The organism is Acinetobacter sp. V110_1, from assembly GCF_031798975.1.
Taxonomy (GTDB): Bacteria; Pseudomonadota; Gammaproteobacteria; order Pseudomonadales; family Moraxellaceae; genus Acinetobacter; species Acinetobacter nosocomialis_A.
Window position 1 is genome coordinate 173,015 of the sequence record NZ_JAVQNN010000012.1, and the last position, 115,343, is coordinate 288,357.

102 protein-coding genes, 1 tRNA gene and 2 pseudogenes (2 of these 105 running past the window's edge) are annotated in these 115,343 nt (G+C 38.5%); 41 read left to right on the forward strand and 64 right to left on the reverse strand.

Annotated features, from left to right (window positions below; translation table 11 throughout):
- Positions 1 to 1,716: the 5' portion of an AmpG family muropeptide MFS transporter gene (locus RMA95_RS01275; protein WP_311069367.1), read on the reverse strand. It extends 474 nt beyond the left edge of the window; 1,716 of the gene's 2,190 nt are visible here — the first part of the coding sequence; the start codon lies at positions 1,714 to 1,716; the stop codon falls past the left edge of the window.
- Between the two features lie 166 nt (positions 1,717 to 1,882).
- Here RMA95_RS01275 and RMA95_RS01280 point away from each other — a divergent pair, with 166 nt between their 5' ends.
- Complete coding sequence (locus tag RMA95_RS01280) at positions 1,883 to 4,501, forward strand: ATP-binding protein (RefSeq protein WP_311069368.1); 2,619 nt, start codon at positions 1,883 to 1,885, stop codon at positions 4,499 to 4,501.
- Between the two features lie 54 nt (positions 4,502 to 4,555).
- Here the strand turns inward: RMA95_RS01280 and RMA95_RS01285 are convergent, their stop codons facing one another.
- From RMA95_RS01285 to surE, 3 genes are all read right to left on the reverse strand, one after another.
- Complete coding sequence (locus RMA95_RS01285) at positions 4,556 to 5,485, reverse strand: LysR family transcriptional regulator (RefSeq protein ID WP_263614299.1); 930 nt, start codon at positions 5,483 to 5,485, stop codon at positions 4,556 to 4,558.
- A gap of 101 nt (positions 5,486 to 5,586) precedes the next feature.
- Positions 5,587 to 6,429 carry a peptidoglycan DD-metalloendopeptidase family protein gene (locus RMA95_RS01290; protein ID WP_311069369.1) on the reverse strand — a complete coding sequence of 281 codons (843 nt, stop codon included), beginning with the start codon at positions 6,427 to 6,429 and terminating at the stop codon, positions 5,587 to 5,589.
- Positions 6,430 to 6,543: 114 nt separating this feature from the next.
- Positions 6,544 to 7,311, reverse strand: coding sequence for a 5'/3'-nucleotidase SurE (gene surE / locus RMA95_RS01295; protein ID WP_311069370.1), 768 nt, complete (start codon positions 7,309 to 7,311; stop codon positions 6,544 to 6,546).
- A gap of 103 nt (positions 7,312 to 7,414) precedes the next feature.
- On the opposite strand from surE, the gene RMA95_RS01300 reads away from it, so the two are divergent.
- The 9 genes from RMA95_RS01300 (at position 7,415) to RMA95_RS01340 (ending at position 14,927) form a co-directional block, all read left to right on the forward strand.
- A complete protein-coding gene (locus tag RMA95_RS01300) occupies positions 7,415 to 7,786 on the forward strand; it encodes an MCR_0457 family protein (RefSeq protein ID WP_263614301.1) in 372 nt (123 codons plus the stop codon).
- A 147-nt stretch (positions 7,787 to 7,933) separates the two neighbouring features.
- Positions 7,934 to 8,356, forward strand: a complete 423-nt coding sequence (locus RMA95_RS01305) for an MCR_0457 family protein (protein ID WP_263614302.1) — start codon at positions 7,934 to 7,936, stop codon at positions 8,354 to 8,356.
- Positions 8,357 to 8,482: 126 nt separating this feature from the next.
- Entirely contained in the window at positions 8,483 to 9,631 is a 1,149-nt protein-coding gene (gene dacC, locus RMA95_RS01310) for a D-alanyl-D-alanine carboxypeptidase PBP5/6 (RefSeq protein WP_174722975.1), read from the forward strand.
- 89 nt (positions 9,632 to 9,720) lie between these two features.
- Entirely contained in the window at positions 9,721 to 10,266 is a 546-nt protein-coding gene (locus tag RMA95_RS01315) for a gamma carbonic anhydrase family protein (RefSeq protein ID WP_311069371.1), read from the forward strand.
- Positions 10,267 to 10,386: 120 nt separating this feature from the next.
- Positions 10,387 to 10,875 (forward strand): NUDIX hydrolase, encoded by a 489-nt coding sequence (locus RMA95_RS01320; RefSeq protein ID WP_174722977.1) that lies wholly within the window; start codon positions 10,387 to 10,389, stop codon positions 10,873 to 10,875.
- Between the two features lie 4 nt (positions 10,876 to 10,879).
- Positions 10,880 to 12,013, forward strand: a complete 1,134-nt coding sequence (gene mnmA, locus RMA95_RS01325; protein WP_031981789.1) for a tRNA 2-thiouridine(34) synthase MnmA — start codon at positions 10,880 to 10,882, stop codon at positions 12,011 to 12,013.
- Between the two features lie 13 nt (positions 12,014 to 12,026).
- The gene (hflD, locus tag RMA95_RS01330) at positions 12,027 to 12,761 is read left to right on the forward strand and encodes a high frequency lysogenization protein HflD (protein ID WP_000229973.1); all 735 of its coding nucleotides are present in this window, start codon (positions 12,027 to 12,029) and stop codon (positions 12,759 to 12,761) included.
- Positions 12,762 to 12,815: 54 nt separating this feature from the next.
- Entirely contained in the window at positions 12,816 to 14,204 is a 1,389-nt protein-coding gene (gene purB / locus RMA95_RS01335; RefSeq protein WP_002052704.1) for an adenylosuccinate lyase, read from the forward strand.
- 81 nt (positions 14,205 to 14,285) lie between these two features.
- Positions 14,286 to 14,927, forward strand: a complete 642-nt coding sequence (locus RMA95_RS01340; protein ID WP_311069373.1) for a DUF2238 domain-containing protein — start codon at positions 14,286 to 14,288, stop codon at positions 14,925 to 14,927.
- Positions 14,928 to 14,974: 47 nt separating this feature from the next.
- On the opposite strand, the gene blp2 is transcribed toward RMA95_RS01340, so the two are convergent.
- The 9 genes from blp2 to RMA95_RS01385 form a co-directional block, all read right to left on the reverse strand.
- Positions 14,975 to 17,158 (reverse strand): Ig-like repeat protein Blp2, encoded by a 2,184-nt coding sequence (blp2, locus tag RMA95_RS01345; RefSeq protein WP_311069374.1) that lies wholly within the window; start codon positions 17,156 to 17,158, stop codon positions 14,975 to 14,977.
- 197 nt (positions 17,159 to 17,355) lie between these two features.
- Positions 17,356 to 17,973, reverse strand: coding sequence for a cytochrome b/b6 domain-containing protein (locus RMA95_RS01350; RefSeq protein ID WP_311069375.1), 618 nt, complete (start codon positions 17,971 to 17,973; stop codon positions 17,356 to 17,358).
- 136 nt (positions 17,974 to 18,109) lie between these two features.
- Positions 18,110 to 19,072: a protease SohB gene (gene sohB, locus RMA95_RS01355; protein WP_004700132.1), complete on the reverse strand. Its 963-nt coding sequence runs from the start codon at positions 19,070 to 19,072 to the stop codon at positions 18,110 to 18,112.
- A 146-nt stretch (positions 19,073 to 19,218) separates the two neighbouring features.
- Positions 19,219 to 20,121 (reverse strand): phosphate ABC transporter ATP-binding protein PstB, encoded by a 903-nt coding sequence (gene pstB, locus RMA95_RS01360; RefSeq protein ID WP_004700130.1) that lies wholly within the window; start codon positions 20,119 to 20,121, stop codon positions 19,219 to 19,221.
- A gap of 13 nt (positions 20,122 to 20,134) precedes the next feature.
- Positions 20,135 to 21,532, reverse strand: coding sequence for a phosphate ABC transporter permease PstA (gene pstA, locus RMA95_RS01365; protein WP_077169543.1), 1,398 nt, complete (start codon positions 21,530 to 21,532; stop codon positions 20,135 to 20,137).
- Positions 21,529 to 22,908, reverse strand: a complete 1,380-nt coding sequence (pstC, locus tag RMA95_RS01370) for a phosphate ABC transporter permease subunit PstC (RefSeq protein ID WP_002052700.1) — start codon at positions 22,906 to 22,908, stop codon at positions 21,529 to 21,531. The genes pstA and pstC overlap by 4 nt, the downstream gene beginning before the upstream one ends.
- 100 nt (positions 22,909 to 23,008) lie before the next feature.
- Entirely contained in the window at positions 23,009 to 24,040 is a 1,032-nt protein-coding gene (locus RMA95_RS01375) for a substrate-binding domain-containing protein (RefSeq protein ID WP_002052826.1), read from the reverse strand.
- Positions 24,041 to 24,496: 456 nt separating this feature from the next.
- Entirely contained in the window at positions 24,497 to 25,876 is a 1,380-nt protein-coding gene (locus tag RMA95_RS01380; protein WP_311069376.1) for an amino acid permease, read from the reverse strand.
- Between the two features lie 139 nt (positions 25,877 to 26,015).
- On the reverse strand, positions 26,016 to 27,737 hold the full coding sequence (locus RMA95_RS01385; protein ID WP_311069377.1) for a thiamine pyrophosphate-binding protein: 1,722 nt from the start codon (positions 27,735 to 27,737) through the stop codon (positions 26,016 to 26,018).
- A gap of 134 nt (positions 27,738 to 27,871) precedes the next feature.
- Here RMA95_RS01385 and RMA95_RS01390 point away from each other — a divergent pair, with 134 nt between their 5' ends.
- Positions 27,872 to 28,357, forward strand: a complete 486-nt coding sequence (locus RMA95_RS01390; protein ID WP_000357090.1) for an Lrp/AsnC family transcriptional regulator — start codon at positions 27,872 to 27,874, stop codon at positions 28,355 to 28,357.
- 71 nt (positions 28,358 to 28,428) lie between these two features.
- Here the strand turns inward: RMA95_RS01390 and RMA95_RS01395 are convergent, their stop codons facing one another.
- From RMA95_RS01395 to RMA95_RS01405, 3 genes are all read right to left on the reverse strand, one after another.
- Positions 28,429 to 29,859 (reverse strand): aldehyde dehydrogenase family protein, encoded by a 1,431-nt coding sequence (locus RMA95_RS01395; RefSeq protein WP_311069378.1) that lies wholly within the window; start codon positions 29,857 to 29,859, stop codon positions 28,429 to 28,431.
- Positions 29,860 to 30,145: 286 nt separating this feature from the next.
- Positions 30,146 to 31,678 carry an aspartate aminotransferase family protein gene (locus tag RMA95_RS01400; RefSeq protein WP_311069379.1) on the reverse strand — a complete coding sequence of 511 codons (1,533 nt, stop codon included), beginning with the start codon at positions 31,676 to 31,678 and terminating at the stop codon, positions 30,146 to 30,148.
- 2 nt (positions 31,679 to 31,680) lie between these two features.
- Positions 31,681 to 33,054, reverse strand: coding sequence for a diaminobutyrate--2-oxoglutarate transaminase (locus RMA95_RS01405; RefSeq protein ID WP_311069380.1), 1,374 nt, complete (start codon positions 33,052 to 33,054; stop codon positions 31,681 to 31,683).
- A 466-nt stretch (positions 33,055 to 33,520) separates the two neighbouring features.
- On the opposite strand from RMA95_RS01405, the gene RMA95_RS01410 reads away from it, so the two are divergent.
- Positions 33,521 to 34,222 (forward strand): SIMPL domain-containing protein, encoded by a 702-nt coding sequence (locus tag RMA95_RS01410; protein ID WP_212511058.1) that lies wholly within the window; start codon positions 33,521 to 33,523, stop codon positions 34,220 to 34,222.
- 56 nt (positions 34,223 to 34,278) lie between these two features.
- Here the strand turns inward: RMA95_RS01410 and RMA95_RS01415 are convergent, their stop codons facing one another.
- Positions 34,279 to 34,911, reverse strand: a complete 633-nt coding sequence (locus RMA95_RS01415; RefSeq protein ID WP_311069381.1) for a TetR/AcrR family transcriptional regulator — start codon at positions 34,909 to 34,911, stop codon at positions 34,279 to 34,281.
- A 118-nt stretch (positions 34,912 to 35,029) separates the two neighbouring features.
- Here RMA95_RS01415 and RMA95_RS01420 point away from each other — a divergent pair, with 118 nt between their 5' ends.
- Positions 35,030 to 35,494, forward strand: coding sequence for a hotdog fold domain-containing protein (locus RMA95_RS01420; RefSeq protein WP_263614316.1), 465 nt, complete (start codon positions 35,030 to 35,032; stop codon positions 35,492 to 35,494).
- Between the two features lie 32 nt (positions 35,495 to 35,526).
- On the opposite strand, the gene RMA95_RS01425 is transcribed toward RMA95_RS01420, so the two are convergent.
- Together RMA95_RS01425 and RMA95_RS01430 are read right to left on the reverse strand one after the other, a co-directional pair.
- The gene (locus RMA95_RS01425; protein WP_263614317.1) at positions 35,527 to 36,621 is read right to left on the reverse strand and encodes an acyl-CoA desaturase; all 1,095 of its coding nucleotides are present in this window, start codon (positions 36,619 to 36,621) and stop codon (positions 35,527 to 35,529) included.
- A gap of 12 nt (positions 36,622 to 36,633) precedes the next feature.
- The gene (locus tag RMA95_RS01430; RefSeq protein ID WP_311069382.1) at positions 36,634 to 37,704 is read right to left on the reverse strand and encodes a ferredoxin reductase; all 1,071 of its coding nucleotides are present in this window, start codon (positions 37,702 to 37,704) and stop codon (positions 36,634 to 36,636) included.
- Positions 37,705 to 37,844: 140 nt separating this feature from the next.
- On the opposite strand from RMA95_RS01430, the gene fabR reads away from it, so the two are divergent.
- Positions 37,845 to 38,540 (forward strand): HTH-type transcriptional repressor FabR, encoded by a 696-nt coding sequence (gene fabR, locus RMA95_RS01435; RefSeq protein WP_002052794.1) that lies wholly within the window; start codon positions 37,845 to 37,847, stop codon positions 38,538 to 38,540.
- 168 nt (positions 38,541 to 38,708) lie between these two features.
- Complete coding sequence (locus tag RMA95_RS01440; RefSeq protein ID WP_311069383.1) at positions 38,709 to 39,725, forward strand: AI-2E family transporter; 1,017 nt, start codon at positions 38,709 to 38,711, stop codon at positions 39,723 to 39,725.
- Between the two features lie 55 nt (positions 39,726 to 39,780).
- Here the strand turns inward: RMA95_RS01440 and rapA are convergent, their stop codons facing one another.
- The 6 genes from rapA to RMA95_RS01470 form a co-directional block, all read right to left on the reverse strand.
- Positions 39,781 to 42,618, reverse strand: coding sequence for an RNA polymerase-associated protein RapA (rapA, locus tag RMA95_RS01445; RefSeq protein ID WP_311069384.1), 2,838 nt, complete (start codon positions 42,616 to 42,618; stop codon positions 39,781 to 39,783).
- A gap of 144 nt (positions 42,619 to 42,762) precedes the next feature.
- Entirely contained in the window at positions 42,763 to 43,401 is a 639-nt protein-coding gene (locus RMA95_RS01450; RefSeq protein WP_311069385.1) for an RluA family pseudouridine synthase, read from the reverse strand.
- Positions 43,402 to 43,533: 132 nt separating this feature from the next.
- A complete protein-coding gene (locus RMA95_RS01455; RefSeq protein ID WP_311069386.1) occupies positions 43,534 to 44,238 on the reverse strand; it encodes an acyl carrier protein in 705 nt (234 codons plus the stop codon).
- Between the two features lie 62 nt (positions 44,239 to 44,300).
- A complete protein-coding gene (hemL, locus tag RMA95_RS01460; RefSeq protein WP_068933609.1) occupies positions 44,301 to 45,599 on the reverse strand; it encodes a glutamate-1-semialdehyde 2,1-aminomutase in 1,299 nt (432 codons plus the stop codon).
- A gap of 42 nt (positions 45,600 to 45,641) precedes the next feature.
- On the reverse strand, positions 45,642 to 46,253 hold the full coding sequence (thiE, locus tag RMA95_RS01465; RefSeq protein WP_311069387.1) for a thiamine phosphate synthase: 612 nt from the start codon (positions 46,251 to 46,253) through the stop codon (positions 45,642 to 45,644).
- Between the two features lie 114 nt (positions 46,254 to 46,367).
- Complete coding sequence (locus RMA95_RS01470; RefSeq protein WP_311069388.1) at positions 46,368 to 46,751, reverse strand: DUF962 domain-containing protein; 384 nt, start codon at positions 46,749 to 46,751, stop codon at positions 46,368 to 46,370.
- 165 nt (positions 46,752 to 46,916) lie between these two features.
- Here RMA95_RS01470 and RMA95_RS01475 point away from each other — a divergent pair, with 165 nt between their 5' ends.
- Positions 46,917 to 48,380: a CYTH and CHAD domain-containing protein gene (locus RMA95_RS01475; protein ID WP_311069389.1), complete on the forward strand. Its 1,464-nt coding sequence runs from the start codon at positions 46,917 to 46,919 to the stop codon at positions 48,378 to 48,380.
- 35 nt (positions 48,381 to 48,415) lie between these two features.
- On the opposite strand, the gene RMA95_RS01480 is transcribed toward RMA95_RS01475, so the two are convergent.
- Complete coding sequence (locus tag RMA95_RS01480; protein ID WP_311069390.1) at positions 48,416 to 49,048, reverse strand: hypothetical protein; 633 nt, start codon at positions 49,046 to 49,048, stop codon at positions 48,416 to 48,418.
- 103 nt (positions 49,049 to 49,151) lie between these two features.
- Between RMA95_RS01480 and RMA95_RS01485 the strand changes: the two genes are divergently transcribed.
- Positions 49,152 to 49,541: a DUF3144 domain-containing protein gene (locus RMA95_RS01485; protein ID WP_004700075.1), complete on the forward strand. Its 390-nt coding sequence runs from the start codon at positions 49,152 to 49,154 to the stop codon at positions 49,539 to 49,541.
- 59 nt (positions 49,542 to 49,600) lie between these two features.
- Here RMA95_RS01485 and RMA95_RS01490 read toward each other — a convergent pair whose 3' ends face one another.
- The 4 genes from RMA95_RS01490 to RMA95_RS01505 form a co-directional block, all read right to left on the reverse strand.
- Positions 49,601 to 52,363, reverse strand: coding sequence for a pitrilysin family protein (locus RMA95_RS01490; RefSeq protein WP_311069391.1), 2,763 nt, complete (start codon positions 52,361 to 52,363; stop codon positions 49,601 to 49,603).
- A 122-nt stretch (positions 52,364 to 52,485) separates the two neighbouring features.
- Positions 52,486 to 53,301, reverse strand: coding sequence for a PhzF family phenazine biosynthesis protein (locus tag RMA95_RS01495; RefSeq protein ID WP_311069392.1), 816 nt, complete (start codon positions 53,299 to 53,301; stop codon positions 52,486 to 52,488).
- A gap of 150 nt (positions 53,302 to 53,451) precedes the next feature.
- The gene (locus tag RMA95_RS01500) at positions 53,452 to 54,846 is read right to left on the reverse strand and encodes an L-cystine transporter (protein WP_004700069.1); all 1,395 of its coding nucleotides are present in this window, start codon (positions 54,844 to 54,846) and stop codon (positions 53,452 to 53,454) included.
- Positions 54,847 to 55,043: 197 nt separating this feature from the next.
- Positions 55,044 to 55,925 (reverse strand): LysR family transcriptional regulator, encoded by an 882-nt coding sequence (locus RMA95_RS01505; protein ID WP_311069393.1) that lies wholly within the window; start codon positions 55,923 to 55,925, stop codon positions 55,044 to 55,046.
- 96 nt (positions 55,926 to 56,021) lie between these two features.
- Here RMA95_RS01505 and RMA95_RS01510 point away from each other — a divergent pair, with 96 nt between their 5' ends.
- The 3 genes from RMA95_RS01510 (at position 56,022) to RMA95_RS01520 (ending at position 57,960) form a co-directional block, all read left to right on the forward strand.
- The gene (locus tag RMA95_RS01510) at positions 56,022 to 57,200 is read left to right on the forward strand and encodes a YbfB/YjiJ family MFS transporter (protein ID WP_311069394.1); all 1,179 of its coding nucleotides are present in this window, start codon (positions 56,022 to 56,024) and stop codon (positions 57,198 to 57,200) included.
- Positions 57,197 to 57,322 (forward strand): hypothetical protein, encoded by a 126-nt coding sequence (locus RMA95_RS01515; protein WP_311069395.1) that lies wholly within the window; start codon positions 57,197 to 57,199, stop codon positions 57,320 to 57,322. The genes RMA95_RS01510 and RMA95_RS01515 overlap by 4 nt, the downstream gene beginning before the upstream one ends.
- A gap of 227 nt (positions 57,323 to 57,549) precedes the next feature.
- Positions 57,550 to 57,960, forward strand: coding sequence for a hypothetical protein (locus RMA95_RS01520; RefSeq protein ID WP_311069396.1), 411 nt, complete (start codon positions 57,550 to 57,552; stop codon positions 57,958 to 57,960).
- A gap of 613 nt (positions 57,961 to 58,573) precedes the next feature.
- Here RMA95_RS01520 and icd read toward each other — a convergent pair.
- Complete coding sequence (gene icd / locus RMA95_RS01525; RefSeq protein WP_311069397.1) at positions 58,574 to 59,830, reverse strand: NADP-dependent isocitrate dehydrogenase; 1,257 nt, start codon at positions 59,828 to 59,830, stop codon at positions 58,574 to 58,576.
- Between the two features lie 200 nt (positions 59,831 to 60,030).
- On the opposite strand from icd, the gene RMA95_RS01530 reads away from it, so the two are divergent.
- Positions 60,031 to 60,819 carry an rRNA large subunit pseudouridine synthase E gene (locus RMA95_RS01530; RefSeq protein WP_311069398.1) on the forward strand — a complete coding sequence of 263 codons (789 nt, stop codon included), beginning with the start codon at positions 60,031 to 60,033 and terminating at the stop codon, positions 60,817 to 60,819.
- 118 nt (positions 60,820 to 60,937) lie between these two features.
- Here the strand turns inward: RMA95_RS01530 and RMA95_RS01535 are convergent, their stop codons facing one another.
- Positions 60,938 to 63,175 (reverse strand): NADP-dependent isocitrate dehydrogenase, encoded by a 2,238-nt coding sequence (locus RMA95_RS01535; RefSeq protein ID WP_263614325.1) that lies wholly within the window; start codon positions 63,173 to 63,175, stop codon positions 60,938 to 60,940.
- 401 nt (positions 63,176 to 63,576) lie between these two features.
- A complete protein-coding gene (locus RMA95_RS01540; protein WP_311069399.1) occupies positions 63,577 to 65,280 on the reverse strand; it encodes a M61 family peptidase in 1,704 nt (567 codons plus the stop codon).
- 171 nt (positions 65,281 to 65,451) lie between these two features.
- On the opposite strand from RMA95_RS01540, the gene RMA95_RS01545 reads away from it, so the two are divergent.
- The 9 genes from RMA95_RS01545 (at position 65,452) to RMA95_RS01585 (ending at position 76,114) form a co-directional block, all read left to right on the forward strand.
- The gene (locus RMA95_RS01545) at positions 65,452 to 66,771 is read left to right on the forward strand and encodes a D-alanyl-D-alanine carboxypeptidase PBP6B (protein ID WP_311069400.1); all 1,320 of its coding nucleotides are present in this window, start codon (positions 65,452 to 65,454) and stop codon (positions 66,769 to 66,771) included.
- A 98-nt stretch (positions 66,772 to 66,869) separates the two neighbouring features.
- Positions 66,870 to 68,156, forward strand: a complete 1,287-nt coding sequence (locus RMA95_RS01550; RefSeq protein WP_311069401.1) for an NAD(P)/FAD-dependent oxidoreductase — start codon at positions 66,870 to 66,872, stop codon at positions 68,154 to 68,156.
- 135 nt (positions 68,157 to 68,291) lie between these two features.
- The gene (slyD, locus tag RMA95_RS01555) at positions 68,292 to 68,774 is read left to right on the forward strand and encodes a peptidylprolyl isomerase (protein WP_002052512.1); all 483 of its coding nucleotides are present in this window, start codon (positions 68,292 to 68,294) and stop codon (positions 68,772 to 68,774) included.
- Between the two features lie 102 nt (positions 68,775 to 68,876).
- Complete coding sequence (phrB, locus tag RMA95_RS01560; RefSeq protein ID WP_311069402.1) at positions 68,877 to 70,319, forward strand: deoxyribodipyrimidine photo-lyase; 1,443 nt, start codon at positions 68,877 to 68,879, stop codon at positions 70,317 to 70,319.
- A gap of 193 nt (positions 70,320 to 70,512) precedes the next feature.
- A complete protein-coding gene (locus tag RMA95_RS01565; protein ID WP_311069403.1) occupies positions 70,513 to 71,253 on the forward strand; it encodes a hypothetical protein in 741 nt (246 codons plus the stop codon).
- Entirely contained in the window at positions 71,253 to 72,149 is an 897-nt protein-coding gene (locus RMA95_RS01570; protein ID WP_311069404.1) for a hypothetical protein, read from the forward strand. Before RMA95_RS01565 ends, RMA95_RS01570 begins: the two co-directional genes overlap by 1 nt.
- On the forward strand, positions 72,136 to 73,386 hold the full coding sequence (locus RMA95_RS01575; protein ID WP_000035257.1) for a glycosyltransferase: 1,251 nt from the start codon (positions 72,136 to 72,138) through the stop codon (positions 73,384 to 73,386). Before RMA95_RS01570 ends, RMA95_RS01575 begins: the two co-directional genes overlap by 14 nt.
- A complete protein-coding gene (locus RMA95_RS01580) occupies positions 73,387 to 75,231 on the forward strand; it encodes a hypothetical protein (RefSeq protein ID WP_311069405.1) in 1,845 nt (614 codons plus the stop codon).
- Positions 75,209 to 76,114, forward strand: coding sequence for a hypothetical protein (locus RMA95_RS01585; protein WP_311069406.1), 906 nt, complete (start codon positions 75,209 to 75,211; stop codon positions 76,112 to 76,114). Before RMA95_RS01580 ends, RMA95_RS01585 begins: the two co-directional genes overlap by 23 nt.
- A gap of 7 nt (positions 76,115 to 76,121) precedes the next feature.
- Here the strand turns inward: RMA95_RS01585 and wecB are convergent, their stop codons facing one another.
- Together wecB and RMA95_RS01595 are read right to left on the reverse strand one after the other, a co-directional pair.
- Complete coding sequence (gene wecB / locus RMA95_RS01590; protein WP_311069407.1) at positions 76,122 to 77,258, reverse strand: non-hydrolyzing UDP-N-acetylglucosamine 2-epimerase; 1,137 nt, start codon at positions 77,256 to 77,258, stop codon at positions 76,122 to 76,124.
- Positions 77,259 to 77,260: 2 nt separating this feature from the next.
- Positions 77,261 to 78,481, reverse strand: a complete 1,221-nt coding sequence (locus tag RMA95_RS01595) for a hypothetical protein (protein WP_311069408.1) — start codon at positions 78,479 to 78,481, stop codon at positions 77,261 to 77,263.
- A gap of 250 nt (positions 78,482 to 78,731) precedes the next feature.
- Here RMA95_RS01595 and RMA95_RS01600 point away from each other — a divergent pair, with 250 nt between their 5' ends.
- Entirely contained in the window at positions 78,732 to 79,433 is a 702-nt protein-coding gene (locus tag RMA95_RS01600; protein ID WP_019457685.1) for a VIT family protein, read from the forward strand.
- A 111-nt stretch (positions 79,434 to 79,544) separates the two neighbouring features.
- Entirely contained in the window at positions 79,545 to 80,591 is a 1,047-nt protein-coding gene (locus RMA95_RS01605) for a nitronate monooxygenase (RefSeq protein WP_311069409.1), read from the forward strand.
- Positions 80,592 to 80,634: 43 nt separating this feature from the next.
- Here RMA95_RS01605 and dusB read toward each other — a convergent pair whose 3' ends face one another.
- A complete protein-coding gene (dusB, locus tag RMA95_RS01610) occupies positions 80,635 to 81,660 on the reverse strand; it encodes a tRNA dihydrouridine synthase DusB (protein ID WP_019457683.1) in 1,026 nt (341 codons plus the stop codon).
- Positions 81,661 to 81,742: 82 nt separating this feature from the next.
- Here dusB and RMA95_RS01615 point away from each other — a divergent pair, with 82 nt between their 5' ends.
- The gene (locus tag RMA95_RS01615) at positions 81,743 to 82,948 is read left to right on the forward strand and encodes a DUF1615 domain-containing protein (protein WP_311069410.1); all 1,206 of its coding nucleotides are present in this window, start codon (positions 81,743 to 81,745) and stop codon (positions 82,946 to 82,948) included.
- Positions 82,918 to 83,574, forward strand: coding sequence for an HAD-IB family hydrolase (locus RMA95_RS01620; protein WP_004700012.1), 657 nt, complete (start codon positions 82,918 to 82,920; stop codon positions 83,572 to 83,574). Before RMA95_RS01615 ends, RMA95_RS01620 begins: the two co-directional genes overlap by 31 nt.
- A gap of 24 nt (positions 83,575 to 83,598) precedes the next feature.
- Here RMA95_RS01620 and proB read toward each other — a convergent pair whose 3' ends face one another.
- The 8 genes and pseudogenes from proB to uvrB form a co-directional block, all read right to left on the reverse strand.
- A complete protein-coding gene (gene proB / locus RMA95_RS01625; RefSeq protein WP_019457681.1) occupies positions 83,599 to 84,732 on the reverse strand; it encodes a glutamate 5-kinase in 1,134 nt (377 codons plus the stop codon).
- A gap of 15 nt (positions 84,733 to 84,747) precedes the next feature.
- Positions 84,748 to 85,968 (reverse strand): Obg family GTPase CgtA, encoded by a 1,221-nt coding sequence (cgtA, locus tag RMA95_RS01630; RefSeq protein ID WP_019457680.1) that lies wholly within the window; start codon positions 85,966 to 85,968, stop codon positions 84,748 to 84,750.
- A 164-nt stretch (positions 85,969 to 86,132) separates the two neighbouring features.
- On the reverse strand, positions 86,133 to 86,807 hold the full coding sequence (locus RMA95_RS01635; protein WP_311069411.1) for a hypothetical protein: 675 nt from the start codon (positions 86,805 to 86,807) through the stop codon (positions 86,133 to 86,135).
- 11 nt (positions 86,808 to 86,818) lie between these two features.
- A complete protein-coding gene (locus tag RMA95_RS01640) occupies positions 86,819 to 87,553 on the reverse strand; it encodes an MFS transporter (protein WP_311069412.1) in 735 nt (244 codons plus the stop codon).
- A gap of 150 nt (positions 87,554 to 87,703) precedes the next feature.
- Positions 87,704 to 89,161, reverse strand: a complete 1,458-nt coding sequence (locus RMA95_RS01645) for a glyceraldehyde-3-phosphate dehydrogenase (RefSeq protein ID WP_263614343.1) — start codon at positions 89,159 to 89,161, stop codon at positions 87,704 to 87,706.
- A gap of 216 nt (positions 89,162 to 89,377) precedes the next feature.
- Positions 89,378 to 90,324, reverse strand: a pseudogene (rarD, locus tag RMA95_RS01650) (EamA family transporter RarD).
- A gap of 108 nt (positions 90,325 to 90,432) precedes the next feature.
- Positions 90,433 to 91,020, reverse strand: a complete 588-nt coding sequence (locus tag RMA95_RS01655; RefSeq protein WP_311069413.1) for a lipocalin family protein — start codon at positions 91,018 to 91,020, stop codon at positions 90,433 to 90,435.
- Positions 91,021 to 91,113: 93 nt separating this feature from the next.
- Positions 91,114 to 93,135 (reverse strand): excinuclease ABC subunit UvrB, encoded by a 2,022-nt coding sequence (uvrB, locus tag RMA95_RS01660; protein WP_016804922.1) that lies wholly within the window; start codon positions 93,133 to 93,135, stop codon positions 91,114 to 91,116.
- A gap of 179 nt (positions 93,136 to 93,314) precedes the next feature.
- On the opposite strand from uvrB, the gene RMA95_RS01665 reads away from it, so the two are divergent.
- Both RMA95_RS01665 and RMA95_RS01670 read left to right on the forward strand, forming a co-directional pair.
- Complete coding sequence (locus RMA95_RS01665) at positions 93,315 to 94,106, forward strand: hypothetical protein (RefSeq protein ID WP_311069414.1); 792 nt, start codon at positions 93,315 to 93,317, stop codon at positions 94,104 to 94,106.
- 143 nt (positions 94,107 to 94,249) lie between these two features.
- A complete protein-coding gene (locus RMA95_RS01670; protein WP_311069415.1) occupies positions 94,250 to 95,686 on the forward strand; it encodes a diguanylate cyclase domain-containing protein in 1,437 nt (478 codons plus the stop codon).
- A gap of 29 nt (positions 95,687 to 95,715) precedes the next feature.
- Here the strand turns inward: RMA95_RS01670 and RMA95_RS01675 are convergent, their stop codons facing one another.
- The gene (locus RMA95_RS01675) at positions 95,716 to 95,895 is read right to left on the reverse strand and encodes a hypothetical protein (protein WP_002118942.1); all 180 of its coding nucleotides are present in this window, start codon (positions 95,893 to 95,895) and stop codon (positions 95,716 to 95,718) included.
- Between the two features lie 208 nt (positions 95,896 to 96,103).
- On the opposite strand from RMA95_RS01675, the gene RMA95_RS01680 reads away from it, so the two are divergent.
- Positions 96,104 to 97,339 (forward strand): pyridoxal phosphate-dependent aminotransferase, encoded by a 1,236-nt coding sequence (locus RMA95_RS01680; protein WP_279970084.1) that lies wholly within the window; start codon positions 96,104 to 96,106, stop codon positions 97,337 to 97,339.
- Between the two features lie 53 nt (positions 97,340 to 97,392).
- Here the strand turns inward: RMA95_RS01680 and RMA95_RS01685 are convergent, their stop codons facing one another.
- A complete protein-coding gene (locus RMA95_RS01685; RefSeq protein ID WP_263614349.1) occupies positions 97,393 to 97,800 on the reverse strand; it encodes a GFA family protein in 408 nt (135 codons plus the stop codon).
- 186 nt (positions 97,801 to 97,986) lie between these two features.
- Here RMA95_RS01685 and RMA95_RS01690 point away from each other — a divergent pair, with 186 nt between their 5' ends.
- Entirely contained in the window at positions 97,987 to 98,424 is a 438-nt protein-coding gene (locus RMA95_RS01690; RefSeq protein WP_016804927.1) for a PaaI family thioesterase, read from the forward strand.
- Between the two features lie 14 nt (positions 98,425 to 98,438).
- Here RMA95_RS01690 and RMA95_RS01695 read toward each other — a convergent pair whose 3' ends face one another.
- Complete coding sequence (locus RMA95_RS01695; protein WP_263614350.1) at positions 98,439 to 98,867, reverse strand: hypothetical protein; 429 nt, start codon at positions 98,865 to 98,867, stop codon at positions 98,439 to 98,441.
- Between the two features lie 41 nt (positions 98,868 to 98,908).
- Positions 98,909 to 99,053: pseudogene (locus tag RMA95_RS01700) on the reverse strand (hypothetical protein); the annotation flags it as partial.
- A 49-nt stretch (positions 99,054 to 99,102) separates the two neighbouring features.
- Here RMA95_RS01700 and RMA95_RS01705 point away from each other — a divergent pair.
- A tRNA-Asn gene (locus RMA95_RS01705) sits at positions 99,103 to 99,178 on the forward strand.
- Positions 99,179 to 99,363: 185 nt separating this feature from the next.
- On the opposite strand, the gene RMA95_RS01710 is transcribed toward RMA95_RS01705, so the two are convergent.
- The 12 genes from RMA95_RS01710 to RMA95_RS01765 all read right to left on the reverse strand — a co-directional run bounded on the left by RMA95_RS01710 (position 99,364) and on the right by RMA95_RS01765 (position 109,665).
- Positions 99,364 to 100,122: an SDR family oxidoreductase gene (locus RMA95_RS01710; protein ID WP_016804929.1), complete on the reverse strand. Its 759-nt coding sequence runs from the start codon at positions 100,120 to 100,122 to the stop codon at positions 99,364 to 99,366.
- A gap of 273 nt (positions 100,123 to 100,395) precedes the next feature.
- Positions 100,396 to 101,040 (reverse strand): tRNA-(ms[2]io[6]A)-hydroxylase, encoded by a 645-nt coding sequence (locus tag RMA95_RS01715; protein ID WP_263614352.1) that lies wholly within the window; start codon positions 101,038 to 101,040, stop codon positions 100,396 to 100,398.
- Between the two features lie 6 nt (positions 101,041 to 101,046).
- Positions 101,047 to 101,772, reverse strand: coding sequence for a pyridoxine 5'-phosphate synthase (gene pdxJ / locus RMA95_RS01720; RefSeq protein WP_263614353.1), 726 nt, complete (start codon positions 101,770 to 101,772; stop codon positions 101,047 to 101,049).
- Positions 101,773 to 101,785: 13 nt separating this feature from the next.
- Positions 101,786 to 102,499 (reverse strand): DNA repair protein RecO, encoded by a 714-nt coding sequence (locus RMA95_RS01725; RefSeq protein ID WP_022575281.1) that lies wholly within the window; start codon positions 102,497 to 102,499, stop codon positions 101,786 to 101,788.
- Between the two features lie 9 nt (positions 102,500 to 102,508).
- Positions 102,509 to 102,709 (reverse strand): NF038104 family lipoprotein, encoded by a 201-nt coding sequence (locus RMA95_RS01730; RefSeq protein WP_311069416.1) that lies wholly within the window; start codon positions 102,707 to 102,709, stop codon positions 102,509 to 102,511.
- An 18-nt stretch (positions 102,710 to 102,727) separates the two neighbouring features.
- The gene (gene era, locus RMA95_RS01735) at positions 102,728 to 103,750 is read right to left on the reverse strand and encodes a GTPase Era (RefSeq protein ID WP_080593587.1); all 1,023 of its coding nucleotides are present in this window, start codon (positions 103,748 to 103,750) and stop codon (positions 102,728 to 102,730) included.
- Positions 103,751 to 103,761: 11 nt separating this feature from the next.
- Positions 103,762 to 104,454: a ribonuclease III gene (gene rnc, locus RMA95_RS01740; RefSeq protein WP_004707545.1), complete on the reverse strand. Its 693-nt coding sequence runs from the start codon at positions 104,452 to 104,454 to the stop codon at positions 103,762 to 103,764.
- Positions 104,426 to 104,800, reverse strand: coding sequence for a DUF4845 domain-containing protein (locus tag RMA95_RS01745; protein WP_311069417.1), 375 nt, complete (start codon positions 104,798 to 104,800; stop codon positions 104,426 to 104,428). The genes rnc and RMA95_RS01745 overlap by 29 nt, the downstream gene beginning before the upstream one ends.
- Positions 104,801 to 104,823: 23 nt before the next feature.
- Positions 104,824 to 105,651 (reverse strand): signal peptidase I, encoded by an 828-nt coding sequence (gene lepB, locus RMA95_RS01750; RefSeq protein WP_016804957.1) that lies wholly within the window; start codon positions 105,649 to 105,651, stop codon positions 104,824 to 104,826.
- A gap of 70 nt (positions 105,652 to 105,721) precedes the next feature.
- Positions 105,722 to 107,539 (reverse strand): translation elongation factor 4, encoded by a 1,818-nt coding sequence (gene lepA, locus RMA95_RS01755; protein ID WP_004699962.1) that lies wholly within the window; start codon positions 107,537 to 107,539, stop codon positions 105,722 to 105,724.
- A 176-nt stretch (positions 107,540 to 107,715) separates the two neighbouring features.
- Positions 107,716 to 108,168, reverse strand: a complete 453-nt coding sequence (locus tag RMA95_RS01760; protein ID WP_311069418.1) for an acyl-CoA thioesterase — start codon at positions 108,166 to 108,168, stop codon at positions 107,716 to 107,718.
- A 120-nt stretch (positions 108,169 to 108,288) separates the two neighbouring features.
- Complete coding sequence (locus RMA95_RS01765; protein WP_004699956.1) at positions 108,289 to 109,665, reverse strand: Do family serine endopeptidase; 1,377 nt, start codon at positions 109,663 to 109,665, stop codon at positions 108,289 to 108,291.
- A gap of 231 nt (positions 109,666 to 109,896) precedes the next feature.
- Here RMA95_RS01765 and nadB point away from each other — a divergent pair, with 231 nt between their 5' ends.
- Positions 109,897 to 111,540: an L-aspartate oxidase gene (nadB, locus tag RMA95_RS01770; protein WP_311069419.1), complete on the forward strand. Its 1,644-nt coding sequence runs from the start codon at positions 109,897 to 109,899 to the stop codon at positions 111,538 to 111,540.
- Between the two features lie 56 nt (positions 111,541 to 111,596).
- Here nadB and RMA95_RS01775 read toward each other — a convergent pair whose 3' ends face one another.
- The 4 genes from RMA95_RS01775 to pabC all read right to left on the reverse strand — a co-directional run bounded on the left by RMA95_RS01775 (position 111,597) and on the right by pabC (position 114,653).
- Positions 111,597 to 112,022, reverse strand: a complete 426-nt coding sequence (locus RMA95_RS01775; protein ID WP_311069420.1) for a PaaI family thioesterase — start codon at positions 112,020 to 112,022, stop codon at positions 111,597 to 111,599.
- Between the two features lie 137 nt (positions 112,023 to 112,159).
- Positions 112,160 to 112,759: a dTMP kinase gene (gene tmk, locus RMA95_RS01780; RefSeq protein WP_134261984.1), complete on the reverse strand. Its 600-nt coding sequence runs from the start codon at positions 112,757 to 112,759 to the stop codon at positions 112,160 to 112,162.
- 9 nt (positions 112,760 to 112,768) lie between these two features.
- Entirely contained in the window at positions 112,769 to 113,839 is a 1,071-nt protein-coding gene (mltG, locus tag RMA95_RS01785) for an endolytic transglycosylase MltG (RefSeq protein WP_311069421.1), read from the reverse strand.
- 1 nt (position 113,840) lies between these two features.
- Positions 113,841 to 114,653, reverse strand: a complete 813-nt coding sequence (gene pabC, locus RMA95_RS01790; RefSeq protein ID WP_311069422.1) for an aminodeoxychorismate lyase — start codon at positions 114,651 to 114,653, stop codon at positions 113,841 to 113,843.
- A gap of 263 nt (positions 114,654 to 114,916) precedes the next feature.
- On the opposite strand from pabC, the gene RMA95_RS01795 reads away from it, so the two are divergent.
- Positions 114,917 to 115,343: the 5' portion of a sulfate ABC transporter substrate-binding protein gene (locus tag RMA95_RS01795; protein WP_311069423.1), read on the forward strand. Its footprint extends 581 nt past the window's final position; 427 of the gene's 1,008 nt are visible here — the first part of the coding sequence; the start codon lies at positions 114,917 to 114,919; its stop codon lies beyond the right edge, outside the window.

A 115,343-nucleotide genomic window follows, 5' to 3' on the forward strand; every position in this document is an offset into this window, starting at 1 on the left:
TTCAACCACCGAAGCAGTAAGTTGTTTGCTTGGTGATGACAATAATTTTTGCATATCAATTGCAGCGTTGAACACGCCTTTTTGATCTGTCATTTTTGCATCAAAATTTTGCCCATCAAGATTCACCACAATCTTTTGGTTAGGCGATAAAGCTTTGCCAAAGTACTGACCACGAACAACCACACTGCCTTCAGAAGATTTAGCAGTGATTTGGTCACTTCCCATTAAAGGTAAAATCTGTAGGGGTACATGTTCAGCATGCGTTGTTACTAAAGGTTGAACTCGGACTATGGTCTCTGCTTGTTGACCTTGCAAAGCATAGCCAGCTTTTACATCAACTTGTTTTGCCCCATCAAAAGTGGAACTCGGGACTTTAATCTTCCAATAACCCACTTCATCTGGCTGAGCTTTATAATGTTTATCACCCACTTGAACATCAACCATATCAAGCGGTTTGCCAGATTTTACCAAACCAATGAAAATGAGGTTAGTAGAGCTTGCTAATACAGCACCAACAAACATCAGTTTCATGATATTCATGCGCTGCGCTAATAGACCACCTAAGAAGCCACCAACCAAGCTAAAGATAACACCATAAACTTTTACAGCTTCGGCAATTTGCTCTTTGCTAAAGTTCAAATCTTGATAAAAGACATTTGAGATCACACCAGCAATAATGTCTGAAATACGGAAGAAACCAATCAAGAATAAAAGCACTAACGCAAGTTTGACACCATAGCGTTTAAAGAAATCAAGAATTGGTGCAATCCAAGTTTCTTTTGCCATTTGTTGGTTGACCACGCCTATTTTCACCAGTATGTAACCGACTAAAATGGCAGTACCTGTTGCTGTTAAAAATCTTAAAGCTTCTAAGCCAAATAAAGCTGCGCTGTCTTGAATATCGCCAGCTTTAGAAATTGCCTCAGTAATTTGACCTGAGTAAATATAAGTTATGACAAACGAAATGACCGCTACAAAGAAGACTAAAACCAGACGGTAATAATCAGTAGTTTTATAGTTTTTATATACACGATTAACCTTAGGTTCGCGGACAAGCAAGGTTGTAATAATACCTACCGACATGACGGCTGCCATCGTTAAATAGGTGGTTTTCCACGCCTCGTAAATATAGTTGCCTTTAGCTGTTCCTAAATGTGCGGCTAAGAATAATGCACCAGCACCCGCGACAATCATACCGATACGGTAACCCGCATTATAAGTAGATGCTAACACCGTCTGCATTTCAGTTTCAGCTAACTCAATACGATAAGCATCAATCACGATATCTTGCGTTGCCGCCGAGAACCCAAGCAACACTGCACCTGCCGCCATTTGAACAAGGTAGCTATGACCTAAAGCTGGGTCGGCAAAAGCCATGGTACAAATCGCAAGCACAATTAAACACTGCGCGATTAGCAACCAAGCACGTCTTCGGCCTAAAGCCTTGGTCAAGACCGGTACTGGTAACTCATCAATTAAGGGTGCCCAAACAAACTTAAAGGAATATCCCAAAGCTGCCCAACTGAAAAAAGTGACTGCACTTTTATCAATGCCCGCTTCACCTAGCCATAAAGAAAGACTAGAGAAAATTAGTAAAATAGGTATTCCGGCAGAAAAACCCAGAAATAGCATAATTAATGCACGACGGTCTAAAAATGCTTTAAACGCCGAGACCCAACCAGAGGTTTGTGTGGTCATTCGTTTTTTATTTTCCATAAATTATAAATGCGCCTATTCAATCGCTTCTTACAATTGCTTTCAAGATTCTTTCTGCAATCAAGTTTTGTTTTGGTGATAAAAGCAGCAAGTTTGCTTGATATTTTATGCTAAACCTGTATACCTTTAATCTTCAACCTTCGTTTTCTTTTGCTGGATATCAACAGTGACACAAAAACTTGATCAAGTGACAACTTCAACTTTATCACTCGCTAAAACAAACACCACAAACGTCACAATAAATGCATTTCCTTCAGCTTTTGAGCAACCTGATATAAAAATGACTTTGGATAAAACAGCCTTAAAACCCGAACAACTTACGCATATTCCAAATTTCGAAAATATCCCAGCTTCTACAAAACGTATAAAACCGCTTAATAACTTTTTAGGGCAAGACCGTGCCAAAGCTTCGGTAGAAGCAGGCATTTCTTTACCCTACTCTGGTTATAACATTTTTGCAGTAGGAACGGCAGGCTTGGGTAAACGCACCATGATTAAGCGTTTACTCCAACAACATGCGAAAACAATGCCTACTCCAGATGACTGGGTATATGTCTATAATTTTAAGCAAGCACGCCAACCACTTGCTCTACGCTTCCCTGCTGGGCAAGGAACCAAGTTTCAGCATACCCTTCACCAAACTTGGCAAATTATTTTAAAACAGCTTGAGCGCCGTTTTAGTGCCGAAACTTACCATAACCGTATTGAGCGTATCCGTGAAGAAACCGGAGATGAACAACAACAAGCGCTGGTTGAGTTAACCAAAGAAGGCGAAGAGCTCGATTTAAAATTGATTTCTCGAAATGAGAAACATGGTTTTGTACCTGTACAAGTAAAAGATGATCAGGTGCAAGAACTGACTCAAACAGAAATTGATGCTTTAAATACCAAGCAGCGTGCTGAGATCGCAGCTAATGTTCGTTACATGGATAAAAAGCTCGAACGTCTTGGTTTGCATTTAGGCGATTTAGAAGATGACGCACGTGACAAAGTGTCTGTGTTAAATCGAGACATTGCGACTCAAGTGGTTATGCCACGCATGGATTTGATTTTAAATAAATATGGTCAAGTCAAAGGCCTTGAAGATTATTTAAAACAGTATGCGCAAGATGTAATTGACAACGTTGAGCTCATTTTAGAACAAGAAGAAGATGACTTTGCTCCAGCTATGTTCAATCGTGTGCCAGCACGCTATCAAGCCAATGTGATTGTCTCAAACAAACCAAACAGCGGTGCACCGGTTATTTTTGAAGATTTCCCAACGCACTACAACTTGCTTGGTCATGTAGAACAACTTACTCACAACGGTACAATTACCACAGATTTCACTCTCATTCGCCCAGGTGCTCTACATCAAGCGAATGGTGGTTTTTTAATGCTTGAGGCCGAGCAATTACTCGAACAGCCTTATGCATGGCAAGGTTTAAAGCGTGCCTTAAAATCAGGCCAGCTCAAGCTCTCTTCTCTTGAACATATGTTGACGTTAACAGGTTCTATCTCGATAGAACCTGCTGCAGTTCCACTTGATATTAAAGTGGTTCTTATGGCGGAACCTGAAATTTATTATGAAATTTTAGAAGTAGAACCAGAGCTTGGTAGTGTATTTAAAATTCGTGCAGATTTTACCGATACATTACAACGTAATGACGAAAATGAACAAGCTTACATGCAGCTAATTGCTGACTATGTACAAGCAGATAAATTACTTCCGTTTGACCGCAGTGCTTTAGCAGCTTTACTTACCGATTCAAGCCGTCAGGCAGAAGATCAAAGCTCGTTGTCGTTACATGCTTCAACTTTGGGTGACCTGATTCGCGAAGCGCATCATCATGCATTTAAAGCCAATGAAAAGATTGTAACTGACCAGCACATTAACCTTGCGCTACAACATAGACAATACCGCTTAGGCTATTTAAGAGAGCTTTACTGGCAAGATCTGTCGCGTGGAACTCAATTAATCGAAACTTCTGGTCATCGTTTAGGTCAAATCAATGCCCTCTCCGTCATTCACTATGCAGATGTTGAGTTTGGTTTACCTTCACGTTTGACTGCATCAGTCTATCAAGGTGGCGGCGATATTCTTGATATTGAACGTAGTGTAGAACTTGGTGGTTCACTACATGCTAAAGGCGTGTTGCTCATGTCTAGCTTCTTGAAAGCTCACTTTGGCCGTGAACAGATTTTACATTTCTCTGCTGCGCTTGCATTTGAACAAAGTTATGGGCAAGTGGACGGCGACAGTGCAACAGTTGCCGAACTTTCTGCATTAATTTCAGCAATTAGCCAAATACCAATTGATCAATCGTGGGCAATTACTGGCTCTATGAACCAGTTAGGCCAAGTTCAACCAATTGGTGGTGTAAATGCCAAAATTGAAGGCTTCTATGATGCTTGTAAATTACAAGGTTTAACTGGCAAACAAGGTGTGATTATTCCACGTCAAAACATGCAGCATTTGATGTTACGTCAAGATGTGATTGATGCGGTACAAAGTGGTCAATTCCATATCCATGCGATTGATACTATCGATCAAGCGCTTGAGATTTTAATGGCCCGCCCTGTCGGTACACTCGACAAAAAAGGTAAGTACAGTAAACACTCTATTTATGCTGCTGTAATGGAGCAACTCGAATATTGGCAAGCCATTGAGGACGGTGCAGAAATTGAAGAGGAGCCAAAGAAGAAAAAGAAAAATAAGAAAAAAATCAAAAAGCATGAAGAGCTCACAGCTGATGATCTTCCACAAGAAAATCAAGAAGAAGTTGCGACTCTGAAGCAAAAATAACCTCAATAAAAAAGGGCTTGTAATCACAAGCCCTTTTTTATGAATAAGATCAAATTAGCGAACAATTTGCATGGCTCTTCCGCCTGCCAATTGGCTAAAATACTGTTTCAGCGCTTCAACACAACGCTGAATCTTCATTGGCTGTTGATCGTGTTTTGCGATCTCTGCATATAAAGTGAAAGCTGGGAGTTTCCAATCTGGAAGGATTTCAATTAAAGAACCAGCTTTAAGTTCCTTTTGAGCATCTAAATATAAGATTCTGGCAATACCATGTCCCTGTTGACATAAGGCTTTAGCAACTTGCAAATTATTACTTTGCAAACGGCTTACCATCTCTATATGTAATTTTTCACCGGTTTTAGCATGTTGGAAACTAAAACTGCGTGATTCATTCATTGCATTGATAGAAAGCAATTCATGGTTGTTTAAATCATTCGGATGCAAAATCGGGCTTGATTGATTGAGATAGCTGGGAGAGGCTACCAAAATCTGATCAACAAAAGCCATAGGAACTACAGTACTACTCTCTTCTACTGGTGTAGAACTCATACGCACTGCAATATCAATTCGCTCTTCAATTAGATCGATATAACGATGCCCCACTTCAAAATGAACAGATAAACCACGATGGGCAGACATCCAGTGAGATAACGCAGGAATAATGTGCTGAACTGCTAAATCAGGTGTAGTTGCTATACGCAAATCACCAATCAAATCATCTCGCAATTCATTGATTCTGATTTTGCCTCTTTCTGCTGCCGCCAACATTTCTTGGCAACTTGAGAAAAAAGCCTGTCCAGCCTCTGTCAAACTAAGTTTTCGAGTAGAACGGTGTAATAAAATTACATCCATTTCATTTTCAAGAGAACGTATTTGCTGACTTACAGCACTTGTTGTAATGCCTAATTCACGTGCCGCACCACTAAATGAACTTTTTTCAACCACACAAGCAAAAACACCCATCGCACGAAGCTGATCTAACATAGGTTTCCTCAAATCTAATTCTAAATTTATAAAAAATGCTTATTGTTGTAATGAAAGCAACCAATTGCATTATACGAGGAAACCTATATTTATTGCATTAGCTAATTTGGTAAAAGATTTGCTGGATTGATTGGTTTACCGTCAAGGCGAATTTGGAACTCAAGCATGACACGAGAAGCCCCTGAAGACCCCATCTCAGCAATCTTTTGGCCCGCGGTTACATTATCTCCACTCTTCACCATCATCTTGCTATTGTGGGCATACGCACTGATATAGCCATCAATATGTTTAATCAAAACGAGATTACCATATTCTTTTAAACCATCGGCCGCGTATACAACTTGACCATCAGCCGCAGCATAAATCGGGTCACCTTGGTTACCACCGTAACGAATTCCTTTGACATTATTCGCCAAATTAAATCCTTGGATCACTGGACCACTATTTGGTTTCACCCAACGCAAGCTTGAACTTGGAACAGAGACACCCACTGTAGTATTGGTGGTTGGTGCAACCGTTCTTGGTGGTGGTGTAGTAACCGTCGTTTTTGGTGGGGTTGTTGTGGTTGTCGGTAATGCTATGGTTTGACGCTTAATTGGTTCTTGCTGCGCCATGACTTGTGTCGACACGGTTTTTGGTGAAGAAGATTTTTTCAATCGTAGTGATTGATTGACATAAATACGATATGGCGGAGCAATATCATTCATCTCTGCAACACTGAGATAATCCAAACCATAACGCATTGCGATACCACTTAAAGTATCACCTGAACGAACGGTGTAATAGTTAGGAGCCATTGAATAGCGAGAACTATTATTAATTTGTGGTTTAGAAGCACACCCTGCCATTGCAACAGTGAAACCTACAGCTACAGACAACATCATAATTTTCATTATATTGTCTCTTTGAATATGCGATCTGCTTTGTTGCCCAGTTAAATGCATCGATCTCCCTCACTAAATGCTACAAATCATTTCGGCTAAGAGTACCAAAAAAGTAAGAGGAAACATGTTCCTCTTTTTCTTTATTCACAAAGTTATAACATTTGGCCCAGATTATTAGCCCAGACTTGCCTGCAAATCTTCTAAAACCGCATAGTTTGTTGCATCCATCTGAATTGGAGTTACGCTTACAAAACCGTTCGCAACCGCAAAAAAGTCAGACTGAACTTGGCTGGCAATACGCTGTGGGTCCGTAACCGCTTCACCTGCTAGACCAATCCAGTAAACCTGTCTTCCTCTTGGGTCAACATGACTTGTAATTGGTTTAGACTGAGCACGACGGCCTTGGTAAGTAATCTGAGTCCCTTTAAGCTGTGGCACATCTGGAATATTAATATTAAAAATATGTCGCGGCGGTAGTGCAGGTAAACCTTTGGCAATAAAGTCATGCACCCATTTGGCTGCTTGAGCATAATCATCTTTATGGTTGTATGAGCGTACATCCGACCCAGCCAAAGAAATCGCAATTGCAGGCTGTTTCATTAAGCGCCCTTCAAAGGCAGCGCCGACTGTTCCTGAGTACAGAACGTCATCACCTAAGTTTGCGCCACTGTTGATTCCACTCACCACCAAGTCAAATTCGAAATCGAATAATCCATTCATAGATAAATAGACGCAATCGGCTGGTGTTCCATTGACTGCCCATACATCTTCAGCAATTTGAATAGGGCGTAAAGGACGATCGAGTGTTAACGCACTCGAAAAACCACTTCTTTCACTTTCCGGAGCAACCACAACAACACGGCCTAGTGGTTTTAACGCTTCAGCTAAAGCTTGTATACCTGGTGCAAATACACCGTCATCGTTCGCAATTAGAATATTCACAAAAAATCTTTCTCGACAAATAAACCCGAAGGTTTTTCTCAATTGAATTATTTGTTGAATTATATATATTTATGACTCCATAGCATTATAAAATTGTGAAAAAATGAAAACTTTCGCTCCTTTTTTTCAAGTATTGGGGATCAGTATCACATTGTGTACGCAAACGGTTTTTGCTGATGAGGGTATCTCGACACAAGAAGCTGACAGCTTAATTAAAGATGACATTGCATCTACTCAAGTTTTACAAGAAATTTGCCCTACTTTTGTTGGCGCAAATAAAAATCTTGAAACCAATACTAAAAAGATTATTGCGATGTACCTCGGCGGTTATTCCAATAAAGCAATTACCTTCTCTGCACTGCAAAATGATGCAGAGTATAAAACTTTATTAAATGAAGCTCGCCAAGCTGCAAAAGAAATGGATCATCATGAGCAACATGAACTTTGTGAAGAAGTTGTAAATTACAAAGACTAAGCTTAATTCGTTCAATACGCTTTTCTTTGGAGGGTTTTCTGTTTATGTAAAGCAGAAAACCTACATAACAATACATTTTTTCCATTTTTTTAGCGTTTAAATTGTTTAAGCTATCGGCATATTTCAAATTTTTGTTTCAGGTTATCCATGTTTATGAAAAAAAGCTTAGTTCAATCACTTTCTGTTGTTTTACTCATGACAATGGCAACAGTGGGTTATGCTGCTGACAAGAAAAAAACAGCTGAAAAGAAAACTGAAAATGAAAATGTTGTTGAAGTTACACCGACCAAAGGTACTACACCGGAAGAATTAGCAGCAATTCAAGTACTTTCTGAAATTTGCCCAAGTTTGATTGGTAAAAAAGATGCAGAATTTGCTCAAGGTTATGAGCGTCTTGTAAAAGATTATTTACCAAATGAAGCAGATCCAGTTGCCGCTTTAGAAAAACGTACTAAAGACAAAAGTTTCAAGAAAGTCTTAAAAGAAGCACGTAATGATGCAAAAGCTGCTGGTAACGAGCAAAACACGTTAGTTTGTCAAGACGTAAAAGCTTATCAATCGCAAAACTAAATTAGTTAAAAACTCTCTAGTTACAATACTGTTTGAAAAAGCCGACTTCCCCCATAGAAGTCGGCTTTGCTTTGTCCTAAAATGCTAGGCTCTTCTGCTTCACACAAGATATTGGAATTACCTAGAATGACTCGAAAAAGCGCTATTGCTGCACTCCTCCTCTTACCAAGTTTTTCTTATGCAGCAACTGTCTTATCAGCTCCGCCAGAATTAAATAATAAGTCTTATGTATTAATGGATTACGAGACAGGACAAATTCTCGCTTCTAAAAATGAAAATGAAAAGCTTGCTCCTGCTTCTATGACTAAAATGATGACAAGCTACATCATTGAACAAAAATTATTAAAAGGTGAACTTACCGAGAACGAAAAGGTTCGTATGAACGAATCAGCTTGGTGTAAAGGAAGCAGCGCTGAATCATGTATGTATGTACCATTAAATGGCACAGCTACTGTTTTAGAAATGCTTCGAGGTATTATCATTCAGTCTGGTAATGATGCATCAAAAGCAATGGCTGAACACATTGCCGGAAATGAAGGTACTTTTGCTCACCTGATGAATCAGGAAGCAAAACGTATTGGTATGACAAATACCCAATTTATGAACTCTACAGGCTTACCTGCTGAAGGTCATTATTCAACTGCAAAAGATATGGCAGTTTTAGCTCAGCATATTATTAAAGATAGCTCAAGATACTATCCAATTTACTCTGAGAAAGAATTTACATTTAACGGTATCAAGCAAGGTAACCGTAATGCTTTACTTTACACTGACCCAAGTGTTGATGGTTTAAAAACAGGCCATACAGATGAAGCTGGTTACTGCTTAACAACTTCGAGTAAACGTGGTCCAATGCGTTTAATCTCAGTGATTTTCGGTACCGACAGCGTTAATGAACGTGCTAATCAAACTCGTTCATTGTTGTCTTGGGGCTTTGCGAACTTTGAAACTGCAAATGTTCAACCTGCAAACCAAGTTCTTGCAAAAGCGAAAGTATGGTTCGGTAAAGAAAATGAAGTTCAAATTGGTTTAGCAGAGAACTTTAACGTTACTATGCCTAAAGGCAAAGCTGGTGGCATTAAGACTCAATTAGTTGTACAACCAAACCTTAATGCTCCTCTACAAAAAGGCCAAGTGGTGGGTAAACTTGTTGCAAGTTTAGATGGCAAAGTCATTGCTGAAAAACCTCTTGTTGCATTAAAACCAGTTGAAGAAGCAAGTTTCTTCGCACGTATGATTGACCATATCAAACAATTCTTCAGCAACTTATTCTAAGTTTAGAGTAGTTGGATTAAGCACTCATGCTATTAGCTTGAGTGCTTTTTTATTTTATAATTCGATTAAATTTTATTTTGATGCTTCTCATGACAAAAAACATCCGTCCTTATTTAGATCATCATCCACAAATTGATCCAAGCTGTTACATTGATGAAATGTCAGTGGTTGTTGGTGATGTTAAATTGGCCGAAAATGTTTCGGTTTGGCCTTTTGCAGTCATTCGCGGTGATGTAAATAGCATTCAAATTGGTAAAAACAGTAATGTACAAGACCACTGTATGTTACATGTGAGCCATAAAAATGATTCGAAACCCAATGGTTCACCTCTTATTATTGGTGAAGACGTAACAGTAGGTCATCATGTTACTTTACATGGCTGTACGATTGGTAACCGCGTACTAGTCGGAATTAATACCGTCATTTTAGATGATGTCGTTATTGAAGATGATGTAATGATTGGTGCGGGCAGTTTAGTTCCACCTCGTAAAGTCTTAAAAAGTGGTTATCTATATGTTGGAAGCCCTGTACAGCAAGTACGTCCTCTAAATGAAAAAGAATTGGCATTTTTACCTTATTCAGCAAGACATTATGTAAAAGTGCAAAATAACCATAAAGATAACCAAACAAATTAAATCGTACTCAGTTTTTTCAAACGATAGAGTTTTTAGAGTGCTCTATCGTTTGTAAGATCACCGTAGCCAAAAACCCCTAAATTTCGTATCATACGACTTTTAAATTCATGGTGCTTTTTTATGGCCGCATGGACTCCTCATGTCACTGTCGCTACAGTCGTAGAAAAAGATGGACGCTATCTTTTTGTCGAAGAACATAGCGAAGGTTTTGTACACACTGTGTTTAATCAACCTGCTGGTCATGTGGAATGTGGTGAAACGCTAACAGAAGCTGCTATTCGTGAAACACTTGAAGAAACGGGTCACCATGTTGAGATAGATGCCTTACTTGGTATTTATACATATACCCCACCCATGTTTCCGGACCGTACTTACTACCGCTTCTGCTTTTTAGCACATGTCACTCAAGTCGAAAGCGACCCTAAACTTGATACAGGTATTGTTTCTGCTGTCTGGATGACTCTAGATGAGCTTCAAGAATCTGCCCGTGCTCGTAGTCCTTTAGTCATTAAAGCCATTGAAGATGCTATAAAAGGCCACCATTATCCTTTAGCTCTTATTTATGAGCACCCTTTCTCTCCCTCATTAACTTCTCATTTGGATGCCTAGTCCTATGCAACAACGTGTCATCGTCGGTATGTCTGGTGGCGTAGATTCATCTGTTTCTGCGGCGCTTTTACTTCAACAGGGTTATCAAGTTGAAGGTCTTTTCATGAAAAACTGGGAGGAAGATGACGGCACGGAATACTGTACAGCAATGGAAGATTTAGCCGATGCTCAAGCAGTAGCTGATAAAATCGGTATTAAACTCCATACCGCAAACTTTGCTATGGAATATTGGGATCGTGTATTCGAACACTTCTTGGCTGAATATGCAGCGGGCCGCACCCCAAACCCAGATATCTTATGTAATAAAGAAATTAAGTTCCGTGCATTTTTAGACCATGCCATGACTTTAGGTGCAGATTTTATTGCAACAGGTCATTATGCTCGTCGTGCTGAAACTGCTTACAACTCTAAAGGTGAAGCATATGCACCTTTATTACGTGGTTTAGATAACAATAAAGATCAAACCTATTTTTTACATGCAGTGCATGGGCGTGAAATCAATAAAACCCTGTTCCCTGTAGGCGAAATTGAAAAACCAGAAGTTCGCAGAATTGCCGAAGAACTGGACTTAGCAACTGCGAAGAAAAAAGATTCAACTGGTATCTGTTTTATCGGTGAACGCCGTTTTAATGACTTCCTTAAACAATATTTACCCGCTCAACCAGGTAAAATTGTATTGGATAACGGTAAAGAAGTTGGTGAACATCACGGTCTGATGTACTATACGCTCGGTCAGCGTGGTGGTATTGGTCTAGGCGGTATGAAAGGTGCAGCAGAAGGTGCATGGTTTGTACTTCATAAAGACGTAGCCAATAACCGTTTAGTTGTAGGTCAAGGACATGAACACCCACTGATGCAAAGTACACAGCTTTGGAGTGAGTCCATTGACTGGGTAGCAGGTGAACAACATATTCCAGCTGAAGGATTACGTTGTACCGCTAAAACACGTTACCGCCAGCCTGATCAGGCTTGCACAGTGTTTATTGATGAAAATAGTGAACACGGTATTCGTGTTGAGTTTGATGAACCTCAACGCGCAGTTACACCGGGTCAAAGTGTTGTATTTTATTCAGATGAAGTTTGCCTAGGCGGGGGTGTGATTCACCATACAAATGCCCCTACACCAAATTTTATTTAAGGGAATGAGTGGCATGGTGGAGTTACCCTTTCAACAATCACAAGCCTTGAATGTTCGCCAAAACCGTGCCCTTGCTTTAGCTGGGGTATTCCAAGCGACCCAGCTTACACATATGACTGCTATGACAGGTCAGCAAAGTATTGGTGAAAGTGGTAACTTCTATTTTGAGTTATTAATAAAGGCGAGTTTAAATATTCGCCCTACAACAAATAATAATACCGTTCAGACATTAGATTTTTTTAATCAACTGGCTGATATTTCGTTAGGTCTAAAAACTCTCGAAAATTGTATTACCCAGCCTTTTACCAATGCGCCTAAGTCTCGTTTGCCTAAAATGCGTAGTGCAAAACTTCCCATGTCTTATGCAATGTCACTTTTGCAATTAGAAAAGAAGGTCTATAGCAATCCTGAATATGTGGCGATTATTGAAAAAGCGCAGCAGAAGATTTTAAAACAGCTTTCTTTTTTTGATAATAACTATTTACACCCAAGTATTTTAGCCAATTTGGCGCAAACCTATGTTGATACTGCCGGGCAAATTAATCCACGCATTTTAGTTCGTGGTAATGCTGAGGCATTTAAAGATACCAACCATACCAACCGTATTCGTGCTTGTCTGTTTACAGGGCTACAAATGGCTCATTTATGGCGACAACTCGGCGGTAGTTCATGGAACATGATTTTTAGCAAACGTAAATTGCTACAGGATATTCAAGCACTTGCTCGCTTACAGTACCAAGTTATCTAAGTCTGTAACGAGATTATTTTTGTTTTATGTTTATTCCAGCATTAAGGAATCGTTATGAACGCTTTAACCGCACTATCACCATTAGATGGACGTTATGCCAGCAAATGTGATGCGCTACGCCCTTTTCTTTCTGAGTTTGGTTTAATTCATGCTCGTGTCACTGTAGAAGTGCGTTGGTTACAAGCGCTTTCTAACCGTCCAGAAATTATTGAAGTTGCTCCTTTCTCAGCTGAAACAAATGCAGCTTTAGATGCAATCGTAAGCAACTTCTCTGAAGAAGATGCGAATCGCATTAAAGAAATTGAACGTACAACTAACCATGATGTAAAAGCAGTTGAATATTTCTTGAAAGAGAAAATTGCTGGTATTGCTGAATTACAAAATGCGGGTGAGTTCATTCACTTCGCTTGTACATCAGAAGACATCAACAACTTGTCTCATGCGCTTATGCTTAAAAACGGCCGTGAAGTTTTAGTATCAAGCATGAAGCAAATTTTAAATGCAATTTCTGCTTTAGCAACGACTCATGCTGAACAACCGATGTTGTCTCGTACACATGGTCAAACTGCTAGCCCAACAACTTTGGGTAAAGAAATGGCGAACGTTGCATATCGTTTAGCTCGCCAAATCAAGCAATTTGAAAATGTTGAGTTACTCGGCAAAATCAATGGTGCAGTAGGTAACTACAATGCTCACCTTTCTGCTTACCCAGATGTTGATTGGCCAGCGCACTCACAAGCTTTTGTTGAATCTTTAGGTTTAACATTTAACCCATACACAACTCAAATTGAGCCACATGACTACATGGCTGAGTTGTTTGATGCGTTACGTCGTTACAATACAATTTTGATCGACTTTAACCGTGACGTATGGGGTTATATCTCTTTAGGTTACTTCAAACAAAAACTTAAAGAAGGTGAAGTTGGTTCTTCAACTATGCCACACAAAGTAAACCCAATTGACTTTGAAAACTCTGAAGGTAACTTAGGCATTGCAAATGCAGTGTTGGCTCACTTAGGCGAAAAATTACCAATTTCTCGCTGGCAGCGTGACTTAACTGACTCAACTGTACTTCGTAACATGGGCGTTGGTTTTGCTCAAAGCTTAATTGCTTTTGATGCGTGCTTAAAAGGTATTGGTAAACTTGAACTCAATGCAAACCGCTTAAATGAAGACCTTGACCAAGCTCAAGAAGTTCTTGCAGAACCAATTCAAACAGTTATGCGTCGTTATAACGTTGAAAAACCATACGAGAAGTTAAAAGCTTTAACTCGTGGTCAAGCAATGACTCGTGACATGATGGTTGACTTCGTAAATGGTAATGAACTTGCTCAAGTACCAAGCGAAGAACGTGCTCGTTTAGCTGAGCTTACACCTGCAACTTACACAGGTAACGCAGCTGAACAAGCAAAACAAATTAACGATTTAATTAGCAAAATCTAATTAAAAAAGTTGATAAAAGCGAAGCTGAGGCTTCGCTTTTTTATTACACTCATATTTATCAAAAGAAGTCTTATCTAGAAAATGATCGAAAAAAAATTTCAACTTAAACACTATATTGCACTCAGCCTGCTTTTGATTGCCATTATTATTTCAGGTATTCAACCACTTGAGTTTGAGGCTTATTTACTTCATCAAGCTGGCACTGTTTTTATGGTGATTCTGCTTTTTATTATTTTCAAAAAAATTGGACTCGACTTTTTAAGTTTTTGTTTTTATTTACTGTTTCTTTTAATCCACGTAATTGGTGCTCATTATCTCTATTCATACGTTCCGTATAATGACTGGATTCAACACATCTTTCATTTTAACTTAGATGAGTACATGGGCTGGTCTCGTAATATGTATGATCGTTTAGTTCATCTTGCCTATGGTGTTTTGCTCTACCCTCTTATTTATCGTGTTTTCCAAGTATGGTTGCCGACTGCACGACCTTTTTCTCTATTTTTACTTGTAGTCCAATTCGTGATGGCATCAAGTGTCTTTTATGAACTGATCGAATGGGCAATCGCAATTGGTTTATCACCTGAACAAGCGGAAAACTATAATGGGCAACAAGGTGATATGTGGGATGCACATAAAGATATGTTACTCGCCACAATTGGCGCAATCCTCTATGGGCTTTTCGCCTTGATAACATCACCCAAATTAGATAATAAACCGTAAATAAAAAGCGCTCTTTGAGCGCTTTTTATTTTTTATCAAATGGCCTGTTAAACAACCGGATAGGTTTGCTCTAAAATATTTTGCAAAGGTGAAGAAGTCGTATTTGGCAAAAGATGATCAAGATTTGTTGTCTGATCAATTGAAGTATTTACATCATTTTGCTCAGGAGGCTGAGTCGTTTTTAATGCTGCCGATGATAGAAGTTTTGAGACAGGATCTGATTCGTTTAAAGAAGAGCTTTTTAGCAAATCATCTACAGGAACAGTTTTCTGCTGACTAGTCGGCTCAGTTGTCGTATTTTGTGCAACCTTTAAAGTATGTAACCCAACACTATCTGCCAAAGATGGAGCTTCTGTACTTAAGGTATTGACTGAAGCATCGGCCAGACTCGCGACCTTCGGTGCAACCACATAAAAAGTAAATGGAGAGCTTGCTTCACTGGTCAGCCCTGCTGCATCGGTTTGGGTTAAAGTAATGCTGTGCTTACCAAGAGTTAAGTCTTTATCAAAAGTAAATGACCAAGATCTACCCACCGTTACAGTCACCACCCCAATTGCAACACCATTATCATAAATCGTAAGTGTTGCATTTGCTTCACCTGAACCTGTAAGTTTTGGCCTAGCATCGTCAGTTTCCGAACCTGCCGCGATAGCACCTTTGAGGTCACCTATATCATCTTCTACACTGTTTAAGATAGGTTTGGTCGGAGGTATAGTATCTTTTGTACCCACAATATCCAGACTTTCAGATCTATTTCCTGCACTATCAATCGCAGAAACAGCACCGTGGTTATTGTCAGTCAATGCTGGCGAAATAGTAATGGTAAATTTTCCATTCGCATCTGCTGTTCCAGTACCAATTACTTTACCAGTTGCATCTTTAATTTCAATTTTAGCATTGGCTTCCGCTGTACCAGTTACCGAAGTACCATCTGTATTAATTTGAGCCGTTGGTTTATCTGGTGCAATCGAGTCAAAACCTGGCTTAATTTCGACAGGCTTAGACGCATTACCGGCTGCATCTTCAACAACTACTGTCCCTTTTTGAGACTCTTTTAAAGCAGGTGAAAGCGTAATTTGAAATTCGCCTTGGGCATCCGCCATGCCAGTTCCAATGACATTGCCATCTGCATCTTTGATTTGAACTTTTGCATTGGCTTCAGTTTTACCATGAATTACCGACCCTTCTTTGTTGACTTCAACAAAAGGAGAAGCTGGTGGCACGGTGTCTTTACCCGCAATAATCTTAACTTCTTCAGATTTATTACCTGCAGCATCTTCAGCAATAACTTTACCGCCCGCCTCACCAGTTAATGGCGGAGTAAGTTTTAAAGAATAAATACCATCTTTATTTGCAAAAACAGAACCTAGTACTTTGCCAGTGGCATCATAAACTGTAATTTTTGCATTTGCCTCTGCTTTACCAGTCAATAATGAACCATCATCGCTCAATTGAGCCTGTGGAGTATCTGGAGGTATTGTATCTTTTGTACCTGTTACAACCGTAGCTTTAGAGCTATTTCCAGCCGCATCTTGGGCAATAACATTTAATTTGTCCCCATTCACTAGAGGCTTATCTAATTTAATCGTGTAGTTACCACTTGCATCTGCAACACCCGATGCGACTGTATTGCCTGCAGCATCTTTAAGATAGATTTTTGCATTTGCTTCAGTTTTACCAGTCACTGTCACGGTATCATCAGCAAGCGTAGCGGTAGGAGCAGCAGGCGCGATTAAATCAGGTGCACTTGCTGAGTCATCCTTATCATCTTTCTTAAAAGCCCAAAGATATAATCCTTCCACAGCTAGAACTGCTAGACCTGCTTTGAGTACATTACCCATCGAAAAACTTGGATCACTATCAACCGCCATAGTTGCAGCTGTTGAACTCGTACTGGCATAGCCCAAATCTGTAACGTGATTTAAGCCTTTATAATCGATCACTTTGCCTTGGGCATCGAATTGTGCTTCAACAAACTTCCCTTGCTCTGTTGGAAAAACAAGTGAATGCTCTGTTGTATTCATTGCTTCATTAAAGAAATTTTCTAAGACAATGGTCTCTCCATTTTTTAAATGGAGGACTAGGCGTCCACCCTGTTTTTCCATCGATGCAATATCTTTTTGACTGATACCAATTTGAATAATAGTAGGCTGGTTTAAAACTACTTTATCAAGCTGACCATCTTGCAGAACGTCCAAACCCTCTTTGGATGCCACAATTATTCTTGTCATTATTTCCTATCCTGAATTTCAGTTATATTTTTAAATGTGTAACTTTTTAAATGAAACATCTAAAAGCTATTTTATTATTGCCTAAAATATCAAAATCACTTATCTACCACAATTCAATAAGTATATTTATCAACAATATTTTTTGAATTCTCATTAAAAAATATAACTTCAAACAGGATTCATATGCACCTTATATATTACATTCTTAAATAAACAAAGCTAAAAGCTCCGACAAGAACTAACACCAATAATGTCATAAATTTAGTTATTTTTTTATCTTCCCATGTCATTTTAAGCATAGTCCAGCCCTGAAAGCGTTTAGCAAGAATGCTATTTAAAATAAGCGTTGAAAGATGCAATATAACCAAAGCTAAAAATAAGTTTGCGAAAAATGAATGTAAGTCTCTCAAAGAATAAGTAAAGTGCTCTGTTCCATATCCAAGTGCTACAACAACAGGAATGAGTATGAAAATAAATACAATCGAAGCTTGAAATAACCCAATACTGATCAATTGAATTGAATTTTTCGAAAAAATACTTACTGAATTTGCATGACTAAACGGCTTTTTAATTGCGTTGAATGCCATACTGCTCCGCTTCTTTATGCCAAATGGCGCAGTATTTGAAATACGGGGACTTAAAAAATGCCAGATAACCCGTGTGGTAATACTCATCAGGAGGATATAACCAAACATCATATGCACCTGATGTAAGTCCTCACTATCTCCTGTAAAATAAGCACCAACAAACGCAACCATAATAATGATGTGTAAGATTCTTATAAGAATATCAATATGCGATAACGTTTTTGACATCACAAAACTCAAAAAATCAAAAATAATCACAACTTTGGCAATTGAAACTTAAACAAATATTAATCAAATAGATTTAATCACCCCCATAAAAAAAGAGCACCTATAAAGGTACTCTTTCGTTAAAAATATATCTTAATTAAAACTTCGTATCGCGCATTTGCACTAAAGTTGAATTCGCTTTTGCCAATGTATCTGCAACTTTATTCATTACCGCCGGAATCAAACTATCTGCCATTTGGGCCGCTTGTAGACCTAACTTTTCACCCAAAGTTGCCTTTTTACGTGTGTTAATCACATAGACATCATGCTGAGGTAACAACGCTAATAGATACTCATCAGAAGTTTCTAGTTTATCTACAAGGTTCAAATCTAAAGCATCTTGTCCATACCAATGCTCACCTGTAGCAACCTTGTCTACATTAAGCTGTGGACGGTACTTCTCTACAAAGTGCTTAAACAAGATATGTGTTTGTTGTAGCTCTTCTTCAAACTTCGCCTTACCTTCAGGTGTATTTTCACCAAACATGGTCACAGTACGCTTATATTGCCCTGCTGTATAAAGTTCGAAGTCAACGTTATGCTGTTTTAAAAGACGATTGAAATTTGGAACCTGAGCAACTACACCAATCGAACCAACAACAGCAAATGGCGCAGAAATAATTTCATTGGCAATACAAGCCATCATATAACCACCACTTGCAGCGACTTTGTCGACACAAATTGTTAAATGAAAACCTGCGTCACGCAAACGAACCAACTGAGCTGCTGCCAGTCCATAACCATGAACCATACCACCCGGACTTTCAAGGCGTACCACAACACGGTCCCGTCCGGCTTTAGCCGTTGCTAAAATAAGTGTGATTTCTTCACGAAGATTTTCAACTGCAGATGCCTGAATATCACCCTTAAAATCCAAAACAAAAATTTTCTGATTGTTCTTACGGCGGATTTTAGCTTCTTTCGCAAGTTGTTGAGCTAATTGTAAAAGCTCTAAACGACTTGCTGTCGTTTGTGCAATTTTTTTTCTCTGTTCATTTACACGTGCATTTAAATGACTAACACGTATTTCCGCAGGGAGTTTAGGCAAATGGAATAACATAAAATTCTATGCTCATAAGTTTGTCTTTATAGCCTTAAGATGTGGTTCTTTTGATTAAAATTCAATAGCGATTTTGCAAAATAGATTCATTTTCATTTATTAAATAAAAAAAGAGCACAAGGCTCTTTTTCTTTTACAGCTATAAATTAACCGAAACGGCCAGTAATGTAAGCTTCTGTCAATTGATGGTCAGGCTGGGTAAATACTTTTTCTGTAGAGTTTACTTCAATTAAATCACCTAAATGGAAGTAAGCTGTACGGTCTGAAACACGTGCTGCTTGTTGCATTGAGTGCGTTACAATCACAATCGTATATTGATCAGAAAGTTCTGAAATAAGCTCTTCCACTTTTGCTGTTGCAATTGGGTCAAGTGCAGAACATGGTTCATCCATCAAAATGACTTCAGGACTTACTGCAATCGTACGTGCAATACATAAACGTTGTTGCTGACCACCAGATAAACCTGTACCCGGCTGATTCAAACGATCTTTCACTTCTTCCCATAAGCCCGCTTTACGCAAGCTATTTTCAACGATTTCTTCTAAGTCGTATTTATCACGTGCTAGACCGTGTAGCTTTGGTCCATAAGCAACGTTATCAAAAATAGATTTAGGAAATGGGTTTGGCTTTTGGAATACCATGCCCACCTGAGCACGTAGCAATACAACGTCCAGATTTGGATCATAGATATTTTTATTATCTAAAGTGATCTTACCTGTTACACGGCAACCATCAATCGTATCATTCATACGATTTAGAGTACGTAGGAAAGTCGATTTACCACAACCTGATGGTCCAATGAATGCAATCACTTCATTTTGATAGATATCTAAATCAATGCCTTTAATTGCTTCAAAGTCGCCATAATAAACATGGGCATCTTGTGCACTAATTTTGATTTCTGTTGAGTTCTGCTTTTTTGAAGTTTGTGGTTCAAAATGCGAAACATATGAAGTGCCATGATTCAGCGGCTTATCTGTAAATTGAGATTGTTCAGTATTCACTAACTTATCCTTTTCTAAGGAATTCGTAATATCAATAGTATTCATTATTTATCCTCTATTACCAACGCACTTCGAACTTTTTACGTAACCAAATTGCAAGGCTGTTTAAACCAATCATTAATGCAAGAAGTACGATAATCGCAGCAGCAGTACGGCCTTCGAAGAAGTTACGCAACTCATTACCCTGCCATAAGTAAACTTGAACAGGTAAAGCAGTTGCTTGATCAAATGGAGTGGTTGGAATACTTGCAACGAATGCACTCATTCCGATTAAAAGTAACGGCGCAGTTTCACCAAGCGCATGTGCAACACCAATAATTGAACCTGTCATGATGCCCGGCATAGCCAAAGGTAAAACATGATGGAAAACGGTTTGTACTTTAGAAGCACCTAAACCGAGTGCAGCTTGTCGAATTGATGGTGGGACAGCTTTTAAAGACGCACGAGTTGTAATAATGACTGTTGGTAATGTCATTAAGCTTAATACCAAACCACCGACAAATGGAGCCGACAATGGTAAATGCATCCAACCAATAAAAATGGCTGCACCAAGTAAACCGAACACAATTGAAGGAACAGCTGCAAGGTTATTAATGTTGACTTCAATAATATCTGTAAGGACATTCTTTGGAGCAAACTCTTCCAGATAAATAGCACTCGCCACACCAATTGGAATCGAAATAATGATCACAATCAGCATCATAAATAACGAGCCCATGAATGCCCCTGCAAGACCACTAATTGCTGGTGAACTACGAGAGTCTGGATTTTTAAATAAGTTGGTATTAAACGTATTTTCGAGAATACCTTTTGCTTTCAAATCATCTGCAAGCTTACGGATTTCCGGATCAAGCTGTTGCTGGTCATCTGGTAATGAGCGGTCAATATTGCCTTTTAACCATACATCTACGTTAGCATCGCCTAAGAAAGTAAGGTTCTCTTTTTTACCAATCAGCGATGGGTCAGCAAATACCATGTCACGCAAACGATAAGCTTCAGAGCTTGCGTAAAGGCTACGTAAAGAATCACGTTGTGACTCAAGTGAAGGATCTTTAGCGACCATACCATTTACGATCAGGCTATCCCAATCCACCATACCCATTTTTGTTTGCCAAGCTACATAACGTTCTTGGTAATGCGCAGGTGTTTCACCTTGAGTACGTGCTGGCAATGGACCGGCATCAATCACTTTAGGATCGAAGTAAACTGGTACATTCATACTGGTTTGCCAAAAAGCAGGTAAACCTTTTGCCAAAATACTACCAAACAATAGCGCTACGAATGCAAGACCAATAACCACTGCCGATAAACCAGCAAAACGGAAAGCTTTTTCTTTGCGGTGACGTTTAGCCAATGACTTTTCAATCACTTTTTTACGGCGATCACGTGCTTGAGCAGCAGCTTGTGGATCAAATACGTTCTGATCCATAGGAGACGATGTATTTGATGTACTCATTCGTATTGCTCACGGTATTTACGCACAATGTACAGTGCAACAATGTTTAATCCCAAGGTGATTACAAAGAGTGTTAAACCCAGTGCAAATGCCACCAAGGCCTGTGGGCTTGCAAAATCGGTATCGCCAGTTAACTGTTTTACGATGGTTACGGTGACTGTCGAAACAGCTTCAAACGGATTTGCATGTAGAAGTGGACTGTTCCCCGCTGCCAAAACCACAATCATGGTTTCCCCCACGGCACGCGATACAGCCAATAAAAATGCCCCAGTAATACCCGGTAATGCTGCTGGTAAAACCACTTGGCGAATTGTTTCTGATTTGGTTGCGCCAAGTCCGAGTGAACCATCACGAAGTGCACGAGGAACTTGAGTAATAATGTCATCAGATAAAGATGAAACGAATGGGATAATCATGATTCCCATTACGAAACCGGCAGTCAGTGCACTGGTTGCGTTAATTTCGATACCAATATGAGCACCCACAGCTTTAAAGAATGGACCAATAATCATCATGGCAAAAACACCATAAACAATTGTTGGAATACCCGCTAAAACTTCAATCGTTGGTTTTGCCCATGAGCGTAGCCATGGTGAAGCATATTCAGCTAAATAAATCGCAATCATTAAGCCAACAGGTACAGCAACCAATAAAGCAATACCACTGACCATGAGCGTACCCCATAGCAATGGTAGTAACCCATAACTACCTTCAGCATTACCTGAAGTACTAAAGCCAGGGTTCCATTCTGTACCAAAGAAAAAGTCAATTGGACTTACAAAATGGAAGAAGCGCATTGCTTCACCAAACATCGACATTACGATGCCGATTGTGGTCAAAATTGCCACGCCAGAACACAAGATCAAACCAACATTAATGGCACGTTCAACTTGGTTACGTGCACGATATTCTTGGCTGATTTTTTTCTTTGCCCAGACTAAACCTAATAATGCAGCACATACAACAACGGCAAATTTGGCAAAAGAGCCAATAGTTTGAAATTTTGCATATTGCTGAGCAGCAGCCAACTCATAAGCTGCCGGATGATCACTTACCCCAAAACCAGAAGCAATCGCTTGAACTCGATCAACAAGTACACTTCTTGCTGCTTCATCAAGAGAAGCTGACACAGAAGCTGGAACATTATTAAAGATAATATGATTTAAAATATTTGGTTCAACTAAGTTCCAAATCATCAAAATTAAAAAAGCAGGGATACCGCACCAAAGTCCAACCAGTGCGCCATAATAACCAGGACGAGAATGTAATGTCGCCGAGTTGCTTCCCTTACCTGCTAGGTTACGGCTTTTTCTCAGCCCAAGTTGATATGCAATTGCCACAAGGGCTAACAACACACCGATAAGTAGCAGATTCATGTATTCTCCACTGTTTTCTCAATTGTCATAATTTGGGAAAAACGTGTTAGACAAAAAGGCTGATGATCACTTGGGATCACCAGCCCCTATTCAAAACAATTTATTTAACAGTTTTACCTGCTTTAAAGTCAGCTAAGACTTTAGCGCGTTCTGCATCAGACATCGCGATTAAACCGTCACGCTCAGCTTTAGAACCTTTACCAGTCGCTTTTTTGCTTAGGAAGTATTCTACATACTGTGGTAAACCTTTAACTGATTTTAAGTGTTCGCCTTTTACATAGAAGAATAATGGGCGAGATACAGGGTATGTACCATTTAACACAGTTTTCTCAGAAGGAAGTACGTTGTTTACTGATGCTACACGTAACTTGTCACGGTTCATGTCATAGAAACTTAAACCAAATACACCTACTGCACTTGGAGAAGTTTTTAAGCGAGCTAGAGTTTCTGTATAGTCGCCAGCAATTTCAATTACACGGCCGTCTTTACGGAAAGTCGAACATGCTTTCTTCTGAGCATCTTTATCTAGGTTTTTGAAGTATTCGTATGATTCACAACCAGCATCAACCATTTTTTCTTGGAAAACTTCACGCGTACCGTGGTTAGACGCAGGAATTACAAGCGTAATAGGTTCGTTAGGAAGTGATTTGTCAATTTGGTTCCAGTTTGTATAAGGGTTTGGAACCAATTTACCTTTTGAAGGTAACTGTGCAGCTAAAGCAGCAAACACATGGTAAGGTTTTAATTTATAAGCTGCTTTGTGTGAGCTAGACGCAAATACGATACCGTCATAACCGATTTTGATTTCTTGAATTTGTTTTACGCCAGCTTTGTTACAAGCTTCAATTTCTGTAGTTTTAATTTTACGAGAAGCGTTTGCAACGTCGATTGTGTTGTCACCAACGCCTTGACAGAATTGTTTTAAACCAGCAGAAGAACCACCAGAACCTACAACAGGAGTTTTAAATTGAGGGAATGTATTACCAAACTCTTCAGCTACAACGCTGGCAAACGGTAATACAGTTGAAGAACCAGCAATTTGAATCGTATCACGAGCTGCATTTGCAGTCGTTGTTACAGCGGCCCCAGTTACTGCTAACGCAATTGCGATTTGACGTGGATTTAAGCGCATTCTGTTCTCTCTCATTAATGCAATAGGTTGTACGTCACTTTTTGTTGAGTGCTTGTACGCTCTTCGATAGCTGCATTGTGAATAGAAAATATGACAAATAAGTTACAGTATGATGACGCTTTCATGATTTTTATAATGTTCATTGTCACATTTCTAAATCTATTTTATATCAATTATTTAATCTTATTTTATAAGGGTTGTGTTACCTCAATTTTATATTAAATATGACAATCACCCAAATTGATAAAATTACAATTATTCTTAAATTATAAAAGCTTAAAGAATTTAATAAATTGATATTACAAAGTTAATTTATTGACACATTTCTCAAATTTTTACATGTCATATTTATTTTTAAAAAATTATTTCGTTCTAACATGAAAATATTATGACAAAAAGATAAACGGTTACCTGCTCTTTGTCAGATAACCGCAATATCACTGTCAATTTAGCATATTAGTTTGATTGTATTTCTGGCATTGGGACCATTTTTTTGCGGTACTTCAAGAAATACATGATAGCTAAAGCCGCTAACCAAATAGGTCCTAAAATTACAGCCAGTCTCATATCTGGCGTCATCGCCATAATTATAAGAATGAAACATACAAAGCTAATGGTTAAATAATTACTCCATGGACTCATAATGCTTTGGAACTTAGTTTGGCGACGTTGTAATTTCATTGCTTTGGTAAATTTCAAATGCGTGACTGAAATCATAAGCCAGTTAATAACAAGTGCAGCCACAACCAACATCATAAAGAGCTGAAAAGCTTGACCAGGGATTAAATAGTTCACCACCACACAGACTGCTGTGATTGAGGCAGAAACAACTGCTGCTGGAACCGGAATACCACGGCTGTTTACTTTTTTCAAAATTGCCGGAGCATTACCCTGCTCTGCCAAACCATGCAACATACGGCTATTACAATAAATACAACTGTTATAAACCGAAATAGCAGCAATTAAGACCACAAAGTTCAGAACATTTGCTACGCCATTACTATTGAGTGACTGGAAAATCATGACAAATGGGCTACCGCCTTCTGCCACCATATTCCAAGGGTAAAGGCATAAAAGAATACCAATTGCACCAATATAAAAAATCAGGATGCGGTACACAATCTGGTTCACTGCTTTTGGAATTGTTGTTTCTGGTTTCTTGGTTTCTGCCGCCGCGATACCGATAAGCTCTAAGCCACCAAATGCGAACATAATCACAGCCAAAGCCATAATAAAGCCATGAATACCATGCGGGAAGAAACCACCGTGTTGCCATAAATTTGCAACACCAGCTTGTGGACCTGCTGAACCTGAAAATAATAGATAAGCACCAAAGCCAATCATGCTTAAAATGGCAACAATTTTAATGCACGAAAATAAGAACTCGGATTCCCCAAAAAAGCGGACATTTACCAAGTTAATGCCGTTAATTAAAATAAAGAAAAATAATGCAGTCATCCATGTCGGAATTTCAGGCCACCAAAACTGTATAAAAGTACCAATTGCACTCAGTTCGGCCATGCTCACCAGCACATACAGCACCCAATAGTTCCAGCCTGACATAAAACCAGCCATTTTGCCCCAATACTTGTTCGCAAAATAACTAAAAGAACCACTTACCGGTTCTTCAACAACCATTTCGCCCAAATGACGCATAATTAAAAAGGCAATCACCCCTGCAATTGCATATCCTAATAAAATTGAAGGACCAGCCAATTTAATTGTTTGAGAAAGACCTAAGAATAACCCTGTTCCGATCGCTCCTCCGAGTGCGATGAGTTGAATATGCCGATTGGATAAGCCTTGTTTTAACTCGTGCTTATTGTTTGCATCCATAACATTATCTCCAATGTTGGTGTCACTTCCTGTACACCTTTATTCAGCACCATATCCGAAGGTCAGAAACCGACCTTCGGACATAAGTTGCTTTAATATGAGTCCATTTAATTTTGAGAAGCCTTGTCCTGTCTTCTATTTAAAACGAGCTTGCATCCTTACATTTAACTGGCTGGGAACGCTCCTTTAAAATTTCGTAGCCACGATCGCCGTAGTCAAAACGTGCAATCACAGAAGCAAATTTTTTCAAACTTACTGGCGCATCCATTGCTGGTAGTTTTAATTCAATAAAAGTTAACTGGTCATTTTGCTGAACGTTGTCTAAAACGCTCTTTAGCTGCCCAGCGGTTTCAACTACATAAGTTGTATGACCCTTTTTACCGTTAAATACCGCTGGAATTTCAGTGTATTTCCAGTTTTGTACATCGTTATAGGCAGCGGTTTCACCCATAATTAAGCGCTCAATGGTGTAACCGCCATTGTTCAGCAAGAAAATAATTGGTTTTAAACCGTGACGGATAATTGTAGAAAGCTCTTGTACCGTAAGCTGGAAAGAACCATCGCCAATAAATAAAATTTGACGGCGTTCAGGAGCAGCTAACAAACTACCAAGCAAAGCCGGCAAGGTATAACCAATAGAGCCCCAAAGCGGCTGAGCAATATATTTAGCTGTCGCTGGAAGCTTGATACCCGACAAAGCAGAGTTTGATGTCCCGACTTCACCAATAATCACATCATCTTCTTTCAAGAACCCTGAAATGTAGTTCCAAAGCACATCTTGGCTAAGCTTCTGTTGAGCTGGAGCTTCAACTACTTTCTGAGGTTGTTTTTCAAGAAGAGGTGTTGAAGATTTACGTGGCGCAACTTTTTTATTTAGCTCGACAAGTAATTGTCCAATTTCAATACCCGGAAAATCCTGACCAAAAATATTTAAGCCATAAGATTTAATTTCGATGTAGTTCTTGGTCTCAATTTGATGCGTAAATACAGCTGAGCCTACATCGGTAAAGCGTGCACCAATACCAATTAGGCAGTCAGATTGCTCAATGATATTTTTCACATGCGGTTGGCTTGCCCCACCTACATAAGTGCCGATATAACGAGGTGAGCCCTCATCCATAATATTTTTTGCAGTATTCATACCTGCAAATGGAATTGAGCATTTTTGAGATAAATCATTTAAAAGCGACGTTACACCAAAAACTGAAGCTTCATTATCAATAAGAAGTGCTGGGCTTTGAGCATTCTCAATAATGTCACAAAGTTTTTTTACCACAGTTTGTAATAATTCAGGTTCAACAGCTGGGTAGCTTAAGTCGAGCGGACGTTCAGACACTTCAATTTTAACGTGGGTAATGTCGCCTGGTAGTTGAATGTGTACAGGACGGCGTTCAAGGAAACACTGACGTAACACACGATCAATTTCAAAAGCTGCATTTGCTGGAGTTAAACGAGTTTGGGCAACTGTAAACTCTTTCATACAGTTCATAATATTGTCGTAGTTACCATCGACAAGCGTGTGGTGTATGAGAGTGCCCTTTTGAACTGCATGTAAAGGTGGAATACCTGAGATATGAATAAGAGGTACATTTTCTGCATAGGCACCTGCAATACCATTAATCGCACTTAAGTCACCTACACCATAAGTGGTTGCCAAGGCAGAAAAACCGTTAATTCGTGCATAACCGTCTGCTGCATAGGCAGCATTTAATTCATTACAATTTCCAATAAATTCGAGTTGTGGGTCTGCTTCAACTTGTTCTAGATATGAGAGGTTAAAATCACCAGGTACACCAAAAAGATGTTGGATACCCATTTGTTTTAGACGAAGATTTAAAAATTCACCAATTTCTATGAACATTGCTCTATATCCTTTGAGACCAATTTTTATTCCATAGAAAAATAATATTTCATCTATCTTTTAGATTTCGTGCATAATGAAAACGCATTTTAATAAAAATACATGATTTGTGTATCATAAAAGGATTTTATGCAATGGATAAGTTCGACTGGCAAATCATTCAGGCACTACAAAAGAATGGACGACTCACCAATCAGGAAATTGGAGATTTAATCGGTTTATCTGCTTCACAATGTTCAAGACGACGTCAATTGCTTGAGCAAAAAGGCGTAATTCTCGGTTACACGGCGCGCATTCAGCAACAGGCGCTAGGGCTGGAAGTTACAGCAATGATTCACATTAATTTAAGGACACACGAGGCAAAATCACAACAAGCTTTTCAAGAGCTGATTGAAGCTGAAGACAACATTCAAGATGCGTTTTCAATTAGTGGCGATGCAGATTTTATTTTAAAAGTTGTTGCTGAAAACTTAGAACAGCTTTCCCAATTTGTGACTGAAAGATTGCTTTCTTATAATTTTATAGGACACATAAAGTCTTACATTGTTCTTAAAAAAATTAAAGAACAGAATCATTTTTTAATCAAACCTAAAAGCATGAGCTATCATCACTCCCAATAAGCAAGCGAAGCTTTTCTCCCATATAGATAAAAATAAAAAGGCGGATACTAGATCCGCCTTAAAATGAATATTTAGACTTTACTGATATGAACCGTTTGTCCAATCGTATTTTCAAGTAAACCTTCTAAGCCAAACTCAGCACCTAAGCCTGACATTTTCCAGCCACCAAAAGGTGCATGAGGCAGGACTTCTGCATGGGTATTGATCCAAACAGTGCCACATTGAAGCTGAGTAGCATAAGTTTGAGCAGCTTTAATATCGGAAGACCAGATTGATCCACCCAAACCAAACTCGCTGTCATTGGCACGGGCAATTGCATCGTTGATATCGGTATATTTTAAAACAGGCAACACTGGACCAAATTGCTCTTCTTGTACCACGCGGCAAGAGTCAGAAACTTCAGTCAAAATAGTTGGCGCAATAAAGTAACCCTGATCTGGAACTTGTTGTTGTCCAGAAAGTACTTTTGCACCCTGTTCAATCGCTTCAGCAATAAGAGCTTTTACCTTGTTATATTGCATTTGGTTTTGTACTGGACCAAATGTTGTAGAAGACGCCATACCATCACCCACAACTTGAGCATTGGCAATATCAGCTAACTTTTGAGATAAAGCCTCATATTGGCTTTCATGCACGTACAGACGCTTTAAAGCTGCACATGTTTGACCAGCGTTTAAGAACGCCATATTAAAAATATTGGCTGCAATTTCATCGATATTTGCATCTGGCAATACAATACCAGCATCATTACCACCCAACTCTAAAGTTAAGTGTTTTAACTGCTGAGCTGCACCAGCCATAATGTGCTGACCTGTTCGAGTTGATCCCGTAAATACAACTTTTTGTACATCTGGATGAGAAGATAATGCTTCACCAATCTCACCAGCACCAACCACAATTGAAATAACACCAGCAGGAACTTCTTGCTGAATGATTTCACATAAACGTAAAGTCGATAATGGTGTGTATTCAGAAGGTTTACTAATGACAACGTTACCTGCGCGTAAAGCAGGCATGATATGCCAAACCGCAATCATGAGTGGCCAGTTCCATGGCGTAATTGAAGCCACTACACCTAATGGTTGGCGATGGCGCTCAATACGCTTAGTTTCACTGTCTTCAATAACTTCTACAGGTAAATCCATTGCAGCGGCATAGCGTGTCCAACCAATTGCACCCTGCACTTCCATTTGCGCAAGTGCCAATGGCTTACCCTGTTCAAGCACAACCAACTCTGCAAGCATTTCAGCGTGCTTTTCAATGCCATCTGCAATCTTGTTTAATATTGATTTACGCTCTTCGTGTGAAACTTGTTGCCAAGCTTTAGATGCTTGTTTAGCAGCACTCACTGCCTGGTTTACCTGCGCAACCGATGCTTTTGCACAACGTGCAGCAGTTAAGCCAGTAGCGGGGTTAAGAATTTCTAGTTCACCTTGTTCACCTGAACAAAGTTGACCGCCAATAATGAGTTTAAATTCATTGAGCATATTCGCTTGTTGCATTTCTTCTTCCTTGTCTTAATTGTAATTACAGCCACTTACTTTTTTCAGTTAAAGCGGGATTATTTAAAGTGAGTACGATATTGATATATCAATGCGACCCAAAATATCGGGAACATACCAATACAATAAGAAATTTGCTCCCCATAAATCATGCATAATTATTTATGTTTTTTGAAAATATGCATGTTTTGTGCATTTCATTCTCTTGCGATGCACACTTTTAATAAAAATAATATGTAATAAAAAAGCCCGGCAATAAACCGAGCTTTTTTTGTTATCAACTTAATTAGTCGATTGGTGGTACATAGTTACCAGAAGCAATTGCATCTTTAATGCGGTCAGCTTCAGCCAATACTTGACCTAAAAGGTTTTTAACATTTTCGAATGTTACAACAGGGCTTAATGTTGTCATCTTCAATGACTGTACATTACCCACTTTTGTTACACCGATATTTGCTTCACCACGTGCAAACAATTCGTCTGCTACGTTTTGGTTTAAGCTATCGATAAACTCAACTGGGTAGCCTTGTGGCACAACACGGAACAATACAGAAGCAAATTGTGGTTCAACTAAAAGCTCTAAACCTTCAGTTGCCTTGATGTAATCTGCAACTTCACGAGTAAGTTTGACACCATGGTCAATCATTGAACCGTAAAGGTCTTCACCTAGTGATTCAATGGTCATCCACAATTTCAATGCATCAAAACGACGAGTCGTTTGTAATGACTTAGATACAAGGTTTGGTACACCATGTTCTTCGTCATAAGCAGAGTTCAGGTATTCAGCTTCGTAGTGCATGAAACGATAGTTCGCTTCATCTTTCAACAAGAACGCGCCACAGCTAATGCTTTGGAAATAATGCTTATGGAAATCGAGAGTGATCGAATCAGACAACTCAATACCATCAAGCATTGCACGATAGTCATTTGACAAGATCAGTGCACCGCCCCATGCAGCATCGATGTGCATCCATGAACCATATTTCGTTGTGATTTCACGAATTTTCTTCAATGGATCAATTGCACCAGCATCGGTTGTACCTGCTGTCGCAACAACACAAGCAACAACTTTACCTTCAGCTTGAAGATGTGCCATCGTTTTTTCGAGAGCATCAACATCCATCTGTGCATTTTCATTCACAGGAACCGTCACAACTGACTGGAAGCCCATGCCCATCATTGCCATGTTCTTTTGCACAGAGAAATGCGCATTTTCAGAACAAATGACTTTGACGTTTTTCATTGCCTCAGCTGGAATACCATCACGCTGTACAGACCACGGATTACCGTTTTCGTCTTTCCAGTTTTTCGAGATGCACCAGTCACGAGCAAGCAATACACCCATCAAGTTAGATTGAGTACCGCCAGAAGTGAAAACACCAGCCTGACCAGAACCATAACCTACTTTTTGACGCAACCAATCAATAAGCTGAACTTCCATTAATGAACCTGCCGGGCTTTGATCCCATGAGTCCATAGACTGGTTAGTTGCATTGATTAACACTTCCGCAATCTGGCTCATCACCATAGTTGGGCAGTGTAAATGTGCTAATGAATGTGGATGATGTACTTTTAAACTTTTGTTTAAGAAAAGCTCAATCATACGTTGAAGTGAATGTTGTACACCCATACCCTCTTTTGAAGGTTGGAAAGAGATTGCTGAACGCAATTCTTTAATGCTACCGCCTGTGTACATTTTTTCATTTTGCAACCATGCTGAAACGGCTTTTACCGCTTCGCCCATTGCTGACTCATAGTCAGCAATGGATTGTGCATCATTGCAGAGTAACGCTTTACGATGTTCTGCAAAATCCACCATTCTTACGCGCCTCGTACTGCAACCAATGCTTCTGCAATCGCTTTCTTGAAGCGGGCAATTACTTCAACACACTCTTCTTGAGTAATGATAAGTGGGCAAAGTAAACGAATTACTGTACCGTTACGACCACCTTTTTCAAGCAATAACTTGTTGTTAAAGCAAGCAGTCTGGATCGCAGCTGCTAACTGAGAATCAGCAGGATGAGAACCGATACGGTCAGCAGGTTTACGCTCGTCAACGATTTCAACGCCGATCATTAAACCGCGGCCACGTACGTTACCGATACATGGGAATTCAGTAGCTAATTTTTTCAATTCAGCTTGTAAGAAATCACCGCGTTCTTGCGCATTTTGAGCAAGATTTTGTTCCTTGATCGTTTCTAATACAACAAGACCAGTACCCATAGCAAGTTGGTTACCACGGAAAGTACCCGTGTGACCAGCAGGCTGCCAAGCATCAAATTTACGTTTAATACCTAATACTGCAAGTGGTAAACCACCACCTACTGCTTTAGACATTACAACAACATCAGGTTCAATACCTGCATGTTCGAATGCAAACATTTTGCCTGAACGTGCAAAGCCAGCTTGAACTTCGTCTAAAATTAAAACGATGTTGTGCTTTTCAGTCACTTCACGGATTTTTTGCAACCATTTTACTGGAGCAGTAACCACACCGCCTTCACCTTGAATTGCTTCAAGAATGACAGCTGCCGGCTTAGTTACACCGCTTTCAACATCTTCAATAAAGTTTTCAAAATAGTAAGTTAAAGCATCAACACCAGCTTCACCACCTAAACCAAGTGGGCAGCGATATTCATGCGGATATGGCATGAATTGTACGCCTGGCATTAAACCATTAACCGAGTTTTTCGCACTTAAGTTACCAGTCATTGCAAGTGAACCATGGGTCATCCCATGATAACCACCAGAGAAACTGATTACTGAACTACGACCAGTGTAAGTCTTAGCAAGTTTAACCGCTGCTTCAGTCGCGTCTGCACCAGCAGGACCACAGAACTGTAAGCAGTACTCTTCTTTACCGCCTGGTAAATATGCTAACAACGCTTCAGTAAACGCATCTTTTAAAGGTGTGGTTAAGTCTAAAGTATGCAATGGCAAACCACTTGCCAATGTGTCTTGAATACTTTGAATCACCGCAGGATGATTATGACCTAAAGCCAATGTACCTGCCCCAGCTAAACAATCAAGGTACTGTGTACCTTCAACATCAGTAACCCAGCAACCTTGTGCTTTCGCTATCGCTAACGGTAATTTACGTGGATAGCTACGAACATTCGATTCCATCTGACTTTGGCGAGTCAAATAATATTCGTTGGTAGCATTAGTGGCAGGGTTGACAGAAGTAACGCTCATATCGGATTACCATCTCTGATAAGGGTAGAAAGAAATAAGTCTGGTGACTTTTGGTCCTTTGACTCGGTGCTTTATAGAACTAGCGAAGACACATATTTTATATCTTGTAACTAGGAGCGCGATGATACCTAATTTTGCAAGAAAAAAAACGTCTTTTGTGTACTTTACTCATCTAATCTTATTGAAAAAATGTATTATCCCAATAGTTATGATGAATTATCATCATACTATGTGACAACCTAAAGAAAATATTCTTTTTTTATATTAGTTTGATTTTTTAAGTTACATTGAAATACTTTATTTTTAAGTTTTTATTTTTTAAAGCTTTTATTTGCACCAAAAATTAAAAAAATTGATTTAAATATTACAAATACCCCACAAAATCTGCAAAAGTTATGCATAACTTATGTTTAACATTTCTTAATGAAAAAAATTAAATTTATATTAATTTTTAAAGGATAAATTTATGCGTACTTTAGCAATATCTACTCTTCTACTTGGTACGGTACTCAGCCCTATGGTTTTTGCCCAAGATGATAACGCCCTTCACTACAATATTGTAAATGTACAAGCTGAAGCTTCTCGTCAGGTATCTAACGATGAAATGCATGCAACTTTATATATTGAAAAAAGTAACAAACAACCTGCTGAACTTTCAAATCAAATTAACCAGTTAATGAATCAAGCACTTGCGACTTCACGTAAATACCCGCAAGTAAAAGTGGAAACTGGTGCTCAAAGCACTTATCCAATTTATGACAATGACAGTAACAAGTTAAAAGAATGGCGTGGCCGTGCAGAAATCCGTTTAGAAAGTAAAGATTTTAAAGCAGCAAGCCAATTGATTAATGAGTTACAGCAAAACTTCCAAACCCAATCAATTAACTTTAGTGTTTCAGATGAGCAACGTAAAAAAGTTGAAAATGAGTTAATGGTTGAAGCATCTAAAAGCTTCCAGCAACGTGCTCAAATGCTGACTCAAGCTTGGAATAAAAGCCAATACACATTGGTGAATCTGAACTTGAATACCAACAACTACTTCCCTCAACCTGTTATGCGTGCCAGCCTAGCCAAGTTCGCTGCTGCTGAAGCGGCACCAGCTCAAGACATGGCTGCTGGTGAGTCTAAAATTACCGTAAATGCAAACGGTTCAATCCAGTTTAAATAATTTATTTTTCAAACTAAAAAAACCGCATAAAAATGCGGTTTTTTTATTGTTCGATATTAAGGTTCTAAAAGTAAATCCTGCAAAGAACTCCACGCTGCTTTAGCTAACACATCTTTATAAACTTTAGGGTCGGACTTTACACGTTGTGATAACCACGCACGGCAATAGCTCTCTGTAGAACCAATGACCAATGAAAGCAAAAGCTCATTTGGAATTAAACTTAAAGCTTTAAATTCTTCAAAATTTGCAATCAGACTAAATATATTTTGGTTTCTGTTCTTATTTCTTTGGACGAGCTGCTGGTGTTCTTCACCTTTCATCATGTTAAAACGTGCTGAATTTAAAAATTTTGCAAATTCAGGCTGCTCACTTACCCAGTCCACATAACTATGAATTAAAGCAAATACCACATCTTGTAGCGTTTTGGCCTGTTTTAAGTATTCATCTCTTAGAGCCGTTTGGTCATCTAAAGCTGAAAAAAATAATGCCGCGACGATACCCTCTTTATTTTTAAAATGGTGATAAATCGCTCCAACACTCGTTTCTGATTTGGCACGAATCATTTCTATACTGGTCGTTTCAATACCATGCTCTAAAAAACAGACTAAAGCATCTAACAATATTTGTCGTTTTAAAACAGCCCTTCTTCCGGGATACAAACGTTCTAATAAGTTTTGAGCAGATACCATTTTGTATTCTCTGACCAGTCATCGGAGATATTTTGAATGACTTGACGCCTATTTGTAAACAGAACTATATTCTTTAACAGAATAATATTCTGTATTTTAAATTATAGGAAGTGAAATCATGCCAACTACCTTAGAACTTTGGAAAAAAGTGACTGCTTTTCCTAAAGGAAAGTGGACATTCTCTCGTATGCTGTGCTTAAAAGCGCCCTATTTCGGCAGTATTTCCCCTCTTTTTATTGAGTTAAAACCGAACTATTGCGAAATTTCTATTAAGAAGAAGCGCTCTGTTCTTAACCATATTGGGACAGTCCATGCAATTGCCATGTGCAATATGGCAGAACTTGCAGGTGGTACTATGACAGAAGTGACCGTCCCTTCTACACACCGCTGGATTCCTAAAGGCATGACCGTTGAATATTTAAAAAAGGCTGAAACAGACCTCATCGCTATTGCGACGCCTGTACAAACTGATTATGAGTGGGAAAAAGCAGGAGAATATTTAGTAAGTGTAGATGTTTACGACACTCATAAAGACAAAGTATTTCATGCGGTCATTACAATGTGGATTTCTAAAAAGAAATAAAAAAAGCCCTGAAATTTCAGGGCTTTTTTATCTTATTTTTTAAATGGGAAAGCATATTTTGCAATACGCCCAACCACTTGGCCGAACTGTTTAACAAAGCTAGCATTGTTATAGTTCAAACCATATTTTTTACAAACTGCTTCAACTTTTGGAGCCATTTGACGATAACGACGAGCAGGAATATCTGGGAATAAGTGGTGTTCAATTTGGTGACTTAAGTGACCAGATAAAATGTGGAATGCTTCCGAACCAGTTAAGTTAGAAGAACCACGAATTTGGCGCATATACCAGTGACCGCGGCTTTCGTCTTGTAAAACTGTTTTTGGAAACACTTCTGCATCTTTTGTGAAGTGACCACAGAAAATAATACTGAATGTCCAAATATTACGAAGACCATTTGCAACCAAGTTTCCTGTAAATACAGGTAATGCTGCAGGTCCTGCAATGAGTGGGAAGAAAACATAGTCTTTAAAAAGTTGTTTACCAATCTTTTTATTCACTGGTTTTAACTCTTCCAAAAATTTTGCTTTAGTCTTACGTTTATAAAGAACACGACCAATTTCAAGATTCTGGATTGCTACGCCCCACTGGAACAATAAGCAAAACGGAATACTATAAACCGGTTGAAACAAGAAACCTGGTTTCCAACGTTGCTCTGGGAATAAGCGAAGTAAACCATAACCAATGTCATCATCAATACCTTTAATATTGGTATAAGTATGATGCTTATAGTTATGCGTTTGTCGCCAGTTATCCGATGTACCTACTGTGTCCCACTCATAAGTTTGACCATTAAACTTAGGATCATTCATCCAGTCATACTGACCGTGCATCACGTTATGACCGAGCTCCATGTTCTCCATAATTTTAGAGAAGCCTAATAGACCTGTACCTAAAATCCATGCTGGCGGGAACCAACCTGCAAATAGACATGCACGGCCTAAAAGACCGCTATAGCGAACTGCTGCATAAACACGGCGGATGTATTTTGCGTCTTTTTCACCCAAATCATCCAATACTTCTTGTTTGATCTGATCAAGCTCTTTTGCAAATGCTTCAAGTTCCGCTGGAGTCAAATCGCGATTTTTAGGATTTTTAAAATATTCGACTTTCACTGGCATATTCATAAGAGGTCTCTCTTAAAGATCAATAACTAGATCGGATTGTGCTGAGTTCACACAAATTTTAAGTAACTGGTTTGGTTCTGTATTTTGACTACCATTTAGTAGGTTACGTGTAGAACCTTGCGTTTTACTACAAACACATTTATTACAAATTCCCATACGGCAACCGTGTGTTGGCTTAACACCTTCATGCTCTAGGCTCACCAAAATCGATTGCCCCTTAGGAATTGCTATCACTTTATTAGACTGTGTTAATGTGACATTCACATAACCGACATCATCTGCAGAGCTTTCATTGGTTAAACTAAATGCTTCAGTAAGCACGGCTGGTGCCTTTTCAAAAAGCTCTTCGACAGTTGAAACAAAACCAGATGGACCACATGCGTAGACCGTGCTGTTTTCAACATCATCAACCAATGCAAGATGTTCAACATTTAAGCGCTCATCATTTGGTGTTTCTTGTGTGTAAAACACTTGATAGCTGAAGTTTGGATTTTGCTCTGCTACTTGTTCAAAATACTCTGTAAAAGCAGCATCAGAACGCTGTTTTACCCAATATAAAAGCTGAACCTGTACTTTTTCTAACTGCTGGCTTTGCTTAATTGCTGTAATTAAGCTCAACATTGGTGTAATACCACTACCCGCAGCCAACATAATTAATTTCGGTGTCTGGATATTTTGTTGCATATCACCATAAGGCTGACCAAGCTCAAAAATATCACCAATTTTACTTTCGGCAATGAACCAGTTACTGACAATACCATCAGCAACTTTTTTAACGGTTAAACGTAAGTGCTCTGCGTCTACTTGCGTCAAGCTATAAGTACGTTCATAACGGCGGCCTGCAATTTCAACAATCACTGGATGATGCTGACCTGCTGCTCCCATTTTAACCAAACGGTTGCATTTTAAAGTAAGGCTCACAGTGTCATGAGCTACGAATTCTTTTTTTACAATTTGAACTAGTCCGTGCTTTACAGACCATAAAGGATTTATTTTTTGTAGCCAGAAACTCGCTATATCTTTATCAAATACAGCTTGTGTTAATGAATTGAATAGAGAATTTCTCTTTTCGATTGCTTGCATAACTGAGGGCTCTGTCGCTCTTTTTTAATTATTATACACATGTATATATATTTGTATATACACCTGTACTTTTAATTACAATTTCACAAGTTCCCTGTCTAACGCTATAATCCAGACAGTTTAAGAATATATTGAAAAGCATGACCCAAACCTCACTTTCTCAGAGCCCAAATGACACAGCCTCTTCACAAGATGTCATTGAAATAAAAACAGCAACGCGTTCTGTTGGAAGAAAAGCGACGATTACGAAAGACGAACTTTTTCAGGCTGCACTTAACCTGATTGGTCCACAAAAAAGTATCGCCTCATTAAGCTTACGTGAAGTTGCGAGAGAAGCGGGTATTGCACCAAATAGCTTTTATCGCCACTTTAAAGATATTGATGAATTAGCTATTTCACTCATTGACCGCGCTGGTATCGTTTTACGTAAGATTATTCGTCAAGCTCGTTTGCGTGCATCTTTTCAAGACAGCATTATTCGTAGTTCGGTAGAAATTTTTCTTCAACAGCTTGATGCAGACGAAGGTAATTTAAGTCTATTGTTACGCGAAGGCTTTACAGGTTCAGCTTCTTATAAAGCTGCGGTAGACCGTCAGCTCAACTTTTTCCAGCAAGAGCTACAAGAAGATTTAATCCGTCTAGAGCGCTTAAATAACAACCATCTATACCATCCAGAACTTGTTGCAAAAGCAATTACGCAACTGGTATTTCACATGGGTGCTAAAGTAATTGATCTTCCAGTCCATCAACGTGCGGAAGTCGCTGAACAAACCATGATCATGATCAGAATGATTTTAGAAGGTGCCCGTCATCTAGACGAAGCAAAAATACGATAAATTCAACATAAAATGGTTTGTGATTTTACAAGCCATTTTTTATACAGACATACCTATTTCTTGATAAAAATATAATTCACAGATTGAAGCAACCAACATGCAAGAGTATAAGTAATTATTATTCTAGCAATACATACCCATATTTCCCCACGATATTTAGGGATTCACATGCAAAGTTTGAGTAATCGTCAAAGCCTGATTGCAAGCTATATTCTGATGGGCATTTTTTTGCTTTCGGTTATCCCCTTGCATCTCTTAGCAAGTTTTTTTGCTGGCTTTCTCATTTATGAAATTATTATTAGTTTAAGCTCTATTGTTGAACGTTATATTGATGGTCAAAGAGCCCGCATTTTTATTAGTATTTTATTAAGTATTATCACGGTTTCACTTATCGCCTTTTTCATTACAAGTTTAATTAGCTTTGTCGTTTATGACTTAAAGGGTGTAGGTATCCATAATATCAACAATAAAGTCGATCAAACGCTATTACACTTACAAACTGAGATTGGTAAATACCTTCCAGGTTATATTCCAGATAGTGTTACAGAACTAAAGGATGAAATTTTCGCGTTTATGAAAGATAACGTGACGACATTAAAAAATGCCAGTTCCGATATCTTACATAACTTTGTAACCATGATTATGGGTCTTATTATTGGTATTTTGGTGGCGATTCATGGCTTTCACCGTCGTACACCACAGCCTATTTTTAAGTCGTTACTCATTCAACGCATTCAAAAATTATCAATTTCTTTTAGGAATGTAGTTTTTGCCCAAATTAAAATTTCAGCAATTAATACACTGCTCTTTATCTTATTTGCGTTTGTACTATTGCCGATTTGGGGTGTTCATCTCCCTTTCGCCAAAACCTTAACCATTCTTACTTTTTTGTTTGGTCTCATTCCAATTTTAGGCAACTTAATTTCAAATACGCTTACTTTTATTGCTGCACTTACGGTTTCAATCGGCCTAGCAGGTGTTGCTCTGCTCTACCTCGTATTAGTACATAAGTTAGAATATTTTATTAACGCGAAAATTATTGGTCATAAAATTAATGCCAACGCATGGGAAATTTTATTGGCAATGTTAATTTTTGAGTCAATTTTCGGTTTAGGCGGCCTGATTGCAGCGCCAATCTTTTATGCCTATTTAAAACTAGAACTAAAAGATGCCAGAATGATTTAATTAAAATTTACTCAATAAAAAAGCGCCGTAACGGCGCTTTTTTATGATTCAATACTTATGGTTTAACTACCACAAGTACTTGAATTGCTTCCGGAGTTACCGTTAAACCATCAAGCAAACTCAAGCCTTCTTTTTGCAACTTCTGTAAGCGCTCAATTTCGTCTTGACGAATACTTGGGTTGAACTGCTTTAAATAAGTTAAACGATCAATCTCGTATTGCCATTTACTACCATAATGCTCTTTTGCCTGCTGTTGAAGCTGTGGCAAGCCGACTTTAGCAATATCAAGCGCTTGTCTATAGCGCTCTTCAATCACTTCACGGCGAGCTTTAACCACTTGGCGGCAGCTATTACCATCTAAGTGGTGCAAATATGGTTTTAAAATGGTTGGATCAATCTTTTCAGATAAGTCCTGACCATTTTCACTTAACAACACGCGAATGAGCTGTTTCGGCAAGCTTGATGGCAAGTTCAAAGCTTTTGGTGCAACTACATCAACTTTAAACCAAACTTCAAGTAATACAGAACCTTGCTTTAATGCATTTGACTTAAGAACAGCAACATTAGTACTACCAAATGATTGTGTACGGATCATTTCCATGACACTTTCAATGAACGGATGCTCTAAAGTCAGATATTGAGCATCTTCACGCATTTGCGCCTGATCACGATAGAACGTGGCAGTCATGCCTTCTTCATCTAATGCCAAACCCTGCACTTGCATTTGGTCTGTCGGACGAATAATAACAGTACCGTTACTTTGCTCATCAAAATCAATATTAGTTGAAGACATAAAACGCTTCACAAACATAGGTAATGTTGTGTTGTCATCGTAGTCTTCTAAAGCTTGAACAATTTCTTGTGCAACGATAGGACGACATGAATTGTATTCAAGTAAGCGATCTCGACCAGCTTGTAACTCTGTTTCTAAAGCCTGACGTTGAACATTGACTTCTTCGAGTAAATCTTCAAAGGTTTGACCTTGGTCTGAAAGTAAGCAGTCTTTTAATTCAACAATAAAGTTTTCTTGCAGCGTTTGAGCTGTCGGAGAAATATTGCTGAAAATATTCAACGCTTCGTTGTACCAACGGAACATACGCTCTTGAGCAGTACCCATTAAGTAAGGTACATGAATTTGAATACGGTTTTCTTGACCAATACGGTCTAAACGACCAATACGTTGTTCTAAAACGTCTGGGTTTGCAGGCAAATCAAATAAAATTAGATCACTTGCAAACTGGAAGTTACGACCTTCTGAACCAATTTCAGAACATAGTAGAATTTGAGCACCATAACTTTCTTCTGCAAAGTAAGCAGCCGCTTGGTCACGCTCAAGTAGACTCATGCCTTCATGGAACATTGCAGTACGAATACCAGCATGCAAACGAAGTACACTTTCTAAAGATTCAACAACAGGACCACTACGTGCAATTAAAAGAACCTTTTTATGCTTAAGTTCTTTACGCAAGATTTCCATTAACCATGGCACACGTGGGTCATTTTGCATCCAAGAACCATCAAGTTGTGCTTCTTCTGGCCACATTTGCTCACGTAATTTACCGTCTTTTGACCAATCTTCTGGCGCTGGCAAAGGTGCTGGTTGGCAATCACGGCCTGGGAAGCCTTGAATCGCTTCACGCGTATTACGGAATAAAATACGACCTGTACCGTGACGGTCTAACAGTTCATGAATCGCTCTGAAACGTTGTTCAGGCTGATCTTCAATTGAATGACCCAATAAACCTTCTAAAGCAGTTAAATGCTCTTGAGTTAAAGGTTCATCCGACATAAGCACTTCTGCAACTTGAGCAGTTTGCTGATATTGCGCTTCTTCATCTAAGAAACGCTCTAAACTGCTAAAACGCTGAGGGTCTAACAAACGTAAGCGTGCAAAGTGACTCTCTACACCAAGCTGTTCAGGTGTTGCTGTAAGCAATAATACACCCGCTGTATTTTCAGCAAGTTCTTCAACCAAGTCGTAACGATCGTTGCCGCCTTCTTCTTCACTCCACATTAAGTGATGCGCTTCATCGACTACAAGTAAATCGAAACCAGCTTCTAATGCTTGCTCACGTAAATCATCATGGTCCACCATCAAATCTACGCTGGCAATAATGCATTGCTCAGTCAAGAACGGGTTAAGCTCTGGATCATGTTCTTTAATAGATGCAGTACGGGTTAAGTCGAACAGAGAAAATTGCAAGTTGAAACGGCGACGCATTTCAATCATCCACTGATATTGCAGTGAATCAGGGACTAAAATGAGGATACGTTCAGAGCGGCCAGTTTTAAGCTGTTGGTGGATAATTAAACCAGCTTCAATTGTTTTACCTAAACCTACTTCATCGGCAAGTAAAACACGTGGTGCGAAACGTTTACCGACTTCATGCGCAATATAAAGTTGATGCGGGATTAAACCTACACGTGCACCGACCAAGCCGCGTAAAGGACTGGTTTGCATTTGCGATTGCATGAGCATTGCTTCAATGCGTAAGTCATACCACTCTTTATAATCGATCTGGCTTGCCAGCAAACGATCTAAAGGTTTTGATAACTGAATTTGTGCACCAATACGAGTTTCATTGAGCGCTTTTCGTTCTTGTTCACCATTTTCTAAAGTACGAACGACGTTATAACGCAAAACACCATGACGGTCTTCAACCGACTCAACAATCCACTTCTGGCCTTCTTGATCTTGGACTTCATCATTTGTGTTAAAGATGATGCGAGATAGCGGTGCGTTATTACGTGCATAGACACGCGTTTCATCACTTTTGGGGAATAAAATGCTGACAGATCTTTCATCTACATCAATAAGAACGCCTAAACCGAGCTCAGTCTCTGTATCTGATAGCCAACGTTGACCAATAGCATACTGCTGCAATTTTTCCACCTTTTTCTCAAGTTCGCACTACATATTGTACGATGCAAATTAGCTTATTTTTGCATCTTTTTATGTAGTCTTTAAAGCAAAATTTTGCAGCAGAAACCAATTAAATTGTTTCGCTACAAAAATTACTCATTGAAAGTTTTTACATTAAAACGGTACAGGGCAGTTAAACGTTAATGATTCCCCTGTAACAGGGTGATTAAAGCTTAACTGTTTGGCATGCAAGCACAGACGAGGAACAAGTAATTGTTCCGGTGTTGCATACAATGTATCACCTACAATCGGATGTCCCAGATATTGCATGTGTACACGGAGTTGATGAGAACGTCCGGTAATCGGTGTTAATTTGACACGCGTAACCGGTTGTCCCTGAATCTGGAAATGTTCAATCGCCTGCCAATGTGTTAAAGCAGGTTTGTTATGAGAAGCATCGACAATATGTAAAGGTGGTCGACTCGGGTCATAGACTACGGAAATATCAACTGTCCCTTCGCCGTCTAGATGGCCTGCGACTAACGCTTCATATATTTTCGAAGTTTGACGGTCTTGAAATTGGCGTGCAATCGCACTTTGTCCACGCTTAGATAAACCAAAAACCAAAATACCTGAGGTATCACGGTCAAGGCGGTGAATGAGCAAAGTTCGTGGTTCAATTGCCACCAGTCTTGTCAAAACGCTGTCATGTAAATCACCTTTCCCTGGCACACTCAAAATGTCCGAAGGTTTATGAATCACCATAAAATCATCATCACGATAGATCAGATGTTCACTTAGAAAATCACTCAAAGTTGTATTCCCAAGGCAAGATGAAAAACAAGCGGGCAATAATAAAAAGCTTACGTCCGAATTACAATGCCGTTCGGGTAAATTAACGACAGAATTTGCAAATATTATGATTCAGTTTATGGCTAAAGCCGATTAGTGCTTCAATAACTGCATAATATGTTGCAAGGTAGGTGTTTGCATCAGCTCTTCAACACTTAGACTCGCACCGTTCGCACGCCATAATTCCACCAAATAATTGACGCCAGTAGTGTCTAAGCCATAGTTTCTTAAATCTATTTCTGGATGAATTTCCATTGGATGCCGCCCCACCTGTTCAGCAACAGCCAATAAAATTCCTTTATCGGATAACACCTGTGACGACGGTGCACTTAAAGACCATAAGCGCATTAAAGTCTGTGTGTTTATATGTTGAATGGAGTCAAAACTGATTTTTTCAATCCATTGTATATGCTGCTCTAAACTACTCGCCAAAATCGCATCATTTACAACAGCTACATAATCTGTAATCGATAAAACAAGCTGCATGACTTGCTTAAATAGCGGTGATAAATTTCCCGCCATTATCACTTGTGCTTGAGTGTTTGATGACAACTGTTGTCCAAGCTGCAACATGGTCTGTTGAAGTTGAGATGACTGAATCATCATGACTGGAATTTCGAGCGCTTGTGCTCTTTTGCTTAGTAATTCTAAATGATCGGCTAATGGCTGGTTCATCCAGTCAGGGGTATTTTCAAGTTCATTTAACCCAACCATGAGCAAAATACTTTGCGTAGACTCAATAGGCCAATTTGAAGTACTTGCGGCTAACTGGATTTTTCGAGGTAAGGGATAAAACATTGTTCTCTACAAATATAAAAATAGCTCAAATTAAAAAGCCCGTTTAAAACGGGCCTTTTTGCTTACTTCATTTCGGCAAATGTTTCTTTTGCAGCCTGAATCGTATATTCGATATCTTCATCAGAATGAGCAGATGAAATAAAGCCTGCTTCAAATGCCGATGGCGCTAAGTTTACACCGCGCTTTAACATACCATGGAAGAATTTTTTGAAAGCTTCAATATCACATGCCAACATTGAGTCAAAGCTTGTAATATCTTCTTGGTCTGTAAAATAAAGACCGAACATTGCGCCAGCTTGCTGAGTTTTAAATGGAATACCCGCTTCATTAGCTGCTGCTTGTAAGCCTGCAAGTAACTTTTCAAGTTGAGCAGATAATTTGCTGTAAAAGTCAGGTTGGCGTAAATGTTTAAACATCTCGATACCCGCACGCATAGCAAGTGGGTTACCAGATAACGTTCCTGCTTGGTATACACCACCTAAAGGTGCGATGCATTCCATGATTTCACGCTTACCGCCAAACGCGCCTACAGGTAAGCCAGCACCAATAATTTTACCTAAAGTCGTTAAGTCAGGTTTTACATTATAAACTGACTGAGCACCGCCCAATGCAACGCGGAAACCTGTCATCACTTCATCAATAATGAATACAGATTTATATTCATCACAAATATCACGAATGGCTTCTAAGAAACCGTCAATTGGTTTCACCATATTCATGTTGCCCGCTACAGGTTCAATAATAACACCCGCAATTTCATGACCGAATTTGGCAAAACACTCTTTTAATGCAGCAATATCATTATAAGGCAGCGTTAAAGTATGTTTAGCAAAATCGACTGGAACACCTTTTGAAGTTGGCTCACCCTCGCCTAAAGTCAGTAAACCCGAACCCGCTTTTACTAAAAGTGAGTCAGAGTGTCCATGGTAACAACCTTCAAACTTCACGATTTTGTCACGGCCAGTATAACCACGCGCTAAACGAATAGCGGTCATAGTCGCCTCTGTACCAGAGTTCGTCATACGTACCAATTCAATTGATGGCATGATTTCACAGATAATATCTGCCAAAGTCGTTTCGTGTACGGTTGGTGCACCAAAACTTAAACCATCTTCTGCTGCTGTTTGTACCGCTTTAATAATTTCTGGATGAGCATGGCCCAAAATCATCGGTCCCCAAGAGCCAACATAATCTACATAGCGCTTGCCATCGACATCCCACAAATACGCACCTTTGGCTTTCTCGATGAAAACAGGTGTTCCTCCAACGCCATTAAAGGCACGTACTGGAGAGTTCACACCACCTGGAATGTGTTTGCTGGCTTGTTTAAATAACTGTTCTTGCTTTGGAGATAAACTCATGGAAATGCTCGTCTTAAATATCTAAAAAATAATTGTGAAAGCTTAAGAAAATAATTGTGCCCAGGCCTGTACACGGGCAGGAATTTCAGCAGTTGATCGACCTAATATATCACTAATGACTGCACAGAGGTCAGCTCCAGCCTCAATCACGGGTTTTGAGTTTTCAACTGTTAAACCACCAATTGCACAAATAGGTAAATCATATTGAGCCGCTGCTTGCTTAATGACTTCAATACCGACATTGCCTGCTTCTGGTTTTGTGGCAGTTGCATACACTGCGCCAAAGGCCACATAAGTTGCGCCATCTGCAATTGCTTTTTGGGCAAGTTCTAAGGAGTTTAGGCAAGTACGGCCAATAATGACACCTTCTGGTAACTGTGATTTTGCATCTGTGATTTCACCGTCACTTTGGCCTAAATGCACACCTAAACCAAACTTTGCAGCCAGTTTTAGGTCATCATTAATGACAAAAGGAACCTGATATTTTTCACATAACTGTTTGATCTGTTCAACTTCTGCGGGTTGGTCTGCTTTTTCTACTTTCTTACGACGATACTGTAAAATTGCGACCTGATGAGTTGCGAGTGCGGCGTCTAATTTTTCTAATAATAATTGGATTGGGTCATCATTGGTAATGAGATATAAACCGCGCATACTCTACTCTCGCTTTTAAAAACTTCGCTAGTATAACGGATTTATAGGACATCATAAGTACCGATTGATATAGGCTTACTAGTACCAATCGGTATATTCAAAAGAAATGAAAAATTAGCTCGGAATTTTATCGCGCTTGCGATCAATCAAACTTAATTGACCAGTCGCCACATCAGATAGCATTCGCCAATCAGAAATAAAGCTATAAAGAGGCTGTTTAAAACTCGCAGGTTTATTTTTCTCAAATACAAAGTGTCCAACCCATGCACATGCATAGCCAGAAACTAAACCATAAAGTGCGTATTTGGCCTGTTTCTTACGAATAGCTTTTGAAAAAAAGTATATGCCAATGCTGCTACCCACCACATGTAAGCGTCTGCTCATAATGTTACGGTGTTCGGTTAAATAAAAACGATAAAATTCCTGATAGTTTTTAATCGGTAATTCAAACTCTGGCTGAGCTTCATGATTGAAGTTTACTGGTGCATTCACGATCATCTTCCTGATTTTTATTTGATCAAAACATCACCTGATTGTACACCTAAAAGAAAGCCTAAAGTCATATGTTTGATTGTAACTTTCTCTATCAAAAGCACTACTTTTAGCGCTAAGCTATTATACTTATTCAAGATAGTTTAAATACCTGATTCAGGGAGATCCATTATGGTTGAAGTTGAGCTTAAGTTTCAGTTACCTGAATCGAAGAAAAAAACTGTTCAGCAGTATTTAAAAAAGCATAAAGCGCAGAATATTCATTTGCAGGCCAAATATTACGACACACCAAACCGCCTACTCGCAAAAAATGGTATGGCCTTACGTTTACGTAAAGAAAATGATTTGTGGGTACAAACCTTTAAAGCTGCTGGTCAAAGCCATTTACACCGTGTTGAAGAAGAAGTTTTTCTAGGTAAATGCGAGCAAGAACCCGAACTAAACCTTAATCTATATAAAGATAATAAAGCAGTCACAGATTTAATTACTGAAGCTTTAGGCACTGAAGTCGAAAAGCTAAGCTTACAGTTTGAGACAGATGTACAACGTACTTATCATGTGTTTGAAGCCGATGACACTGCTATTGAAGTCTGTCTTGATGACGGCGTAGTAAAAACAGCAACCGTACAAAGTAAAATTTGTGAAGTTGAGTTTGAACTTAAACAAGGTGCTGTTAAAACACTAATTCAATTTGCACAGCAATGGATTAATCGTTATGAGTTATGGCTCGATGTTAGAAGCAAAGCCGAGCGCGGTAATTTATTAGCCTTAGGACAAGCTGCTTCGCCTGCTGTTCACGCAAAAAGCCTGAATTTAGACAAAGACATTTCAGCAGAACAAGCGCTCAAAAAGATTGTAGAAAACTGTTTAGGACAATTCTTACCGAATATGGCTGCAATTGCTGATGGCGTTGCCGAAGCTGAGCATATTCATCAAGCACGTGTGAGCTTACGTCGTTTACGCAGTGCTCTTCATCACTTTTCAGCATGGTCGGACGAGTTAAATCCTGCTTGGGAAGAACAAATTGCCGAGCTTTTCCGGAAGCTTGGAGACACGCGCGATGAAGATGCTATCCGTACTGAAATTTTACCGATGATTGTGCAGCATGGTTCACCTGAGCTTTTGCTTCCGATTTCTGAGCAACCATTAAAAGACCTTGCAGTACTGTTTAAATCAGCAGAAACCGTTAAGCTTATACTTGCCTTGCTAGCATTTGCTTATTCTGAAGAAGATGATCAAAACACCAAAGGAAAATTAAAAAAACAGATAGAAAAAAGCTTAGATAAGTTACATCATCAAGTCGTGAGTCATGCCGAGCATTTCACCGAACTTGAAGTCACTGAGCAGCACAAAATACGCAAAAAAGCGAAGCAATTACGTTACTGCATCGAATTTATATCGAGCTTATACCTTCGCAAAAATGTTCAGCAGTTTTTAAAACAATTACAACCCGTGCAAAATACCTTAGGACTTTATAACGACTTGTTTATTGCCGAAGATCTATTTAATAAAGCAATTGAACATGACCCACACTTTTGGTTTGCATTAGGATGGATTAAAGCCAAACAACCTTATTTGCAAAATCAGTCTGCCGAAGCTTTGCAAAAATTTAAACAAGTAAAAACTTTTTGGTAAGCATTTTAAAGTCGCGACACATATGTCGCGACTTTTTATCGGTATTTACCAAATACTTTCCATACACCGTTATCTGCTAATGGATCGCTATAACTATCACTACGCTGTTTTCTTGGCTTATCGCGGGCATCGACGAGTTTAAAGTGTGGCTCTACCCCCAACACAATTCCATTGGTATAAAACCGTGAACGCGTATATTCACTTTGACCATGCTGGAATACATAAGTCCTTAAATCGATAAATTCACGATGTGCAACTAATGCTGCTGTGTCGTCGCTCTGCAACCATTCTTGCATGGTAAATATCTGATCTGTTTCAAACTGCCCACATTTTTCAATAAGACTGGCCACACCACGGAAAGTTTTCGATTCTTTAGCCCGTGTTTTATTAATCCGAATTCGGTCTACATAGAAAAAGAATAAAGGTAGGTTTAAGTGACTCGGTAAATGAATCGCATCTGGTAATTCATCTTCCATAAACGGCTGAAAAAGCTCTTGTGCCCTTTCGATTAAATCTTTCCATTGTTGGTAATAGGCCAAGACTTCGTCTTGTAAACCATAATAAATCGGCAGGCCTTCGACATGTTCTAGATATTGGGGTGGAAAAATATGCTGGCGTAATAAAGCAATATCTGTTTTTAAACTTTGAACGGCAATTGCATCTTGCATATTAAAACTCCCCATACTTAGGCTATTTACAGACTAAGGCAAAGGTTTTGTTTCCGCAAGGCTTTGCCTATAATAAGCAGCTCTATTTTTGCGGGAATATGTCATGTCTCAAAAGATTAATGCAACAGATATTACTGAAGAAGAAGCGTTAAATGCTGTTTTCTTTGAGCGTGCGGATGAATTCATTAAACAAGCGAATGATTTTTGTCGCCCGCCTAAAGGCCAAAAGCCTGACCCTGCTGAGCTTCGCGGCCAAGTGAGTGCAGCCATGTTATTTGCCACTGCCCGTTTTAATACGTGGGTGGCTGCAAACAATTTTAAAGATGGCAATGAAATGCGCGATGCAAAAGAGCAAGTGATGTCTTATTTGCTTCAGCAATTTCAAATGATGCTCGAAGATAACTTTGATGAGTATTGTGAACAGTTCGAAAACTACTTACGTTTCCGTAAGAATGAAGATTTCCATGCTCACAAACATGATCATGATCATTAATAAGTTTTAAATACTCAAATAAAAAGCCACTTCATGTGGCTTTTTATTTGATAAGTTAGTTATTGCTTTTGCGCTTGGCCATATTGGTCAGCCATCACTTCCACAAGGTTTGAAGGTTTAATATATTTTTTAATGACTGCATTCACATCGGCAACGGTCAGCTTAGTTAAGTCTTGATCGTGCTTAACGCGGTCAAGTAATGTTTTACCCGACTCAAGCTCAATATTTAACATACCGTGAATGTTGCGCTCATCTTCTAATGCAGTAACACGTTTCTTCATGAGATCTGCTTTAGCTGCTGCAAGCTCTTGCTCAGTAATACCCTTCGTTAATAAGTCATTTAATACCTTATGAACTGAATCAGAGACTTGTGCTGAACGCCCAGCCGTATAGTTTGCACTAATACTTAACGCACCAACATTCGTGTCCTGATCAAGTTGTAGACCTGTTCCAAAACCATATACCAATGCATTTTTCTCACGAAGCTCTTGAGCCAAACGTGATGAGATTTGAGAATCACCTAAAATATAATTCATTAAAATTAATGCAGGTGCGTCAGGATGATTTTTCCCAACTGGTAGTGTGATTATACTTTGATAACTACCAAACTCGCGTTGTTCAGATAAAGCATGCACTTTCTGAGCAGGAAAATCGACATGTTTAATTAAGATTTTTTCGTATGGTTGCTTACTATTCCAGCTCCCAAACTCTTGATTCAAGAGATTTTTCATTTTCTTTGCATCAAATGCACCAGTAATCGCAATTTGCGCATGGTTCATTGCAAAGAAATGCTGATATAGCTCTTTCACTTGTTCTTGGGTCACATTCTTCAATTGTTTTTTAGCCAGCTCAGGTTCAAAGTGATAACGCAAATCACCTGGTTGGTATTCTTCAATTAAACGCGATAATGTTAAACCTGCCACGACATCTGGTTCAGTATAAGGACGATCAAGGCTCGACAAGCTTTGAGACTTAATTAAATCAAATTGAGATTGTTCAAACTTCGGATTTTTCATGACCTCTAAAACAAATTTGAAGAACTCATCAAATTTTTCAGTTTTAGATTGAATGTTAATAGTCATACCATTGCCGTCAGCACTTGCATAAGCTGCACCGCCTGCATCAATCGACTTATCTGCAATATCTTGCAAACTATATTTGTCAGAGCCACGCAGTAATAAATATGAAGTTAAATCAACAACTGTACCTTTATCAAATAAAGATTTTTCTGTACCAAAATCCATAGTAATAGTGGCATAGGTACGATCATCACGAGTTTCTACAGGGAACAAAGCATACTTCATTCCGTTTTTAAGTTTCCCGCGGCTAATCTTTTTCTCATTAGTTTCGGCATATTGCTTTGAGGTTTTTAAAAACTCGTTAACTTCTTGTTGATAAACTTTCGGATCTTTTAAAGGCTCTGGTTTAACATCGGTTTGATCTAAAGTTTTAGGCTTATCTTTAGGGTCAAGTTGCAATGCTTTCTTTTGATCTTCAGGTGTCGGCAAAATATCGCCATCAATACGATGCCCAGCAACAAGAAACTGCTTTAAGGTTTGATTGACTTCATTGAGTTTCACTTTCTCAACTGCATCTAAATCTTTAAAATATTGGTCCCATTGCCCACCAGCTACACTGTAATCACTTAAACGAGAACCCAAAGCAACGGCATCTTTATTGACTAACTCGCCTTGCGTTTTCATTAAGCTTTTTACGCGATTTAGCTCAGTCTCTGTAAAAGGCTTACCCTTTTCTATTCCCGAGAGTAAAGCACTTTCAACTTTATTAGGGTCATTTTTTGGTGAGTAAACCGCACCTAAAAATACGACATTAAAATCTTGATCTAACCATGTTGATGCCTGAACGTCTGTAGAAATACCCGTTTCAACCATGTTTTGATATAAATGACCGCTTGGCTGCATGGTATACAACATTGGTGCTAAAGCGAGTGTTGGCTGAATTTTCGTGTTTTTTCCATTCATATAGATATGGAATTTGGCCAAATCACTGCCCTTTTTTACCACAAACTCACGATCTTTCATTTTTGTGGAATCTAACACTGGCACCTGAACAGGCTTCGGCACAGCTCGCGCAGGAATTGGACTAAAATATTGGTCAATTGTCTTTAAAACATCTGTTTTATCAAACTTACCTGAAATCACCATAACCGCATTGTTCGGTGCATACCAACTGCGGTAGAACTGGTTCAATTCAGGCATTTTAATAGACTTAAGCTCTGGTAAATCACCAATTGGTAATCGCCCTAAATACTTGTTTCCATAAGCCGATTTCCACATTTGATCCATTAAGACAGCAAAAGGCTGATCCATACGGACTTCACGTTCACGCTTTACGATTTCAATTTCAGAAGGTACAAATTTTTCTTGTAGAACTAATTTATCCATACGTTCAGATTCAAGGTACAACACTTGATCTAGCGCATTTTTTTCTGGACGAACAATATTGGTATATTTGGTTGAATAGTAATCCGTGCTCGCATTTGTCATTAATGTATATTGATCTAAACGGCGCTGAAATTCTTCACCCTTTACGTTTTGCGTGCCTTTAAATGCCAAATGCTCAAGTAAATGTGCTAAGCCACTTTTACCTTGTGGGTCATTTAAAGAACCTGTCAAATAGATAGTATTAATAAAGATTTTATTTTCTTTGTCATTCGGTGCAAGCACTACCCGAAAGCCATTATCTAATTTATATTCCTCAATATTTTGCTTACTTTTTACTAATGTCGTTTGTGCAAAAGACGCAGCACTTAAACCAAGAATACATAGGGAGAGAGTCAGTTGTTTAAACTGCATGAACATAGAAATACCAATTAATTTGAATAATAAAAAATCAATAGTTGTAAGAGTATAGTAGGTAATTTAAGCTGACATTAATAGTAAAGTTTTGAAAAGAAAGCCGTTTATTTAAACGGCTTTCTTTTTTAAAGAAAAATTTCTGCTTGCATATAGAGTTTGCCATATCCTGCAATTTCAATACGTTCCTGATTCAGTATATTGCAATATAAAACGCCTCCACGACTAGAAGCTTGATAAGCCACAATATTATTTTTGCTCAGCTTTTCTGCCCATAACGGCGCTATTGCAGTATGAATTGAACCTGTAACAGGGTCTTCTTCAATACCTGCAACAGGTGCAAAATAACGAGACACACAGTCATAGTGCTCGTCTGCTTTTGTAGTGATTACGACATCCATATCTGTAGTCGTAATAGCTGTCCGTTTACCTAAGGCTTTAAGTAAGTTCATGTCAGGCTGCTCATCTAACACGTCTTGCACTGATTCATACTCAACAATATAAGCTTGAACATTTTGATAGACAGCCTTAAATGGTTTGCTTAAAGCTTGTCGTAAAATAGCTGGACAATCTTCCACTTGTTCAGCCTTACGAATTGGAAAATTCATTCTGATTTTGCCATCTTCATCTTGATGAACAATAAAAAGCCCTAAGTTTCGGACATGAAAATTAATGGTCTTTTTATCCGTAAAATCTTTAAAGAGTACAAAAGCACTCGCAAGAGTCGCATGACCACAAAAATCGACTTCAACCATTGGTGTAAACCAACGAATTTCATAGTTTTCAGAATCTATAATTTTTACAAAAGCAGTTTCAGATAAGTTATTTTCAAGCGCTATCTTTTGCATTAAATCTGCATCTAGCCACTCTTTTTCAACAATCACAGCAGCTGGATTTCCACGAAATAACTCTTTTGTAAAAGCATCGACTTGATACATTTTCATGATAGTGCTCTCTTTTGTAATAAGCTCATTTTCTAAAACTATTTAAAATAAAAACAGATACAGTTTTTTTAAAATTAACATCACAGTGGCAATTTAAGCATATAAAAAAACGGCTCATTCAGATATGAATGAGCCGTTTTATACTAACTATTAATGATGTTGAGTTAACTCAATTTCATCTTCACTATTTAATATGTCTTTATCTGTTTGGCCCATCAGTTGACTCGTCACTACACCTGCAGTCATTGAACCATTTACATTTAATGCAGTACGGCCCATATCAATTAAAGGTTCGATTGAAATAAGCAGCGCAACCAAAGTCACAGGTAAACCCATTGCAGGAAGCACAATCAGTGCAGCAAAAGTCGCACCACCACCAACACCAGCCACACCAATCGAGCTTAAAGTCACAATACCCACTAAAGAAGCAATCCACATTGGGTCGAGTGTATTAATCCCCATAGTGGGAGCAACCATCACGGCCAACATTGCTGGGTATAAACCCGCACAACCATTTTGACCAATGGTTGCACCAAACGAAGCAGAAAAACTCGCAATAGATTCGGGAATACCCAAACGACGAGTTTGCGCTTCAATACTCAGTGGAATACTTGCTGCACTTGAACGGCTTGTAAATGCGAATGTTAAAACAGGCGCAACTTTCTTAAAGAACTTAAGCGGAGACACACCAGTCAGAGTCAAAATAATGGCATGAACGCCAAACATAATCGCCAAACCTAAATATGACGCAACTAAGAAACCACCTAGATTTAAAATGTCAGCCACATTTGAACTTGCCACAACCTTAGTCATAAGCGCAAAAACGCCATACGGTGTAAGCGTCATGACTAAACGTACAAGCTTCATGACCCAAGACTGTAACGTCTGAATAGCAGTCAAAATACGCTGACCTTTTTCTGCATCATCTTTCATTAAATTAAGCGCAGCTATCCCTAAAAAGACAGCAAAAATAACTACACTAATAATTGAAGTTGGATTTGCACCCGTTAACTCAGCAAAAGGGTTACTTGGAATAAAGGAAAGAATAAATTGCGGTACGCTTAAGTCTGTTACTTTGCTTACATAATCTGTATTAATTGCAGTTAAACGCGCAGTTTCAGCAGCACCTTGCACCAAACCTTTGGCAGTTAAACCAAATAAGTTCGTCACAAATACACCAACCAGCGCAGCAATTAACGTTGTGAATAGTAAAGTTCCGATGGTATAGACGCTGATTTTTCCTAAGGAGGAAGCCTGATGCAACTTGGCTACTGCCCCTAAAATCGATACAAATACCAAAGGCATCACGACCATTTGTAAAAGTTTTACATAGCCGTTACCAACAATATTAAACCAGCTAATAGATTCAGCAAGAATCGGATGGCCACCGCCATAAATCAAATGTAGTCCTAAACCAAACACTACACCTAGAACTAAGCCAGCAAGAACTTTTTTAGATAAGCTCCAGTCCGTTTTACGTGTTTGGGCGAGTAAAAATATTAACCCGACAAAAACCACAATATTGATGATTAAGGGTATATTCATTCCCAAACTCCAAATTATTGCTTGTGTCATCTTTTAAGGGGGCATATTTGACCATAGCCGGCCTATATAAACTACCCTTTTCCACAATTTTCTAGCATGCAGATCATTGCCGATCTGGATGAGAATATAAAATGACTTTTAAATACATATATATCACTTTTAGGGCATAAGCTAAGTAGGACATTTATGTATTAAAATTAAGCACATTTCTGTATAAACTGTTGCTCAATAAAACCAATAAATTGCTTTAAATTACTGCCCCATGTCTCAGGAGGCTGAGCAACGACATAAGTGGTGAAGTGTGCAGATTCAGTATTAATTTCAAAACAGCTTAACGACAATTTATCAGCCACTTTGGTTAAGTATGACTTTGGCAATAGCGCAAAGCCGACACCTAACTCTACACAACTGACAATACCGTCCAGACTGCCCATTTCCATGATTTGCGAAGGTGGCACACTATGGTCATTTAAAAACAGCTCAATTGCATGGCGATAGGAACACCCTTGTCGAAATGCAATAAATCTGGTCTTTGCAAGCGTAGCAATGTCGGGAAATTCAGTTTGTTGTTTTGGGCAAACCAAAACCAATTGTTCTTGCCATATTGGATAGCTATATAACTCAGGAATCACATATTTCGAGGCAACAAAAGCGCAATCAAGCTCACCTTGCTGCACAGCGTTAATCAAATATCCTGTTGGGTGAGTTTGAAGCTCAAGCGGCAAATTCGGATATTGCTGCATACATTCATTAAGCAATTGAGGCAGTCTTATCGCTGCTGTCGTTTCCATACTGCCCAAACGAATCGTTTCATTCGGATCAATATCACCTTCTTGAAAGATCTTTTTAGCTTTATTGTGCAGTGCAATCATTTGAACAGCATAGCTATGTAGCTGTTGCCCGGCATTGGTTAATGTCACGGGATTATGGCGATTTAATAAAATCACCCCTAACTCTTCTTCAAGCTTTTTCACATGGCTGGTGATATTCGATTGAACCGTATACATTTTTTGTGCAGCTAATGAAAAACTTCCACTCTCTGCAACCGCTAAAAAAAACTCTAAAGACTTAAGCAACATACCACTATCTCAAAACAAGATAATTAATATCATATTAAATCATTTTTAAAGATTATAAAACTCGCTTTTAATAATAAAAAAATTGAGAGACTCCTCATGACTACGCTTTATCGAATGAGCTTGCTTGTCTTTCTAGCAACTTGCTTGGGAATTGGTATTTTTAGATTTTCTTACACTGCACTTATGCCCATCATGATTGTGCAATATGGATGGACTCACGACTTTGCAAGTTTCTTAGGCAGTGCAAATTTATTGGGTTACTTGCTTGGCGCTCTATTGGCCCTGTTTAGTATTAAAGAAAAATCTATTCCAACTCTTATTATAAGTTCTGCACTTGGAGGCAGCTTAAGCCTACTCTGCTGTGCCTTTATACACATGCCTTTGGCTTGGTTTGTGTTCTGGCGGACCATCTCTGGTATTGCAGGTAGCCTACTCATGATTTTGGCACCCAGCTTTGCTATGAAAAGAATTGCCATAAGCCAAAGGCTTAAAGTCAACTTTTTAGGGTTTAGCGGTATTGGCGTGGGAGTGCTATCTGCGACCATCATTATTCCTGCGCTCAAAAACATGTCTGTCCAATATGTCTGGGGTATTTTTGCAGCACTGTCTATTATTGGCAGTTTGGTACTTTTTCAGTTATTAAAGCACCAATCTACAGAGTCCGTACAAGCGGCCAATCAAGCACCTCAAAGCATCAAACATTCACGCTTGGGGCTGGTCATTATTATTGCCTATATGTGCAGTGCTTTTGCCTATATTCCCCACTCTTTGTTTTGGATGGACTACTTATCGGGAACCTTACATTTTCCATTAGAACAACGAAATTTATTTTGGGTGCTTTACGGGGTCGGAAGCTGTATTGGCGCTTTTGTGGCGTATTGTTTAAGCCGCCTTACTGGATACTTACAAGCCATTAAATGGCTATATGGGTTCTACTGCTTGGCAGTTGCCCTACCGTTCTTTTCCCATGCTACTGCTTTGCTCGCTTTATCTTCATTTCTTACAGGTCTACTCACACCGGCCACAGTATTCATTAGTTCTTATAGCCTGCTACACATTTATGAGCAGCGTTATCAAAAAGTCTGGAGCCTTGCCACCATTGGCTTTGCCAGTACCCAACTGCTAGGTGGCGTGGTAATTAGTACCTTGCATCACTTGCATTGGTCTTATGCACACCTGTTCTTAATGGGTGGCATTGTTTTGCTATTCGCTTTAATCCTTTTAGTTCGCACCCGTTCTTCTATACCTACTACTCTCGGAGAAACCGAATCGTGAAACCGTTGTTCTTTGCTCTATTTTTAGTTGCTTTCGTACTGGTTATTCAAACCTTAGATCAAAGTTATCAAAAGAAAATCGGGCTACCTAAAACTGCTAAACATCCTGAATTTATGCAATAAAAAATGCCCCGATATATCAGGGGCTTTTCCGATGAGTACTCAAATATTTCCAAAATAGAAATTGATGAATACATCAACAGTCAAAATCACATAGCAACTATAATTTTAAGTCTTACCAAGAACACCTAGCTGACAAAAAATGTCACATTATGTCAATGTAGAGTGTAATTTTCTGATCTATATTCAATAAAAATTTATAATTTTTAATACTTAAAATAGAGTAAGACATGAGCAATAACAATTATATTGATGAGCTTTTAAAGCTCTTGGCGATGTTCGCTTTTATCTGTGTTTCATTATTGGCATTTAAATGTCGGACTGTTTTCGCACTGGATATGACTACATCATATGAGGTCTCTGTAAAGATTGTTATTTATATTGGCACGGCGGCTATTCTTGGTTTTTTAACACGCGATCATATTGAGTTTACAACACAATTTTTAATTGCTGTTCCATTCGCATACTTTTGGCTAGAGCCAGTTCTTGACTACAAGGCCATTCAAACTATTCCAGATGTTCCGTTTTATTTATCAGGTCATGGTCAAAGTTTGGGGCTACTGATTGTTATTATATTCTGTTTTGCCCTATGGGTATTTAAAGAAACAAGCTCAAATTCGCCTGAGTCTCAAAATGTCTAAATAGGTTTTTTTGGGGCGTTTTATAAAGTTAAAAATAGTCACTGTACTCTATGTTTTTATAATATATATTTTAAACAAATTACTTTATACCAATTAAAAACTTTTAAAAATGTTTAATGTATCAAACCCAGCAAATGCAGTTGTTGTAGGTATTATCACAATAATTGCTACAGTTAGCCTTCTTATATGGAAGTTTAATTTTTATCTTGGCATAGATATCTATACCAGTGGAGAAGTGCTTTTCAAAACGCTACTTTATGCGGCCACAATAGGCCTATTTAGTTACTATTTTCGCTATACCATTAAAATTAGTAATACGGTGATCTTATCATTACCTCTTTTTTTCTTTTGTATCAGACCCATTCTGAACTATAAAATGACGCATACCATGGGCAATATTCCACTGTATGCAACTCAGCATGGTCAGGGAGGAATCTTATTAAGTTTAACAATATTGGCTTGTATGCTATGGGCATTTACCGCTCACTCTTAGCTTAAATTCTACTATTCCATAAACTTATTTTTATTCATTTTTATACTATAAAAAATCTATAAATAACAATTCTTCAAAGTAATTTAAAAAGCCCTCAATTAAGGGCTTTTCTATAAAAGATTAATCTTCCATGTGCTTAATAATGGCATCACCAAATTCAGAGCAACGCAATAAGGTTGCGCCCGGCATTAAACGCTCAAAATCGTAAGTTACCGTTTTAGCTGCAATCGCTCCTGAAATTCCTTTAATAATCAGGTCAGCCGCTTCTGTCCAGCCCATATCACGTAGCATCATTTCTGCGGAAAGAATGATAGAACCCGGGTTTACTTTATCCTGACCTGCATATTTAGGCGCAGTACCATGAGTTGCTTCATAAACTGCAATTGCACCACCAATATTTGCACCAGGCGCAATGCCAATGCCCCCTACTTCTGCTGCTAATGCATCGGAAATATAGTCACCATTTAAATTAAGGGTTGCAATCACTGAATAATCGGCAGGACGCATTAAAATTTGCTGTAAGAAGGCATCTGCAATCACATCTTTAATAATGATGTCTTTACCATTTTTAGGGTTCTTAATTTTAACCCAAGGGCCACCATCTATGAGTTCACCACCAAAACGATCTAGCGCTAACTCATATCCCCATTCTTTAAATGCACCTTCAGTATATTTCATAATATTTCCCTTATGAACAAGGGTGACCGATGGTTTGTCGTTATCTATCGCGAATTGAATGGCTTTACGAACTAAACGTTGCGATCCTTCTTTAGATACAGGTTTGATTCCAATGCCACACCCTTCTGGAAAGCGAATTTTTGTGACGCCCATTTCTTCTTGAAGGAATTTAATTACCTTCTTCGCTTCTTCAGAGTCTGCTTTCCATTCAATACCAGCATAAATATCTTCCGAGTTCTCACGGAAAATCACCATATCGGTTAGTTCAGGGTGCTGAACAGGTGATGGAACGCCTTTAAACCAGCGTACAGGACGTACACATACGTACAAGTCTAATTCTTGGCGTAATGCCACATTAAGTGAGCGAATACCACCACCAACTGGAGTGGTTAAAGGGCCTTTAATTGAAACGATAAACTCACGCAGGGCTTCAAAAGTTTCTTCTGGCATATAGGTGCCATAAATTTTATTGGCCTTTTCACCACAATAGACTTCCATCCACTCGATGGAACGTTTACCGCCATAAGCTTTTAAAATAGCCGCATCGACGACTGTTTTCATTGTCGGTGTAATATCTACACCAATACCATCACCCTCAATAAAAGGAATAATTGGATGATTTGGTACATTCAGTGACAGGTCTGCTTTTACTTTAATTTTATCACCGTCGGCAGGAACCACGATCTTTTGATAACCCATTGTGTAGATTCTCCCTTTTATAATATTTAACTAACCAAACAAAAATAATTATCGATAAACAATACTTTCAACTTTTATTAACGCATAATAGCTTAATCGAATTTAATCCTTTTTGAGATTTATGTGGGAAATAAGCAAATTTCACACTTAAATATAGCTCAATGTTTTTACCGCTTATTTGAAAGAAGAAGCCATTTTTTATGAAAATTGTCATTCTCAACAAACCATATGACGTCCTCTCCCAGTTTCGTAAAGACGAAGCACACATGACGGTCTCTGACTTTGTAGATGACCCGACTTTACGCATAGCAGGCCGTCTTGATATGGACTCTGAGGGTTTAGTTTTCTTAACTGATCATGGTGGTTTGAATCAGTTCATTACCAACCCTGCGAATAAAAAATACAAAACGTATTTAGTTCAAGTTGATGGCGATGTAACCGAAGAAGCGCTTGAGCAACTTCGTAAAGGTATAGAGCTTAATGATGGTATGACTTTACCAGCTAAAGCGATTAAGGTAAGTGAACCTGAATGGTTATGGGACCGTGACCCTCCTGTACGTTACCGTGCCAACATTCCAACGTCTTGGATTGAAATCTCTATTTGTGAAGGTCGTAACCGTCAAGTTCGTCGTATGACCTCTGCGGTAGGTTTCCCGACTTTACGTCTCATTCGTACTAAAATTGGTTCGATTGATTTAGTCCAATTAGGATTACAACCAGGCGACACCAAAGAAATCGAACCTCTACTCTACCCAGACTTTAAAGATGTTCCAGCCGAGCAACCTTATCGTTCACGTTCTTATGTGAAAAAACCGGGTGGTATAGGTGGCAAACCAATGGTTCGTAAGAATAAAGATGGTTCTGTTAAAAAGTCTGGTACAAAACGTATTTGGCAAATGGATGAAAGTGAAAAACCACGTCGTAAGACCAATGGTACAACTCGTCCAAATACCAAGGCACCACGTGGTCGTGGCCGCAATGGTCGATAAAAACATTTAAGTTTTAAAGCTCACGTCAGTGGGCTTTTTTAATGACTTTTATTTTTTTGAAAATAAAAAAACCGGTGCATAGGCACCGGTTTTAAGCTATTTACTAACGAATCGGTAATTAAGCTTGAACACTTGAAAGTGCTGCATTAAATGTAGCGCTTGGACGCATTACAGCGTTTACTTTTGCAGGATCAACTGCATAGTAACCACCGATGTCAGCAGCTTTACCTTGTACTTGAGCAAGCTCAGCAACAATCTTCTCTTCATTTTCAGCTAAAGCTTTCGCAAGTGGAGCAAACTTCGCTTTCAACTCAGCATCTTCGTCTTGAGCAGCAAGTGCTTCAGCCCAGTAAAGTGACAAGTAGAAATGGCTACCACGGTTGTCAAGCTCACCTGTACGACGTGATGGAGACTTGTCATTGTCAAGCAATTTACCAGTCGCTTCGTCAAGTGTCTTCGCAAGTAACTTCGCACGAGCATTGTTTTCTTTAATGCCCATTTCTTCTAACGAAACTGCAAGTGCAAGGAACTCACCAAGCGAATCCCAACGTAAGTGGTTTTCTTCAACAAGTTGTTGTACGTGTTTAGGGGCTGAACCGCCTGCACCAGTTTCGTACATTCCACCACCCGCCATAAGCGGAACGATAGACAACATCTTCGCAGAAGTACCAAGCTCCATAATTGGGAACAAGTCTGTTAAGTAGTCACGTAAAATGTTACCAGTCACAGAAATCGTGTCTAAGCCACGAACTACGCGCTCAAGTGTGTAACGCATTGCACGTACTTGAGACATGATTTGGATATCAAGACCAGTCGTGTCGTGATCTTTCAAGTACTTCTGTACTTTCTTGATCAATTCGTTTTCGTGTGGACGGTATGGGTCAAGCCAGAAGATCGCAGGCATGCCTGAGTTACGTGCACGAGTTACTGCAAGTTTTACCCAGTCACGAATCGGAGCGTCTTTCACCTGACACATACGCCAGATATCGCCTTCTTCAACATTTTGAGTCAATAACACTTCACCAGTGTCAAGATCGGTAATGTTTGCAATACCAGCTTCTGAAATTTCAAAAGTCTTGTCGTGAGAACCGTATTCTTCAGCTTTTTGAGCCATCAAACCAACGTTTGGTACTGTACCCATAGTCTTCGGATCGAAGTTACCATGCCATTTACAGAAATTGATCATTTCTTGGTAAATACGGGCAAATGTTGATTCAGGCATTACTGCTTTAGCATCGTATTGCTTACCATCAGCACCCCACATTTTACCACCAGCACGGATCATTGCAGGCATAGAAGCATCTACGATGATGTCGTTAGGTGAATGGAAGTTTGTGATACCTTTTGCCGAGTCAACCATTGCAAGTGCAGGACGGTGCTCTTGGCAAGCATGTAAGTCTTCGATGATTTCTTCACGTAATGACGTTGGAAGAGTTTCGATTTTCTCGTATAACCCAGCCATACCGTTATTTACGTTAATACCTAACTCGTCAAATAACTTACCGTGTTTTTCAAAAGCTTCTTTGTAATAGATTTTCACACAGTGACCGAAAACGATCGGGTGTGAAACTTTCATCATTGTCGCTTTTACGTGTAAAGAGAATAAAATTCCAGCTTCTTTACAATCATCAAGTTCTTTTTCATAGAAATCACAAAGTGCTTTCTTGCTCATGAACATTGAGTCGATGATTTCGCCTTCTTGAAGCGCAACTTTTGGTTTAAGAACAATGCTCTTACCACTGTTTGTGATAAGTTCCATTTTTACATTGCGTGCACGGTCAAGTGTCATTGACTTTTCACCGTGGTAGAAGTCACCTTCTTCCATGTGTGAAACGTGAGTTTGTGACCACTGTTTCCACTCGCTCATTGAGTGAGGGTGTTTCTTAGCGTAATTTTTAACGGCAGCAGGAGCACGACGGTCAGAGTTACCCTCACGAAGAACTGGGTTTACTGCTGAACCTAGGCATTTGCCATAACGAGCTTTAATAGTTTTTTCTTCTTCAGTCGCTGGGTTTTCCGGATAGTCAGGAATTGCAAAACCTTTAGATTGAAGTTCTTTAATACATGCTGTCAATTGCGCAACAGAGGCACTAATATTTGGGAGTTTGATAATGTTAGTATCTGGATCTTGTGTAAGACGACCTAGCTCAGCAAGGTTGTCGGATACCTTTTGCTCTTCACTTAGGTAGTCAGCGAATTCTGCGAGCACACGTGCAGCTACAGAGATGTCACTTTTAACAATCTCGATACCTGCTGGCTTAGTAAAGGTCTCAATGATCGGCAGTAGCGAATAAGTCGCCAATAATGGCGCCTCGTCAGTCAGTGTGTAAATGATAGTTGACTTTTCACCAGCCATATATAGCCCCTTCCGTTGAATTGAGTTTTGAGGACCGAGCTTTTGGCCCAGTGCCTACGAACCGATATGCTTAAATAAAACCCTGAGAGTATCGGCTCTCATTGGCTTTCAGTCAACGAAATATCCAGTGATAACGACATTTCGCAGCGAAATAATACATAATTTAAATCTATTGATAATAATCTTATACCTAACTTATGGTAATACATGTACGTTTACCAACTTTTTAGGTATAGGACATTGTTAAATTACATGAGATATCTTTCAGAGTTCTGACAAATATTATACTTTTCATTCAAAATAAACTCAAAGATAACACCTATTTCAATTTTTAAAATCTACTAAAAAGTAAAAAACCGATGTACGAAACATCGGTTTTTTATAAATTAATTCACTGTTATTTAGGCTTTTAACCATTTATCAGCTTTACTTTGATCTTCAATAATAAGTTCAACTTCAGTTAAGTTTATGCTGTCACCTGTCACTTCAAACGACAATAACTCATCACGGCGGAAAGCCAAAACTTGGTAACTACCCTTTTGTTTAGCATATTTCTCAATAAGTTTTGTGGTTGCTTTTAATCCATCAATTGCAATAATGACATCATTGGCAGAAATACCAGCTTTTGCACCAGCTCCCTCACGGTGAGCATTTTGTACTAACACACCTTCAGGTTTATCAGTCAGCTTTAAACCATAAGCCAATGTCTTATCATTTTTAAACGTATAACTTAAACCAAACTCAGGGAATAACTGATCGAGTGGTAACTCTTCAGTTGTGTTGATCAAATGATTGATTTGCTCAACCCAACTATCACCTGTTAACTCTTCGCACAAATCAAAAACGGTACGTTCATTAACCTGAATGCCGTTTTGGGTGTTTTCATACAAACGACGCATTAAGGCATCAAGACTAGAACCACGTAAACGTAAGCCTAAATCTAAACATAGGGCAACTAATGCGCCTTTGTTGTAATAGCTGGTGCCCGCATTATTGGTGTTTTCATCTGGACGATAAAACTTAATCCATGCATCAAAACTTGATTCAGCTACAGTCTGTACAAAGCGACCCGGATTTTGTAAATAACGATCAAGCTGTGACTTCAACAAATCTAGATAAGACTTTTGAGAGATCACACCACTGCGTAATAAAATGAGGTCATCATAATATGAAGTAAAACCTTCAAAAATCCACAGTAGCGAGGTATAGCCTTCTTTATGAAGATTATAGTTTGCAAAATTTTCTGGGCGGATAAACTTCACTAACCAAGAATGAAAATACTCGTGGCTACATAAACCTAAGAAACGTTGATAGTCTTTTGATGGTTCAGTGGGTTCATTTGATTTTGGTAAATCATCACGTGGTGTAATCAGACTTGTACTGTTGCAATGCTCTAAGCCACCATAACTATTCCCTGTTGCCATCGTCATAAACGTATAGTTTTTAAATGGCGCTGAACCAAACATTTCAATTTCGGTTGCACAGATTTTTTCAATGTCCGCTTTTAAACGGTCCACATTGGTACTGTGCTGTCCTGAAATTGCAAATTCATGTGCAATTCCGTGCGCTTCGAAACTAAAACGTGTTTGATCAGCCAGTTCAAATGGACTATCAATCAGTTGATCATAATGATCAGCTTTTAAGGTAAAACGTCCCTTAACTAAGCTTTTTGAAGCTAAGCCGGTTGCTAATTGAAAGTGTTTTAATTCATCAGGCAAAAAGATTTCTAATTCACAAGCAGATTGTTCTTGGCCTTCTAAACCTAAGCATACGCAGGCAGGGTTAATATATAGACGTGTTTGATCTACATAAGCACCACGTACTGATAAATCATAAGCATAGACATCGTATTCAACAGTAATTAACTCATGATCGGTGTTAAATAAACGCCAGCGATTTTTTTCAGTTTTTTTAATATTGAGCATGCGTCCAGCTTCATCGTAAGCTTTTACAGCCTCAATATGCTTAGAAAATTCACGAATTAAATAACTGCCTGGAATCCACGTTGGTAACCATAGTTCCTGATTTGGATTCGCTAAAAAACGAATTGTTACGTGAACAAGGTGCTGTTTGTAATCATCGAACTCTATTTGATAATGCAACATAAATTCTTCAATTTAAAATAAGAACGGTTTCACCTTAGATTATCACTTTTTTGTATCGACTTGCGTAGATGTATTTTTTGGCAACAATTCAGACTAGCCTTCTACAAAAAAAAGGCATAGCATGCTGGGCATCTGTGTTCCGTATTTGCCAGTAAACGTCAAGGTCACCTAGTGAAATTCTTCCTATCTCTTTTTACGCTGTTTAGTATTTTCTGTACTACTCTTACCAATGCTGCTCTACTTAATATTGCTCCTGAAAGTGTTGAAGCCGCTGCATGGACAATTGTAGACACTCAATCTGGACAAATCATTGCTGAGCATAATAGTCATGTACAACGTGCACCAGCATCCCTAACCAAAATGATGGTTGCCTACATTGCATTAAAAGAGATTAAGGCTGGAAAATTAAAGCTAGATCAAGTCATTACTGCAACCCCTGTCGTAGGTGTGGTTCAGTGGGACGAATCACAAATGTACCTCAAAGCAGGTGAACAAATTTCAGTTGATCAACTTTTGGCTGGTTTAATTGTGATGTCAGCAAATGATGCAGCTGTGACTTTGGCTGAAAAAATTTCTGGTGATGTGCCTCATTTCGTACAACGTATGAATCAAGAAGCTCAAGCTTTAGGCATGAAAGACACGCATTTTAGTAACCCTGCCGGGATTACAATGCCAGACCATTACACTACAGCTCATGATTTGAGCTTATTAAGTCAGGCAGTGATTCACCAAACACCTGAATATTTACATTATTCAAAAATGCCAAGCTTTAGCTACAATCAACGTTTTCACCATGCGACTAACCTTGCTTTGAAATATGATCCATCTGTAGATGGTTTAAAAACTGGCTATACCAAAGCAGCGGGTTATAACTTGGCTCTCACAGCTTCGCGTCCTTCATTTTCACCAAACTTACCGCAAAGACGTTTACTGGTTATTGTTTTAGGTACACCAAGTGCCGTGAAACGCGCTGAAATTGCCGATAAGTTAATGAATCTTGCTTATGCTTATACACGTGATGAAGTGGTTATTCCACAGCAAAAACTTATTGCTGAGCTACCAGTCATTAAATCAACTTTAAAAATGTTTAAGGTTGAAACTAAGCAGCCAACTATTGTCACGACTTCTTTATATGCAGAGCCAGCTGCAATCGATTTAAATACGTTTGATTATGCTACACAGCGTATTCAAGTTCTTGATAGTAACAAGCAGCCTAAAACTATTGCTCCACTTGAAACCACTCAAACACGTGTAAACATTGAGTTAAATGAGCAAAAGTTAACTGCACCGTTAATGAAAGCGATGAATTTGGCAACTGTTTCAATTTATCAAAATAATCAATTGATTCGCAGCCTACAAATTGAAAATGATGTGCATATTGAAGAAGCTAACATTTTCCAAAGAATCATGATGTGGTTCTCTAATCTTTTCTCTATTTTTTCATCGAGTAACCATAGTGCAGCAAAACTCTACCCTGTAGATTCGCACTAAAAACATCAAATTGTGCACAGAGGCACAATAAATTTTATAAATAAAAGATGGCATAATTTAGCCATCTTTTTTTATAGAAAAATAATTAGGTGATAAAAATGGCCCAAAGTTTACATCATATTGTTATTGTCGGTGGTGGTGCGGGTGGTTTAGAACTTGCCACGCAACTCGGTGAAACTTTTGGGAAAAGTGGTAAAGCTAAAATTACATTAGTCGACCAAAATTTGACTCATATCTGGAAGCCCCTACTTCATGAAATTGCTGCAGGTTCTTTAAATCCTCACGAAGAACAAACCAATTATTTTGCCCATGCAGAAAAACATCATTACGAATTTGTATTAGGAACGCTTGTTGCAATTGATAAAGAGAAAAAAATAATAGATTTAGTGCCCCCTCAAGTGTCTAAAGAACAAAACAATCATGTTCAACAACTGAGTTATGACACGCTTATTTTGGCGCTTGGTTCTGTATCAAACGACTTTAATACACCGGGGGTACGTGAAAACTGTCATTTTCTCGATAGTCGAAAACAAGCTGATATTTTCCAACAAGATCTTTTGCATTTGTACATTGAAGCGCAAAATCAACCAGATCAACGTACCTTAAATATTGGAATCATTGGCGCGGGTGCAACTGGCGTCGAACTTGCAGCTGAACTTATCGAAACAACCAAAAACTTTTATCGCTATGGTTTGAAAAAAATCCATCCTAAACAAGTCAAAATTACACTGATTGAAGCATCAGGACGAATTCTTCCTGCCTTAAATGAAAAAACGGCTGAGCATAGTGCAAAACAGCTCCAAAAAATGGGTATCGAAATTTTAACTCAACACCGTGTTGAAAAAGTTGATAAGCATTGCATCTATTTCAGTAACGGTAATCAACTCAAAAGTGATATTACCGTTTGGGCAGCTGGGGTAAAAGCCCCCAAAGTTCTTGAAAGTTTTACCGACTTCGAACGTGACAATATTAACCGCTTAATGGTCTATGCAACCCTGCAAACTTATTCTGACCCAAATGTTTTCGCTTTCGGTGACTGTGCACATTGCCAGCTTGATGCACGAAACCCGCCTCTCGGACCACGCGCTCAAGTTGCCAGTCAACAAGCAAGCTTTTTAGTAGATGCAATGGCTGCTAGGCTAAATGGCCGTTCACAGCCGATGTTCACTTTTAATGACAAAGGTTCACTTGTGTCTTTAAGTCGTAATAAAGCCGTTGGAGAATTGCTTGGGGATGTTAGTGTACAAGGATATATTGCTAAAACGATGTATGTATCTTTATACCGTTTACATCAAGCAACAATTCACGGATACACTCAAGCTGGACTACTCACAGTGAAAGATTTACTTACAAGACGAGTACGTCCAAAAATTAAGCTGTATTGAGTTGAATTTTTTAAGTTCATCCCTATATAGACAAAAACGCATTAGAAAAAGTGTTAAAGATTGAGATTTTGTAGTCTACAAAATTTATTTTTCACTTTATGATGTACGCTTTAATTGATTGAATGGATCAAAAACATGACTGCAATTGCAAATAACCACGTGGTTTCATTCCACTATAAATTAACAAACGCTGAGGGTGAAACACTTGATCAATCTCAAGGTGAACCACTTGCCTATTTGCATGGCGCAGGCAATATCATTCCAGGTTTAGAAAATGCATTAACTGGTAAGACTGTTGGTGATAAATTCACTGTAAATGTACCAGCTGCTGAAGGTTATGGCGAATACAACCCAGACCTAGTACAAGAAGTTCCAGCTCAAATGTTCCAAGGTGTTGATAATATTCAACCTGGTATGCAATTCCAAGCTCAAACAGATGACGGCGTTCAAATCGTTACTGTTAAAGCGGTTGAAGGCGACAACGTTGTAGTTGATGCTAACTTCCCACTTGCTGGCCAAGATTTAACTTTTGAAGTTGAAATCGTAGAAATCCGTGAAGCTTCTCAAGAAGAATTAGATCACGGTCACGTACACGGTGCAGGTGGTCACCACCACTAATTCATCTTTCACAAGATGATAAAAAGCAAAGCTTCGGCTTTGCTTTTTTTATGCCTTTATTTTATATAATATTCAGAGAGTTAATTTATTATTGGACGATGCATGTCAAATACTTATCAGTTGATTTGGTTCCGACAAGATTTACGAGTACGCGATCATGCAGCTTTATGGCATGCCTGTCAGCAAGGACCTTCAATTGGATTAGTCATCTTATCGCCAGAGCAATGGAAACAACACGACGATGCTCCAATAAAAATTAATTTTTATTTACGACAACTCAAAGAGCTTCAAAAAGAATTAGCAGCACTTCATATTCCACTTGTTATCCAAATCATTCCCAATTGGAAAGATATCGCCAAGTTTATTTCTGATTTCAGCCAGAAATATAATATTGAAAATGTTTATGCCAATATTGAAATGGGTGTAAATGAATTAAAAAGAGATAAAACAGTACAAGACTCTTTAAATAAAGACAGTAAAGAACTTTTTTTATTTCATGACCGCACAATTTTTCCTCTGCGTTCAATTCGCAACAAATCAGAACAACCGTATCAAGTTTTTAGTGCATTCAAAAAAGCATGTTATGCAAAACTAGATACCAGCGGTTTACCACAATGTTACCCTTTACCACATAAGCAAAAGGAAGTTTCATCAACGTTTTTAGATGAAAAAAATACGGACTTATCAGAAATCGAAAAATTATTTTATTCATCTATTTCTAAAGAACAGCAAGATTTATGGCCTGTTGGCGAGTCATATGCATTAGAACAATTAGATAAATTTATTAAAGACGCTGTGTCACACTATAAAGTTGAGCGAGATTTTCCTCACGTAGAAGGTTCAAGCAAACTTTCACCTTATTTAAATATTGGCATTTTATCTATTCGACAGTGTCTACAAGCGCTCTTTCGTGCTCAACACGGCAACTTTCACTTAGTCGATGAAGGCCAACAAACATGGTTGGATGAACTTATTTGGCGAGAGTTCTATCAGCATATTTTATTTGATTTTCCCTATGTTTCTAAGCATCTTCCTTTTAAGAAAGATACTCAGAAAATTAAATGGAACCATAATCCAGAACACCTGAAAGCATGGCAAACTGGCCAAACGGGTATCCCTATCGTTGATGCCGGCATGCGTCAACTTTTAGAGACAGGCTGGATGCATAACCGAGTACGAATGATTACAGCTATGTTTTTATGCAAAAACTTACTGATTGATTGGCGTATTGGTGAGCAATGGTTTATGCAACATTTAATTGATGGGGACTTAGCGGCGAACAATGGTGGCTGGCAGTGGTGTGCCTCAACAGGAACAGATGCTGTACCTTATTTTCGGATTTTTAACCCCGTTAGCCAATCACAAAAATTTGATCCGAATGGAGACTATATTCGCAAGTGGGTGAAAGAATTAGCTCATCTGGACAATAAATCTATTCATGAACCTTATTTAAGTAAAACGAGTCTTCGCTTAAATTATCCAAAACCAATTGTAGATTTAAAAGAATCACGTATTAAAGCAATTGAAACATTCAAGAGTATTTAGATAAGAATTGAGTCTTATCTGTTTATTTTTGATTAACAATTAACAACAGGATTTGACTATAAAGGGACTTTCAACTACAAATAAATATATTAGATACTTAAAAAGGACATAAACAATAACAACTTCGCAAATCCACACCTTTCATTATAAAAGTATAAAAAAATTAACATTACAAAAAGGTAGCATAACCCGCATGCAACAAAAAAACCCAGGTAGAACACTCGTCTTATGGATTATCGCAGCTCACCTATTTATGGGAATGGTTGCATATGAGTGGTTGCCTGTGAGTTTTAGAGGAAGCTGGATTTTTATTCTTCTTCTTTTAATTTCTGGTGCTTTTTTAGAAGTCGGCTTGTCTTTAATTGTCGGTTTACTCGCATTTATTGGAGTTGCCGTATATTTTCTACTCGACTTAGGGGCTCAAACGCACATTGAACGACAGCTTCTCTTACTTTTTATTATTCCTCTTATTCCGCTCTTTTTAAGTGCTGTACGCCATAATATTGAAATTAATGTTCAAAAATATCGAGATATTCAAAGCTATGACCGAAATTATCGTCGTGATATTTTCCCATTAAGCGCTTTAAAATACTTCCAACGTAGTTTTTTTAAACTACTTGATCACCATAATGTCCAAGACTACGAAGTTTTTGTAATTAGGATTCTTAATCGTAGTTTAATAAAAGAAATGCTCGGTGATGATGTTTGGAAAACCACTCAAAATGAAATGATTAAGATTTTGAGCCAACATGAACCTAATGAGATTATTTTCCAGTTTGCTGATGATGACTTGGAAAATATATACAGTATTGTCATCCGCCAGCAAAAAACTGACGAAGAGCCTGACTTTATTAAAAAATTAAGAGAAATTATGACATTACGCCTTGAGGTGGAATATAAAATTATTCCAATTCCACCAGAGGAGATGAGCTAATGTCTAATCTTCTTAATATTTGTGGAATTGTGATTGCTTCTAGCCAATATCCAGACGCTACTCTACAGCAGTTCTATCGGCAATATTATCATTGTGAAATTAAAGCTGAACAAACAAAAGCCGAAATACAAAGTTCTAATGATCTTTCCATGTTTTTTCCTTATCAAGATACATGGTGGCCAGTCTTTACCATTGATCAGATTAGTTCAGAAAGCTTTCAAAAGTTTGTTCATAATGGAATTCGACCCGGCATTATCTTGCCAGATGAAGTCTTTGGTTTCCCCCACTATTTTTTATTAAAAGAAGCAGTAAGCCAAGGCGCTATTCCGATCGTACTTTTTAAAACTGAACAGCCTCAATATTTTGCTGCGAAGGCGACATTTTCAACAGCTATTGGTTTACGGCCAATGGCAGCGTTTGTGAGTACAGGGTGGGATGAAAATTTAATTTCACAACCAGCGGGTAGTTATATTATCCAGTTAAATTCGACAAACTTACCCATACCCTCAAGAGAGGTTAAACAAGGTAAACATTTATTTTATTCGGCCAAAGGTTTTAACGGTCATGTTTCAGGTTATGAAATTATTATCAATCCTCCTCCCGATTTACCCCTCTCCAATATTCGCTATCCGCAACTCGGTATTTCGTGGAAATTTAATAATATTGATTATGTAAGCACCCCTGAACATGTCAGTACCAATCTTATTGGTTATATATTTATTGGTTTAAGTATAGTTGTTGTCCCTCTTGATCTGATTTTAACAACGACCTATCCAGATCTTCTCGGTACATTTGGTAGTTACATTTCATGGATCTCCTTAGTAGTGGGATTAATTCTATTATTACTACTCATCTCTTCTATTATTAGGAGGGTTCGTAAAAATGGCTCCAATTGATATTCTGTTTTTATTTGGCTTTCTAGGTATTTGGATTCCACAGGCATTTTGGGCATGGTTAAGCTATCAAGCGTGGAAGTATTCCAAAACGGCTGAAAAGGAACTACAAAATCTGCCAATACCAGAAAGATGGCCAGTCTTAAGTGTTTTAATCCCTGCTTATAATGAAGGCGTAGTGATTGAGGACACTTTGCATGCCATTGCTCAACAAGATTATCCAGCAGAGTCTTATGAAGTCTTACTGATCAATGATGGCTCCAAGGACAACACCCTTGAAATTGCAGAAAACCTTGCAAAAATTTATCCGTGTATAAAGATTGTTAATGTCCCCAAAGGTATGGGAGGTAAAGGTAAATCAAGAACACTCAATAATGGCCTTCCTCATGCTAAAGGTGAGTTAATTGTTGTTTACGATGCCGATAGTACTCCTGAACCTGATTGCGTCCGATTACTCGCACAAACTTTACTGGCAGATAAAAAGTTAGTCGCTGTAAATGGCAAAGTAAGAACCCGTAACTGGCAAGATAGTATTTTGACTCGCTTTATTGCGATTGAATTCATCTTTTTCCAGTGGATTTTTCAGGGTGGCCGCTGGCAACGTTTTGAACTATCAACATTGATGGGGACGAACTACGTTATCTGGCGCGATGCCTTAGAAACTTTAGGTGGTTTTGATGAAAAGTCGCTAGTTGATGATACAGAAATGAGTTTCCGAATTTTTATCGGACAAAAACGAATTAAATGGGTTCCCTATGCAATTGGTTGGCAGCAGGACCCGCCTTCATTAAGTGTATTTGTTAAACAGCGCTCACGCTGGACTCAAGGTAATTTTTATGTGACACGTAAATATTTACCTGTAGCACTCAGAACACCATTTCCCATCGGAATTGAAATTCTGAATAACATTATGTGCTACATCCTTTTCGTACCAGCTCTGTTTTGGAGTCATATCACCTTAACACTTGGCTTACTTGATATTGCAGGTATTTCAGTTCCAGGACCATTTACGCTCCTGTGGGGTCTTTCATTTTGCCTATATGTGGCACAAATGTGGTTTACGCTATCTTTAGAAAAAGTTAAACCCGAACTCTATTTTTACTCTGTTTTATCTTACGTAAGTTACTCACAAATCTTCTTATTTATTGTATTTAAAGCCGCATTCGACATGCTAAAAAATAAAATACAGGGTAATTCCCTTCAATGGTACAAAACAGAACGTAGCAAGGAGAAAAAATAAATGAAAAAGACTTTCAAACTTTATCCACTCATACAAGCACTCCTTGCTAGCAGTTGCCTTATGTTAGCTGTGTCAGCTCATACCAACACATGGAAATTAGATGATATTAGTACATCAACTAAATATACGGTGGAGCCTCATTTTTTCTATGTGGGAAAAGGCGCTGAATGGCAAAATATACAGTTTTCTACTGACTATTCCACTGAAAACGACACAACATTACTCGTGAAGTATGACGATAAACTCATCTATAACACGACCTTAAATGGTGATGGCCAATTTAAATTTAATATTCCTGCCAGCCCAAGTGGTTTTCACCGTTTAGATTTTATTATTCAACAATATGCTAAACCGACAACTCTAAACCAGACAAAAGAAACATTCTGTACAGAAGATATCGATCATTTAACTTATTTGAGTAATTCCCAACTCGACTTTACGCCTATTCGTAATGTTTATCGTTTAAAAGATTTACCAGATGCTCTATTTAATCCACAAACTAGACGTCCTACACCATTTGTTGGAATTTTAAAATATAACCGTAAGGAAATTACCGAAGCATCCATGCTAGCTCGGTTAGCAAGCTCTTGGAGTTCTGTAACTCCTATTGAATGGGTCGACTCAGGACAAACTAATTTAAATGCTGAAACAAACTTTATTATTGAAGTGATTCATTCAGCCAATCCCCTTAAAGGTGGTGCTTTAGTACAAATTGCAAAACCAGCAGAAGGTGTTCCGACACTATCAATAACTTACCACACACCACAAGAGCTCACTTCTGCTATTAATGGGCTGATTAACCCAGCCTATGTACAACAGCTTGATACTGATAGTGCAATTTTCCCAACCACAATTTCAGCACCTACTTGGGCACAATTTAGAAAAATTGACACGCTTGCAGATTTGGGTATTAGTGACTTCAGACTCAACCATGCTGAAAAGAACCTCTTTCTTGATTTCCCAGCAGTGTGGCAACCAACTGATATCCTACAGGGACAAATCGCACTTCGTATTCAAAGTGGTTTATTACAAGGCTCTAGTATCACTGCATGGCTGGATGGCGGCCTCGCTGGTAGTATGAAAACGGCAGATCTTGCTTCTGACCCCGTAAACCGACAGTTCAACATCTTTGCCAAGGAAATTTCAAATACAACAAACTTTAGCTTAAAACTTGAAAACTCGGTCATTGCCAACTCTCAATGTTTACCAAATGCTCATGGTTCACTTTGGGTTGATACCGCCAAGTCAACGGTAAAACTTCCACATAAGCTCAAAAATGGTGTTGCAGCACTCTCCATGACGTTAGCGACCAAGCCAACAATTGCAATTGATGACCAATCAGGTGCATTAAACATTGCCATTATTTTGGGGCAAGTCGCTAAAAATATGTTGCTTACACAAGCACCAATGCCACTAAATCTAGTACGTTTTTCACCCAATACTCCACAAGCAGTTAATGTAAGAGTCAATAAAGAGATTTATCAACAACAAGTTTTAATGCATCAAAACATTATTTATGCACCTGCGGCAGCAAATGGTTTTATTGTGAGTTATAACAATAACCGCTTTGATGTGATTACTGACTCTGAAAACGGTGCACAAACTTTCATGCATTTATGGGGAACGATTCAACATAAAATTCCAAACAATGTCACCAAAATGCTGGTTTCTGAAAATGGCAATATTTATGTTCTCCAGAAATTAATTGTAGGCAACCAAAAAGCACCACTAGTTCAGCAATCATCATTCTTTTTACTAGTTGTGATTATCTCTGCAATTATGATAATAGTGATCTTCTTGTGGTATTGGTTACGACGAAATAATGAGAAAACAGATACCAATTAAAATAACTGCTTTTATTATTTTAATTATATGTAGTGTAGTGGCGTATGCTGGGTTGTTCAAAAATCATGGACAACCTCCAATTATTGAAGGTATTTTCTGGCAACCCGACAATAATACCACTCCTCCTAAAGGAAACTGGCATTACTTAGGAGTGAACACTTTTGTTCCTCAATGGTCAGTCGTCGAATCTAAATCTTGGTGGAAAAACTCCACTCTTCCTCAATGGGAAAATGCCATTGATATACAAAAAATTAAACAACAACCTTGGGCTAAAAATCTCATATTAGGCTTAGCAGGTGAATATAACGAACGTGAAGCACGTGCAAATGTGGTTGCTTTAGGAGAAAAATCTGCGCAAATTATTCAAGAACAAAAAGATGCACCATTAAAAGGTTATTATTTTCCAGTAGAAGCCGATCCAACATGGCTAAGAGTCAGTACATTAGGTCATGTTTTAGAAAAGCTCCCTTCACCTATCTGGGTTAGTATTTACAGTGGTGAAAGCGAACCCGAAAACTATGATTTGTGGGTTAAAAGTTGGTTGCCTCAACAAGCGGGTATCTTTTTTCAAGACGGCGTAGGTGTGGGAGTAAGAACTCCACAACAAGCTCGACGTATTTTAGATCAACTTGAGCAAACTCTTGGAAAAGATAAAACGGTGATTGTGCTAGAAGCCTTTCGAACCAAGAAAAATGGACAATTCCGAGCAGCATATCCTTGGGAAATTATTTCTCAGATTAAAGCTTATGAAGGCAAGAAAATTTATATTTTTGATGGTCCACACTACATGGGACGTTGGTCGGTTTACATCGTCGGTTTGTGGTATCGTCTCGCTTATGGCAGCACATCTACCGCCATAAACGAATCGGAAATTTCAAAATAAATAACTTCTATTCATAAGTTTTAGCAATTTCATCCAATATTCGCTGAGCAGCACGCCCATCACCAAACGGATTTTCAACATTTGCCATTTTTTGATAATGCTGTGAATCCGTTAAAAGTTTCTCAGCTTCATCTATAATTTTTTGCTGATTTGTTCCAACCAGTACTCCAGCTCCCACCTCTACCACTTCTGGGCGTTCAGTGGTGTCTCGTAAAATTAAGACAGGCTTATTAAATGATGGGCTTTCCTCTTGTAACCCACCAGAGTCCGTCAAAATAAAACTTGAACGGTCTATAACGGCCAATAAACTTGGATAATCAAGTGGCTTAACCAAGTGAATTTGAGCATGATTTTTAAACTTATCATGTACTACATCATGTACAGCTGGGTTTAAATGCACAGGCCAAATAAAATGTAAATCAGGATGATGATTAGCTAAATATTCAACTGCATTACAAATATTTTTGATTCCTTCACCGAAATTCTCACGGCGATGAGCGGTAATAAGTACAACCTTATCATTGTGTTTTAATTCAATTCCGTAAGGTTCAAGCTGATTTTTTAAACCAGTTTTTTCAGCAATTAATTTTCTACCTAAATACACAGCATCGACTACAGTGTTGCCTGTCACTGTAATCAACGAAGGTGGAATCTGCTCATTTAACAAGTTACGCTTTGATTGTTCTGTAGGGGCAAAATGCCATTTGGTAATACGAGAAACTAACTGGCGGTTTCCTTCTTCAGGAAACGGATGATCTAAATCATACGAACGTAAACCTGCTTCGACATGGGCAACAGGTATCTTCATTGAAAAAGCGACTAACCCAGCAGCTAATACTGTCGTAGTATCCCCCTGAATGACAATCGCATCTCTTTTTTGACCATCGGTGTAGACATGTTCAAGTTGTGTCAAACCATGAATTAATAGCTGATTTAGACTTTGCCCTGCATTCATAATTTTAAGTCGGTGGTCAATTTCAACCCCAAAGAAATCTATGGCATCTCGCACTAATTCATCATGTTGTCCCGTGAAAATAACTTCTACCTGAAATCGTGAGTCTTGTTTTGCTAATAGAATTACTGGAGCCAACTTTATAAGCTCTGGACGGGTACCAAAAACAATCGAAATAAAAATTTTTTTCATTATTAGAAGTCCTTATAAAAAACAAGTTCTACTCGGGTATTGTTGTAATGATCTTTTGTATTAACAGGCACGTCTTTAAAATAGTTGCCATATAGACGTTCAACACGTAGTTTTATTGGTTGATAGTTAAAAGGCTGCCATGAAATCCCTGGGCCATATTCAAATAAATTATTGTAATATTCATTTTTACTGTCTGCTAAGCCATGCAATTTCACATAAGCCTGCACAGTTCCCTCATCTCCTTTATATAAATTTAAACCTGTGCGTAAGCGTAAATCTCCAATAACGTTATAGTCTTCTCTTGAATAAGTCGCGACATTACCATAGAGATCCGTAAAGTAATTATCTAAACAAAGTGTATGATTACATTTAGACTGCGAATACCATTCCTGATAACCCGTTACACCACCTACAACACTTTCACGAAATTTTTTTCTATTTCGATCAATCAAGTCATAACTTCCACCAACTTCGACATAAGCTTGAACAGGAATTGAAGTCCATGGTTGATAATTTGCACCTACCCCAAGAGTAACCGCATTTTCATCAATAATTTCAGGTCGTACTCCACCTTGAGATTTAGTATCACGGTTTAAATTAAGAAAGCCATAGACTTGAGCTCGTCCATTATCAATATTTTTACCGTACCGAACTTTTAAAGGAAAAATAACATCGTCATAACGTGACTCATAAGAGGGTGCAAAATAAATATCACCAAAATATGGTTTAACCTCCCCCCCACTTAAATTTTTAACCGCTTGAGTTGCCTTTGCTGTAATTGCTGGATCTGAAGATGAAGTTAATTCTTTAAATAAAACCAATGCATCACGATCTTTTTTCTGCTGATTCAGCAAATATGCTTCTTGTAATTTTAAATTGTCGTCTTGAGGAGCTAAAGCTCTTGCTTGTCTTAAACTTTGTAAAGCCTCATCTCTTTTTTCGAGCCGAATTTGTAAATAAGTAAGGCTTTTCCAGACTTTAATATCTGTAGGGGTCAACTTACTCAGCTCAACTAATATTTTTTCTGCTTCTTGAGGTTGAGACTGCTCTATTTTATAAAATCTGTCCCATTTATCATAAATGAGGTTTCCAGGTTTATAGTCTGAAGCTATTTGGTCCTGTGCATAAACAGAGCCCATACTCACTACCGTTAAAGAAGAGATCACTGCTCCCATAAGTAATATTGAATGCGTTATAGAATTTATTGTTTTGCTATTTTTCATTTTCACCTCTACAGTAAATTAGAGTTATTAGGGGGCAATTTTTGGAATAATCAATAAATATCATAATTAAAAATAATGATTTACATCGTTAAGTTAGGTTAAGGATGGTTTAATATAAATAATTTAGTCTCCATTCTTATTATTGATCTATTCTTTAGTATCCCTAAATTTCCTATAATGATGACATATTTTTTGATCAATAAATTGTAAAATTTCATAGCATCTATAAAACATTTATAAGGCAAAACATATGGCTTTTCCACATCATACAGAGCATCATGCAATTCACCGTTCAGGTTGGTTAAGAGCTTCGGTATTAGGAGCCAATGATGGAATTATTTCTGTCACTAGCTTAATTATGGGCATGGCAGCAAGTGGAGCCAACTCACATACTCTATTAATTACATGCATTGCTGGACTAATTTCCGGGGCTACATCAATGGCTGCCGGAGAATATATTTCCGTAAAATCTCAAGAAGATATTGAAAAAGCTGATCTAGCTATTGAAGCAAAAGAACTCTCGAAGCACCCGCAAAAAGAATTAGATGAATTAACTCAAATTTATATTTCTAGAGGCTTGTCTAAAGAATTGGCTCAAGAAGTTGCTTTGCAGCTAACCACTCATGATGCATTAGGTGCACATGCCCGTGATGAAATAGGTATTCATGAAAATACGGCAGCCAATCCTGTACAAGCTGCATTATCATCTGCTGCATCATTTTCTTTTGGGGCTTTTTTTCCCATGCTCGCTATATTACTGAGCCCGAATCAATGGATTATGCCTGCGGTTTTGGCTACCGGTATTCTTTCATTAGCGATTTTAGGTGCACTTTCTAGTTATTTTGCAGGTACATCTAAACTTAAAGGTAGTTTACGTATTACGTTATGGGGAATTTTAGCAATGGCTTTTTCAAGCTGGATCGGTTCTTTATTTAACGTCACTCCTTTATAAAAAGATTTTTAAAATAGTCCTCTAGAATATTTAAAAATTAAATAGCCAATATTATTTGCTCTTCATTCTATTTTCACGTTATGGTGAAGTGAAAGAAGTGAGGTGAATAAAATGAGCCTATTACAACAACTTGCAATTAAACATCCAATTTTTCTGGCTCCCATGGCAGGGGTTTCTACACCAGAACTAGCAGCCGAGGTTTCAAATCAAGGAGGCCTTGGATCATTAGGCTTGGGAGCAAATACTCCGCAAAGTGCACGTGAACAAATTTTAAAAACTCACGCACTCACTGAAAACTCATTTCAGGTTAATTTTTTCTGTCATCAATCTACAGAACTTAATCTAGAAAAAGCAAAACAATGGATTGAATATCTACGTCCTCATTTCGAAAAATTTGGTGTTCAACCACCTCAAGAATTGCACTGTATTTATCCAAGTTTTTTAGACAATGATGACTTTTTAAATGTTGTTTTAGAAACTAAACCTAAAGCGGTGAGCTTCCATTTTGGTATTCCGCATCCGCATCAAATTAAAGCTTTGAAAGAAGCTGGTATTTTGACCATGGTTTCGGCCACCAACCTGATTGAAGCCCAAGCGATTGAGGCAGCAGGTATCGATATTATTGTTGCTCAAGGTATTGAAGCTGGTGGACATCGAGGAATTTTCAACCAGACTTTTGACGCAGCGATTAAAACCAGTGACTTGGTCCAATTGATTGTGAAGCATTGTAAGCTTCCTGTTGTGGCTGCAGGTGGCATCATGACTGGCTTACAAGCCAAACATATGCTGGGCTTAGGAGCAACCGCAGTCCAGTTAGGTACAGCATTTGTTCAATGCCAAACTTCAAATGCTTCTGCTGAATATCGCAAAGCATTATTTACTGAACCTGTAACGCAAATTAGCGCTAGCCTTTCTGGGCGTCCTGCTCGCGGTTTATTCAACCATTGGCATACCAAAATCGATTCACCTACTCGACCTGCCCAACCAGAATATCCATACGCTTACGATTTAGCAAAGCAACTTAATGCTCTTGCAAGTAAACACCACGACTATGGTTTTGGTGCATTTTGGGCAGGAAATAATGTTGCACAAATACGCGAATTAGGCGCATCTGATCTGGTCAATCAACTCGTGGTTGAAATGCTAGATAATGAATAGATAAAGATTTTAAGCAACCAGTCCGTATACTGGTTGCTTTATTTTAGTGAGTAGCTAATAAATTAACTTGTTCAACCTGAACATCACTCATCAAATTACCTTCTGCAAGTAATTGATTAAAATAACTCTCGACAACTAATGCTTGTTCAGCAGTCGTTTCAACTTTATACATATTTTGTCGGAACTCGTTACTTGAGCGTAAGCCTTTGGTGTACCAAGCAATATGCTTACGAGCAATACGGCATCCTGAATATTCACCATAAAATTGATATAACTCAGACAAATGTCCTAAAAGTACATCTTTGACTTCTTCAATATTGGGAGCAGCCAAATGCTCACCAGTTTTTAAATAATGGGCAATTTCACGGAAAATCCATGGACGACCTTGCGCGGCCCGCCCAATCATAATTGCATCGGCGCCGGTATAGTCCAGTACATATTTTGCTTTCTCAGGACTATCAATGTCACCATTGGCAATTACTGGAATATTGATTAACTCTTTAACATGTTTGATTAATTCATAACGTGCTGTATTTAAATACATGTCTTCACGTGTACGGCCATGCAATGCTAACGCAGCAATCCCAGCCTCTTCAGCACGTTTTGCTACCCGTAAAATATTTTCTTGGCCATTTAAAAATCCCAAACGGGTTTTTAACGTCACAGGAACATCAACTGCTTCAACAACAGCATCCAGTATTCGAGCAACCAAGTCCTCATCTTGTAATAATGCTGAACCTGCTAATTTATTACATACTTTTTTTGCAGGACATCCCATATTGATGTCAACAATTTGCGCCCCATTTGCAACTTGATAACGGGCAGCCTCAGCTAACTGTTCTGGATCAGAACCTGCAATTTGTGCAGAAATAGGAGCGAGCTCTCCATCAAAATTCGCACGATAAAGACTTTTTTTAGTCATCCGCAAAGTTTTGTCGGCAGTCATCATTTCACTCACCGCATGACCCGCACCAAAATACTTGCACAGTGTTCTAAATGGACGGTCAGTTACACCAGCCATAGGAGCAACAATTAAATTATTTGACAGTTGATAGGGACCAATATACATATATATTCATACAATTCATGATCAACATAGTATACTTCATCCGCTTGATCAGCTCATCTTTTTTGCAGGTGCTTTCCTCGCCATGAACAAACCGTTGTCTTCCCGTTTTTTATTAAAATCATTCGGTGTAGTCACCGTATGCATGAGTTTAGCTGCTTGTGGAGATAAAGCCTGGTGGTCAAAAAATGATGAGCCCGATTTAGAAAGCCAGCAAATTAAAAAGTTAATTCCATCGCGCGTTCATGATCGTGAGTCATGGGCCAAAGATATTGACGATATTATGCAGGAATTAAAAATTCCTAAAACCAAGCAAAATGTTTGTAGTATTGTCGCGATTGTAGATCAGGAATCTAACTTTGTTGCCAACCCTGTAGTACCGGGTCTTGGTAAAAAAGCAGTTGATGAAGTCAGTACCCGTTTAAATGAAAAGTTTGAAGACAAACTTGGTCAGAAAGTGGGGGGTACTGTCGCAGGCTACTTCGAAGAAGTATTAAAAACCCAACCCTCTCCTGACAACAACTACATGAGTCAGATGCGTAAAGTAAAAACTGAAAAAGATCTCGACTTACTTTATCGTCAAATTTTTGATTTTATGACTCAACATTATCATGTCAGTGCTTTAACGGGTGCAGCCAAACTGGTTGGACAAGATATTGGCGAGAAAATGAATCCAATCACTACACTGGGTTCAATGCAAGTTCATATTAATTATGCCAAAGCGCATAAGCGTTCTAGCATGAATATTGCAGACCTTAGAAATGATCTTTATACGCAATATGGCGGTCTATATTATGGTATTCACCGCTTGATGGTATATCCAGCAGACTATGATAAGGCCATTTACCGTTTTGCCGATTATAACTCAGGTATGTACTCTAGCCGTAATGCTGCTTTTCAAAGCATGCTCGATGCCCTTACTGATACTAAACTTACTTTAGATGGTGATTTATTACTTTACAATAAATCTGGTGATCCACTCGCAGTTCAGAGTCAGTCAGAAAAAGAGTTAATGAAATTATTTACTGCAAATAATGTTTTAATTACTCCAAGACAACTTCGCGATGACCTCAAGTTAGAAAAAGAGAAAAAGTTTGAAAGTACAACAACTTATATTGCATTAACTAAACTTTATAAGGCTAAAACTGGCAAAGAACCGATCTATGCCATTATGCCTCAAGTGGTAATTTCTGGGCCTAAATTAAGTCGTGACTATAATACTAACTGGTATGCAACCCGCGTAAACGGACGATATGAATCATGTATGCAACGAGCGAAACGAATAAGATAATAAAAAACCTCGCCCTGTTCGATTTTGATGGAACCTTGTGCACTAAAGACAGTTTTACAGGGTTCATCTTTTATGCATTATCTAAGCGCCACATTGTGAAGCAAGGCTTGAAAATCCTGCCATGGATTCAAGCCTATTATCTTAATTTTTATCCCGCCCATGCGATGAGAGCTAAACTTTTTCGCAGTATGTTTAGCAATACTCCAGCCATTGAACTGCAAAGGTTAGGCGAAGAATATGCGCAAGAGCTTGTATCGACGCTTTCACCTGAAATCTTCGCACAGTTACAACAACATCAGTTACTTGGTGATCAAGTAGTCTTGGTTTCAGCTTCAATTGATATCTATCTTGCTCCACTTTGCAAATTACTAGATATCGAATTAATTTGTACCGAAACTCAAATTAAAAATGGCATGATGACGGGCTACTATTCAACGCCAGATTGTAGTAATGAACAAAAGAAGTTAAGAATACATGAACAATATTCTTTGCAGGATTATTATCAAATTTATGCTTATGGGAATACTTCAGAAGATTTAGATATGCTGAGCCTTGCCACCCATCCTTTTATGGTTGGTGAAGATCGAATCTTGCCATCATTAACACCACAAAAAAAGCTCGCATAAAGCGAGCTTTTTATTGATCACAACTTAATAAATTGCCATATGGTCGCGGTGTATCATTTCCAGCGAACGAGCTTCCCCAAGTACTTGGTAAACCTTATCCGAGGCTAAGCCTTTAATGATTTCAGCAGAACGCGAACTAAAGTTTACCCGTCCAACTGCAATGCGTTTACCCTGTTTATCTACACATTCAACCACATCGCCACGATCAAAGTGACCTTCAACAGTTTTGACCCCAACAGGGAGTAAACTACGGTGTTTCAATTTAATCGCTTCAACCGCACCATCATCAATCACCAGACGACCTGCTGTTTGCAAATGCGCAGCCAGCCACTGTTGATGTGCTGTCATACGGTCTTTATCTGTTGTGAATAATGTACCTAACATTTCGCCAGCCATTACTCGTGACAATACATTGTCACTTTCACCACTAGCAATCAGTGTTGGACAGCCTGACTTGGCAGCTAAACGCGCAGCACGAACTTTAGTGACCATGCCACCTCGTCCGAGAAGCCCACCACCACCAGCCATTTCAAATAAGACATCGTCCATGGCACGCACAGTTGATAACAACTTTGCATCTGGGTTATGGCGTGGGTCTGAGTCAAACATGCCTTGCTGATCTGTTAAAATGATCAGTAAATCAGCATGTACTTGACCAGCAACCATTGCTGCTAAGGTATCGTTATCACCAAAACGAATCTCGTCAGTAGAGACTGTGTCGTTTTCATTGATAACCGGAATAACACGCCAGTCAATCAAGTTCTGCAACGCATCGCATGAGTTCAAATAACGACGGCGATCTGCCAAATCATCATGTGTTAGTAACACTTGCGCTGTTCGAATACTATGATTTTCAAGCACGCTAGACCACGTATGAATTAGGCCCATCTGCCCAATTGCGGCACATGCTTGTAAACTGGGTAGATCGGTGGGTCGACTCGCAAGCTTCATACGAACCATACCTTCTGCTACAGCTCCTGAAGACACTAAAATAATTTCGTGTCCAGCATTGTGTAAATCTGCAATCTGTTTCGCCCAATGCGAAATAGCTTCCAGATCTAGCCCCTGCCCATTTGCTGTGAGTAAAGATGATCCGATTTTAACAACGATTCGTTTACACTCACTGAGCTTACGTTGCCCATCGACCACTTCTATCATGTTTTCCTCGATTTTTTAGTCACGAACGTAGATGCTTTCTACATCATTGTCGTCTTCATCATCGTCAAAATCATCATCATCGTCCATCATACTTTCGAGACGTTGTGCTCGACGCATCGCACGATATGCTTCTTTTGCCGCAATGGTTTGTTCACGTGTTTCAACTTCTAGTTGTTCACGGAAAGCTCTTACTTCTGCTGCGTATTCAGGATCTTCAACTTCGCGTTCGCGTTGCTGTTCAATCTGATCCATCAAGTAATACACAACGTCTTTTGTTCCTTCGCTTAATAAGCCTGATGTCTTAAAGACAGGACCAGTCCATTTCAACTCGTCTAGAATGTGCTGACACCACTCTTCACGACTTTCTTCAGCAATTTGATCCAGTTTATTGAGTACTAAAACAACTGGTAGTTTCGCTAAAGTAGGAGAAAACTTAGCCAACTCATTCATAATTGCTTTAGCATTGTGTGCTGGATCAGAACCATCAATTGGTTGCACATCAATAATGTGTAGAAGAATACGAGTACGTGCCAAGTGTTTAAGGAAACGAATTCCTAGACCTGCACCTTCTGCCGCACCTTCAATAAGCCCTGGAATATCGGCCATTACAAATGAACGATGACGGTCAGCATCTACAACACCTAAGTTTGGAACCATAGTGGTAAATGGATAGTCCGCTACCTTCGGTTTTGCAGCACTTACAGCACGAATGAAAGTAGATTTACCAGCGTTTGGCATACCTAATAAGCCAACATCCGCCAATACTTTCAACTCAAGACGAATTTCACGAAATTCACCTTTTATACCAGTCGTACATTTACGTGGAGCACGGTTAGTTGATGATTTGAAGTGAGTATTACCTAGACCACCTTCACCACCACCTGCAACCAGAATTCTTTGGCCGTCTTCAACCAAGTCGCCAATAATATCGCCAGAATCTGTATCAACAATTGTTGTACCTACAGGTACTTTTAAAACCACATCTTCACCACCACGTCCGGTACAGTTAGCACCTGCACCGTTTTTACCACGCTCAGCGCGGAATTTACGGGTGTAACGGTAATCGACTAAGGTACTTGTATCATCATCAGCTTGAATATAGATACTTCCACCACGTCCGCCATCACCACCATCTGGGCCACCAAATGGTACAAATTTTTCACGGCGAAAACTGGCTACGCCATTGCCACCGTCGCCAGCCTCTACGGTAATGACTGCTTCATCAACAAAGCGCATTTGCCAATCCTCTAAAAACTCTAAAACCGCCTATTCTGCCATATTTTCAGAAAATTCTCGAATAGAAAATCGAGAGAATTCTACTTTCATAGGTCTTATTTTATTTCTTTTGATATTGATAAAAATTTACAGCAGATCATTGCCTCTCTTTATGTGTTTATCCCTTAAGGATGAACATTACGTAAAGGTAAATCCATCTTCATATCTAAATTAGCTTTTGTGTGCTGTACCGAGTTATACATAATCGCATTAAAGCTTGAGATATTACCCATTTCCATTGCATCGTTAATTTTTAAACTTGGATTAAACTGATGCTTAATTGGTAAATTTACCGATTCATCAAACTCAAAATAAACCGGACCATTAAAAGCAATTTTAACCGGAATGGTATAACTACGTTTTAACTGAAATGGAATATCTAGATTGATGGGAATATTTAATTTTAATGGAAATCTAGGAAGTAGTTTATTTTGGTAAATTAAATCGGTGGTTGTTTCTAAAGGCATAACCTGATCGACTTTCAGTGTTGTCGCATAATCAACACTTACTGTAATTGGAGTCTCAACTTCAAACTCTAAATCAGCCAAATATCTTCCCTTTAATGGCACCGAAATCTGACGATCAATATCAATTGAGGTATCTAGTTTACCTATAGATTGTACCTGTAAGTTATTACCAACATGGATCTTCGTTTCCAGTGATTCTGGTAATCGAATATCCGATTCATGCGCAGAAACAACCACTGAAGCCTGTATGTTTAAATAGAGCCAAAACAAAATTGCCGTGAGTACCATAATCAGAAAGAAACTGATGAGCATACTTTTTATTGAACCCAACATAAGTCGCCCACCTACTTTTTCTGGTTCTGAGCAGGTAAAGATGTAGCATTATCATCTTTAACACGATTAAGGCTCATGCTCGATAAAGGTATTTTTAACTCACCATGCTCAATTCTAACTGGCAAGGTGTTTTTCACATCTACCGAAGCATTTAAAGCAGTTTTTACAGGTACATTCAAACTCCCCTGAATTGGAATGTTTGTTTTTAACTGAGCATTTAATGGAATATGAAGATTTTCTTTTAAAACAGTTTTAACTGGAGCATCAAATTTCAAATGAACTTTTTGATCGAGCGGTACTTGAATATCAATAGGTACATCAAGCTTTAATGGAATATTACCTTTTAATGGCAAAGTAATATCCTTACCTAATACTCTGACTTGAACTTTTGTGTCTATTGGTAGGCTTTGATCAACTTTTAACGTTTCTTTAACTGGAATAACGGTACTAATTGGCACCATATTATCGAAATAGACACGTGGAGTTAACGTCTGTGTAAGAGGAATCGTTAACTTTTCATTAATAGGAATATTCGCATTTACTCGGCCTTTTACATCGACATTTAAAGCATCTTTTACTTTAACTTGCACCTGCAATGGCTCTTGTAAATCAATCGCTACAGCTTGGTTTTTCAGCGGAATATAAATATTAAAATGCTTGAAAACCCAAATGGCGATGAGTACACCACATATATTCGCGATGATGATAAAAAAGAAGACGATTAATAATCTTTTAAACTGCTGCAATTCCAATCCCTTTACTATTTCTTTTTGTTCCTTAAGTCCTATTCTCATTGATTTCTAAAAAATAATCAGCATATATTTTGTACGGTTGTAAAAAAACCCAGTCTAAACTGGGTCTTTTTGTCACATACTTTTATCTAACGTTAAATGGAATTAAGCGTTAGTTTCTGCAGGAATTTTTGTATAGCTTACGCCACACATTTGTTCAGCGATACGTAATACTTGGCAGCTATAACCTACTTCGTTATCGTACCAAACATAAGCAGTTAAGCGGTTACCAGAAGTAATCGTTGCTTGAGCATCATATACACCAGCTGTACGAGAACCGATAAAGTCGCTTGATACCACTTCTGTAGAGTTTGTATAACCGATTTGACCTTGAAGGTTAGAGTTAATCGAGATTTGACGAATGTATTCGTTCACTTCTTCACGATCAACTTCTTTATCAAGCGTTAAGTTTAAAATCGCAAGAGATACGTTTGGTGTAGGAACACGTACAGAGTTACCAGTTAACTTACCTTTTAATGCAGGTAATGCTTTAGCAACAGCTTTAGCAGCACCAGTTTCAGTAATAACCATATTCAATGTAGCTGCACGACCACGACGATCAGCTTTGTGGTAGTTATCGATTAAGTTCTGGTCATTTGTAAATGAGTGAACTGTCTCAACGTGACCGTTAAGAACTTTATATTTGTCATCCAATACTTTAAGAATTGGAGTGATTGCATTTGTTGTACAGCTTGCAGCAGAGATGATTTTGTCTTCATCTAAGATGTCAGTGTTGTTTACACCAAATACAACGTTTTTCATTTCGCCTTTACTTGGTGCAGTTAATACAACACGTGCAACGCCTGGGCATTTCAAGTGTTGGCTTAAGCCTTCAGCATCACGCCATTTACCAGTGTTGTCGATTAAAAGCGCGTTTTCAATACCATATTGTGTATAGTCTACTTCGCTTGGGCTAGATGCATAGATCACTTTAATGAAGTTACCATTCGCAATGATTGCTTCGTTTTCTTCATCAACAGAGATTGTACCAGCGAAAGTACCGTGAATTGAGTCACGACGAAGTAAAGAAGCACGTTTTGCCAAGTCACCGTCAGAAGACTTACGAACTACAATCGCTTTAAGGCTTAAACCACGACCTAAACCTGATTGGCTAATGATTAAACGAGCTAAGATACGACCAATACGACCAAAACCGTAAAGAACTACGTCTTTAGGTTGTTCAGAAGTTGCGCTACCTTTAATTGACTCAACAGCTTGAGCAACAAACGCGTCAACATCACCGCCTTTTTCTTTATATTCAACTGCAAGTTTACCGATATCAACTTCTGCAGAACCAATGTTTTCAACTTTTGCTAAAGCTTCTAAAATTGGGAATGTATTTACAACAGAAAGCTCAACATCTACAACACGTGTACGACGGTGAGTTTTCAAAATTTGAATAACAGAACGGTTAATTAAAGAGCGACCGTAAACAGATACGACAATATTTTTTTCACGGTATAATTGACCGATTACTGCAATCATACGTTCCGCGATTTCTTCACGGTTTTTCCAACGGCCTTGGTGTTCAGCGTGCAGGGCGATGATAGTGTCTTTGCTCACAGATACGTCCTCTAATTAATTATATCTAGGCGTGATTTTTAAAACCCCGTAATTGTAATGGAATTATTAGCAAGAATGAATCAAAAGCTGACGTTAGTGGCTAGATTTTCCTAAAATTCATCATAAATTCATAAAATACCTATAATTATTTTTTATTATCTTATTGTTTAAAGCAGCTAAATTTTTGCTTTTTCTTACTTTTTAGATTCTGATGCACTAATCGCGAGCATCATTTTTTAATCTTTTTTGATATTTTTCGATATTTAACTGCAAATTTTTGGCTTTTTGCTGCTGTTGATATAGATGGAATGCGCCTTCTAACACCAATACCAAAACGGCACACCAAATTGGAAGATAAGTAAACCATTCTTCTTTACCAATGCTTTCCCCTAGAACTAAAGATGCTAACGCAAGTAACACTGGTTCAAGATATCCAAGCAGACCAAAAACAACCAAAGGTAAATAACGGCTTGCCAATATATAACATCCCAAGCCTATAGCACTAAGCACACCCAATCCTGCAATAACCAACCCGAGTGTCGGCTGATTGAAAAACTTACTATATGGCAATAACCCTGTATGTGTCAGATAAATTGCAACTGGCATAATAATCAGAAGGTCCCACCAAAAGCCTCCTAAATTATCCGTTTTAATTTTCTTACGTAACAGGAATAAGCTGAATAACCAATGGCAACTAAAGCAGTTTCCCAAGCAATGCTTCCTAGACGAAAAATCTCATGACCTACACCAACTATGGCCAGAACAATAGCGACCCACTGAAATTTTGATATTTTTTCGCCATATAAGACACTGCCAGCTAACACTAAAACAAGTGGTAGAAGGAAATATCCCAAAGACACTTGTAAACCACGACCGTGTATTGGTCCCCATAAAAAGAGCCATAACTGTACCGACGTCAAAACGGAGGTTGTGATGAGTAATAAGAGAAAAGAGGGTTTTGCCAAAATACGGTGATAGATATTTTTAATATGGCTTAAGTCACCACTCCACCACATAAACATAGTTAAGAATGGCAAAGTCGCAATAATACGCCACCCAAACGTCTGCTCACTATCGAGTTGACCAAGTAATTGAGTGTAGAAATAAAGCACACCGAAAGTTAATGATGCCATGACAGACAAGATCACGCCTTTTAACATCATCAACCCCTTCATACTTTAATAAAAATAAAGCGATACAATACTTGATTTATCCACTATACAAAAGAAAAAACCATGCGAAGACATGGTTTTTTATTAAGCAGAATTTATTTATTCTTTGTGCTCAGTATGAATAACATCACGAATATCAAATCCTAATGTTTTTGCATAATTCAGATATTCGTCAATCACTTCTTTATGCGGGTGTGGTGTTCTAGATAATACCCAAAGATACTTACGGGAAGGCTCCCCAACTAAAACTGTTTGATAGTCTTCATCCAGTTTTAAAATCCAGTAATCCCCACGAATGACTGGAATCCACCTTACAGCTTCAGGTAAAAAGCTCACTTTTAATTTTGTGTTATAGGGTGGATTAACTACGAAAGCCTCACCGATAGATTGCTGTAATTGCTTGCGATTATCATAACAACGGTTATCTACAACGATATTTCCATTTTCATTCAAGGTGTAAGTTGCAGATACGTTGTAAGCACATTTTTTTTGGAAGAAAGCAGGTTTACGCGCGACTTCATACCACACACCTAAATAACGGTCTAATTCAACTTTATCGACAGTTGGTAAAGGCTTCTGCTGAGCGTAGGCATATGTTCCGACAGCCAAACCAGTCAGAACAATCCCGCCCAATGCAATTTTTGCCAAGCGCCAACTGGCTTGCGGAACATTATTTCGAAATGCCATTGTTGCCCTCAACTTTTAGTTGTGAATACAAAATAACTTAAATACCTACACTAGCTTGTTTTTTAAACAAATCATGTAGTGTTATGTATCCATTTATTGCAACATTTGCGCTTTTAAACGAACAATTTCATCACGAATACGTGCCGCTTGCTCAAACTGTAAGTCTTTAGATGCTTTTAACATTTCTTTCTCAAGCTTAGTAATATGCTTACTAAACAATTTAGGATCAGAAAGAATATGTCGATCATCGGCACTTAAAGCTTGTGCCTGCTCTAATACCTTCTCATCAATTTGATCATCTGAAAGCACTTCACCTGCATCAATTTCTTTGATGACCTGACGAACAGCACTACGAGGTGTAATACCATGTAGTTCGTTGAACTCAATTTGTTTGGCTCTACGGCGCTCAGTCTCATCAATTGCTTTTTGCATAGAATCGGTAATTCTATCTGCATATAAAATTGCTTTACCTTTCACATTTCGCGCAGCACGGCCAATGGTCTGAATAAGCGAACGCTCAGAACGTAAAAAGCCCTCTTTATCTGCATCTAAAATAGCAACTAAAGAAACCTCAGGCATATCCAAACCTTCACGAAGCAAGTTAATACCGACTAAAACGTCGAATACACCTGTACGTAACTCATGAATAATTTTGACACGTTCAACCGTATCAATATCCGAGTGCAAATAAGCGACCTTAACACCATATTCTTTTAAATAAGATGTTAAATCTTCTGCCATACGTTTAGTTAAAGTGGTCACCAACACACGTTCATTTAAATTCTTACGAATATTAATTTCAGAAAGAACATCATCGACTTGAGTAAGTACTGGGCGAACTTCAATTTCTGGATCAATCAAACCTGTTGGACGAACGACCTGCTCAACCACTTGCTCTGATTTTTCCAATTCGTATTTAGCGGGCGTTGCACTCACAAAAATAGTGGTCGGAACAATACGCTCCCACTCTTCAAATTTCATAGGGCGGTTATCAAGCGCGCTTGGTAAACGGAAACCATAATTAACCAAGTTTTCTTTACGTGAACGGTCACCTTTATACATTGCGCCAATTTGAGGAACCGTTACATGCGACTCATCAATAATAAGTAAAGCATCGTCCGGTACATAATCAAATAATGTTGGTGGTGCTTCACCTGCTGGACGACCTGATAAATGACGAGAGTAGTTTTCAATACCATTGGTATAACCTAACTGCTGCATCATTTCCAAATCATAACGAGTACGTTGCTCGATACGCTGAGCTTCAAGTAACTTGTCATGTTCACGGAAGAACTTAAGCTGGTCTTGAAGTTCATCCTTAATGGTATCAATAGCACGCGTTAAGTTGTCTTTTGGCGTCACATAATGGCTTTTCGGATAAATCGTGACACGTGGTACTTTTCGTACCATTTTACCGGTGAGTGGATCAAACCAGCGAATTGAGTCTACTTCATCATCAAAAAGCTCAATACGAATTGCGTGTTGGTCAGATTCAGCTGGGAAAATGTCAATAATTTCGCCACGTATACGATAAGTACCTCGTAAGAATTCAAGTTCATTACGCGTATATTGCATTTCCACCAAACGACGAATGATTTCGTCTCGACTGACTCGGTCACCCTGCACCACATGCAATAACATTTGCATATAAGCATTTGGGTCACCCAAACCATAAATAGCAGATACAGAAGCAACAATAATTGCATCACGGCGTTCTAACAAAGCACGTGTTGCCGATAAACGCATCTGGTCAATATGGTCATTAATTGCTGCGTCTTTTTCAATAAACGTATCTGAAGAAGGAACATAAGCTTCGGGTTGATAATAATCGTAATAACTTACGAAGTACTCCACTGCATTATTTGGAAAGAAGGCTTTAAACTCACCATACAGCTGGGCTGCCAAGGTCTTATTGTGCGCCATCACAATGGTTGGTCGTTGGGTTTGGGCAATCACGTTTGCCATGGTATAGGTCTTACCTGAACCAGTCACACCCAACAGTAACTGATTACGAAAACCTTTTTCGACACCATTCACCAGCTTTTCAATTGCCTGTGGCTGATCACCCGCTGGCTGGTAATGAGTGACCAAATCGAAAGGTTGATTTTCGTTCACAGTTCTCTCTCTTTATAAAAAATTTGAATTTATCGTCTAGCAACTTAATGGGGATTTTTTCCCTAATTTAAAGTCTGTAGCCAGATTAATCTACGGCGAAAATATTAAGCATCTTGATACTTGACCAATGCTTTAAACGGTTGCAACATGGACTCATCCATTAGATAAAAAGCATAACCATGACCTATCAATATCATGATGAAAGTATTGTAACTGAACTCCCTGAAGATACAGTGTTTGTCTTCGGTAGTAATATGGCTGGGCAACATGGTAGTGGAGCTGCACGAGTTGCCAGTCAGCATTTCGGGGCTGTAGAAGGTGTGGGACGTGGCTGGGCTGGACAAAGCTTTGCAATTCCGACTTTAAATGAACATATTCAACAAATGCCACTCTCCCAAATCGAGCATTATGTTGAAGACTTTAAAATTTATGCAAAAAATCACCCTAAGATGAAATACTTTGTGACTGCTTTAGGATGTGGGATCGCAGGTTATAAAGTTTCCGAAATTGCTCCGCTTTTTAAAGGCATATATCACAACGTGATTTTTCCAGAATCATTTAAACCGTATGTTGAAGATAATGCTGTTTCACAGTTTCCGACACTCACTCAAAAAATGGTTCAAAGTTTCATTAACGATGAAGTTATTTTTTACTTTAATCACGGTAGTGACTCTTTTGAAGACGCTTTAGATAAAACTGATTTATCAAATGCTGAAAAAGCGATAGCACTGATTGTTTTAAATGAAGAATTATATCCTCGTGACCGCTATGGCAGAGGCCGAGACCACGAATTGAGTGATATTTTAGGTAAGCTCAATGGCAAGATTTTCAATATGCATGGTAACTCAGAAGGCGCAATGATTTTTGTCAGTGTCATTGTGGCATTGATGGAACTTTACGATTTCGATGAACAAGACTTCATTAAATTATGGCGCGGCGAGAAAAATATCGACCACCCAATTAACCGTTAATTTATTTTGATATTTTATGAGTAAAGCAGATAAATTCTGCTTTCTCATTATTTTAATTATTCTAAAGATTTAAACTGATTATTTTCCCAAATCCTAATTTTTCTCATTATACTTTAAGACGAACTGAATACTTAAAGAAACAAATGGAAACTTTAGATTCTTCAATTTTTGACTTAACCCCAATTCCAATGTGGATTGAGGACTTCAGTGAAGTTAAGCAGTTATTTGACCTATGGAGAAATCAAGGGGTCGAAGATTTATATGAATTTCTAAGTCAAAATGAAAATTTGATTGTCGAATGTGCCCGTAAAATTAAAATTATTAAGGTCAACCAAAAAGCATTAGAACTTTTTGAAGCAAAAAACCAAGAAGAATTATGCGCCAACTTAAATCTTATTTTTAAAAAAGAAATGTTTGAAGCTCATATTCATGAACTCAAAGCGTTATGGAATGGCAAAACTCATTTTTCAAGTACTACTATAAATTACACGCTCTCTGGTAAACGTATTGATGTACAACTGCGTGGAGCAATTTTACCGGGTTCTGAAACTACATTTGACCGTATTTTAATTACCACCGAAGACATTACGCCGTATCAAAATGCACTTCGTCAGGAAGAGAAAAATCGACGCCTAGCAGAGTCAATGTTTATCTACTCCCCGACTTCTCTTTGGGTTGAAGATTTTAGCCGTATTAAAAATAGAATTGATCAGCTTAGGCTATTAGGTATTGAAGACTTTAGGACTTTTCTAGATGTACATCCTGAGTTTGTGCGTCAATGTATAGAAGATATTCTAATTTTAGATGTTAACCAGTCAACTCTCGATTTATTTAAAGCACCTGACAAAACGACTCTCTTAAAAAATACCCATAAAATTTTTGCTGAAGAGATGGTGGAAACTTTTAGAGAACAGCTGATCGAACTCTGGCAAGGAAATATTCACCACAAGCGTGAAGCCGTTAACTATGCATTAGATGGTCAAATTAGAAATGTCTTACTGCAATTTACCGTATTCCCCGGCTATGAAGAGACTTGGGGATTGGTACAAGTTGCACTTACAGATATTACTGCACGAAAGAAAGCTGAAAATTATTTAGAATATTTAGGCCAGCATGATGTGCTGACTAAGCTTCATAACCGTGCTTTCTTTACAGAAGAGCTTAATCGTTTAAACCGCAGTATTATTCGTCCTGTTTCTTCAATTTTTTTAGACATGAATGGTTTAAAAGAAACCAATGATCAACTTGGTCACGATATTGGTGATGGTTTATTACGACGTGTAGGTAATATTTTAAATCAGGCAATCACAAATACTGCATATACAGCTTCTCGAATCGGTGGCGACGAGTTTGTGATTTTAATGCCTGGTGCTGATGAAGCGAATGTCTTGATGATGCTGCAAACTATTCAGGAGCTTTTCAATATAGATAATCAATATTACTCAAGCCATCCAATTAGTATTGCTATTGGACATGCAACCACAAAAGAAAATGAACAAGTGGAAGATATGCTAAAACGCGCAGATCACAGTATGTATCAAAAGAAAAAAAGTTATTATCAAGAAGTGCCACAACAATAAAAAAACAGGCATATTGCCTGTTTTTTAAATTAACGCTTACCCATAGAACGGCGCGTACCACGAGGTGGCATCCAAGTTCTATCTGCATATTGCTCTGGCTTCGGACGCACTTGGTTGTGTACAGCATCATCTGCTTGATTGCTTTCATTCGGCATTGGGAATGGCAATTTCACCAAAGCCTTTTTCTGTTTTGGCTGTTGCTCAGTCATGATTCAGTCTCGATATTTCGATTGCGACTTATTATAAAGGATTTTTCTCATTTCTTTCGAAAAAAGCTTCAATTGAGTAAAACCACAACAAGATCTTTCTTAAATTAAACTTTTTTACATCTAAAAATACCCACATCCGCAAATTGCCTAATTTTTGCGATAAGATAGTATGCTTTTTATTTTTTAATCCCATAAGAGGAATATTGCCGTGGACGTACGTCTTTCTGATCGTGTCAATGCTATCAAACCGTCCCCTACACTTGCTGTAACTAACAAAGCTGCTGAGCTTAAAGCTGCTGGCAAGAATGTGATTGGTTTAGGTGCTGGCGAGCCAGATTTTGATACCCCTCAACACATTAAAGATGCTGCAATTGAAGCAATTAATAATGGTTTCACCAAATATACGGCTGTAGATGGTACTCCTGGGTTAAAAAAAGCAATTATTGCTAAGTTTAAGCGTGATAATAATCTTGATTATCAGCCAAACCAGATTTTGGTTTCATGTGGTGGTAAGCAAAGCTTCTTTAACTTGGCACTTGCATTATTAAACAAAGGTGATGAAGTGATCATCCCTGCTCCATTCTGGGTAAGCTATCCAGATATGGTGATTATTGCTGAAGGTACGCCAGTTATTGTGAAATGTGGTGAAGACCAACGTTTCAAAATTACACCTGAACAATTAGAAGCTGCGATTACACCAAATACTCGTTTAGTGGTATTAAATAGCCCATCTAACCCAACAGGTATGATTTATAGCAAAGCTGAATTAGAAGCTTTAGCAGAAGTTTTACGTCGTCATCCACAAGTATTTGTTGCTTCTGATGACATGTATGAACCAATTCGTTGGGAAGATGAGTTCTACAACATTGCAACTGTTGCTCCAGATTTATATGACCGCACAATTGTTTTAAATGGTGTATCTAAAGCATATGCAATGACTGGTTGGCGTATTGGCTATGCAGCCGGCCCAGCAAAAATCATTGGTGCAATGAAAAAAATCCAGTCTCAATCAACTTCTAACCCAACTTCAATTTCACAAGTTGCTGCTGAAGCTGCATTGAATGGTCCACAAGATGTTTTAGAGCCAATGATTGAAGCGTTTAAACGTCGTCATGATTTAGTAGTTAATGGCTTAAACGACATCAAAGGTATCTCTTGTTTACCTGCTGATGGTGCATTCTATGCGTATGCAAACATTCGCCCTCTTATTCGTGCAAAAGGCTTAAAGTCTTGCACAGAATTCTCTGAATGGTTACTAGAAGAAACTGGCGTAGCAGTTGTTCCTGGTGATGCATTTGGTTTAGGCGGCTTCATGCGTATTTCATATGCAACAGCTGATGAAGTACTTGTTGATGCGTTAGCACGTATCAAAAAAGCTGCTGAATCAATCGAAGGTGTGGATGCTGCAATTGCATCTATCGAAGCTGAAAAAGCTGCTAAATAATTTGTAAAATTAAAAAGGCCTCAAAATTGAGGCCTTTTTTATAATTAAAATTATTATAGGTTAAATAACGCAGCGACCTGTGCCTCAGTCAATTTCTTCGTATCATTTTGAAAAGTATAAAAATCGGGTTTTGAATCAATAAAAATTTCCATATCCAAATTCAAGTCTTCTACTGGCTCATTTAAAGAAAATACATTGATATTACAGTAGCTTTGATCTTTCGTTCTCCAAAAAATTATCGTTCCACAAGCATTACAAAAGCCTCGTTCTCCCCAGTCAGAAGAGTTAAATACACTAAGATGCTTTTGCTGAATAAACTTTAAACTGCCTTTGACCACATCAACTGTCATATTGACACCACTAGTTTGTCTACGACACATCGAACAATGGCAAGCATGTACATCATGATTTTTTAATTCAACTTCAAAAGTTGTTTTACCGCATAAACACTGACCGTTCATTATTATTTTCCACAAGAAGTTTATATTTTTAGGGTTATAAAATATTCTACTCAACCACATTTTACAAGTTTATAAACTATAAAATAGCCATATTTCTTGTACTTGCCAACTTGACAATATGCATTTTAACGCCTAATTTAACATCAAGTTCCATTTTAGAACCTTAATTACTGAAGGACTCAAAAAATGAAAAATCCTATGGAAATGACAGGCCTCGAATTTTTACAAGCCATGATTGAAGGTCACATACCACCTGCCAGTATAAGCAAAACGATTCCAATGCAACCTACTGAAATTTCTGAAGGATGTGTAACTTTCAAAGCACAAGCAGATCATAATCACTTAAACCCATTAGGTGGCGTACATGGTGGTTTTGCAGCAACAGTTCTAGACTCGGTGACTGGTTGTGCTGTCCATACGATGTTACCTGCTGGCGTGGGTTATGGCACCATCGACCTTAATGTAAAAATGTGCCGCCCTATTCCTCAAAATCAGGCTTTAATTGCCACTGGTAAAGTCATTAATTTAAGTAAAAACTTAGGTATTTCCGAAGGTAAAATTATTGATGAAGAAGGTAAACTTTATGCGTATGCAACAGCGACTTGTATGATCATTCGACCATAAAAACTAAGGCAGCTTTAAATGGCTGCCTTTTTTATTAAGTCAGGAAGATCTGGACGGTCACAAGTTTGTGCAACCACATAAGGTGCCCAAATATTCTTAAGTTGAAGCTCTATCACTTTATGACACTGAGTAGACCAAGCTAAAACTTTATTTTTACCTAGTAATAATTCGCCTTCGAGCTGGAAAATATAGAGGGGTTTAGATTGATCTAATATGTTGGAAGACTTTAAAACTTTCAGTGAAGTATGCACATCCCATTTTGAACTAAACCAGAGTTGTAATAAGTCACCTAAGTACAAGTCCTGCTTTTTAAATGGAAAAGCATTGATCCATGCATCTTCTACAAGTGTGTAATAAGATTCTGGTTGATTTAAAATATTGAGATAATTACGTTGATAAAAATCAACATTAGAAAAAATAGAAGCAACAGTAAGTGTTTTCATACTTATCTCCGATTTAGCCATTTTAGTGCTGGCAAGTTGGTTTAAATCCACACTGTTTGGATTACTCCAAACGCTTGTTCTTTTTTGAATCTAGCAATTGAGTTTTTAAAGTGCAAGTAATTTATATCCTCGCTACTCAACTTGATCAAATAAGAAGCATACAACACAAAAATGAAGGAAACATGACGATTTTCACTTGACCCTTGTCAAAATCTCCTTATAATCGCATGCAGATTCTCCCATAGCTCAGTCGGTAGAGCGACGGACTGTTAATCCGCAGGTCCCTGGTTCGAGCCCAGGTGGGAGAGCCAAATACTAAAAAGCCCGCAGCATTAAAGCGGGCTTTTTTATTGCCATTTATTTTGAATACCTATAAAAAATCCCCTACCTATTTGTAGAGGATTTGCTTTTCATAATTTGAATATTTACTAGATTTAATCATCAGATCTAAATTTAAAGAATATACCTCCATCTTTAGATCATTTTTAAAATTCTATTATTCCGCTTCTACAACTTTTAATGGGTTAAAAGACTGCGTTGTTGGCATCATTTCTATACGGTTAATATTAATATGGGCTGGTTGTGATGCAATCCACGCGACCGTATTTGCAATGTCTTCAGGCAAAATTGGATTTTTCTTATCATAGAGACTACTCACTTTCTCTTGATCCCCTTTAAAACGCACAAGAGAAAACTCAGTTCCCCCACACAGCCCTGGTTCAACGTTAGTTACGCGCACACCAGTACCAGCTAAATCAGCACGAAGATTTAGACTAAACTGCTCTACAAAAGCCTTTGTTGCACCGTAAACATTACCACCAGGATATGGATATGTACCTGCAATTGAACCCATATTAATGATTAAGCCTGATTTCTTCTTTACCATGCTTGGCAAAATTAGTCGGGTAACAGTAACAAGCCCCTTAACATTGGTATCAATCATCGTGTACCAATCATCTAATTCAGCCTTGTCTGCCGATTCTAGGCCTAATGCCAAACCTGCATTATTTACGAGCAAATCAATTTGATCGATTTGAAATTCATTTGGTAATTCTTTGAATATCTTATTTATATTTTCTGCTGTATCCGTCATATCAAATACTAATGGGTAGAATTTTTCACCAAGTTCTTGTTTTAGTTCTTCTAGTTTTTCTGCCCGTCTTCCACAACCAATAACTTTATAGCCTAACTCAATCAGCTTTTTTGAAATGCTATAACCAAAGCCCGCAGAGGCGCCTGTAACTAATGCTAACATTCTTATATCCTTAGAAATGATCAACTATTTCAGTTGAACTCATGATGAACATATCAGCCTTTATATTTACACAATATTTATTATTAGCCTAAAAAAATAAAAGTTTTTTTAAAAATTTTAAGAGAAATTAAAATCTATAAAAAATATATTTATTAAATAATTATATGCATTTAAAAACTAAAAGCAGAATATGTCTATAGCCAAAAAGATAACGCTCACCTAATAAAAAAGTTTACCTTTCACGGTAAACTTTTTTAACTGAAGCATTCAAAACTATGCAGGAACACCACTATGAAACCGGAAAGTATCATCCGGAGTCAAAATCAGATTTTTTTCAACTTCACGGATGTGTTCAATACGCTGCTGAATATCCTCTTCAGGATCTTTCATTTTTGCAGTTTTTGCGACATCAAGCGCTAGTGCCAAATAGTCTTCAAAATGACGAGATTCAGACTTAAGCAGGTAACGATAATAGCGTCCCAGTTCGTCATCTACACGCGGAGCAAGTGCATAAAAACGTTCGCATGAACGTGCTTCTACAAAAGCTCCTATAACTAGTACGTCAATTAAAGCTTCTGGCTCATATGTGCGTATCTCTTTTCGTAAACCACCTGCATAGCGGCCTGCACTTAAACCTTTCCACTCTTGCCCACGTTTGGTCATAAATTCGAGGACTTGTTCATAATGAAGCATTTCTTCACGTACAAGTTGAGCAAGTTTAACTTGTAGATCTGTAAAAAAACTATAGCGGAACATTAAGTTCATTGCTGTACCAGCTGCTTTTTTCTCGCAATTGGCATGATCTTGCATCAAGATATCTAAATTATTAACGGCCTCATCTAACCATTCATTCGGAGTTTGACACCCCAAAAATACTAACACTGGCTGCATTAATTCATCGTAATTGATACTCGACATTACTAATTATCCTGCTGCCTGAATCGCTGTTTTCATATCTTTAACAGCTTGTGCCAGACCTACAAAAACACTATCTGCAATAATTGAATGACCAATGTTTAATTCATGAATTTGGGGAATTGCTGCAATTGGTGCAATATTTTTTAGGTTAAGTCCATGACCTGCATTTACAACTAAACCTTTTGCCGCTGCGTACTCAACACCTTTTACAATACGAGCAAGTTCTTCTTGCTGTTCTTGTTCTGTTGTCGCATCAGCATATGCGCCTGTATGCAGCTCAATAGTAGGTGCTCCACATGCCACTGCAGCATCAATTTGAGCAAAATCCGCATCAATAAATAATGATACGTCACATCCGAGAGCAGCTAAGGCCTGAGTTGCAGCCTTAACTTTTTCAAAGTTAGTGACTACATCTAAGCCGCCTTCAGTTGTTACTTCTTGGCGTTTTTCAGGAACGAAGCATACATGTTGTGGCTGAATTTCTTTTGCAAACTCGACCATTTCATCAGTAACAGCCAACTCCAGATTCATACGTGTTTTTAACAATGGACGCATGCGGCGTACGTCATCATCTTGAATATGGCGACGGTCTTCACGCAAATGCAAAGTGATACCCTCTGCACCAGCTTGTTCACAAATAAGAGCAGCTTCTACAGGGTCTGGGTAAGTAGTACCGCGCGCCTGTCTTAAAGTAGCAACATGGTCTATGTTTACACCAAGCAATGCAGCCATAAATAAATCCTAATTACGATTGAGTTTGAGTATTTTGAATCCACAATTGTCGACTTTTTAGGGGACGGTCACCTAAAAGCGATGTAATCATTTGACGGTATAGTTTACCTAATAATTGCAATTGTTCGTGAGAAAAATCCTGCCCTTGCTCATAGTCCAGCATAGATAAAATTGCTTTTCCCGACAAAGATGAACGGCCTGCCTGAACCACTGGAGCAAAACCTTCAGTCACTTGAAACTGATAAAACTGATGAGGCAAAATTTCTTTTTGTGCGCTATCAACTGAAAAATCAATCGCATAGCCTAGCTCTGGAAGTAAGACATGTTCAAACTGGCGCAAAATCTGTCTGAGAAAGAGATCTGGATTTTCGTGAGAAGATAATTGTTGTAACTGAAGCAAAGTTAACTGATATTGTTCAAAAGTTTGTGGCATTGCCTCTTCTAATGGGCAAAGTCTTAAAACAATTTCATTTAAATAAAAACCAGCAAAAAAAGCATCACCAAAAAAGAAAACTGGCTGATTTAATATTTCCAGCTTCGTAAAATTTTTAAGTTCACTTTTACCTGTGGCTTGCAACCGAATTGGTTGATATTGAGGAGGCGGAGTCTGTCTTAAAATACCATCGACCCGCCCGTATTCCTGAGTGAAGAGATGCACAATATGGCTTTTTTCACGATATTTACGATGATGAATCATATATCCATGTAGGACTTCATTGCGCATCATAAAAAGAAACTATTCCTTAGATTCTTTTTCTTTCTTATCGTCATCATCACCATCAGGAATTACAGCTCCTACAACAGCAGCTGTACCCTTCACTACACCTTTCGTTGTTTTATAAGCAATACCTACTGGTACAGTTACAAGCTTATATACGCAACCTTGTAACATCAATGTACACCCAACAATAACCAATATTGATGTAATTGCTTTCATACCAGTATTCCCTGCTTATTAGATATCACTATATCCTAAACTTTTTAAAGCACGTTCATCATCAGACCAACCACCTTTAACTTTAACCCATAAGGTAAGCATGATCTTTTGTTCGAACATTTTTTCCATGTCTTTACGAGCATCCATACCAATCGTTTTAAGCTTGGCACCTTTTTCACCAATCACAATTGCTTTTTGGCCAGGACGATCTACAAAAATAGTTGCATCAATATAGGTACAAGCTGGCTTTAATCGACCAGTTTTCTCATTAACAGTTGCCTCTTCTGTTTTGAAAGATTCAATTTGCACTGTTAAATCGTATGGTAGCTCTTCACCCAACTGACGCATGATTTTTTCACGGATGATTTCACTTGCCAAGAAGCGCTCAGAACGGTCCGTAATTTGATCGAATGAATACAGTGGTGGCTGATAAGGAAGATATTTTTCAATCGTTTCACTTAAATGTTCCAAGTTTGCTCCACGAAGGGCTGAAACAGGAACAATCTCAGCAAAATTCATAAGCTTGGTACGCTCTTGAATCAAAGGAAGAATCTCTCTTTTATCTTCAAAAGTATCAGCTTTGTTAATTACCAAAATAACTGGCATTTCAGCATTCTTGAGTTTCTCAAGTACTAAATCGTCATTTTGAGTCCACTTATAAGCATCGATAACAAATAAAACTAAGTTAACGTCACGTAATGCAGAATGTGCAGCACGGTTCATCATTTTATTGATCGCGCGTACTTCTTTCTTATGCATTCCCGGTGTATCTACATAAACCGCTTGCATTTTTTCACGTGAATCAATACCAATAATTTTATGGCGTGTCGTTTGAGGTTTACGTGAAGTAATTGAGAGTTTTTGACCCAATAAATGGTTCATGAGGGTAGATTTACCCACATTTGGACGTCCCACAATCGCCACAAATCCGCTCTTAAAATCCGAAGGAATTGTAACGCCTTTGGAACTAAAAAATTGATCAATCAGATTGTTTGGATCTTGGTTTTCATTTGAATCTGGATTGATTTGATCAGAATGCATCGACATGCAGGTTATTGCTCCAATAACTTTAAAATTTCCGCCGCTGCTGCCTGCTCGGCAAAACGACGACTTGACCCCTCACCATAAATCTTTGGTAAACCATCTACCAAACATTCGACTTTAAAGTGTTGATGAGGTGCATCACCCTGAATATCTACAACCTCGTAAACAGGGAGAGGTTTTTTACGTGCTTGTAGATACTCTTGTAAACGTGATTTTGGATCTTTGAGTTGATCTGTTGGCTCAATATGATCTAAATAAGGTACGTACCATTTTAACACAATATCTTTGAGTAGGTTCAGATCACTACTATCAAGATAAATTGCACCAATAATCGCTTCTACCGTATCTGCTAATATTGACTCACGATGATGACCGCCAGATTTCAACTCGCCCGTGCTTAATATTAAACACCGACTAAGTTGCAAATCGGTTGCAATTTTACCTAATGCTTCTTGGCGAACCAAAGTTGCTCGCATACGTGTTAAGCGTCCCTCATTTTCATGTGGGTAAGCATGGTATAAATAATTGGCAATGATCATGCCCAACAGCGAATCGCCTAAAAACTCCAGACGCTCATAGTTATACTTATGACTCACCGAACGGTGAGTCAAAGCTAACTGTAGCAATTCAGGCTGCTTAAATTGATAACCGATTCGACTGAGTAAGCGAGGATCACTTAGTTTGAACTGATGTTTTGTCAAAACTCTTCTCAAATGTTAAAACTAAATCAATATTCAGTAAGAAAGGCTTTCTTACCTCATATTTCTTTTTGACCGTTAGACCAGACTGGTTAAACACTTCGGCAATCTCTTCAAAATGAAGATCACGAATATTATTCATTTCCAGTCTTTGATCCATCTGTGCCATAAATTTTTGGGGTGTCGTATCAGCTGAGCTTTGTTGCATAAGCTCGGTAATCTGATTATTAATCACACGATCATCCCAATACGCTGGCCAAACTGCAAGTACAGCTTTCACTGCAATTGCAAATATGACCACCCCAAATAAAATTGCTAAATACGAAGTACCCTGTTGTGCCTTACGCATTTTTGTTTTCCTAATGGTTGTTTTTAATCTATTTTCCCATTTCGGTTAAAGCTTGGCAGGTGGAAACCAGGTTCTTTATGCATCCAGACATAGAAAGCTCGGCCTGTTAAGTTTTCTTCAGGAACGAAACCCCAGAAACGACTATCAGCACTTTGATCGCGGTTGTCCCCCATTGCAAAGTAATGTCCTTTCGGAACGGTTACTTCCCAATATAAACCGTCTTGGTTTGAATATTTGCCATTATCAACATAGTTAATAAATGGTGCCTGACGCGCAACGTTTACGCCTTCAAGCTCACGCATCGTAAAGGTATGATCACCAATAGTTTCTTTATGATAAATAGACGTTGGTGTATCTAAAGCATCTTTTTCACGACTAAACTGTGTTGCTACTTTAGGAACTTTTTGACCATTAATAATCAATTGTCCATGATCATAAACAATATGGTCACCCGGCAAACCAATTACACGCTTAATATAGCTGATGGTTGGTTGAGGTGGGTAACGGAATACGATGACATCACCACGTTTTGGTTCACCTACATCAATCACTTTTTTATTTACGATAGGTAAACGCACACCATAGTCAAATTTATTAACTAAAATAAAATCGCCAGTCTCTAAAGTTGGAACCATCGAGTCTGATGGAATGTTAAATGGTTCATAAAGAAATGAGCGAAGTACAAGTACAACAGCTAAAACTGGCCAAAAGTCATAGGCCCATGTAATAACAAAATTTTCGTTCTCTCGGCCTTTATTCGCACGCTGTTTAAAAACAAGTTTATCTAACAACCACACTGCAAATAAAATCAGCGTAACTGGAACAAGAATTAAATTAAAATCAAAATCCACATGACCTCACTCGCAGCCTAGCTGCTTGCTTTATGGCTGGGAGAATATAAGTTCATCCCAGCCCTTTCTTTTATCTTTCTACTTTCAAAACAGCTAAGAACGCTTCTTGTGGAATTTCTACACTACCCACTTGTTTCATACGTTTCTTACCTTCTTTTTGTTTAGAAAGTAATTTCTTCTTACGAGACACGTCACCGCCATAACATTTTGCTAGAACGTTTTTACGCATCGCCTTAACGGTCGAACGAGCAATAATTTGAGCACCAATGGCAGCCTGAATTGCAACATCAAACATTTGACGTGGAATCAAGTCTTTCATTTTTTCAACTAAAGCAATACCACGATGGCGAGCATCGTTACGGTGACAAATCATAGCCAAGGCATCAACCTTTTCACTATTAATTAATACATCAACCTTAACTAAAGATGAACTTTCGAAACGTACGAAGTTATAGTCTAGCGATGCAAAACCACGTGAACATGATTTAAGCTTGTCAAAGAAATCCATTACGACTTCAGCCATTGGAATTTCAAAAGTAATCGAAACTTGATTACCTAAGAACTTCATGTCTTTTTGGACACCACGACGCTCAATACATAAGGTCATGACATTACCTAAGTATTCTTGCGGCACAAGAATATGACATTCAGCAATTGGCTCACGTAAATCTTCAACAACTGAACCATCTGGCATTTTAGACGGACTGTCGATATAGATCGTCTCACCTTTTTTGGTAACAGCTTCATAAACTACTGTTGGTGCCGAACTAATTAAATCGAGATCGTACTCACGTTCTAAACGCTCTTGTACGATTTCCATATGCAACATGCCCAAGAAACCACATCGGAAACCGAAACCAAGTGCATCCGAACTTTCAGGTTCAAAGAACAGGGCAGAATCGTTAATTTGTAATTTCTGTAATGCTTCGCGGAATGGTTCAAAGTCGCTTGAATCGATTGGGAAAAGACCCGCATAAACCTGCGGTTTAACCTTTTTAAAACCAGGTAAAGTTGCAACGTCTGGTGTTGTTGCAAGTGTAATGGTATCACCTACTGGCGCACCAAAAATGTCTTTAATACCCGCAATAACAAAACCTACTTCACCAGCTTCAAGAATATCTGTTTCAGTATGCTTAGGATTAAATACACCTACAGAAGTTACCGGATGAGTTTGTCCTGTCGATTTAACCAACATTTTGTCGCCCTTACGGATACGACCTTGTTTAATACGAACAAGAGACACTACACCTAAGTAGTTATCAAACCATGAATCGATAATTAAAGCTTGTAAGGGAGCTTCACGATCACCTTCTGGCGCCGGAATAACGTCAACTAAACGCTCTAATACACCTTCAACACCTAAACCTGTTTTTGCTGAACAAGTCGGCGCATCTGTGGCTTCAATCCCGATAATTTCTTCAATTTCATGAATTACACGTTCAGGTTCAGCCTGCGGTAAATCAATTTTATTTAAAATAGGAAGAACTTCGAGACCTTGTTCAATCGCGGTATAACAGTTTGCAACTGATTGAGCTTCTACGCCTTGCGCAGCATCGACAACCAACAATGCACCTTCACATGCAGCTAATGAGCGAGATACTTCATACGAGAAGTCAACGTGCCCCGGAGTATCAATAAAGTTAAGCTGATATTCTTGTCCATTTGGATGGGTGTAATACAATGTCACTGAAGCAGCTTTAATGGTAATCCCACGTTCGCGCTCAAGCTCCATTGAGTCCAAGACCTGAGCTTGCATCTCACGATCTTGTAAGCCACCACACATCTGAATAAAACGGTCAGCCAAAGTAGACTTACCATGATCGATATGAGCGATAATCGAGAAATTTCGGATATTTTTGATATCAACTGATTTTTTAGCTTGCGCCATGGGCTACCTTGAGAAAATATAAAGTGCTATGTAGCTTGTTTTAATACATAGCCAAAGCGGTTTAACAAATTGCGAGAGATTATAGCAGATGGATATTTTAAAGTATCCAAAATAATCATGAGCTTTTTACTTATGTTCTAAAAAATGACAATTCAAAGCACATGTAATACTTCCGACTATCGAGCATATGAAATAGTAAAATCTAAAGGATTTATGCTTGAATCAAGGGGCTTATAAGCTTGTGTAAAAGTTGGCGACATTCGTTTTGGTCGACCCGATGCAATTTCAATACATGCCCACTTGGTATTCCCAACAAATAAGACTGCCTGATCAGACGGACGGAAAAACACATACTGGCGAAATGAATAAAGCGCATTGATATCGTCTAGCCATGTCCGCAATATAATTTCTTCGCCTTCAAACGCAGCCTTACGATATTGAACATGATGCTCAACAGCAACCATTGCATGTTTAAGCTCAAGGTATTCGGTTACTCCTACACCTAATGTTTCAACATGAGCAGCAGCAACATCTTGCATCCATTGAACATACATTACATTGTTAACATGACCCAAAGCATCAATATGCTGTGGCTGAACCTGAATATGCAAATCGAAAATACTGCTCACAAAACACCCACTTTAATCATTAAACCTAAAACTACAATTAAATTAGCTAGATCGAACATTATGCCGAATACAAATAATAAAAAACCACCCATTTTCAGGGTGGTTCATTTTTAAATCATTTTACTGAATGCGCAAACCAAGCATTGCACGTTGGCCTTGACGAATAATTCCAACACGCGCAACCGTATTTTTTTGTAAGTTAGAAACAACTTTTGCAAAATCTTGGCTATTCAAAATTTGAGTATTATTAACCTGAATAATCACATCACCCGGAATAATATTTGACAATGATGCTAATCCACCACGACGAACATCTTGAACATAAATACCACCTTTTACGCTCAATGCATTTTTCTCTGGCTCAGCTAAATCACGAATACTCATGCCTAAAACCGGACCTTTAGAGGCAGAAGTCTGAGCACCTGTAGCTGGTGTTTCATCTGGTGCGGTTGCCAGAGTTGCTGAAATATTACGAGTTTTATCATCACGTAATACTTCAAACTGAACAGTTTGATTTGGCTGCACTTTGTTTAAAGCATAAAGCAAATCACTTGTGCGTAGTACAGATGTACCATTAAGTTTTAAAATCACATCACCAGCTCTAAGCCCTGCTTTTTGAGCAGGTGAATTTGGCGTAACTTGTGTGATAAGAGCACCTTCTGGTTTAGGTAATTTGTAGGCATCAGCAAGGTTACGATCAATATCTTGCATCATAACGCCTAAGTATGAACGAGTAACCTTCCCTTTAGTTTTAAGCTGTTCAGCTACATCCATCGCAACATCGATTGGAATAGAGAAAGACAAGCCCATATAACCACCAGTACCACTAAAGATACGTGAGTTTACTCCGACTACTTCACCGTTTTGATTAAACAATGGACCACCTGAGTTACCCGGGTTTAAAGCCACATCTGTTTGAATAAACGGTACAGAGGTTTCACCACTCATATTTCGTGATTTAGCACTGACAATACCTGCTGAGGCTGAGTAATCAAAACCAAATGGTGAACCAATCGCTAAAACAGGCTCACCGACTCGTAAGCGGTCAACATTACCCACTTTCAAAGCTGGATAATTATTCCCATTCACTTTTAATAAGGCAACATCGGTACGTTCATCACTACCAACAACAGTTGCATCAATCTCACGACGGTCATTTAAAGTAATACTAATGCGGGAAGCATTTTCAATCACATGATGGTTTGTGAGTAAGTAACCATCTTTACTAATAAAGAATGCACTACCGTATGCGGTTTTTTCTTGAGGACCTTGTTGCTGTGGAATGATGACCTGATTACCAAAGAAACGTTTTAAAATTTCAGGAACTTGCTGTTGTAACAGTTCATCCTGAGTCATTTTTTTTACGACATTTACACTCACCACAGCTGGACTAACTTGTTCAACGAGGTTTGAAAAATCAACAGCAGCGTTTGCCTGAACAGCGGCAACTGTAAATACCGCTGCATACATTCCTTGTTGTAAATAGCGAGATTTCATTCGGTGCTCACCCACAATTGGTCTACGAGAAATAAGAATAAAACTTTTGTATCACAATGCTTTGGAATTGTGCGTAACAATATGTTTATTTGTAAGACATCATCATCACGTTTATTTTACGCATTGCAATTTTTTAAGCTAATTGCAATTTTTCTGTGACTTAGAGCGCTTAAGCTCTTGCCTTTTTAGGTAAAAAGGGGTGTCATTAGCGGACGTTTTAAATTGATGCGAATGGACATGCCTAATCAACAGACAATTCACCACTTTGACGTGATTATTGTGGGCAGTGGCGGTGCTGGTTTAAGTCTGGCTTTATCGTTACCAAGTCATTTTAATATTGCAGTTTTAGCCAAAGCTGCTTTAACTGAAGCAAGTACCTTCTATGCACAAGGCGGTGTTGCTGCTGTTCTTGATGAAACTGACTCTATTCAACAACATATTAATGACACTATGATTGCAGGTGCTCATTTATGTGAAATGGATGCAGTACAGCACACTGTCGAAGGTGGTCGCCCTTCTGTTGATTTTCTTTTAAAGCAAGGTGTTCAGTTCACCTTAGATGAAGATGAGCAACTTCACTTAACTCGCGAAGGCGGTCACTCACAGCGCCGCATTATCCATTCTGCTGATGCTACAGGCAAAGCCATTTCAACTACACTGGTTGAACGTGCGAAAGAACGCAAGAATATTACTATTTTTGAAAACTACATTGCGATTGATTTAATCACGTCGCATAAATTAGGTCATACAGATCAGGCGAATCGCGCTATTGGTTTGTATGCCTTAGATGAAAATACAGAAAAAGTTCATACCTTCCTTGCACCATTTACCGCACTTGCTTGCGGCGGTGCGATGAAAGCTTACCTTTATACGTCTAACCCTGATATTGCTACAGGCGATGGTATTGCTATGGCTTACCGCGCAGGTTGCCGTGTTGCGAATATGGAATTTAATCAGTTCCATCCAACTTGCCTGTACCATCCACAAGCGCGTTCTTTTTTAATTACTGAAGCGATGCGTGGTGAAGGTGCTTACTTACGCTTGCCTGATGGCGAACGTTTCATGCTTCGTTTTGATGATCGTGCTGAATTGGCTCCTCGCGATATTGTGGCACGTACCATTGACCATGAAATTAAACGTCTCGGTATTCGCCATGTGTGGTTAGACATTACACACAAATCACCTGAATTTATTAAAGAGCACTTCCCTACACTTTATGCACGTTTGCTTGAGTTAGGTATCGACATTACTAAAGACATGATTCCAGTAGTGCCGGCAGCACACTATACATGTGGTGGTGTTGTAGTTGATTCAAATAGCCAGACCGATATTGAAGGTCTCTATGCAATTGGTGAAACCTCTTATACAGGTTTACATGGTGCTAACCGTATGGCGAGTAACTCATTACTTGAGTGCTTCGTTTATGGTATGAGTGCAGCAAAAGACATCGAAAATAAGTTTGATGAGAATTTCAAACTACCGAAAGTACCCACTTGGGATGACTCTCAAGTAACCAACCCAGATGAAGATGTGGTGATTTTACAAAACTGGGATGAGTTACGTTCGACCATGTGGAACTATGTCGGTATTGTCAGAACCACGAAACGTTTAGAACGTGCTTTACACCGTATAGAAATGTTAAAGCGTGAAATCACTGAATATTATCAAGACTACCGTGTCAGCAAAAACCTGATTGAACTGCGTAATCTTGTTTTAGTATCTGAGATGATTGTGCGCTGTGCCATGCACCGCAAAGAGTCACGTGGTCTACATTACACGCTCGATTATCCGGAAACTTCGAACGAGATTCGTAAAACTGTGTTAACTCCTCCAAATTTTGCAGTAGAACAGCCATTGGTTAATACCGAAATTTAAACTGTTTTTCTACAAAAAAGCACAGCTCTGGCTGTGCTTTTTATTTAGGTTAATATTTATGATTGAGGAGGAATTGAATAAGTCGCGGTCACATGTGCCACCGGTTCCTCTTGCCCTACTGAATAAATCCATACCTCACCCACGACTAGACTCTTCCCTACTTTCATGAGCCTACATTCGCTGCGTAGATCTTTATCACCTGCGGGTTTTCTTAAAAAATTAATATTAAAGTTAGTTGTTACTGCTAAACCAACAATTCCGATTTCACCGAGTATTGCAATATACAAAGCAAAGTCTGCCAAAGTCATCATGGTAGGCCCAGATATGGTACCGCCTGGCCTTTGATGTCTTTGATGTCTTTGATCGACGTGATAATAAACGACAGCAGCTTTAGGCGTAACTGATTCAATCGTGCAATGTTCAAGACTTGGCGGAAATTCCTTTTCAAGAAACGCTACAATTTCCTCTTTTGAACTTTTCATCCTTGTTTTTCTTCGATTTCAGAACAGTATTCAAAATAGCATAGAATACTGACTCATATTTTCTATGACCTTTTAAACCAGATTTATTATTATTTTTAACCACTCCCACAAAATATGAGAGCGGCTTTTATTATTATTTATCCTAAATATTGCAAAGCTTGCTCAAACACCTGATCTGGGCTTTGGGTAGCATCTAAACGTTTAATACGTTCAGGTTCGGCTTTCCATAAGGTCTCATACCCTTCGCGAACTTTTGCGAAGAAACTTAACTTTTCCTGTTCAAAACGATCTAAAGCTCCACGTTCACGTGCACGGTTCATACCAAGTTCAATTGGTGCATCTAACCAGAAAGTCACCTCTGGCATACGTGAAACAAAGTTCTGATTTAAAAGCTGTAATTTATCTTGGCTTAAACCACGACCAGAACATTGGTAAGCAAAGCTTGCATCGGTAAAGCGATCACTTAAAACAATTTTATTAGACTCTAAAGCCGGCAAAATGACTTGTTGTAAGTGTTGAGCACGTGCCGCATAAATTAAGAGTAGTTCGGTATCATGGCTCATATTTTCATCATGATTCACCGCCAAAAGCATTGAACGTATTTGTTCTGCTAACGGCGTGCCACCTGGCTCACGGGTTAAAACAACTTGTTTACCTTGCTCTTCAAAATGCTGATGAATTTTTCGAATGAGTGTAGTTTTACCTACCCCTTCCGTGCCTTCAAAGCTAATAAACATCTCTTTTCCTTATTTCTTCGATCTCAACACGGATAAATACTGCTGCACCGCTTGATTATGAGCCTGCAAATCTGCAGTAAATTTATGACCACCATTACCAGTTGCCACAAAATAAATATTATTTGAGTCATCTGGATGTAATGCAGCTTCAATTGCTTTTTGACTTGGTAAAGCAATTGGTGTTGGCGGTAAGCCATTAATTGTATAAGTATTATATGGAGTTGGTGTACGTAAGTCTTCGCGAGTTATGTTTCCCTTATAGTTTGCACCCATACCATAAATTACGGTTGGGTCAGTTTGTAGACGCATACCAATTTTCAGACGGCGTACAAATACACCAGATACCTGCTCAAGCTCACTATCTAAACTTGTTTCTTTTTCAACAATTGAAGCCATAATTAAAGCTTCATACTTATCTTTATAAGGTAAATTTGGTGCACGATTCGCCCAAGCTGCATCTAATGCTTTCATTTGGTGATGATATAAAGCCATCAGGATTTTTTTATCAGTTTCACCTTTTGCAAAGAAATAAGTATTAGGCGCAAATAAACCTTCCGGATGATGATAAGGAATTCCTAGCACCTTCATGAGCTGATCATCTGGTAAGTCAAGTATTGTATTTTTTACATTTTTATCATTTTTGAGTGCAGTAATAAGCTGCTTAAAAGTCGTACCTTCAATCACTAAAATACGGTTCATCTGAGCATTATCAGCATTAGACAACATCTCTAATACTTGTCTTACGCTCATTCCCTGCTCAACTTCATATACACCAGCTTTCATGCTGTCATGAATCATAAATCTTTGATAAAGCTTAAGTACAATAGGGAAATGGATTTTGTTTTCTTTTGCTAAGTGATCGATAAAACCAGAGTAGGTCTCACCTGAAGTGATCGATAGCATCTGCTTTTTCCCTTCAACAGGATAAGCTTTAAATAAACTTGACCATAAAATAGCAAAAATAGAAATTAAAACGATAAAACAGCCAATGAGCACCAACTTTTTAGGAAAATGAGATGCTGTTTTCTTGCCCTTTTTTTTAGCATTTTTTGCTTTCGCGTTCACAGGTGGCTTCGGCATATTAATGAATCTGATTCAAGTTAAGAGTATGAAATAAATTTAGGCACGCCTGTGAATCTAGAGTTTGTTCACCGATTTGAGTAACCACTCGCATTGGATGTAAAGCATTACAAAAGAATAGACTCTGTATTTGTGGTACTTCATCTAGCTCAATTATTCTGACTTCGCAGGCAATTCCATGGTGCTGCATACGCGCCAAAATTTCTGCACGCATCACACCGTGGACGCCATTATAGCGAAGTTCCGGTGTAATCCATCTATCATTTAAACGAATAAAACAATTACTGCTTACCCCTTCAACAATATAACCTTGTACATCAGATACTAATGCTTCTGCCCAGCCTTGTTGATCTGCTTCTTTTTTTAGCAGTACCTGTTCAAGACGGTTTAAAGATTTAAGTCCAACTAAACTCGGCATGGTTAAACCCAAGGCCTGATTTAAAACCCCACACTCAATAAAGTCTGGTCGGAATTGCTCCAATGCTTTTGGATAGAACCAGACATAAATATCAGCTTCATGCTTTGGCAAACTATAACCACGGTCACCTTCACCACGGCTAATTACAATTTTTAAAGTGCCATTGAGTACAAGGTTTTGTTTATATAGATGCTGTAAACTCTGTTCAATGAAGTCAAAGTTTGCAGTTAAAGCTAGTTTTTGACAGGCAAGTTTTAGACGTTCCGAGTGACGTGCTTTAAGCTCAATCTTATTTTGAAAAACACGAATTGTGGTAAAACATCCATCTCCATAATGAAATGCTCGGTCTAGTAACGGAATGGTTTCAACAGGTTGCCCATTTTTAAAACACCACATGCTTAATCCGTCCTTTCTTAAAAAACCGCCCAACAATACAACACCTTTCATTTAATTAATAAATGACTGATTTTAAAAAATTATACCGATTTAATCAGGACTTTTGAAACTTGTTATATATCAAGATTTAAGAATAGCTTATCCATTTTTTATATTTCTATATTTTTCATATTAAATTCGTTTTTTATTATTTTTTTAGAATAAAGACTAGCGCTATTCTGCGTTCATGTTTTGAACATTTCGTATTTTTGAGGGGTTATCTCATGCGTTTTTCTCAATTAAAAGTCGGGGTTATTGCTGCTCTTCTTTCTGTTTCATCATTTGCAGCTCAAGAATTCTTAAACGTTTCTTATGATCCAACTCGCGAGTTATATACAGACTTTAATAAACAGTTTGGTACTTACTGGAAACAGCGTACTGGACAAGATATTCAGTTTAAACAATCACACGGCGGTTCTGGTAAACAGGCTCGTGCAGTGATTGATGGCTTAAATGCTGACGTTGTGACATTAGCTCTTGCAGCTGATATCGATGAAATTGCAGAAAAAGCAAAATTGCTTCCAACTGATTGGCAGAAGAAGTTGCCACAAAACTCCACACCATACACATCAACAATCGTGTTTTTGGTACGTAAGGGTAACCCTAAACAAATTAAAGACTGGGGTGACTTAATCAAACCAGGTGTAGAAA

Excerpts from the sequence above, each read along its gene's own strand:
- RMA95_RS01285 (WP_263614299.1), bottom strand. The coding sequence starts at position 5,485 with ATGTTAGATCAGCTTCGTGCGATGGGTGTTTTTGCTTGTGTGGTTGAA.
- RMA95_RS01290 (WP_311069369.1), bottom strand. The coding sequence starts at position 6,429 with ATGCATTTAACTGGGCAACAAAGCAGATCGCATATTCAAAGAGACAAT.
- RMA95_RS01300 (WP_263614301.1), top strand. The coding sequence starts at position 7,415 with ATGAAAACTTTCGCTCCTTTTTTTCAAGTATTGGGGATCAGTATCACA.
- RMA95_RS01305 (WP_263614302.1), top strand. The coding sequence starts at position 7,934 with ATGTTTATGAAAAAAAGCTTAGTTCAATCACTTTCTGTTGTTTTACTC.
- dacC (WP_174722975.1), top strand. The coding sequence starts at position 8,483 with ATGACTCGAAAAAGCGCTATTGCTGCACTCCTCCTCTTACCAAGTTTT.
- RMA95_RS01315 (WP_311069371.1), top strand. The coding sequence starts at position 9,721 with ATGACAAAAAACATCCGTCCTTATTTAGATCATCATCCACAAATTGAT.
- RMA95_RS01320 (WP_174722977.1), top strand. The coding sequence starts at position 10,387 with ATGGCCGCATGGACTCCTCATGTCACTGTCGCTACAGTCGTAGAAAAA.
- mnmA (WP_031981789.1), top strand. The coding sequence starts at position 10,880 with ATGCAACAACGTGTCATCGTCGGTATGTCTGGTGGCGTAGATTCATCT.
- hflD (WP_000229973.1), top strand. The coding sequence starts at position 12,027 with ATGGTGGAGTTACCCTTTCAACAATCACAAGCCTTGAATGTTCGCCAA.
- purB (WP_002052704.1), top strand. The coding sequence starts at position 12,816 with ATGAACGCTTTAACCGCACTATCACCATTAGATGGACGTTATGCCAGC.
- RMA95_RS01340 (WP_311069373.1), top strand. The coding sequence starts at position 14,286 with ATGATCGAAAAAAAATTTCAACTTAAACACTATATTGCACTCAGCCTG.
- blp2 (WP_311069374.1), bottom strand. The coding sequence starts at position 17,158 with ATGACAAGAATAATTGTGGCATCCAAAGAGGGTTTGGACGTTCTGCAA.
- RMA95_RS01350 (WP_311069375.1), bottom strand. The coding sequence starts at position 17,973 with ATGTCAAAAACGTTATCGCATATTGATATTCTTATAAGAATCTTACAC.
- sohB (WP_004700132.1), bottom strand. The coding sequence starts at position 19,072 with ATGTTATTCCATTTGCCTAAACTCCCTGCGGAAATACGTGTTAGTCAT.
- pstB (WP_004700130.1), bottom strand. The coding sequence starts at position 20,121 with ATGAATACTATTGATATTACGAATTCCTTAGAAAAGGATAAGTTAGTG.
- pstA (WP_077169543.1), bottom strand. The coding sequence starts at position 21,532 with ATGAGTACATCAAATACATCGTCTCCTATGGATCAGAACGTATTTGAT.
- pstC (WP_002052700.1), bottom strand. The coding sequence starts at position 22,908 with ATGAATCTGCTACTTATCGGTGTGTTGTTAGCCCTTGTGGCAATTGCA.
- RMA95_RS01375 (WP_002052826.1), bottom strand. The coding sequence starts at position 24,040 with ATGCGCTTAAATCCACGTCAAATCGCAATTGCGTTAGCAGTAACTGGG.
- RMA95_RS01380 (WP_311069376.1), bottom strand. The coding sequence starts at position 25,876 with ATGGATGCAAACAATAAGCACGAGTTAAAACAAGGCTTATCCAATCGG.
- RMA95_RS01385 (WP_311069377.1), bottom strand. The coding sequence starts at position 27,737 with ATGTTCATAGAAATTGGTGAATTTTTAAATCTTCGTCTAAAACAAATG.
- RMA95_RS01390 (WP_000357090.1), top strand. The coding sequence starts at position 27,872 with ATGGATAAGTTCGACTGGCAAATCATTCAGGCACTACAAAAGAATGGA.
- RMA95_RS01395 (WP_311069378.1), bottom strand. The coding sequence starts at position 29,859 with ATGCAACAAGCGAATATGCTCAATGAATTTAAACTCATTATTGGCGGT.
- RMA95_RS01400 (WP_311069379.1), bottom strand. The coding sequence starts at position 31,678 with ATGGTGGATTTTGCAGAACATCGTAAAGCGTTACTCTGCAATGATGCA.
- RMA95_RS01405 (WP_311069380.1), bottom strand. The coding sequence starts at position 33,054 with ATGAGCGTTACTTCTGTCAACCCTGCCACTAATGCTACCAACGAATAT.
- RMA95_RS01410 (WP_212511058.1), top strand. The coding sequence starts at position 33,521 with ATGCGTACTTTAGCAATATCTACTCTTCTACTTGGTACGGTACTCAGC.
- RMA95_RS01415 (WP_311069381.1), bottom strand. The coding sequence starts at position 34,911 with ATGGTATCTGCTCAAAACTTATTAGAACGTTTGTATCCCGGAAGAAGG.
- RMA95_RS01420 (WP_263614316.1), top strand. The coding sequence starts at position 35,030 with ATGCCAACTACCTTAGAACTTTGGAAAAAAGTGACTGCTTTTCCTAAA.
- RMA95_RS01425 (WP_263614317.1), bottom strand. The coding sequence starts at position 36,621 with ATGAATATGCCAGTGAAAGTCGAATATTTTAAAAATCCTAAAAATCGC.
- RMA95_RS01430 (WP_311069382.1), bottom strand. The coding sequence starts at position 37,704 with ATGCAAGCAATCGAAAAGAGAAATTCTCTATTCAATTCATTAACACAA.
- fabR (WP_002052794.1), top strand. The coding sequence starts at position 37,845 with ATGACCCAAACCTCACTTTCTCAGAGCCCAAATGACACAGCCTCTTCA.
- RMA95_RS01440 (WP_311069383.1), top strand. The coding sequence starts at position 38,709 with ATGCAAAGTTTGAGTAATCGTCAAAGCCTGATTGCAAGCTATATTCTG.
- RMA95_RS01455 (WP_311069386.1), bottom strand. The coding sequence starts at position 44,238 with ATGTTTTATCCCTTACCTCGAAAAATCCAGTTAGCCGCAAGTACTTCA.
- hemL (WP_068933609.1), bottom strand. The coding sequence starts at position 45,599 with ATGAGTTTATCTCCAAAGCAAGAACAGTTATTTAAACAAGCCAGCAAA.
- thiE (WP_311069387.1), bottom strand. The coding sequence starts at position 46,253 with ATGCGCGGTTTATATCTCATTACCAATGATGACCCAATCCAATTATTA.
- RMA95_RS01470 (WP_311069388.1), bottom strand. The coding sequence starts at position 46,751 with ATGATCGTGAATGCACCAGTAAACTTCAATCATGAAGCTCAGCCAGAG.
- RMA95_RS01475 (WP_311069389.1), top strand. The coding sequence starts at position 46,917 with ATGGTTGAAGTTGAGCTTAAGTTTCAGTTACCTGAATCGAAGAAAAAA.
- RMA95_RS01480 (WP_311069390.1), bottom strand. The coding sequence starts at position 49,048 with ATGCAAGATGCAATTGCCGTTCAAAGTTTAAAAACAGATATTGCTTTA.
- RMA95_RS01485 (WP_004700075.1), top strand. The coding sequence starts at position 49,152 with ATGTCTCAAAAGATTAATGCAACAGATATTACTGAAGAAGAAGCGTTA.
- RMA95_RS01490 (WP_311069391.1), bottom strand. The coding sequence starts at position 52,363 with ATGTTCATGCAGTTTAAACAACTGACTCTCTCCCTATGTATTCTTGGT.
- RMA95_RS01495 (WP_311069392.1), bottom strand. The coding sequence starts at position 53,301 with ATGAAAATGTATCAAGTCGATGCTTTTACAAAAGAGTTATTTCGTGGA.
- RMA95_RS01500 (WP_004700069.1), bottom strand. The coding sequence starts at position 54,846 with ATGAATATACCCTTAATCATCAATATTGTGGTTTTTGTCGGGTTAATA.
- RMA95_RS01505 (WP_311069393.1), bottom strand. The coding sequence starts at position 55,925 with ATGTTGCTTAAGTCTTTAGAGTTTTTTTTAGCGGTTGCAGAGAGTGGA.
- RMA95_RS01510 (WP_311069394.1), top strand. The coding sequence starts at position 56,022 with ATGACTACGCTTTATCGAATGAGCTTGCTTGTCTTTCTAGCAACTTGC.
- RMA95_RS01520 (WP_311069396.1), top strand. The coding sequence starts at position 57,550 with ATGAGCAATAACAATTATATTGATGAGCTTTTAAAGCTCTTGGCGATG.
- icd (WP_311069397.1), bottom strand. The coding sequence starts at position 59,830 with ATGGGTTATCAAAAGATCGTGGTTCCTGCCGACGGTGATAAAATTAAA.
- RMA95_RS01530 (WP_311069398.1), top strand. The coding sequence starts at position 60,031 with ATGAAAATTGTCATTCTCAACAAACCATATGACGTCCTCTCCCAGTTT.
- RMA95_RS01535 (WP_263614325.1), bottom strand. The coding sequence starts at position 63,175 with ATGGCTGGTGAAAAGTCAACTATCATTTACACACTGACTGACGAGGCG.
- RMA95_RS01540 (WP_311069399.1), bottom strand. The coding sequence starts at position 65,280 with ATGTTGCATTATCAAATAGAGTTCGATGATTACAAACAGCACCTTGTT.
- RMA95_RS01550 (WP_311069401.1), top strand. The coding sequence starts at position 66,870 with ATGGCCCAAAGTTTACATCATATTGTTATTGTCGGTGGTGGTGCGGGT.
- slyD (WP_002052512.1), top strand. The coding sequence starts at position 68,292 with ATGACTGCAATTGCAAATAACCACGTGGTTTCATTCCACTATAAATTA.
- phrB (WP_311069402.1), top strand. The coding sequence starts at position 68,877 with ATGTCAAATACTTATCAGTTGATTTGGTTCCGACAAGATTTACGAGTA.
- RMA95_RS01565 (WP_311069403.1), top strand. The coding sequence starts at position 70,513 with ATGCAACAAAAAAACCCAGGTAGAACACTCGTCTTATGGATTATCGCA.
- RMA95_RS01570 (WP_311069404.1), top strand. The coding sequence starts at position 71,253 with ATGTCTAATCTTCTTAATATTTGTGGAATTGTGATTGCTTCTAGCCAA.
- RMA95_RS01575 (WP_000035257.1), top strand. The coding sequence starts at position 72,136 with ATGGCTCCAATTGATATTCTGTTTTTATTTGGCTTTCTAGGTATTTGG.
- RMA95_RS01580 (WP_311069405.1), top strand. The coding sequence starts at position 73,387 with ATGAAAAAGACTTTCAAACTTTATCCACTCATACAAGCACTCCTTGCT.
- RMA95_RS01585 (WP_311069406.1), top strand. The coding sequence starts at position 75,209 with ATGAGAAAACAGATACCAATTAAAATAACTGCTTTTATTATTTTAATT.
- wecB (WP_311069407.1), bottom strand. The coding sequence starts at position 77,258 with ATGAAAAAAATTTTTATTTCGATTGTTTTTGGTACCCGTCCAGAGCTT.
- RMA95_RS01595 (WP_311069408.1), bottom strand. The coding sequence starts at position 78,481 with ATGAAAAATAGCAAAACAATAAATTCTATAACGCATTCAATATTACTT.
- RMA95_RS01600 (WP_019457685.1), top strand. The coding sequence starts at position 78,732 with ATGGCTTTTCCACATCATACAGAGCATCATGCAATTCACCGTTCAGGT.
- RMA95_RS01605 (WP_311069409.1), top strand. The coding sequence starts at position 79,545 with ATGAGCCTATTACAACAACTTGCAATTAAACATCCAATTTTTCTGGCT.
- dusB (WP_019457683.1), bottom strand. The coding sequence starts at position 81,660 with ATGTATATTGGTCCCTATCAACTGTCAAATAATTTAATTGTTGCTCCT.
- RMA95_RS01615 (WP_311069410.1), top strand. The coding sequence starts at position 81,743 with ATGAACAAACCGTTGTCTTCCCGTTTTTTATTAAAATCATTCGGTGTA.
- RMA95_RS01620 (WP_004700012.1), top strand. The coding sequence starts at position 82,918 with ATGTATGCAACGAGCGAAACGAATAAGATAATAAAAAACCTCGCCCTG.
- proB (WP_019457681.1), bottom strand. The coding sequence starts at position 84,732 with ATGATAGAAGTGGTCGATGGGCAACGTAAGCTCAGTGAGTGTAAACGA.
- cgtA (WP_019457680.1), bottom strand. The coding sequence starts at position 85,968 with ATGCGCTTTGTTGATGAAGCAGTCATTACCGTAGAGGCTGGCGACGGT.
- RMA95_RS01635 (WP_311069411.1), bottom strand. The coding sequence starts at position 86,807 with ATGTTGGGTTCAATAAAAAGTATGCTCATCAGTTTCTTTCTGATTATG.
- RMA95_RS01655 (WP_311069413.1), bottom strand. The coding sequence starts at position 91,020 with ATGGCATTTCGAAATAATGTTCCGCAAGCCAGTTGGCGCTTGGCAAAA.
- RMA95_RS01665 (WP_311069414.1), top strand. The coding sequence starts at position 93,315 with ATGACCTATCAATATCATGATGAAAGTATTGTAACTGAACTCCCTGAA.
- RMA95_RS01670 (WP_311069415.1), top strand. The coding sequence starts at position 94,250 with ATGGAAACTTTAGATTCTTCAATTTTTGACTTAACCCCAATTCCAATG.
- RMA95_RS01675 (WP_002118942.1), bottom strand. The coding sequence starts at position 95,895 with ATGACTGAGCAACAGCCAAAACAGAAAAAGGCTTTGGTGAAATTGCCA.
- RMA95_RS01685 (WP_263614349.1), bottom strand. The coding sequence starts at position 97,800 with ATGAACGGTCAGTGTTTATGCGGTAAAACAACTTTTGAAGTTGAATTA.
- RMA95_RS01690 (WP_016804927.1), top strand. The coding sequence starts at position 97,987 with ATGAAAAATCCTATGGAAATGACAGGCCTCGAATTTTTACAAGCCATG.
- RMA95_RS01695 (WP_263614350.1), bottom strand. The coding sequence starts at position 98,867 with ATGAAAACACTTACTGTTGCTTCTATTTTTTCTAATGTTGATTTTTAT.
- RMA95_RS01710 (WP_016804929.1), bottom strand. The coding sequence starts at position 100,122 with ATGTTAGCATTAGTTACAGGCGCCTCTGCGGGCTTTGGTTATAGCATT.
- RMA95_RS01715 (WP_263614352.1), bottom strand. The coding sequence starts at position 101,040 with ATGTCGAGTATCAATTACGATGAATTAATGCAGCCAGTGTTAGTATTT.
- pdxJ (WP_263614353.1), bottom strand. The coding sequence starts at position 101,772 with ATGGCTGCATTGCTTGGTGTAAACATAGACCATGTTGCTACTTTAAGA.
- RMA95_RS01725 (WP_022575281.1), bottom strand. The coding sequence starts at position 102,499 with ATGATGCGCAATGAAGTCCTACATGGATATATGATTCATCATCGTAAA.
- RMA95_RS01730 (WP_311069416.1), bottom strand. The coding sequence starts at position 102,709 with ATGAAAGCAATTACATCAATATTGGTTATTGTTGGGTGTACATTGATG.
- era (WP_080593587.1), bottom strand. The coding sequence starts at position 103,750 with ATGCATTCTGATCAAATCAATCCAGATTCAAATGAAAACCAAGATCCA.
- RMA95_RS01745 (WP_311069417.1), bottom strand. The coding sequence starts at position 104,800 with ATGCGTAAGGCACAACAGGGTACTTCGTATTTAGCAATTTTATTTGGG.
- lepA (WP_004699962.1), bottom strand. The coding sequence starts at position 107,539 with ATGGCGCAAGCTAAAAAATCAGTTGATATCAAAAATATCCGAAATTTC.
- RMA95_RS01765 (WP_004699956.1), bottom strand. The coding sequence starts at position 109,665 with ATGAAATCTCGCTATTTACAACAAGGAATGTATGCAGCGGTATTTACA.
- nadB (WP_311069419.1), top strand. The coding sequence starts at position 109,897 with ATGGACATGCCTAATCAACAGACAATTCACCACTTTGACGTGATTATT.
- RMA95_RS01775 (WP_311069420.1), bottom strand. The coding sequence starts at position 112,022 with ATGAAAAGTTCAAAAGAGGAAATTGTAGCGTTTCTTGAAAAGGAATTT.
- tmk (WP_134261984.1), bottom strand. The coding sequence starts at position 112,759 with ATGTTTATTAGCTTTGAAGGCACGGAAGGGGTAGGTAAAACTACACTC.
- mltG (WP_311069421.1), bottom strand. The coding sequence starts at position 113,839 with ATGCCGAAGCCACCTGTGAACGCGAAAGCAAAAAATGCTAAAAAAAAG.
- pabC (WP_311069422.1), bottom strand. The coding sequence starts at position 114,653 with ATGTGGTGTTTTAAAAATGGGCAACCTGTTGAAACCATTCCGTTACTA.